Below are 113,987 nucleotides of genomic sequence, written 5' to 3'. Positions count from 1 at the left end.
GCGGTGAACGCCTGGTTCTCCGCCTTGTGCCCGGCGATGGTGGCGTCGCGCTCGGCGATCCGGGCCTCGCTGTCATTCGGCGCGAAGATGGTCCGCCCGACCCGGTAGCCGAGGGCCTTGAGGCCGTCGACCTCGTTCGGGGTGACCACGGCGTGGACCACGATGCCGGCTTCGGTGTGGGAGACGTGGTGATCGAGGTCGACGCCGGTCGCGACGAGCCTGTCGAGCTCAGCCCGGTCGGCGACCGTCACCTCCACGACGCTGGCCTCCTCGTAGGAGATCCGTTCGAGGGTGGCGGGAGCCTGGTCGGGGGCGGCGGTCACGGTGGTGGGCGGAGCGGCAAGGAGCAGAAAGGCGGCGGTCGCGGCGGTGGCCACGACGAGACCTCTCCGCCGTCCCGGTAGGGAGGAGGAAGACATCCCGGTTCCTTTCGTCTGCGGCACACGGCAGCCGAGTTCGACCATCGTGGATGCCACCGCCGCGACTGTCAATCAGTGAGGTCCGCAGATCACGTGGCCCTGGACGGACCAGTTCGCGCTGGTGCTGTCGTTCTCCCTGGCCCGCAGTTCGACAGTGGCGAGAGCGGCGGTCAGCTTCATCTTCTCGATGACGATGTCGCTGCTCTGGTTGACCGGTTGGGCCGGTAGCTGCACGCCGGTGCCGTGTATGTCGTTCAGGTTGTCGTTTCCGCAGGTGGCGGTCTCGTCCTTCGGGCTGTTCGAGTCGGACACCGGGTTCTGGGTGAAGTTGCGGAACAGGCCGGCCGAGTTCTGACCGCAGATGGCGTACGTGGTGACGCTCCAGCTCCGGCTGAGGTCGTCGTCGACGTTCGCCCGCAACGACACGCTGCCGCTGAACCCGAGCGTGATGAACATCCGGGTGAGCAGCACCTCGCCGAGCCCGCCGTTGAACTCGAACCCGCCGCCGTACACCTGCCCGTTGTTCCCGCAGTCGGTCTCGCCGGTCTTCTCCGCGCCCGGACCCGACGGCTCGGTCTCGACCTCGGGACGCATGTTGGCGACCGGAGGTCCGCAGATCGCGTGGGCGGCCAGGCGCCACGACGTGGTGATGCCCGCGTCGGTCTCGGAAGCCACCACGGTCAGCGACTTGAGATCGGCGCTCGGCCGGACGGCGTTCACGGCGACCTTGCCGAGGCCGTTGATCACGTCGAAGCCCGTACCGAACAGCTTGTCGTTTCCGGTACAGGTGGCGACGGCGGTCTTGGTGTTCTGGGACCCGGTCTGCGGGCTCTCGGTGTTCACGAGGTTCAGGCCGGAGACCGCGTGCGCGGCCGGCGTTACGACGGCTACGAGCGTGGCCCCGAGCAGCGCGGCGGCCAGGGCCGCTACCCAGGTGCGACGCCGCCGGGTGGACGTGCGTTGGTCGGTCATGACTCACTCCCATCGGGCGTGGACGGACGCCCCGATCGAGTCTGTGATCCGGCCTTCATCGAACCTGCATCGTTAGCGCATCACTCGGATCGCCTGCCGGAAGGGCTGGCGCCGAAAGGCAGAATGGTGGCCGCGGAGCGACGCCGGAGGGAATCGGGGTGACCGTTAGCGAAACCCTGGCCGCGCGACGAGCAGCGCCGCACCTGGTGCGGCGAGTGCCAACAGGTGAGTTACCACCAACCGGTCTTCACCGAGAGCGAATCCCGCCTCGACGACCGCTTCGTCGTCCACGTCCGCGACCGTGACAAGCCGGTCAAGCTGTGGATGTGGACCCTGTACGGCTCGCCCCACGGCCGGCGCGAACACCGGGCCTGGAAGATGGTGGACATCCTGCGCCAGGCCATCTGGGGTCGCGCGCGGTTGATCATCCAGGACGCCGTCGGCCTGGGGCCGTGGACCGACGCCGAATGGGCGCGGATCAAGCAGGCTGTCCCCGAGGTGTTCGCGCCGCACCCCGACTCCACAGGGCCACACTCGATCATGGGCGGTGGACCCTACGAGTCCGCGACACTGTTCTGGGCCAGGCCCGACCCGGAGCAGCGGCGCGAGGACCGCGCCTGGCTGGCGCTTCTCGACCGGCTCCGCGGCCAGACCGAGGTGATCGACCGGCCGGAATGGCAGCGGCGAATCGACGGCCTGCTCACCACCACCGCCGCAGACGGAAGCTACGCGGCCGGACGCCAAGACTGACCGGTCCGGACAGCGGTCAGGCCCCAGGTGGCGTACCGCAGCGTGACGGCGCCGCCAAGCTGGTCGACCGCCGTGCTCACGGCCGCCAACACCTCCGCTACCTGGTCCGGTGGCAGGCTGGTGAGGCCACCCGAGGTCGGCACCAGCTCCAGGAGCTCCTCGCGGGTGTACGAGCGGTCCCAGTCGTACCGCCACAGCTCGGGCTCGCCGAACCCGCCCGCCTCGCGGATCCCGTCGGCGGCCCTGGCGTACAGCGCCTGATACCCGTCCAGGATCGAGCCCGCCGATCGGCCGGCGAAGCTGATCGGCGAGTCAGGGGCCACGCGCCGGTACGCCGCGGCGAGGGCCTCGGCAACGGTGGATGGCAGCTCGTACACGTGCCCGAAGGGCGCCAGCACGCCACCGGGCCGCAGGATCCGCGCCGCCTTCGCCGCGCCGGCGACCGGGTCGACCCAGTGCCAGGCCGTACCGGAGACGACCGCGTCGAAGGTGCGCCCGGCCGGGTCCCACGCCTCGAAGGTCGCGATCTCGACCTCGATGCCGGTCCCCCGCGCGAAGCCGGCCATCCGCGGGTCGGCCTCGACGCCAAGGACCGTGCGGCCGGCGGCTACGAACTGGCGGGCTTCGATGCCGGTGCCGCAGCCCACGTCGAGGAACTCCGCACCAGGACTGGCGGCCACGATCCGCTCGATCATGGCCCGCGGGTAGGGCGCCCGGTTCCGGTCGTACCGTTCGGGGTCGATCCCGAACGACTCCGCGATGCGACGGTGCAGGTGCGGTTCCGGCGGGGGTGTCGACGGTATAGTGACCATGCGCCCACTCTAGTGGGCATGTGCCCACTCCTGCAATCGCGCTTGCTCTCCACGGAAGGGATTCCCCCGTTGCCGACCGGCGTAGCGCTGCGAGACCCGCGCCAACAACTCTTCGACGCCGCCGTTCGCGTGCTGGTCCGGGACGGTGTCACCGGCCTGACCAGCCGGGCGGTCACCACGGAAGCAGGCGTCGCCAAGGGGGTCCTGCATCGCCATTTCGCCGACTTCGACGCGTTTCTCGCCGCGCTGGTGCTGGACCGCATCGCACTGGTCGAGGCCCAGGCCACCGCCCTGCGAGACACGGCCGGCACCGGGACCGTCGCCGACAACCTGACCCGCGTCCTGATGACCCTCTTCGACCCGGTCATGGTGGCGATCGTGGTCCTGGTCATCGCCCGCGACGAGCTCCGCACGCGGTTGCGCGCGGCCGGCACCGCCCGGTTCCCGCTCGTCGGCGAGGGCACGGCCATGATCGCCGGCTACCTGACGGCCGAACGCGACCACGGCCGCATCGCCCCCGACGCCGACGTCGACGTGCTCGCACCCACCCTGATCGGCGCCGCGCAACTGCTGTTCACCGAGCGGAACGGCGACCCACCAGAGCCCGCGACCATCCACAATGTCGTGACCACGGTCCTGGCCAGCGCCCTGCGATAACCAGGATTTGAGCTGCCGCGACGGCCGTCGTGCTCAAGACCGTAGCTCCCGCGGCCTCACCCTCCGCGTGTCTTCCAGCGCCTCACGGGTGGGTGGCGTGGCGGCGAGGGCGGCGCAGGAAGACCTCCTCGTTGCCGAGCGTGTCGCCCGGTACCAGGTTGCTGGCTATCGAGACGAAGGCGATGACGAGACCGTCCGCGCTGATGGTCGGTTGGCCGCTGTGGCCGTTGGCCGCGGCGCCATTCGTGGCGAGGCTGATGATGATCGTCGCGCCGGTCCGGCGGTCGAGGCGCAGAACGTGGTTCTCCCCGCCGGTAAACGCGGAGAAGGCGACGTACCGGCCGTTCCCGCTGATCACCGCCTGGGCGATCTCGGGGAGTTGACCGCCGCCGGCGGCGATCCTGACCAGCTCCGCCGTCCCGGTGACGCGGTCGCGCACGAACGTGTCACCGCGACCGTTGGTGTCGCCGTCGACGAGATTCGAGGCGGCGGAATGGAAGACCACGTACCGCCCGTCGCCGCTGATCCGCGCGCCAGAGCTCCCGCCGTTTCCCGGCGTACCGTCCCCGGACACGCTGACCCGGGTGGTGGTGCCGGCGCGGCGATCGCGGACGAACACGTCCCACCCGTCGTCGTCCCCGGCTACGAGGTTGGTCGCGTTGGAACTGAACGTCACGTACCGGCCATCGTCGCTGATGTCGGCGCCGTAGCTTTCACCGTCGGAGTCTCCGCCGGCCATCGAGACGGACACCCGCTCCACCGCTCCGGTGTCGCGCGTCCACGTGTAGACGTCGGGTGTCCCGTTCGTATCGGTGGGTATCAGCGCCGAGTAGGTCATGTAGGCGACGTACCGCCCGTCCGCGCTGATGCTTGGTTCGGCCGCGTTGTTGTCGAACTGGCCGCTCGAGGGCAGCGGACTGGCCCGCATCGTGGTGCCCGCCAACCGATCCCGGACGTACACGTTGCCGAGGGCGTTGGGATCGCCCGGCAGGATGTTCGTCCCGTACGACAGGAAGGCGACGTACCGCCCGTCCGCGCTGATGTCCGGGTCCTTGCTGTGCCGGTTCACCTGACCGCCGGTCCCGGTGAGGCTCACCCGGCTCGTGACTCCGGTCCGGGTGTCCCGGACGAACACGTCGGTCGTGCCGTTGGTGTCACGGGGTACCAGGTTCGACGCCGCCGAGGAGAACGCGACGTACCGGCCATCAGCGCTGATGGCCGGCCGTTCGCTGGTGTTGTTCGGGGCACCGCCCGATAGGGCGACGGCGACGCGCGACGTCCATCCGGACGTTGGTGACGCGTGGGCCTCCGCGCCGAGGGTCACGACCATCGTCACCGTGGCGACAAGGACGGTTACACAAGGTGTTCTCATGTACTCCACACGCCGGCAGACAACGCGAGGTTGCACCCCGTCACGCCATGGCGGTAGCTCCGATGCGCTCGGAGAACTCGACGAGGCGGTTGGAGAACCCCCACTCGTTGTCGTACCAGCCGAGGACCTTGACCTGGTTGCCGACGGCCTCGGTCAGCGGCGCGTCGAAGATCGACGAGTACGGGTTGCCGACGATGTCCGCCGAGACCAGCGGTGCCTCGGAGTACTGCAAATAGTTCCGCAGCCGCGGGGAGGCGGCCGCCTCGCGGAACGCCGCGTTGACGTCCTCGACGCTGGCACGCTGCCGCAAAACCACGGTGAGATCGGTGATCGAGCCCACCGGCACGGGCACGCGCAGCGCGGCTCCGGTGAGGCGCCCGTCGAGCTCCGGGATGACCTTGCCGATCGCCTTCGCCGCGCCCGACGAGGTCGGGATGATCGAGACGGCTGCCGCGCGGGCCCGGCGCAGGTCGGAGTGCGGCGCGTCGTGGAGCCGCTGGTCCCCCGTGTACGCGTGGATCGTCGTCATCAGTCCCGACTCGACACCGAACGAGTCGTTGAGCACCTTGGCCAGCGGCGCCAGCGAGTTCGTGGTGCAGGAGCCGTTGGAGAACACGTCGTGGCTGTCCGGGTCGAGGCTGTCGTCGTTGACCCCGAGAACGAACGTGGGGACGTCTCCCTTGGCCGGTGCCGAGATGACGACCTTCCGCGCGCCGCCCTTGAGGTGGGCCGCCGCGGCGACGCCGTCCGCGAAGTGGCCGGTGGACTCGATGACGATGTCGGCACCGGCGTCGCCCCACGGGATGCTGGCGGGGTCGGACTGCGCAAAGACCTTGATGCGCTTGCCCTGTACGGCGATCGCGTCACCGTCGAAGGCGACCCCGTCGAGGTGGCCGGAGATGGAGTCCCACTCGAGCAGGGTGGCCAGCGTGCGGGCGTCGGTGAGGTCGTTGACCGCGACCACCTCGACGTCGGCGTTGTTCGCCAGGGCGGCGCGCAGGTAGCTGCGCCCGATCCGTCCGAACCCGTTGATGCCGATGCGTACCGTCATGGCGTTCAGTTCCTCCCGTTGTTCTCGTTGCCGGGGACGGATGGTGCCGCCGCCCGGAGCAGCGCCAGCGCGCCCGCGCGGGCGTCGTCGAACAGACCCGGGTCCTGCTGCGCGATCGCGAGCACGTAGCCGCCCTGCAGGACCGCCATCAGGGTGTGTGCGAGCTGCCGTGCGTCGAGGCCCTCGCGCAGTTCGCCGGCGGCGATGGCCTCGCGCAGCACCGCGACCCACCGGTCGTGCACCTGGGCGAACGCGCGCGCCACCGGGGCGAGCAGAACCGGGTCCTCCCGGACCTGAGGGTCCTGGGTCATCCGGCCGACCTTGCAGCCCTTGAGGGCGTCGCGCGGACGCATCAGGTACGCCTCGATCCGGGCCATCGGACCGCCCGGACCGTCGAGCTCGGACGAGGCCGGCAGCAGGTCGGCGACGTTGCGCTCGAGGGCGGCAAGCGCCAGGTCGCGCTTGGTCGGGAAGTGGTGGTACATGCTGCCCTGCCCCACGCCGGACCGTTTGCGCACCTCACGCGGGCTGGTGTCGGCGTAGCCGCGCTCCCACATGAGCTCGCTCATCGTGTCGACCAGGAGCTGTCGCGAGTCCATGCGGCCAGTGTACATACCTGTAGGTACAGTCCGCGGCCGCCCTCACGCGCTTCGCGGCGCCGCCCCGTGGAGCGCGTGGTCGACCAGCCGCGCCACGATCGACTCGTCGAACGGCACCCTGAGCACGAGCAGCCGGTGATAGCAGGCGCCCCACAGCTGATCGACGATGATGTCGAGATCCGCGTCAGCGCGCAGTTGCCCCCGCACCTGCGCGCCCCTCAGGCGCACGCGGGCGAGTTCGCGGCGGGGCAACGCGTAGCTCTCGGACCACGCCCGGGCAAGGTCGGGGTCCATCTGGGCCGCGCCGATGAGCTCGGAGACCGGCTTCTCGGCGCCTTCCTCCTTGAGCAGGCGCACGAACGCGCTGAGCTGCGCGATCAGGTCGGCGCGAAGATCGCCGGTGTCGGGGAAGTCGAGCGCGTCGCGGCTCCGGGCGAAGTACGCCTCGGCGGCCAGCGCACCCGGCGACGGCCACCACTTGTAGAGGGTCATCTTGCTCGCGCCCGCGTCGGCCGCCACGCGGTCGAACGTCACCGCGCGCATGCCGTCTCGCAGCAGGATGCGCCCCGCCGCGGCGAGCACGGCGGCGCGCACCTCGGCGGCCGGCCGGCGACCGCGTCCCCGTCGAGCGGCAGGGGTCTCGGACATCACACGGTCCCTTCTTATGGACTCCTTGTACATTTCTGTCGGTCGCAGTAGTGTACAGGTTGTCCATATACTAGCGGAGGTTGGATCATGTCGAACAACGCGGGTCGGGTCGCGATCGTCAGCGGTGGGTCCGGCGGCATCGGCAGGGCCAGTGCCGAACGCCTGGGCGCCGACGGCTTCTCCGTCGTCGTGCACTACGCCGGCGGCAAGGACCGCGCCGAGGAGACGGCGACCGCGGTGGCACGCGCCGGAGGCCGAGCGACCGTGGCGGGCGCGGACGTGGCCGACGAGGCGGCGATGGCCGCGGTGTTCGACGCCGCCGACCGCGAGTTCGGAGGCGTCGACGTCGTGGTGCACACGGCGGGCATCATGCCGCTCGCACCCGTCGCGCAGCTGGATCTGGAAACCCTCGACCGCATCCTGCGTACCAACGTTCGCGGCACCTTCGTCGTCGACCAGCTCGCCGCCCAGCGCGTACGCGATGGTGGCGCGATCATCAACTTCTCCACATCGGTCACCCGACTGCAGATCCCCGGCTACGGCGCCTACGCCGCGTCCAAAGGAGCCGTCGAGGCGTTGACGCTGATCCTCGCGCGCGAACTGCGCGGCCGGGACATCACCGTCAACGCGATCGCGCCCGGCCCCACCGCCACGCCGCTGTTCTTCGAAGGCAAGAGCCAGCAGGCGATCGACCAGATCGCCGCTTTGAACCCGATGGGGCGGCTGGGCACCCCCGAAGACATCACCGAAGCCGTCGCGTTCCTCGCCGGCCCCGCTCGCTGGGTGAACGGCCAGGTCCTGTACGTCAACGGCGGCGCCGCCTAGCCGGTCAGACCTTCCTGGCGCAGGCCGTCTCGCCATTGATCGAGCCCAGTGGCGTGATCACGAACGTCAGCGCGGTGCCGGCCGGACAACGGATGCTTTTGCCGATCGCGGTGACCCTGTAGGCCGGCGGGAACACGTCGGCCTGAGCACAGCGGATCTCGCTGATGTACTGGGTCTCCATGATGCCGTTCTTGACCGGCTGGCTCGGGTGGACGCAGTCGCCGACCACGATGGGTGTCCTGCCACCGCCGGGCTCGTCCGCGTGCGGACCCTTCGTGGTCTGCATGCAGGCGAACTGTTTGCCTTTCCCGGTGAAGGCCGCCTCGACCGGCGGGTCAGCGTCCAGGTCGAGGAAGAAGTCGATCTCGTCGATGGTGCAGTCGTATCGGTACTCGCCGCCGGAGACAACCTCCTCGGCGAAATTGATCTGCGCGACCTTCGCCTCCGCGGCTGGATCGGTGCACTCCACCTTCCGGTACGTGCCCGCGGGTTTGGGGTTGCGGGCGTAGCACCAGCCGGCCTGCGACTTGAGCGGCACCGTGGACGTGGAGACCGAGGGCGACGGCGACGGTGTGCTTGGCGAGGAAGAATCCGACGAACAGCCGGTGATGGACGCGCCCAGCGCCGCTATTACCGCGATCGATACCCGATGCACGCTCCGAAGATAGCGCGGCAGCCCAAAATCCTCTCGATCTGGGGGTGATGGATGATCGACCGGTGGATATGGCTTGGAGTCCGATCGCCATGGACGCCGACGACGAGTACTGGACGCCGTTCTACGAGCGGTTCGATTTCCGGCCCAGCGTCCAGCACTGGCCCGCGATCAGCGAGCCGGTCCCATCGGTCACTGTGGACCTCGGCCCGATCTTCGCCGCGCGCAGCCAGTCGGAGTTCGACGCCGGGGCGGCCGCCGTCAACCGTCTCGCCCTGCTCGCGTGGGTCCGCGTGCTCGAACCGGACAGCAGCCTTGTCGTGCTCGACTGGCAGCATCAGACGTACCGGTTCTGGCCGCATCGGTTCGCCTGCCAACGAGACGCGCGCTGGCAGACCGACGTCTTTCCCGACGGTGACTACTACATTTTCCTCACCGACGACATGAGCACCGGCACGTTCGGGCATCCGTGGGAGCAGACACTCTGCGTCTTTGGCGAGCCGCTGCTGTCCACCCTCGTCCCGATGCTCACCGGCTGGCTCCCCGTCCGTCGCTCCAACCTGCCGTAGATCGTTACCCCGGCAAAACCCTTTTGGGCTACCGCGACATCCGTCGTGGGCGAGACCGCTGCTCCCGCGGCCTCACCCTCCGCGGCACACGACCGGATCGCGGGTCATCGGAGCGGGCGGAAGAAGGCGCGCAGGTCGCGTACGAGCAGGTCGGGCACTTCGAGGGCCGGGAAGTGGCCGCCGCGGTCGTGCTCCATCCAGTACCGGATGTCCGGGTAGCGGCGGGCGGCCCAGCGACGGGAGGTCCGCGGCACTTCGGCGGGGAAGACGGACGCGCCGACGGGTACGTGGACCGGGTCGGCGGACGCGCCGGTGATCCAGCGCGAGACCGTGTCGATGCTCTCGGCGTAGAGCCTCGCCGAAGACGCGGCGGTGCCGGTCAGCCAGTACAGCGTGACCTGGTCGAGGATCTGGTCCCGCGTCAGGGCGCCGGGCAGGTCGTCGGCCGGTCCGAGACGGTGATCGCTCCAGGCGATCAGCTTCTCCCCCATCCAGGCGCACAACCCGGCCGGCGAGTCCAGCAGGGCGTATCCGACGGTCTGCGGGGCGGTGCGGTGCATCTCGGAGTACGCCGACGCGGTCCGTCCGCGGTGCCGCATCCGGGCCAGCGCTTCCCGTTCGGCGGCGGTGAGGTCGTCGCTCGGGTCCGGGCCGGCGAGGGGCGGCACGAGATGGATGCCGGCCACGTGCTCGGCGTCCAGCACACCGAGCATGCTGGAGATGCTGGTGCCCCAGTCGCTGGTCGCCGGCTTGGCGCTGAAGCCGTACGCGGGTATCGAGGGGATCACGACGTCGAAGGCGTCCGCTGCGGCACCGCGTTGAGCCGCGCCTCGGCGGCCCGCCACTGGTAGTCCTGCGCCCAGTACCGGCACAGGTCTCGCAGCACGTCCAGCGGCACCCCCTGCGCCCAGCCGGGCACCGGCGCGGGCTCGGGCCATCTGGTGCGGGCCAACCGGGTGCGCAGCTCGTCGAGGTCGGACTCCGGCACCTGTACCTGGAAGGGCTGGACGTGAAAGGACATCGAATCTTGAGGGTACGCGTTGACAGGTCGCGGCGCCATCTGCATCATTCCACTATCTGATTAGTGGAAGGGTGGTGTGGTGATCGACTTTCATCTCGATCGCCGGTCGGGCGTGTCGACGTATGTGCAGCTCGTGCAGCAGGTCAAGCACGCACTCCGGCTCGGGCTCCTGAAGCCGGGTGATCGGCTGCCGACCGCCACGGAGGTGGTCGCCGCGCTCGCGATCAACCCGAACACGGTGCTCAAGGCGTACCGGGAGTTGGAGCGGGAAGGGCTGGTCAGCGCGCGACCCGGCCTCGGCACGTTCGTCGAGCGGACCCTCGGCCAGGCCTCGCCGGTCGACCGTGCCCGGCTGCGCCGGCAGCTGACCGGATGGGTGCGCTCGGCGTACGCGGCCGGCATGGTCCGCGAGGACGTCGAGGCCCTGTTCACCGCGGCCATCCGGGACGCGGCACAGGAGGGGGTGGCATGAGCTCCGCTGTGGAAGCCATTGACCTGGGCCGGCGGTACCGCCGCACCTGGGCGCTGCGGGGCTGCTCGCTGGCGCTGCCGAAGGGGCGGGTGATCGCGCTGGTCGGCCCCAACGGCGCCGGCAAGAGCACCCTGCTCAACCTGACCGCCGGACTGCTGCGGCCCTCCGAGGGCGGGCTGCGACTGTTCGGAGAGCCGCTGAGCGCCCGGCCGGACACGCTCGCCCAGGTCGCCTACATGGCGCAGGACACCGCGCTGTACCCGACGTTCACCGTGACCGACCTGCTCACCTTCGGCCGCCGGCTCAACCCCGGCTGGGACGACCCGTGGGCCCGCGACCGGCTGGCCAGGCTCCGGCTGCCCACCGACGTACCGGCCGGGCGCCTGTCGGGCGGCCAGCGGGCCCAGGTCGCGCTGGTCCTCGCCCTCGCCAAGCGACCCCGGCTGCTCCTGCTCGACGAGCCGCTGGCCAGCCTCGACCCGGTGGCCCGGCACGACGTGATGGCGCTGCTGATGGAGACCGTCGCCCAGTCGGGCATGACGGTGCTGCTGTCGTCACACATCATCTCGGACCTGGCGGAGACCTGCGACTGGCTGGTGGCCATCAACCAGGGACGGGTACAGGTCAGCGGCGACATCGACGAGCTCCTCGAAACGCACAAGCTGATCGTCGGCCCGCGCGAGGCCCTCGACACCCTGCCGGAGCGGCTGCCGGTGGTGGCACAGACCGTCAATGGGCGGCAGGCGTCCGTACTGGCCCGCGTCTCCGGGCACACCGTCGGTCCAGCGTGGACGGTGCGCGATGCCAGCCTCGACGAGCTGGTCCTGAACTACCTGCGACGACCGGAGTCGAGCGCCCTGCCCGGCCCGACGAGGCAGCGCGAGAGGAGTGCGTCATGATCTGGTTGACCTGGCGCCAGCATCGTTGGCAGCTGATCGGCATCGGCGCGCTGCTGGCGGTCTACTGGGGCTACCTGCTGTCGGCGGGCGTGCGGGCACGCGACGCGCTCAGCGGCTGTGCCTCGCTCGGCGGCGACGCGCACGTGCCACCGTCGTGCTTCGAGGCGTCCAACACCGTCGACGCCACGTTCAACACGATGGGCGAGGTGGTGATGTTCGGCAACCTGCTGCCCCTGGCCATGGGCATGTTCGTGGGCGCACCACTGATCTCCAGGGAGCTGGAGCTCGGCACGTACCGGCTGGCGTTCACCCAGTCGGTGAGCCGCGCACGCTGGCTCGCGGTCAAACTCGGCGCGCTGGCCGCCGCGGCGGCGCTCCTCGGCGCGGTCACCGGCGCCGTGGTGTCCTGGTCGCGGGCGGGTTTCGGGTCGATGTTCGCCGCCGCGCCGTTCGGCGATGACGTGGTGTTCAGCCAGTCCGGCGCCGTCCCGGCGGCCACCTGGGTGTTCGTCCTGCTCGTCGGCGCGGCCATCGGGGTACTGGTGCGCCGTACCACCATGGCCATGGCGGTCACGCTGGTCGTCCTGCCGCTGGCCTTCGCCGGGCTGATCCTGCTCCGCCCGCACTACATGCCGCCCGCGGAGCGCCTCGTCGACGGCGGCGACATGATCCAGGACGGCGTGTCCCGCAACGATTCGCGCGGCTGGATATTCTCGACGTCCTACGTGGACAGTTCGGGGCGGAAGCTGACCGCCGACGCCGCCGGCGCGCTGTGCCAGGACCCGGCGAACACGTGGCCGACGGCGGAGTGCATGGACCGGCTCGGCCTGCGCCAGCGGATCGTCTACCAGCCCGCCGACCGGTACCCGTGGTTCCAGCTCATCGAAATCGGCCTGCTCCTGGCCGCGTCCGGCGCTCTCACCGTGACCATCCGCCGCCAACTCACCCGCTACCCGTGATCGGCGATCAACCCGCCGTCTCCGCGTACGGGCTGGGACGCAGCCACGTCATGAGCCCTCGGATGAGGGACCGCGATCCCTCCAAGGTCAGCCGTCCGGCACGCAGTGCCTCACCATAGGTGGTGCGCCGCAGGTGGATGTCGACCAGGCAGGCCGCGTCCGTGCGTGCCACGATGTCCTCGACATACCCGGTGCCTCGGGTGCACAGCTCCGGTCGCGGCCTGCGCAGTATCAGCCAGTACGGCTCACCGGGGCGATCCCGCAACTCGACACGCACGACGACAGCACGTTCGGGAAGCGACTCGACGTCGACGAGCTTCAGCGTGGCCCACAGCACGTACGCCGGATCGAGGTGGTGTGGCTCGATCTCCAGCCACCGCGCACCCCACTGCCCCATCGCGTCACAGACCGCCTTCAGCTCCTGCCCTTTGTCGGTGAGCTCGTAGATCCAGCCCCTCCCTGACGTGGCCCGGCGGCGGGTCAGGATGCCGTGCCGCTCGAGCGTGTCCAGCCGCTGCGTGAGGAGCGCGGGCGGTATCCCCGGGGCGCCTTGACGGATCTCGGTGAAGGTCCGGCACCCGGTGAGCAGGTTCCGGATGATTATCGGCGTCCATCGCTCCGCGATCAGCTCCGACGTCCGGGCCACCGGGCAGTACTGGCCGTACGTCCGCATGACAGAAGCGTCCCACGCGCAGCCGACCAGGCAACTTCACTTTCTGATATTGCCGCTTGGCGGCGGCCGCCGGAGGGTGTGCTGGAGGGGGTGAGCACAATGATTGTCTCTGGACAAGCACACACGGTACTGCCCGACGATGGACGCGTCGTCACGATGGGCGTAATCCAGATGCGCGTACTGGCCGCCGGCGAACCCACCACCGGTGGCGCCTTCAGCCTCGTCGAGTTCACCGGCCAGCAGGGTCCGTGGACGGTTCCGCACCTGCACCGGCGGATGGAGGAGTCCTTCTTCGTCCTCGACGGCGATTTCACGTTCGAGGTCGGAGACGAGAAGCTCGACACCGGCCCGGGATCGTACGTGCTGATACCCCGAGGCGTCCGCCACATGATCCGCGCTCGCGGCAGCGGCACCCTGCTCGGCCTCATGGTGCCCGGCGGGCTGGAGGAGATGTTCTTCGAGCTTGGCCGGCTACCCGCGGACAGCATCACCGACCCAGCCGTACGGGCGGCCATCTCCGCCAGGTACGACTCCGTTCCGGTGTAGCCATGACACACCGGCAAGGTCGGCACCTCCGTCTCCGTCCACGAAGGACAGCAGGCGGCCGAGGCGGTGATGCTGAACCTCCTCGGCACCTTGAAGACGGAGTTGAAGGACCTCTCGCGCGTGGCTCGTTTCCTCAAACTCGTCGTCTTCGTCAAGGCCGCTTCCGACTTCACCGAGCATCACCTGGTCGCGAATGGCGCCACCGACCTACTCGTCAAGGTGTTCGGCGAGGCGGGCGCGCCCACCCGCTCCGCCGTGGGCGTCGCCTCACTACCGTTCGACTTCTCCGTCGAGATCGAGGCCATCGTCGAAGTCCGCGACTAGGGTAGGGCGTGTGTCGCGGAGGGTGAGGCCGCGGGAGCAACGGTCTCGCGCACGACGGGCATCGCGGTAGCTCAATGGCCGATTCTGAACTTGACCTTGAGCGGTCTCTAGCTGATCGCTTCCGTGGTGAGCTGGCCGTCTCGCATGTGGACGGCGCGGTCGCAGCGGGCGGCGATGGTGGCGTCGTGGGTGGCCATGATGAGGGTGGTGCCGTGCTCGTCTCGCAGGTTCAGCAGTAGGTCGACGATGGCGCCGCCGGTGTGGCTGTCGAGGTTGCCGGTGGGTTCGTCGGCCAGCAGCAGCACGGGCTGGTTGACGAGCGCGCGGGCGATGGCCACCCGCTGCTGCTGCCCGCCGGACATCCGCGACGGCAGGGCGGCGGCGCGGTCGGCGAGCCCGACCATTGCCAGCAGTTCGCGCGCGCGGGCCGCCTTGTCGAAGTCGGTCCGAAACGGGATCAGCGGCGCCATCACGTTGTCCAGGGCGGTGAGCGTGGGCAGCAGGTGGAACCGTTGGAAGACGAACCCGATCCTTCGCCGGTACGCCGCCAGCGCGCGGCCGGAGAGGCCGGTCACCCGCTGGCCGGCGACGTCGATGTCGCCTTCGTCGCTCTTCTCGATGGCGCCGATCAGGTGCAGGAGCGTCGACTTGCCGGAGCCGCTCGGCCCGGTCAACGCGACCGCGGTGCCGGCGTCGACCGTCAGGCTGACGTCGTCGACGGCCACCAGCGGCGAGCCGCCGGGCAGCGGGAAGGTCTTGCGCACACCCTTCAGGCACACCAACGTCTCGGGTGACTTCAGGTCCATTGTGGTCACCCCTCGGCGAGCAGTTGGGCGGTGGGCAGTCGGCGGAGCATGGCGATCGGCACCACCACCGACACGGCGGAGACGGCGACGCCGAACGCCATGGCGGCCACCGCGCACCAGACGACCGCGGGGGTGACGCCGCCCGCGAAGGCCGCCGCCGCGCCGAGGCCGGCGGCGGCACCGAGCGTGCCGCCGATGACGCCCATGCCGATGGCCTCGATGACGACCAGGCGGTTCAGGACGGCATCGGTCCAGCCGACGGCGCCGAACAGCGCGAACTCGGCGGCGCGTTCGGAGATGTTGAGGTAGAGCACGTCGGCGACCGACACGATGCCCAGCACGATGGTGACCGCTACGGCGATGTAGTCGACGGTGCGGGCCTGGAGCGTGATGGCGTCACCGAGCAGGGTGCCGGTGACCGCGCCGCGGAAGGCGAACGTGATCGCCAGCAGTATGGTCAGCGCGGCCACGCCGATCATCAGGCTCATCGCGCCGAGCAGGGTGCGGCCGGGTGTGCGGGTGAGATTGGCCAGGGCGAGGGTGGCGACCCGGCGCGGTGCCCGCCGCCGGACGGCGATGCCCAGTACGGCGGGCCGGACCGTTTCGCCCGGGTCGGGGCGAGCGGCCCGCCAGGCCGGCCAGCCACCGGCGAGCAGGGCGAGGCCCACCGCGGCGGGGATGGCGAGCAGTGCGTGGGTCCACGTGGTGTCCAGCCCGAAGAGCAGCGCGAACACGAACGCGAGGACGGTGCCCACGACGCCGGCGGCGAGACCGATGCCGGCGATCTCGGTGAACAGCAACTGCGCCAGTTGTCTTCGGTTCCAGCCGAGGCAGGCGAGGATGCCGAGTTCGGTGCGCCTGGCGCGGATGGCGGCGGTGTTGGCGTTGAGCACGGCCAGCGCGCACACCGCGAGTACCAGGATGGACAGCAGCACGCTCTTGCGGTCGGCCGCGTTGACCAGTACCGCCGCGACGCCCTTCTGCACCCACGGCTCCGCCACGGCGAGGTCGGGCCGGCCGTAGTTGCCCGCGGGATACCCCACCGTCACGGCGGTGGGCGAGGATCCCAGGGTGATGTCGACCTGCAGTCCGGTGCGGCGGGCGATGTCTTCCGCGATCACCCGCACCCGTTCCCGGGAGATCGCATCGATGCCCACGTCGCCGGCCAGCCGGACCCGCACCACGCTGATCGGCGCGCCGGTGTTGAGCTGGTACTCGGGGTAGTCCGGCTCGGTGCTGTATGCACCGGGATCGAAGATGGCCGGCATGGCCTCCATCGTGGTCAGCAGCAGCGGGGGTTGGCTCAGCAGCCCGGTCACGTTCGCGTTCGGCGCCAGGCGCTTGCCGCCCAACGCCCGCCGGGACGCCTCGTCGGCCCCGTCGGCGCCCGGGTTGAAGTAGGTGTCCATCGGCACCGCCGACAGCGCCCCGCCCAGCGAGACCTTGGCCGGGTCGAAGGTGCCCACCGCACCCAACGCGGCATCCGGCATGCTGACGTCGCCGGGCTTGAGCTCGTACCCGTGTGCCATGTTTCGATGGACGGCGACGCCGTCGCGGACGCTGGTGTCGGCGAACTCCATCGGGACGTGCCGGGACGACCCGCCGTCGTCGGCACCCTGACCCCAGATCTTCAGATCGTACGGAGCGGCCTGTGCCCGCATGCCGTTGCCGGCCTGCTCGACGTTTGCCGGCCCGACGGTCCAGAACGAGTGCAGCCACATCGTGTTCGCCGTCGCCAGGTCGTATTCGACGCCGAGCTCGCCGGGGTGCAGCATCCGGTCGACCATGTTCCGGTAGGGCTCGTCGATCGGCATCGACGCCTTCTTGACCGGTGTGCCGGACTCGCTTGCCAGCGCGGCGCGCAGGCGCTGGTCGTCGGTGCCGGTGCGCACCAGGTCCGTCGCGCCCGGGTTCAGCCGCCGCACGTCGATATCGAGCGCACCGTCGACCTGCGGCCGGTCGGCGATCAGGATCGGCAGCCGCGAGTACGGATACGGCATCCCCGGCAGGCGATGCGATGTCGGTTTCTCGGCGGAGGTGAAGTATCGGCCCGAGGTGACGGACTTGTCCAGCCCCGCCAGTGCCGCCTCGGAGTCGGGATCGACCGCGGCCATCAGGAAAGGCACCGTCCACACCAGAGTGACGACCGGGCGCATCGCCTTGCCCTCGCGATCCGTCGAGCCCATGCCGCCGATACACGTCAGCGACGACCGGGCTCGCAGATCCGTCGGCGAAAGCCAGTCGTCCTGGCCGATCGCCGCCGTCACCGGGCAGATCTTCACGCGCTGGCCGTCAGCGTCGACCTCCTCGGGAGGCGGCAGTCCTCCGCCGCTCGTCAGTTCGCTGTTGGGCACCACGTCGAGCCGGTTACGCGTCACGTAGAGATAGGCGGGTCCGTCGGGGATCCGGCTCAGCCCGGCGTCGGTCACCCACGTCGGCTGTACCCGCAGCACCTGGCGCTCGGCGGTCGGGTCGATCGCGTCGGACAGGTCGATCGTCACGGGTACGGTGCGCATCACGTACCCGACCACCGATACCGGCGCCGCGACGGATACGCCACGCATCGCCTGGATCTCCCGCCACTGGTCGACGGTGATCCCGCCGCGCATCCCCGCCAACTGGCCCGACTGGACGAGGTTGCGCTGACGCTCCAACGGCAGGACGGCGTCTTTGGGGCGCACCAGCAGGTCGTACACGGGGCGGTAGTTGGCCGCGACGGTGCCCACAGTGTCCAGACGCGAGGTCACCGCGGCACCGGTGAGCAGCGTGAACCCGGCCACCGCGACGGCGATCATCGACAACAACGCCAACGACCGACGCAGCCGAACCCGCCACTGCGAAAGCGCCATGCCCAGCATCACGTCACCACCCGTCCACGCCCCGGCATCCTAATGCCCTCCAACATGCTGCCGCCGGCCAGACAGTGTCCGGCCGGCGGCAGCGGATCGACGATCAGCAGCAGCCCACGGTGTAGCTCACCGATGGCGCGTCGCAGGAACGCGCGGTGTTGGCGTAGCAGCGCACCTGGCCCGCGACCACCTTGTTGTAGTAGTAGTAACAGAAGGGACCACCGCACCCGACGTAGGCGAGACTGCAGACGTTGCACGCGGATGCCTTGGCCCTCGGCAGCAGCCTGGCCAGCAGCCGGTCGCCCAGCCTATCGATGATCTTCATCCTCGTTCCCCTTCCCCGTCGGCCGGCGGTTTGCCGGTACGGCCACGGTGTCATCAGCCGCTACCGGTCCACTAACGGTGCGCTAACGCCGGCGCCGGCGCGGATCGTGCTGACCAGCCGGCCGATCCGCTGACCAGGGCCGACGCCGAGGTCAGCGGCCAGGATGCGGCACAACTGGTCGTGGACGGCCAGGGCGGACGCGACGTCGCCGCGCCTCACATGCGCCTCGATGAGGTGCTCCCACGCGCGCTCCCGGTAGGGCCACTGGCGCACGAGAGGCTCCATCGCGTCGATGACGGCGTTGTGGTCCCCGAGTACCAGCTGCGCCTCGGCGAGGTCTTCCATCGCCCGCCACCTGCGCTCGTCGAGCGATGCCGCGATGACCGCCACGCCGGCGGACCTGACGTCGACGCAGGCGCTGCCACGCCACAGCCCCAGCGCCGCGGACAGGGACGCGACGCGCTGCTCGGCACCTTCGGGAAGCCGCGCACCGGCCCCGCGACGGGTGAGCTCGTCGAAGCACGCGAGGTCGGTCGACGTGCGGTGGCCACACAGCACGTACCCCGGTGGCCGGGTCTGCAGCGCGTTCGCCGCTTCCGGCCCACCGAGCCGCACGAGGCTCTGCCGCAGCGCGGAGATGTGGCCCTGGAGCTTCGTCGTCGCCGTCATCGGCGGGTGGTCGTCCCAGATGACCTGGACGAGACGGCTGACACCGACCACCGTGCCCAGGTTGAGGGCGAGCGTCGCCAGCAGCGCGCGCTTTCCCAACCCGCCGAGGGTCATCGGCTCTCCCCCGACGGTCACTTCGAGCGGCCCCAGCAACGACACCCGCAGCGTGGTATCAACGTTCACGTTCACATCGCCGCCCGAGTGGTGAGAGCGTCGTCGTAACCGGACGCTTGAAGACGGAACAACTCGGCATAGCGTCCTCCCGACGCCATCAGCTCGTCGTGACTGCCCTGTTCGAGGATGCGGCCGCCGGACAGTACGGCGATGCTGGTGGCCTCCCGGACGGTGTTGAGACGGTGCGAGATCAACAGGCTGGTGTGCGTGCGGCGCAACGACATCAGCCGCCGGTTGATCTCGTGCTCGGTGGCCACGTCGAGTCCTGACGACGGCTCGTCGAGGATCAGCAGGTCAGCGCCTTCCCGCAGCGCGGCTCGGGCGAGCGCCAGGCGCTGCCACTGCCCACCCGAGAGGACCACGCCGACTCCGGGCACGTCTCCATCGCTGAAGGCTCTGGTCAGCATCGTGTCGTATCCGTTGGGGAGGTTGCCGAGTACGGAGTCCATGTCGGCGGTGACGGCCGCGGCACGTACCCGCGCACGGTCGTCGATCGCGCTGATGTCGCCGACGGCGATGTTGTCGTGTGCGGAGAAGTCGTATGTCATGAAGTCCTGGAACGTGGCACCGACTCGCGCCCGCAGCGACGCGGGGTCGATGGTGGCGATATCGACTCCGTCCCACCGGATGGCGCCTTTGGTAGGAGCGTGGAATCCGCAGAGCAGCTTGACCATTGTGGACTTGCCGGCGCCGTTGTCGCCCACGACCGCGAGCGATGTGCCACGGGGAATCCGCAACGTGACGCCGCGCAGGACCCAGTCATGGTCGGGGGCGTACCGAAACCACACGTCGTCGAACTCCACGCCGCGCTCCAGCGGCGGCGCCGCCGGCAGCGGGGACCGCGGCGCCTCGCGAATCACCGCCGTGATGTCGACGTAGTGGGCGAACATGACGAACGTCTCGCCGAGCATCGCTATCTGGCGGACCAGACCCGACACGGACATCTGCAACGCGGCGAGTGCGGCTATCACCACCATGAGGTCGCCAACGGTGCCTTTGCCGTCTGCTATCCGCGCGACGAAGAACGCCAGCGCGGCCAGCGATACGAGGCCGGTCAGCGTCGCCAGGGCGCTGTCGACCCACAGTGCCAGGCGGTCCTGGTGACGCTCCTGCGACTGGGCCGCTCGCAGCTCGCGCAGGAGTCGCCCCTGGAAGAACGAGCCGAGCCCGAACAGCCGGATCTCCTTCGCGGCGCGCATGTCGAGCAGGAGAGCGGAGTAGAAGTTCTGCCTTCGAAACATCGGCACGGTGCGCTCCAGCATCGCTCCCCGCATGCGTGCCAGGCGGATCTGGGCGATCAGCGTGGGCGCGGCGGCGAGCAGCACCAGCACACCCGCCATGGGTGACCAGCGCACCAGCGTGACGCCGAAAGCCACCACGGTTATCGCTTCCTGCCCGATAGCCAGAACCATGCTGTTGAGCTGGGTCGGCGCGAAGCGGCTCGCCTCGTGGGCCAGTCGAAGCCGGTTGTGGAATGTGCTGTCTTCCAGTTCCGTCAGACCGGGATGCGCCGACACCGCGGCGAACAGCTCCTGCTGCGTGCGTATCGTCACGCGGCGTTCCGCGTCCCGCAGCGCGTACTGGGAGACGTGCATGATGACCGGCGACACGACGGCCAGCGCGCCGAACCCGGCGACACCGGCCCAGATCCGCGATCCGTCGTTGGCGGCGAGACCGTCGACGAGCGCTCGCGTGAACCAGGCGGTGGCCACCGCGGCCAGGCCACCGACCACCATGACCACGACGCTCACCGACGCGGCCCAGGGCGCGGCGCCGAAGTAGATCCCGAACGCGCGACGCATTAACGATGCCGACCGCCTCATTTGCTGTTGAATACCTCGCTCAGCTCATGGCCGCGCCCCAGCAGCCGGCCGTCGCCACCGAACATCAGGAACGCCGGCGTCCCCTGTACCTGGAAGGTCGTCATCGCCGCGCTCGGGTCGCCCTCGGTGACCAGCAGGCCGGCCTTGCGCAACGCCGGGGCGAGTTCGTCGGTCGCCCCCTCGCCTACCGCAAGGAAGCTGACCACCCGCACACCCGCCCGGCTGATCTCCTCCGCGCGGTCAGCAAGCGCCTCGGCCTGGGCGGGACAGTGCCGGCAGCCAGCGGAGAAGAACCCGATCATGACCGGGCCGCCGGCGAGCTCGGCGCTGGAGACCTGGCCGTCCGACGACACGAACTCCGGCATCGCGGCGCCGAGCGAGAGCTCAGACGCGGGCGGCGTCGTCATCTCGACGAGCTTCGTCTCGGTCTCGCGCAGCCGCCTGATGATCGCGGCACTCAACAGGAGGTCGACGAGGACCAGTGCCGCCAGGATGGCGACGGCGATGGACAGGAACAGCACGGTGTCTCCTCGGCTCAAGGGTCTCTTGGATCGATGCGCTGTCTCTTGGATCGATGCGCCGACACGCGGCGCGCCGGTGGCGCGCAAGCGGTCGTGCGGGACTCAGCGCGCGGGGGTCGCGCCGCGCAGGAGCCAGGTCAGATCGTCGAGCCAGACCAGCACCACGACGGCGACGCCGGCCGCGGAGGCAGCCGCCAGGATGAGCGGTGGGTCGAGGCTGCCCAGTGACACCGACGGCAGGGCGATCATGCCCAAGAGGCCGGCCAACGAGGCGGTGGCGAGGAAACCGCTGCGCATCACGTGCCGCCAGGCGACGGGCGCGCTCGTCGGTCCGAAGCAGTGGCATCCGCTCGTGGACCCGAGTCGAACGGCGCGCGCGAGCACAACGGTGAACGTGCCGAAGAGCAACACCGCCGCCGCCAAGCCAACGGGCGCGCCGGCTGGCCAGACCACGAGGGCCAGCACGACCGTCTCGGCGGCGATCGCCGCGACCGCCATCGGGCGCGACCAACGCGCGGAGCTCACCCGTAGGCCCGTAATCGCATCGGCGAACGCCTCGAAACCCGCGCGCGTGCGCACCTTGCTGATGATAGAAATCGCAAGAACGCCAGATACCGTCAATATTGCTGCCACAACAGCAACGTCCATGACTATTCCCCCATGTGTCCTGCGTGTCGCGAGCCATATATTGCGCAAGCAACTAGCCAGGTCTCTGGAACGTACCCCGGCCCATCAAGCAATGTCAACTCATTGATTTATGGGCACATCGGCGCGAACCTCATGATGGAGGGGGTGCATGATCGACAAATCACCGATCCTGGTCGCCGCCATGATCACGGTGGCGGCCGCCGTCGCGGGCACCGTGACGATGCGCCACCGATTCTTGATCATCGACGTACTGGGCGACAGCATGCATCCCCACCTCGCTGATGGGGATCGCCTTCTGGTACGCCGCACACGTCGACTTCGGGTGGGCGATATCGTGGTCGCGCACCACCGAGAGGGCCGGCGCCAGACCGCGACGAAAGGGTCTTCGGCGTCCACCTGGCTCGTCAAACGACTGGCGGCCCTGCCGGGCGACCCCGTCCCGGAATCGGTGATCCCAGCGGTCGGCGGTCACCCGAACCCCGTGCCCGCCGGCATGACCGTGCTACTCGGCGACCATCCACATAGCATCGATTCGCGCCTATGGGGATTCGTACCACTAAGCGATATCGAAGGCGTAATGGTCACGCGACTAACCTCAAACGCGAGCTAATGGAAAAAGAGGGCTACCGCGATGCCCGTCGCGGTCCATGCCCGCTGCTCCCGCGGCCTCACCCTCCGCGACTACACAACCAGCTCGCCGGCCCGGCACCGCCGACCTCGCTCCACCAGCGCCCGCACCGCGAAAGCTTTCTGGACGCGGAGGGTGAGGCCGCGGGAGCAACGGTATCGAGCCCGGCGGACGTCGCGGCAGCTCAAATCGGTTGGATCGCTTGGCGGATGGCTGGCGCGATTTCGTTGGCCCAGCGGCCGAGGGAGACGATGTCGGTCGTGCCGCCGCTGGGCGAGAACAGCGTGAAGCCCGATGCGTCGTGCTCCAACACGGCCCCGGTCAGTTCCTCGATCCACTGATCGGCGGAGCCGCCGATCCAGCGGCCGTCGCGGTCGCGCGTGGCGGCCAGCGGGCGGTCGGTGATGCGTCCGGGGAGGTTGAAGACCGTGCGGACCTCGCGCGGATCCCGGCCCGCGGCCGCCGCCGCGGCGTCGATGATCGGCCGTGAGGTTCGGTACCGCTCGCTGAGCCAGTCCGCGGCGTGGCCCGGAATCCAGCCGTCGGCGACGCGGCCGGTGGCGGCGAGGGATTTCGGGCCGACCGATCCGGTCCACACGGCGGGCGCTGGCACCGGGGCCGGCTCGATCTGGTCCACCTGGTAGTAGTGGCCCTTGTGGGTGACCGGCGGGCCGCCGCCCGACAGCGATTTGACCAGGGTGATCGCCTCCTCGAAGGCGTCTACGGCGTCGGCCGGTGACAGTCTCGGCACCCCCATGGCGGCGATCCGATCCCACAGGCCGCCCGCGCCCATGCCGAGCACGATGCGGCCGCCGGAGAGCGCCGACAGCGATGTCACCGTTCGCGCCAGCATGGTCGGGGGTCGGGTCGGCAGGTTGGTGACGTTGGCCAGGCCCGCGATCCGCTGGGTGCGGCCGAGGATGAACCCGATGGTGGCGTACGCGTCCAGCCGCTCGCCGAGGTACGGATGGTCCGACAGTGAGAATATGTTCAGCCCATCACGGTCGGCTTGTTGTGCCATGCGCAGCAGCTCTGGCCCGTCGTCGATGCCGCTGTGCGCGCCGAAGCCGAAGACGACTTCACGTGTAGACACGGTTCTGCCCTTCGTCGAGGGGACGGATTCAGGCGGCGGAGGGGCCGAACTGCTCGGTGAAGCGGCCGGTGAACAGGTCCGCGCCCTTGTACTGGGACACCGTCGCGGCGTCGACAACCGCCGGCCCGTCGGGTGTGGGCAGCTGGCCGGTGCCGCCCCGCGATCCGAGCGGAAGCAGGATCATGGGGTGGGGCAAGGGCTGGTAGGTGGCCGTGGGCGGCTCGTCGCGCAGTTGGGCGATGATGTTCTGCGCCACGACCTCGGCGTGCCGCATCGCGTACCCGGCCATTTTGGCCTCCGCGACATCGGTGATGTCACCGATCGCGTAGACGTGGTCGTACCCGTGGACGTTGAGGCTCTCGGTCACCGAGACCTGCCCTTGCGCGGTGGGGGTCGTGAGCCTGCCGTCACCGAGATAGCCGCTGTTGACCCGCACGCCGTGCGCCCGAAACCAGATGTCCGCGGTGATCTCGTCCCCTTCCGTGGTGGTGACGGTGAAGGTCCCGGCCCGGCCGGCCTCGGTCTCCGGCGACGCTGTCAGGCCGGCGCCCAGCCGCAGTTGAACGTCCAGTTCCCAGAGTTGGCCGTGCAGGTCGTCGCGCATCTCCGGCCGGAAGCCGGGCAGCACCGCTTCGGCCGGGTCGACGATCGTCACCCGCTTGTGCGGCCAGGCCTCCTTGATCTCACCGGCCAGTTCCAAGCCGACCGGCCCGGCGCCGAGGATCAGCACCCGCTCGGCACCGGCCAGCTCTTTGTGGCTTTGGCGCAGGTCGTCCAGCGCCTCCGCGATGGAGTCGGCCTTGGGGTTGGCCGGGTACGCGTAGGTGGAGCCGGTGGCCAGTACCAGATAGTCCGCCTCGACGCGCCGACCCGAGCCCAGGGTGACGCCGCCGGGGTCCACCGAGACCGCCCGGTCGCGAATCACCGTGCCGTTCGCGAGCAGCGTGTCGAAGGGAAAGAACATGTTGCCGGCCCAGTCGGGCTGGACCAGCGCCCGCAACGACCCCGCGGCGTTGACGAACGCGTCCCGGGGATCGATGAGCACGACATCGGCTGCGGACTCCAGCGCCTTGGCAACCGCCGCGCCCCCATAACCTCCGCCGACGACCACGACCGTACGCCTCATGATTCAGCTCCTCGCACACAAGAGTTCGATTGCCTTCCGCAACTCTCGTCAGCCGGCAGGCGCCCAGGAAGGCCGGGCTGAGGCTGGTAGTGGTAGGGCCACCATCCCGATCATCGACGCTGCTACGTTCGGATGGTGAGCGACAACGAACTCGGGCTGTTCCTGCGCGTACGCCGTGAGGCGGTCACGCCCGCCGAGGTGGGACTGCCAGCCGGGCCGCGCCGGCGCGCCACCGGGCTGCGCCGCTCTGAGGTGGCAGCCCTCGCCGGGGTCAGCGTGGAGTATGTGACAAGGCTCGAACAGGGTCGCGACCGCCGGCCGTCCCCGCAGGTGCTTTCCGCCCTCGCCGACGCGCTGCGGCTGACCGTGGGTGAGCGCGCTCACCTGTACGACCTCACCAAGGCGGCCGACCCCAGTTTCAACTGCCGGGGTGACGCCTCCCCGGCGCGCACGGTCCGGCCGACCGTACGAGCCATGCTCGACCGCCTGGAGCCGACGCCGGCCGTGCTCCTCAACCGGCTCAACGACATCCTCGCCTACACCGCCGGCTACGAACGGCTGCTCGGACCGGTCGGCCTGCTCGACGCGGCAACGCCCAACCACGCCCGGTTCATCTTCACCGACGAGCGGGCGCGCACCGCCTATCCCGACTGGGACCAGGTCGCCAACGAAGAGGTCGCGGCGCTCAAGCAGGGCCCGTTCCGGGCGGATCCGCACATGGCCAACCTGGCAGACGAACTGACCGTCGCCGCCGGCGAAGCCTTCACGCGCAGGGTGGACGCCGTTCCCGCGCTGGCGAGGTCCAGCGGCGTCTTCCGGCTGGCCCACCCTGAGGTCGGCACGCTCCGGCTCGCGTACGAGACGCTCGACCTCCCCGCTGACGACGCTCAGCGTCTGATCGTCCACCTGCCCGCCGACGCGGCGACCTCCGCCGCGCTCGACCGCCTCAACACCCACCCACCGCAGCCGCTACGGCTCGTCGTGGGGTGAGGCTCGGGGTGGGCCTCCCACGTCTCGGCACGCCGACAGGTCCGATGACCCGTGTCCACGGCGGGTTCGCCAACCGGCTGTACCGGCTCGACACCGATCAGGGATCCTTCGCGGTGAAGGAGTTGAACCTCCTCGATCGCCGCTGGACGTACCGCGTCGAAGACGTGTTCAGGTTCGAGCGGGCGGCCTTCGCGGCCGGCATCCCCATGCCGGAGCCGATCTCGGCCAGCCACCACACGCTCGTTCATCGATGGGTCGAGGGCGAGAAGATGCCCGAGGCACCGGTGCCGGAGGCGTACGCGTTCGAGATCGGTGAGATCCTCGCACGCATTCACGCGCTCGACGTCGCGTGGACCGACGTCTCGATCGACGACCCGCCATCACGGGACTGGCCCGAACTCGCCGAGCGGGCGACGGCGACCGGACAGCCGTGGGCCGGCGAACTCACCTCCGAGGTCGAGACGTTCCTCGCGATCGCCGACTTCGTCGACATCTGCGAGCGACCAGGCCCCGTCGTGTCGACCCACAAGGACATCCAACCGTGGAACCTGCTCTCTCGCGAGGGTCGGCCGGTGCTGCTCGACTGGGAGCTGTCGGGAATGCTCGACCTGTCCAGCGAGCTCGGCTCGACAGCGCTCAGCCTCGCGAAGGGGCCCGGCTTCGACGACATCCGGCCCGCCATCTTCCGCGCGGTCCTCGACGGCTACGCCGCGGGAGGCGGGGCGCTGCCGCCGTGGGGTCCGAGCTGGTTCGCGTTCATGATCGGCGGCTGGCTGGGGCACACGAGGTGGAACATCCTCCGCTGCCTCGCCGGCGTCGAGCCGAGCACCGGCCCCGACCTCGCACTGTCACACGAGTCGGCGCGCGACGGCGTGCGCGGCCTCCCCGTCCTGTTCGCCCGCCTTCCGGAACTTCAGCAACTGCTCGGATAGAGCTACCGCGACGTCCGCCGCGCGCAGGACCGCTGCTCCCGCGGCCTCACCCTCCGCGGCCACACGACCCGCCCGGACGGAGGCAGCAAAATCCCTGATGCTGCTGCCTCCCAGCACGTCTGAGGCAACAAAAACAGGGATTTTGTTGGGATCTTGGGCGCGGTCAGAGCGCGCGGACGGCGATTCCGGGGTAGTCGAGAGCGAGACCAGCGACGTCGTAGACAAGGCGACAACTGAACTCGAACACGGGCGCCGAGTAGTCGTACCGCTGAGTGACTCCGTCGTCGGCCACCCGGACGTACTCCTGCTCGAGCCGTTCGACCGACAGATCGAGCGCGCGCACGTACGCGGCCGGCGCGGACGCCTTGTCACCGACACCCAACGCCATCCGGCGCACCGGAAAAGCGTTGGTCATCGAGGACGATTCCAGGTCGAGGTCCAGGCAACCGTCGAGATGCGGGGCGGGTACGCCGTCGACCCGCCAGCCGCCTCGGCCGTCCGCTTCCACCTCGATCCGGCGCGTGCCAGCCGGCCAACGCGCGATCACCCGCGCGCCTCGGGTGGTCCACGTGGCATCCACATGGATGGCGTATTCCACCACCCACGGCTCGCCATCCTCGACCGCGGTGGTGCATCCGTCGATGCGATAACCGTCGTCAGCGGTACGGAAGTAGACGACCTCGAAGCCCTGTCGTGCGTCACGGTGTTGCCAGGCGGCAGCGACCGGCAGCGGTACAGCAGGCATGACCGCTACAGCCTGCGGCGACCCCGCGCTATTCCCGCGCCGACACCACGGCCTGGCTATCGTCTTTTGACATGATGACCGAACCGTCCAATGCCATCGCCGCCGCCTTCCTCGCGGACGGACCCGCGGACGGCGTGGACCTGAGCCTGTTCGGGCAGTTCGCCGGAGCATGGGCGCTGGACTGCACCGAGTACGACCTCGACGGCTCCTCGACTGTCCGCCGCGGCGAATGGCACTTCGGCTACGCCTTGGGCGGGCGGGCCACCACCGACGTCTGGATCCTGCCCGGCGTCGAACACGGCGTCAGCGTACGGTTTCCCGATCCCGCGGCCGGTACGGGCGTATGGCGCTCCACGTGGGTCGGACCGGTCCGGCGGCGCACGCACACGTTCCTGGCCTCGCGAGTGGGAGAGCAGATCGTGCTCGACGGCGGCGACCTGCGCTGGACCTTCTTCGACATCGAGGCCGACGCGTTCCGCTGGCGCAACCAGGCGCGGCAGTCCGACGGCACGTGGCGACTGCAGCAGAAGTTTCAGGTCTGGCGGCAAACCTGACGGACGCCCACGGCGTCTGTGGCGGCCTCGATCAGCGGAATCATCCAGAACGCCTGATCGGTGCTGGGCTGCCGCGACGTGCTCCGCTTGTCTGTCCACATCGGCCCATTGCGGCGGTGCACGTCCATGCCGGCCTCCTGAGGGTGACGCTGCTGGCAAGGACGCGGCCGCGCAGGCCGCTCGCGTGCCGCCAGGCGCGTGCTGACGCATCCGCGCCCCGCCGATCAAGGGCGTTTGCATGGATCAAGGGCGAACGCACGCGGAAAAGAGATCCAACCACGTGCATTCGCCCTTGATCGACGGGACGAAGCGGGCGCGGCGCGCGCACGGGGGCGCGGACGAGGGGGCGGGCCGGGTGCGGGCCGGGTGCGGGTTACGGGCGGGCGCTCAGAGGGCGCATGTCGAGCCATACCGTGTCGATGTGGTCGAGGCATGACTGCTCGTCGCCGGTGAACCCGGCGTCCTGCCAGCCCGCCGGCGTCTCCTGGTCCGCGGGCCAGATCGAGTACTGCTCTTCGTGGTTGACCACAACGACGTAGCGCTCACTGCTCATGTGGTTCCTCCGGTGCGGGCGGCTGTGCGGGCGGTCAGGGTCTGCAGGCCCACGAGATCGTCCGGGAGCGCGTCGGGCACGTCGTCGTCGAAGCGCGCGAGTGTGCGCACCCGCAGCGACACCGCGACGACGGCGGCGATGCAGAGGGCGAAGACGGCGTACAGCAGCGCCGTGCCCCGGCCCGGACCCACGCCGATGAGCTGGCCGACGGTCGTGGCGAGCTGGCCGTCCCGGCGCAGCAGTGGCTCGGCGACGGGTACCAGGAGTGGCGCGAGCAACGCCTGCCCGATCGGCATGGTCGACAGCGCGATCACCATGTTCAGCGCGATGACCCGCGCGTGCAGGCGCTGCGGCACCTTCGTGTGGATGATGCTGAGCCAGATGCCGTTGATGACCGACAGCGACAGCGACATGCCGAGGGCGCCGGCGGCGACGACCGCCACGCTGGGGCGCAGCCCCGCCAGCAGGCCGGCCGCCGCGAACGCGAACGTCATCAGCAGCATGCCGCGCATCCGGCGGTGGCGGGGTCCACCCCATACGGTCATGATCAGGCCGCCGAGGACCGCACCGGCGCCGCTGGCGAGGGACACCTGCGCGACCGACGCGAGCGGCGCGAACGCCAGCACGAGCGGGGACAGCAGCAGGTACAGCGGGGCCAGGAAGAGGTTGAACGCGGCGAAGAACAGCACCATCGCCCGGATGCCGCGGTGCTGCACGGTGTAGCGCAGCCCACCGGCGATCTCGGCGGCCATCGTTTCGCGGCGCCGGCGCGCCATCGTGGCGGGGAACCTGACCAGGATCAGCACCACGATGACGAACAGGTAGCTAACCAGGTCGACGAGGAGGATGCCGCCGAGGCCGATCGTGGCGACCAGACCGACCGCGACCAGCGGCACCACGAACTGCGCGACGCCGCCGCCGAGTTGCACCATGCCGTTGGCGTGGCCGAGGTAGCGCTTGGGCACGAGCTGCGGTACGGCGGACAGGTACGCCAGCCGTTGGCAGGTCAGCGCGACCGACAGCCACGCGACGAACGCGTAGACGTGCCAGGATTGCAGGCCGTCGGTCCAGTACAGCGTGGCGAACATGGCGATCGCGGCGAGTGCCGCGAGGTCGCCGGCGAGCATGGCGCGGCGGCGGTCGACGCGGTCGATCAGCGCCCCGGCGATCGGTGCCACCAGGATGCCCGGCACCTGGCCGAGCACGCTGAACAGCGCGAAGCGGAGCAGCGATCCGGTGTCCAAATAGGTCCACAGTGGAACGGCGTACGCGGTCAGGGCGGAGCCGGTGGTCGAGACGAGCTGGCCGGCGGCGACGGCGAGGAAGCGCCGCATCCCCGGCTGCGGGCCGCCGCTCGTGGCGCCGCCCGCGGCGTGCGACACGGCGGCCAGCTCCCAGGAGGCGCCGGGATCGGGTTCCGGTGCCGGCCGGTCGAGGCGGCGGTCGACCGTGGTGACGATGCTGGCGAGTTCTCCGGCGCGGAACTTCGCGAAGTAGTGGCCGGCTTCGGCCAGTACCACCAGGGCGGTGGTGCCGGCGAGGAAGTGCCACTCCCGGTAGCGCTCCTGGTAGTAGTCGGTGCCGGGATCCTGCTCGCCGACCACGCAGACGACCGGCGCGCGCAGCGGCTCGACGCGGCGGTGCAGGAGGTCGGTGAAGTAGTCTTCGGCGGCCTCCGCGTCGTGGCGCATCGCCCGGACCAGGAAACGCCGTTGCTGTTCGTCGAGGGCACCGAGGTCGGCGCCCATGCCCTGCAACCAGTTCGCGTACACGCGGTCGGCGCGCAGCCGCTCGCGCAGGCGCAACCGAGACAGGCGCCCGAGTACCCCGCCGACGGGTCGGGCGAAGGGGAAGATGCCGCCGAGGTAGACCGCGTCCAGGTCCCGGCCGGCCTCTTCGAGCAGCCGGGCGATCTCCACCGCCAGTGCCCCGCCCGGCCCGCAGTGCCCGTAGATCACCAGAGGGCCGTCGATGGTGTCGAGGATCTCCTGGACGCAGCGCCGCGCGGTCTCCGCGACGGGCTCGGTCTGCTCGGCGAGCCCGATGTCGTGGCCGGGCACGGCGACCGCGTAGAGGCGGTGCCCGTCCGGCAGCGCGTCCGCGAGCGGCTGGTACACGACCGCGCTGGCGCCGCCGTACGGCACGCACACGTACGAGCGCCGGGTGGGCGTCGCTGACTGTGCGCTCAGTTCGTGCAGCAGCCGGCCGGCTGGCGCGGACGACTCGCCGGTGGCCAGTTCGGCGAGTGCGCGTACGGTGCGGCACCGGAACACGTCCATCACGCTGATCGGCCGCTCGGTGGGGAGCGTGCGGCGCAGCCGCGCGACCACCTGGGTGGCGAGCAGGGAGTGGCCGCCGAGGTCGAAGAAGTCGTCGAGTACGCCGATCCGTTCGACGTCGAGCAGCGCCGACCACACCTCGGCGATGGCGTGCTCGATCGGCCCGTCCGGCGCGACGTGCTCCACTGTGGACGCCACGGCCACGGGCTCGGGCAGGGACCGCCGGTCGACCTTTCCGTGCTCCTGCAACGGCAGCCGGTCCAGCCACATGAACTGGTTCGGGATCATGTAGTCGGGCAGGACGTCGGCCAGCAGGCGGCGCAGCCGGGCGGCGTCCGGCTCCGGCACGCCCGGCTCGCGCTGGAGGTAGCCGACCAGCCGGTCGCCGCGCAGGTCGGCCACGGCGGCGGCCACGCCCGGGCAGCCGGTCAGGGCCGCCGCCACCTCGTCGAGCTCGACCCGGTAGCCGCGCACCTTGACCTGGCCGTCGCGGCGGCCGAGGAACTCCAGGCTCCCGTCGGGGCGCCACCTGCCGAGGTCTCCGGTCGCGTACATCCGCGCGCCTGGTTCGTCGGCGTACGGGTCGGGCAGGAACCGTTGCGCGGTCAGGCCGGGCCGGTTGAGGTAGCCCCGGGCCAGCCGGTCGCCGCCGAGGTGGATCTGCCCCGGTACGCCCACCGGAACCGGCCGCAGGCGCTCGTCGAGCACGTAGACGCGGGCGTGCGGCAGCGGTACGCCGATCGGTGTCGAGCCGGGTCCACGCTCGGCGGCCACGATCCGATGGGTGGTCACGCCGACGGTGGCCTCGGTCGGCCCGTAGTGGTTGAAGACGGCAGCCGGTCCGGCGGCCAGATCGGCTGCCCAGTCTTGGCGTGACGCCTCGCCGCCCAGGATGAGCGCCCTGGCCGGCAGCAGGCTGCCCGGGGGCACCTCGCTGGCCAGCGCCGCCAGGTGCGACGGGGTCATCTTCAGGTAGTCGACGCGGTGCTCGCGCAGGTAGCCGGCCAGCTCCTCGCCGGTGCAGCGACGCGGTACCAGGTGGACGCTGCCACCGGTGGCCAGGCCCAGGTAGAACATGGTGACCGCGAAGTCGAACGACAGCGACTGCGGCAACGCCCACCGGGCGCCCGGCACCGCCTCGAACCGGTCGGCGACGCCCCGCAGGTAGTTCAGGACCTGCCGGTGCGCGACGGCGACGCCTTTCGGGCGGCCGGTGGAGCCGGAGGTGTAGATGACGTAGGCGAGGTCGTCGGGGCCGGCGACGGGCGGGGCCGGCGCTGGGCTGGCCGCCGCGATCTGATGCCGCACCTCGTCCAGCGGTACGACCGGTGCGGCCGCCCCGAACGCGCCGGCGAGGTCGCCGGTGGTCAGTACCAGTTGTGGCCGGGCGTCGTCGACCATGGCGGCCAGGCGCACCGGCGGCTGCTCGGCGTCGAGCGGCACGTAGGCGCCGCCGGCGCGCAGCACGCCCAGCAGCACGACGGCCAGCTCCGGTGACTGCGGCAGGCAGACCCCGACCAGCGCGCCCCGGCCGGCGCCGCGACCTCGCAGCCAGGCCGCCATCCGGTTGGCGCCCGCGTCGAGGTCGCGGTAGGTGAGGGTGGTGCCGTCCGATACCACGGCCGGGGCGGTGGGCGTCGCGGCCACGTGCGGCGCGATGATCGCGTCGAGCGTCCCGCCGGCGGTGCCGGGTCGCGGGGCGCGGGTCCCGAGGGCGAGCACGCCGGCCCGTTCGGCCGCGTCCATGAGCGCCAGGTCGGCCAGGGCCGTCTCGGGCCGCGCCACGGCCGCTTCGAGGAGCCGCAGGTACTGCCGGCCGAGCCGGGCGATCGTGGCGGAGTCGAACAGGTCGGTCCGGTACCCGAACACGCCCCACATGCCGTCGGCGCGGTCGTCGACGTACAGCGAAAGGTCGTGCTTGGTGGTCGTGATCTGCAGCCCGTACCGCATGGCCCGCAGGCCGTCGGGCCAGGCGCTGCCCGGGCCCTCGGAGTTGTGCATGCCGAAAAGCACCTGGAACAGCGGCGGCCGGCTGGTGTCCCGGTCGAGGTTGAGCTCCTGCACGAGCCGTTCGAAGGGCACCTCCTGGTGGCTCAGCGCCGCCAGGACGCGGTCTCGGGTCTGCGCGAGCAGCTCGGTGAACGTCATCCGCTCGTGGATGCCGGCGCGCAGCGCGAGCATGTTGACGAACAGGCCGACCAGGCGTTCCAGCTCGGGCCGCACGCGGCCGGCGACGGGCGAGCCGACGGCGAAGTCGCGCTGGCCGGTGATCCGGTGGAACAGGGTGTGCAGGCCGGCCAGCAGCGTCATGTAGAGCGTGGCGCCGTGCTCGCGGCCGAGCCGCCGCAGCTCCTCGACGAGCTGCTCCGGGAAACGGATCTTGTAGCCGGCGCCGTCGGTGGCCTGCTCCGCGGGGCGTGGCCGGTCCGTCGGCAGCTCCAGCGCCGGTACGCCGTCGAGCGCCCCGCGCCAGTAGGCCAGATCCGTTTCGGCGGCCGGGCCGTCGAGCCGCTGCCGCTGCCAGGCCGCGTAGTCGCCGTACTGGATCGGCGGCGGCTCCGGCACCGGACCGTGGCCGAGCCGGGCCCCGTAGAGCGCCGCCCAGTCGCCGAACAGCACCGGCCGCGACCAGCCGTCGCTGATGATGTGGTGCATCGCCACGTGCACGATGTGGTCGTCGGGGCCGACCTCGACCACCAGCGTCCGCAGCAGCGGCGCCTCGGTCAGGTCGAACGGTCCGGAGTCCGCCGTGGTCAGCGCGCGGGCCCAGCCCAGCACGTCCGGGCCGGCGGCCGGATCCAGCGGCACCACCCGCAGCGGTATCTCGACCTGGTCCGCGACGCGCACCCGCGGCCGGCCGTCGGCCGTGGCCGGGAAGCACAGCCGCAGGCTGTCGTGGCGGGCGGCCAGATCACCCAGGGCGTCGCGCAGCACATCCAGGTGCAGCCGTCCCCGCAGCCGGACCGCCGCCCGCAACACGTAGGCCGCCGTACCCGGTGCGAGCTGCTCCATGAACCACAGCCGCTCCTGCGCGAACGAGATCGGCGGCGGGGCACCGGCCGGCATCCGCGGGATCGCGGGTTGCCCGTGCGGTGTCGCGGCGACCCGGCGCAGGCGCTGCGCGATGAGTGCCTGCCGCTGCGCCGAGAGCTGGTCGGTGCGGGAGCCGGCCGCCGGTGTCGCCGTCATCCGGCGGCTCCGCCGTCGAGAAGGCCGGCCACCTCGTCGTCGGACAGTTGCTCGATGTCGGCCACGAGAAGCTCTTCGACGGCGGCCGCGAAATCCTCCACTGTGGAGCGCAGGAACAGGGTGCGGATCGGCACGTCCAGGCCGAGCGCGGCGCCGAGCCGGGCGACGACCTTGGTGGCCAGCAGCGAATGGCCGCCGATGTCGAAGAAGTCGTCCAGGACGCCGACGCGGTCGCGGCCGAGCACCTGGGCCCAGGTGGCGGCGACCGCCTGTTCCAGCTCGGTACGCGGCGCCACGTACTCGCGTACCTCCAGGTCGTCGGCTCCCGCCGCGGGCAGGCGGCGGCGGTCGACCTTGCCGGCCGGGTTGAGCGGCAGGCTGTCCAGTACCGCGATCTGTCCGGGAACCATGTGTGCCGGCAGGAGTTCGGCCAGGTACGCGCGCAGCTGCCGGGCTTGCGGCGTGCGGTCCGGCGCGGCGGCCACGTACCCGACCAGCCTGGTGTCGTGCTCCTGCCCCGCCGTGACGACGGCGGCCTGGCCGACGTCGGGATGCTCGGCGAGCCGCGCCTCGATCTCGCCCAGCTCGATCCGGTGTCCCCTGATCTTCACCTGGGCGTCGGTGCGGCCGAGGAACTCAAGTCCGCCGTCGGGGCGCCAGCGGACCCGGTCTCCGGTCCGGTAGAGCCGGGCGCCGGGTGAGCCGTACGGGTCCGGGACGAACCGTCGCGCGGTCAGCGAGGGGCGGCCGAGGTAGCCCCACGCCACACCGGCGCCGCCGATGGCCAGCTCGCCGGGGACGCCGGCCGGTACCGGACGCAGCCGCGCGTCGACGACGTACAGCTGGGTGTTGCCGACCGGCGCGCCGAGCGTCACATCGCTCACCCGCTCGGGCAGTTCGGCGATGCTCGACCAGATCGTGGTCTCGGTGGGGCCGTAGACGTTGAACAGGCGGCGTACCCGCGGCCGCAGCTCCCGCGCCAGGCGTGGCGGGAGCGCCTCGCCGCCGGTCAGCGCCGTCACCGCCGGTGCGTTGAAGCCGGCGTCGACGAGCATGCGCCACCCGGACGGGGTGGCCTGGACGTGCGTGACGCCCGCCTCGTCGATCAGCCGCACGATGGCCACGCCGTCCTTCGCGCTCTCCTCCGGTACCGGGATCAGCCGGCCGCCGGTGACCAGCGGCAGGAACAGTTCCAGCGCGCTGATGTCGAACGACAGCGAGGTGAGCCCGAGCCAGACGTCGCGCGCCGTGCCGCCCAGGTTGTCCCGCATCGACAGCAGCAGGTTCGTCAGGGCTCGATGCGGCACCGCCACGCCCTTGGGCTGGCCGGTCGAGCCGGAGGTGTAGAGCACGTACGCGAGCGACCGCGCGTCGACGGCGGTGCGGAGTGGTCCCCCCGGCTCGGCGGAGATCGCCGCGGCGTCCCGGTCGAGCCAGATGACCGGCTCGCCGTCGTCTACCGGCGGCGCGGTGCCGGTGGCCGTCACCAGGTATCTGGCGCCGGCGTCCGCCCGCAGCCACGCGAGGCGGGCGGCCGGCAGGGTGTGGTCGAGCGGAAGGTAGGCGGCGCCGCACCGCCACACGGCCAGCAGCGCCGCGACGAGGTCCTCGCCGCGGCCCAGGCAGACTCCGACCACGGCGCCCGGCTCGACGCCGGAGCGGCGCAGGAAGCGGGCGATCTGGTTCGCGCGGGTGTCGAGCTGGCCGTACGTGTACGCGCCCACCGCCGGGGCCTGCGCCGCGGCGGCCGCCCGGGCGGCGAACAGGGCGGGCACGGTACCGGAGTAGGAGCGGTTCGGGCCCTGCCCGCGGGCGAGGATCCGGCGCTGGCCGGCGGCGTCGTCCATCGGCAGCTCGCCGATGCGGCGGTCCGGGTCGCTGGCGGCCGCGCGCAGCAGGGTCTCGTAGCGGCGCATCAACACCTCGACCGTGCCGGCGGTGTAGAGCGCCGAGTCGTAGCGGGCCCGCAGCACCATGCCGTCCGGCGTGAGCGAGGCGTCGACGACCAGGTCGAACAGGGACTGCGGGATGCCCATCTCGAAGCGCTCACCGGTGATGCCGGGCAGGACGTCGAGCTCGGCGCGGTCCTGGGTGTGCAGGATGAGCATGGTGTCGAACAGCGGTGTGCGGCTCACGTCGCGCGCCACGTCCAGCTCGCTCACCAGCCGTTCGAACGGGATCTCCTGGTGGGCGTACGCCTCCAGCGCGGTCGTGCGGGTGCGCCGCAGCAGCGTGCTGAACGTGGGGTCGCCGGAGAGGTCGCCGCGCAGCACCAGGGTGTTGACGAAGTTCCCGATCAGCGGCTCCAGCTCCGGCTGGGTCCGCCCGGCGCTGGCGGAGCCGACGCAGACGCTGTCCTGGTCCGCGTGCCGGCCCAGCAGCACCTGGTATCCGGCCAGCAGCACCATGAACAGGGTGCACCGCTGGGCGCGGGCGAGCCGTTCCAGTTGGCCGGTCAGCTCGCGGTCCAGCTGGTGCCGCACCCGCGCCGTGCGGGGCGTCTTGAACAGCGGCCGGGGAAGGTCGGTGGGCAGGTTCAGCTGCTGCGCGCCCGCGAGTCGCTCCCGCCAGTACGCCAGCGCCTGTTCGGCCTTCTCCGCGGGCTGCTCGGCCTGGGCGAGCACGTAGTCGCGCCAACCGATCGGGGACGGCGCGGAGGCTGGCTCCCGACCGGCCAGCTGTGCGCCGTACGCCACGCCGAGGTCCCGCACCAGGATCGACTGGGAGCTGCCGTCGAAGACGATGTGGTGGGCGGCGACCACCAGCAGGTGGTCGTCGTCGCCCAGGTACAGCAGGGCGGCCCGCAGCAGCGGCCCGCGCGACAGGTCGAACCGGGTATCGAAGACCTGCAGGCCGATCTCGCGGGCGCGTCCCTCCCGCAGCGGCTCCGGTTCGCCGGTCAGGTCGATCCGCTCCAGCGGGAAGGCGCCCGGCTCGCCGATCACCTGTACCGGTGCCCCGTCGCGCTCCGCGAACGTCGCGCGCAGCGCCTCGTGCCGGGCGACGACGGCGCCGAACGCCCGCGCCAGCGCGTCGCCGTCGAGCCGGCCGCGCAGCCGCCGCGACAGCACGACGTTGTTCGGCTGGCCGGGGTCGAACCGGTCCAGGAACCACATCCGTTCCTGCGCGGGTGAGAGCGGCAGCTCAGTCATGGGTCTCCACCCTTCGGTCGGACGCGTGCGGCGGCCACGGCCACGGCACGTCGCCGAAGGCCGCCTCGACCAGCAGCCGTTCGATGTCGCGCAGGAAACGCTCGGCGGCCTGCGGTGCCAGGTACGCGGTGTCGGCGGTGACCGCGAGGGCGAGGCCGGGCGGGGCGTCGAGGATCTGGACGCGCAGCCGCCATTGGAAATGCTCGAACCCCTCGGCGACCGTGTACGTCGAGCGGGCCATGGCCGCCCGCACCTCGGCCTCGCCGGTGGCCCGCCCGAACAGGTCGAGCTCGGTGGACAGGCGCAGGTCGTTGAGGAAGCAGTGCGGGCTTACGCCGGTCTCGTACGGGTAGCCGGCCGCCTCGAACTCCTGCCGCAACCGCGCCGGGTCGTAGTGCGCGTGCCGGTACCCCTCGACGGCGGCCTGCCAGACCCGGGGCAGCAGGTCGGCGAGGCTGGGCCGGTCGGTGGTGTCGACGACGATCAGGCCGACCTGGTTCAGCTTGGCTATCGCGTCGGCGTACCCGGGCAGCGCCCGGTTGTTGGCCATCGAGTGGATCCCGCACACGCCGGTGCCGGACCAGGCGCAGATCACCGCGGCGGCCGCCGCGACCAGTACCGTCGACCCGGTGACCCGGTGGCGGACGCCGGCCAGCCGGACCGCGGTGCCGGCCGCCTCGGAGACCAGTACCGACCGGCGGAATCGTGGCGTCGACGGCGGTCCCGACCAGGGCAGCGTCTGCGTGGGCAGCCGGCCGAAGCCGCGCAGCCAGTAGGCCACGGCCCGGTCCGACTTGCGCCGATCGACGCCCTGCTCCAGCCGCGCGATGTCGACCGACTGCGCGCCGGGAGGGGTCGGGATCGCACCGCGCAGCAGCAGTACCCGCAGGTCGCGCAGGAGGATCTCGACCGCCTGAAAGTCCACGGTGGTATGGCTGAAGACGAGCACGATCCGCCGCACCCGCCCGGCTTCCAGCACCAGCGCGATCCGTTGTGGCCACTCCACGGCGTGCTCGAACGGCGTGGCCGCGAGGTCCGCGGCGACGTCATCGGCGATGTCGGTGTCGGGTGCGCCGGCGTGGACGAGAATCACGGGCTGTTCGCCCCGTTCGGCCACGATCTGCCGCGGTTCGCCGTCGATGACCTGGATCCGGGTCCGCAGGGAGCTGTGCCGGCTGACCAGCGCGCCGATCGCGCGGACGGCGCTGTCGACGTCGTCCGGGGCGCGGCGTGGCAGCGGCAGGCCGCGCCGCATGCTCATCGACGCCTGCTCGGGGCCGCGCCGCCGCATCGCTGTCCACAGTGCCCGCTGCCCCCAGGTGAGCGGCGCGGGCGGCGCGGCCGCGCCGGCAAAGGGGGCGCGCACCACCGCGGGCTGGAGCAGAGCGACGTCCGGAATGTCCATTCGCGACCCTCCACTGTCGACGGTGGTTGGTGCGACATCGATACTTCGGCGCACGTCGACAAGTATTGGCGCATCGACACCGGTTTCTGACATCCCCGGGAAAGCGCGTTCCGCTGAGCCGTTCGGCTGATGCCGCAGAGCGACCGCCAGGTAACGCTAGGGAGCGGCGTGGCGCTGACCCGGTGCCGGCCGCGGATTGCGCCCGAGGAGGCACGATATGACCCAGGTCGATCCGCTGGCTCCGCGGCGGACCGCGACCCGTCTCCCGCCGGCCGCCCGGCCGCCCCGGACCGTGCCCGGTTTTCTCGCCTGGCGCGCCGCCCTGCAGCCGGACCACGTGGCGTTCGAGGTGTCCGGTGGGCCCACCCTGACGCTCGCCGAGTGGGACGCCGGCGCGAGCCGGGTCGCCGCCGCGCTGCGCGCGCGGGGCGTACGGGCCGGCGACCGGGTCGCGCTCGTGTTCGCCGCCGCCGACTGGCCGTGGTTCGCGATCGCGTACTGCGGAGTGCAGCGCGCCGGCGGTGTCGCCGTACCGCTGTCCGACCGGCTGCCGGCCGTCCAGATCGGATACGCGCTGGAGCAGTGCGCCGCCGTGGCCGTGCTGCACGGCGGCGATACCGCACCGGCCGGCGTCCCCGCGACCGCCTGGACCGCGCCGGTCCCCTCCCTCACCGCGCCGTCGACGGATCTGGAGGGCGCCGCCGAGATACGCCCCGGTGACCTGGCCCAGATCCTCTACACGTCCGGCACCACCGGGCGGCCGAAAGGCGTGACCGCCACCCACGCGAACCTCAGCATGCCGGCGCCGGTCCACCCGCGCCGGCTCCGGTTGGCGCACTCCGCACGCTTCGCCCATGCCTTTCCGATCGGCACCAACGCCGCGCAGACCATGCTTTTCCACGCCCTGTACGCCCGGCCCGGCGCGGTGTCGCTCGCGCGGGTCACGCCGGCCCGGTTCGCGCGCCTCATCGAGACGCCCGGCGTGGGCACCGTGTTCCTGGTGCCGTCGGTGGCGATCGAGTTACTCGACAGCGGCGCGCTGGACGGGCGCGACACGTCGGGAATCCACCTGGTCGGTTCGACGGCGGCGCCACTGGCACCCGCGATCGCGATGCGGCTCAGCCGCGCCTTTCCGCACGCCGCGATCGTCAACTACTACACCTCCACGGAGGCAGCGCCGAGCGAGGTCAGCATGGTCTTCGACCCGGCGCGGCCCGACGCCATCGGCCGCCCCGCCGACGGCACGCTCATGATCGCTGACGGCGACGGGAACCCGCTGCCGGCCGGTACGACCGGGGAGGTGTGGTTGCGCTCGCCGCACCCGCGGGCGTACTACGCGGACCCCGACGCGAGCGCGGCGGCGTTCCGCGGCGAGTGGGTGCGCATGGGAGACCTGGGTCGCCTCGACGCCGGCGGCTACCTGCACCTGGCCGGCCGCGGCGAAGACGTCGTCAAGACCGGAGCGTTCAAGGTGTCCACAGTGGAGGTCGAGGCCGCACTGCACGAGCACCCGCACGTCGCCGAGGTCGCGGTACTGGGCGTGCCGCACAACGTGCTCGGCTGCGTGCTCGGCGCCGTCGTCGTACCGAGCCCCGCCGCACCGGCCGGCGAGCCGACGCTGCCAGCGGTCCGCCGCTTCCTGGCCACCCGGCTGGCCGACTACCAGATACCCGCGCATCTGGCGGTACGCGACAGCCTGCCCCGCAACGCGGGCGGCAAGGTGCTCAAGCGCCAGCTCGCCGGGGTGTTCCCGGGCGTGACGGCAAGCGGCGGGCAGGGCTCGGAGGGGGCGCCATGAACACGATCGAGACCAGCCTCGGGCAGCACGCCATCTGGTTCACCGAACGGGCCGGCGTCGCGGCCGGGGCGTACACCATCGCGTTCGCGATCCGGTTCGGCGCGGGACTCGACGAGCGGGCCCTGGCCGAGGCGTGCGCGGCCGTCGTCGAGCGGCATCCGCTGCTCAGCACCGCCGTCGCCAGCGACGCGGGCGATCCGGTCCTGATCCCCGCCGCCGACAAGATCGCGCTGGACGTCGACGAGCACGCGGGCGACCGGCTGCGCGCCCACCTGGCCCGGCCCTTCGACCTCGACGCCGGCCCGCTGGCGCGGTTCACCCTGCTGCGGGCGCGCCCGGACGGCGGCAGCCTCCTGCTGTTCACCGCTCATCACCTGGTCTGCGACGGAGTCTCCAAAGACGTCATCGCCCACGACCTCGCGGCCGCGTACGGGGCGGCGCTGGCCGGCGAACCGGTCGACCTGGGCACGCCCGACCCGATCGCCCAGACATACGCGCGGGATGAGCGCATCGCGGCCGAGCTTCCACGGGCCCGCGAGTTCTGGCGGTCCCACTGGACGGCGGCGGGTCAGCTCGTGCTGCCGGACCTGCGGCGGGCGCCGGTGACCGCCGGGCCGGGCGCGACGGTTCCAGTGCCGATCCCCGCCGAGGTGGCCGACCGGATCGGTACGGCCGCACGGGAGCTCGGCGTCACCCGCTTCGAGCTGCTCCTCACGGCCGTTCAGGCGCTCCTTTCCCGGTACGGCAACGCCGGGCTCCCGGTGTCGGTCGCGCTGTCGACCCGCACCGCGCGGGCCGCCCGCGAGGTCGGACTCCACGTCAACGAACTGCCGGTGACCGTCGCACCGCCGGAGGGCACCGTCCGCGAGTACGCCCACTCGGTGCGGGCTCGGCTGCGCAAGCTGTACCGCGTCCGCACCGTCCCGCTGGCGTACGCGGTCGGCGGACTACGACCGGCGACGGCGCTGACCCCGGTATCGGTCAGCTACCGGCGCCAGGACACAGATCCGGTGTTCCCCGGCGTACCCACCACCACCGAGTGGACGATGCCCGCCGTGGCCGTGCGCAACGCGCTCACCGTGCTGATCGTCGACGGACCCGACCGGCTACGGATCGACCTGCACCATCACCTCGAAGCCGTACCCGGCGACGCCGCGGCCCGGATCGCGGGACACCTGGCAGTCCTCTTGAAGGCCGCCGTCACCGGCCCCCGGGACCGGCCGGTCGCAGCGCTGCCGGTGCTGCCCGCGTCGGAGCACGAGCAGGTCCTGCGCCGGTTCAACGCCACCAGCCGTCCGCTCCCGCCCGACGCCACCGTGCCGGCGATGTTCGCCGCCGCCGTGGCGGCACGGCCGGACGCCGTAGCGGTGACGGACGCCGGGCGTAACCTGACCTACGCCGAGCTCGACGCCGCCGCCGAACACACGGCCACGGCCCTGCGCCAGCGAGGGGTCGGCGCCGGATCCCTTGTCGCGGTCGGCCTCACCCGCGGCTGGCAGACCATCGCCACGCTACTGGCGATCATGCGGTGCGGCGCCGCGTACGTACCCGTCGATCCGGCCTACCCGGCCGCCCGGCGCGCGCTGATCCTCGACGACGCCGCCCCGGCCCTGGTAATCGACTCGCTCGATCCCCCGACTGGCTCCGCCACCGCCTCACCGCAGCACCCACCCCACCCCCGCGAGCTCGCCTACGTGATCTACACGTCCGGCTCCACCGGCCGCCCGAAGGGCGTTGCGGTCCCGCACGCCGCCCTGGCGAACCTGCTGCTCGCCATGCGCGACCTGCTCGGCAGCCGGCCGACCGACCGCTGGCTCTGGCTGACCTCGCTGTCGTTCGACATCTCCGGACTGGAGGTGTTCCTGCCGCTGGTCACCGGTGGGCGCGTGGTCGTCGCACCGGACGGCGCCACCACGGACGGCGCCACCGTCGACCGGATCGTCCGCGACCACCGGGTCACCCACGTCCAGGCCACCCCGTCCGGCTGGCGAATCCTGCTGGACGCCGGCTTCGAGCAGCCCGACACGGTAACCGCCCTGACCGGCGGCGAGGCACTGCCCGCATCGCTCGCCCAGGAGCTGCGCCCCCGGGTCACACGACTGTTCAATGTGTACGGTCCAACAGAGACGACGATCTGGTCCACGGCGGCGGAAATGCCCATCGACACGGGCGAGGTGACGATCGGCCACCCGATCGCGAACACCCGCGCGTACGTGCTGGACGGCGCCGGCTCACCGGTACCGATCGGAATCACCGGCGAACTGCACCTGGCCGGAGACGGCGTCGCCGACGGCTACCTGCGCAATCCCGCACTGACCGAGCAACGGTTCCGCGCCGACCCATTCGGCCCGGGACGGATGTACGCCACCGGCGACCTGTGCCAGTGGCGCCCCGACGGACACCTTGTCTACATCGGACGGCGCGACGACCAGGTCAAGATCCGTGGCCATCGGGTCGAGCTGGGCGAGATCGAGGCGCGACTGCACGAGCATCCCCGGGTGGCCGAGGCCGCCGTCGTGCTGCACTACCCCGACGACACCGACTCCGGGCGGCTCGTCGGATACATCGTCCCCCGCGGCCCGGCACCCGATCCGGCCGACCTGCGCCACCATCTTGCACAGACACTGCCCGCGGTCATGGTGCCCACAGTATGGTCCACAATGGAGCGCCTGCCGCGCACCCCGAACGGCAAGCTGGACCGGGCGGCGCTGCCCGAGCCGCCCCGCAAAGCACCGGCCGCCCCGGTGACCGCCGCCCCGGGCCCACCCGGCGGCGACACCCTGCTGGCGGAGTTGACGACCATCTGGGAGCAGGTGCTGCGAATCGACGACATCGGCCCCGACGAAGACCTGTTCGATCTCGGCGGGCACTCGCTGTCGATCACCAGGATCAGCAGCCGCATCCAGCAACGCTACGGTGTCCACGTCCCCCTCGACGCCTTCTTCGACACGCCAACGGTCGCGGAGATCGCCACCATCGTCCGCCGCTCCCTCGACACCCAGGCAGGCACGCGATGACCGACCGATCCGAGCTCCGCCAGTCGGTGGCCACCCTGATCAGCGAGGCGACCGCCGGCGCCGTGCCCGCCACCGAGGCGCTCGCCGGTGGCGTGGCGCTCTACGACCTCGGCCTGGACTCGCTGGGCTGGCTACGCCTGATCGACGCCGTCGAGTCCGCGTACGGCGTCGAACTCGACCTGGGCACCACCGACCTCCGCTCCCTCACGATCGACCAAATCATCGCCCACCTCCCCCCGACCGCCAGCTAGACCCCGTCAACACGCGCCACGCCACACCCCGCCGCGCCGGCCATCTCCCCCGACGCCGCCGCCCGCCCGTGACGGCGTCTCGCCACGCCGTACACGCCGATCAAGGGCGAACGCACGTGGTTGGATCTCTTCTCCGCGCCGCGTCCGCCCCCAGGCCAGCCCAACACGGCGTGTCGCCGCGCCGATTCCGCCGATCAAGGACGAATGCACGTGGTTGGATCGCTAAACCGCGTGCATACGCCCTTGATCCATGCGAAGGCCCTTGATCGGCGAGGCTTGGGGCACGTTCAGATCCAGGACCGAGGTCTGAGCTACCGCGACGTCCGCCGTGCTCAATGCGCGCTGCTCCCGCGGCCTCACCCGCCGCGATTCACAATCATCCCCGTGGGTCGTGATGACGCGGAGGGCGAGGCCGCGGGAGCAACGGCATCGCCCGCGACGGCCGTCGCGGTAGCCCAAGGTCCCGGTCTTGGGCTGTCCATCCACATCGGCCTTTCGCGGGAGGCGACTGTGGCGATCTGCCTGCGCGCGACCGCGCCCATGCGCCTGCCGGCCGACGTGTCCGCGCCCGTCGATCAAGGGCATGTGCATCGATCAAGGGCAAACGCACGCGGAAAAGAGATCCAACCACGTGCATTCGCCCTTGATCGGCGGCAGGAGGCCGCCGCGCGAGGGCGCGGCAGCGGGGTGGTGGGGCGTTAGGCCAGGGCGAAGTAGCGGAGCCACAGGTACGGCACTGTGACTGCGACGGTGACTACCGTGACGACCAGGCCGTACTTGGTGAACTGCCAGAAGGTGATGGGCTTGCCGGCGCGTTCGGCGATGCCGAGCACGACCACGTTCGCGGACGCGCCGACCGCCGTGGCGTTGCCGCCGAGGTCCGCGCCGAGCGCCAGAGCCCACCACAGCACCCGCGACTGGCTGGTGTCGCCGTTGCTGTTGACCATTTCGGCGACCACCGGCGTCATTGTCGCGACGTAGGGGATGTTGTCGACGACGGCCGACAGTGCCGCCGATCCCCACAGCAGCATCATGGAGGCGAAGAACAGCCGGCCTTCGGTGGCGTCCGCGGCGGCGTGCGAGATCTCGTCGATGACGCCGGTGTTGACCAGGGCGCCGACCATGACGAACAGGCCCGCGAAGAACGCGAGCGTCTCCCACTCTACGTCCTGGGCCACCTCGGCCGCGTCGAGGCGAGACAGGGCGAGCAGCACCAGCCCGCCGGCGATCGCGACCACCGAGGGCTCCAGGTGCAGCGCGGTGTGCAGGACGAACGCGGCCGTCACGACGACGAGCACGGCCATGCTGACGATCAGGAGGCGCCGGTCGCGGATCGCGTCGCGCTCGCGCAGGGCGGCGATCGCCGCGGCTCGCTCCGGGTCGTACCGGAACGCCGAGCGAAACAGGATCCGGCACAGCCCGACGAACACGGCCAGCAGTACCGCGACGATCGGGGTCAGGTGTACGAGAAAGTCGTTGTAGGACAAGCCTGCGCGGCTGGCGATGATGATGTTCGGCGGGTCACCGATCAACGTGGCCGTGCCGCCGATGTTCGAGGCCAGCACCTCGGCGATCAGAAAGGGCGCCACCGGCGCGCCGAGGCGTTCGCAGACGAGGAACGTGACCGGGGCGATCAGCAGCACGGTGGTCACGTTGTCCAGGAACGCGGACACGAACGCGGTGACCAGTACCAGCAGGACCATCGCGCGGAAGGGGCGGCCCTTGGCGCGTTTGGTGGCCCACAGGGCCAGGTACTCGAACACGCCGGTGCGTTTGAGGACGGCGACGATGAGCATCATCCCGACGAGCAGGAAGATGACGTTCCAGTCGATGCCGGCGTCTCCGGAGAAGAACGCGTTGTCGGCGTCGGTGGCTCCGATGAGCAGCATGATCGCGCCGCCGCCGAGGGCGGCGGCGACGCGATGGATCTTCTCGGTGGCGATCAGTAGATAGGCGACCGCGAAGACCGCGACGGCGGCCCAGGCGGTACCGGTCACCGGCAGAACGGCTTGCGGCCCATGGCGGATTCTATGCCGCCGAGCACGTGGCGCAGGAAGTACTCGTCTCCGGTGGTCGGCGTGTCGGTCCACGCCTCCACGGCGTGTCCGAGGGTGGTGAGCCAGGAGCGGCCGCCGTCGTAGTACTGGCACCACGAGACCGGGTGGTCGCGGCCGTGACCGGGGTGACCCATGCCGCCGGCCGGTCCCTCGGGCAGGGTGGACTCGTCGACGCTGGCGAGGATCCGGACCCGGCTGGGGAAGGGCACCAGGTTGTACCACTCGTCCGTGAACTGCCAGCGGGCCGGCAGACCGGCGGTCGAGGCGTCCCGCCGGCTCGTCGTCACCACGGTGCCGGGCTGGTTGCGCCCGTGGTCGTAGTAGTTGGCGCCGCCGAGCAGGCCCTCATACCACTCCCAGTTGTACTCGGTGCCGAACGCGTTGTGGATGCCGACGAATCCCCCGCCGCCCCGGATGTACTGGCGCAGCGCCGTCTGTGCCGGGTCGTCGAGGGTGTCGCGGGTGGTGCTCATGAAGATGACCGCGTTGTAGCGGAACAGCCGCGACGGTGAGGAGAGTTGGGTGACGTCCTCGGTCCAGTCGACGGCGAAGTTGTTGGCGGCGCCCAGCTTGACGAGCGCGTTCTGCGCGGCGTGGGCGGGTGTCAGCGGCGGGTTGAGCCCGGCGGGAAGGGCCGGACCGAGGTGGGCGTGGCGCGGGCCGGCGGTGCGGCTGTAGACCAGCACGCGGTATCCGTCGGTGGCTGGGTCGAAGTTGCCCCAGTCGTGGTAGCAGTCGGGATCGACGCCGCGACAGACGCCGTAGTCGGGGTTTCCGAGGTTCCGCGCGGAGCCCACATCAGCCGGCTTCTCGGCCGCGCTGGGGATCGACGTGGTCAGCAGCATGGCGGCCGCCGCAATCGCGGCGCCGAACGCGGTGTTGAGGATCGTGCTACGTCTCAAGGGCATGCCCGCTCCCTGGTAGGTAGGTCGGCGTGATGGATGGTGGGATCGGGCCCTTGTTGCGGCGCCCTTGGCCGGTCTCCTCCCAGGCGTGCGCGAGGATCCCGACGCTGCGGCTCAGTACGAACAGGCCGCGGGCGAGCGGCGGGGCGAATCCGAGTTCCCCGTAGATGACGGCGGTGCAACCGTCCACATTGATGGGTACGGGTCGGGCCCGTCCGGTCGCGAGGATCTGCTCGACGGCGACCGCGGCGCGCAGGTAGCCGCCGGCCACGGTGCCGTCCGCGACCGCCTCTTCGACGTGACGCAACAGCGGGTCCCTGCGCGGGTCGACGGTGTGGAACCGGTGCCCGTACCCCGGCAGGTACCGCGAGCGGGCACGCCACTTCGCGACGACCGACGACGCGGCGCGCTCGACCGGTTCGCCGGTCTCGGCGCGGGCGGCGACCTCGGCGAGCATCCGCATGCACTGCTCGCCCGCGCCGCCGTGCACGTCGCCCAACGTGTTCACCGCGCTGGCGACGGCGTTGTTCAAGCCGATGCCGCAGGTCGCGGCGATGCGAGCGACCGCGATCGAAGGCGCGTGCGGGCCGTGGTCCACACTGGACACGAGCGCGACCTCGAGGAGCTTTTCCTGTGCGGGTGTCGGCGGTTCGCCGCGCAGCAGCAGCCAGATGACCGCGACGAAGCTCATGCCTCCGATGATTTCCTGGACCGGGCGGCCACGCAGCTCGATCACGTCGGGTTCGACGCGCGAGACCGCCGTGGCCCACCAGTCGGCCACGTCCTGGACGGTGGGCGGCATTGGGCTGTCGCTCATGGCGTGGTCACCTCGGCGGTCTCGAACTCGGCGTTGTGTTCGCCCAACAGCGGTGGCGGTGAGACCGGCCGCAGCGGGGCGCCGTTCAGGTGTACGCCGTTGCCACTGGCCCGCAACGTGCGATCCGGGTGGCCGGGAAACGGCAGGTCGGTGAAGTAGCCGCGGGCTCGCAACTGCTCCAGCTCGACGGCCTGGGGAACGGTGAGGATCCGTGCCGCCGGAACGCCCGCCGTGGACAGCAGCCGCTCCCATTCCAGCGCGGGACGGCTTCCCAGCGCCACGTTGATCTCGCGGTTCAGAGCGGAACGGTTCGCCTTGCGCGCCTCGCGGTCGGCGAAGCGTTCGTCGGTGACGAGGTCGGGCCGGTCGATGAGACGGCACAGGGTCTCGAACTGTTCCTGCCGGTTCGCGGCGATGTTGAGCGGTCCGTCGGCCGCGTCGAAGGTGCCCGACGGCGCGGCGGTGGCGTTCTGGTCCCCCATCGGCTCCGGCCGCACATCGCTGACGACGTAGTTCGAGGCGGCCCAGCCCATGGCCGACAGGGATGACTCCAACATGGACACGTCGAGGAAGACGCCTTCGCCGGTGCGTGCCCGGCCGGCGAGGGCGGCGCAGATCGCCATCGCGGCGACCAGGCCGCCCACCGAGTCGCAGACCGGGAACCCGACCCGCAGCGGCGCCGTCTCGGGGGTACCGGTGATGCTCATCATCCCTGACAGCCCCTGGATGATCTGGTCATACGCCGGCGCCCCGCTCATCGGGCCGGCCTGCCCGAAGCCGGAGATGGCGCAGTAGACCAGCCGGGGATTGGTGCGGTGCAGCGCCTCCCAGCCGTAGCCCATGCGTTCCAGCACGCCCGCGCGGAAGTTCTCCAGCAGGACGTCCGCGCCGGCCAGGAGCCGGTCGAAGGCGGCCCGGTCCGCTGGCTCCTTGAGGTCGAGCTCGACCGACTTCTTGCCGGCGTTCTGCGCCAGGAAGGACGCGCCGATGCCGGCGTCGTTGAGCGCGGGCTCGGGCCCGAGCCGGCGGGCGAGATCGCCGTGGCGCGGCTTCTCGATCTTGACTACTTCGGCTCCGAGGAGCATCAGTTGGTAGCTGCAGTACGGACCCGCCAGCACGTTGGTCAGGTCGAGGACCCGTACGCCGTGCAACGGTCGGTCTTCCATGCGTGCCCCTCGCCTCGCGGTGACTGTTTCGGAACCACCTATTGCCAGGGTGACCTCGCCGCCGTACGTTACACCCAGTCCGCACAACGGTCCAGATGGGCCACTTAGTGGTTCAGCAGTCAGGGGAGCGGTCGATGCTTGACGACCTCATCGAAGTCGGTTGCCTCGTCGCCGGCGACTGGCGCGGCGGCGGCACGCGGCTTGCCCGGCACGGTCCCTGGGTCCGTCGGGACGTCAGCACCGCACGGCAGGCCGACGGGACCGACGTGCGAGCCGCGCTGGCGTACGCGCGGCACGGTGCCAAGGCGGTGGCCCGGCTGTCACCGGCCGCGCGCGCCGCAGTGCTGGAGCGGGCGGCGGCCACCGCCACCGAACGGCGGGACGCTCTGGCCCGCTTGCTGGCGCTGGAGCTCGGCAAGCCGGTCAAGGACGGTCGGGGCGAGATCGACCGGGTGGCCGACACGTTCGCCGTCTGCGCCGCCGAGGCCCGGCGGATCGGCGGCGAGGTGCTGCCGGTCGCCGGCTGGGCGCGGGGTGTGGGTACCACCGCGTTCACGCACCGCGCACCGGTGGGCGTAACCCTGGCGATCACACCGTTCAACGCCCCGGCGAACCTGCTCGCCCACAAGCTGGGTGCCGCGTTCGCGGCCGGCAACACGACCATCGTCAAGCCGCCGCCGCAGGCTCCCGCCGCCTCGACCGCGATCGTCGCGTTGCTCCTCGACGCGGGGATGCCACCGGAGGCGGTCCAGGTCCTGCACGGCGACGGGCGGCTCGGCGGCGAGCTGTGCGCGGCGCCGGAGGTCGGCGTGATCAGTTTTACCGGCAGCGTGTCCACCGGAGCGGCGGTGGCCCGCGCGGCGGGCGCCAAGCGGCTGGTCATGGAGCTGGGCGGCAACGCCGCCACGATCGTGTGCGAAGACGCCGACATCGGCCTCGCGGCGCGCACCTGCGCCGCCACCGGCTACAGCAACTCGGGCCAGAGCTGCATCTCGGTGCAGCGGGTCTACGTGCACCGCGACCGGTACGAGGAGTTCGTGGAGGTCTTCACCGGTGAGGTGAAGAAGCTGACGGTCGGCGACCCGCTGGATCCCGCCACCGACGTCGGGTCGATGGTCGACGACGGCGCGGCCGAACGGGTCGTCGGGTGGGTGGCGGAGGCCGCCGCCAGCGGCGCGACGGTGACGACCGGCGGTCACCGGGACGGCGCGACGGTCGCCCCCACGGTGGTCGCGTCCCCGCCACCGGACGCCCGCCTGATCCGCGACGAGGTGTTCGGCGCGGCGGTCAGCGTCCTGCCCTACGACGACTTCGACGCCGTGGTGGCCACCTGCAACGACAGCCGGTACGGCCTGCAGGCGGGGCTGTTCACCAACGACGTCCGCCGGATCGTGACGGCCTGGCGCGAGCTGGAGGTGGGCGGGCTGGTGGTCAACGGCTCGTCGAACTTCCGGCTCGACCACGTCCCGTTCGGCGGCGTCAAGGATTCGGGCTTCGGCCGCGAGTCGCCCCGCTGGATGATCGACGACTACACCGTGGTCAAGACGCTCATGCTGCGCGGCATGTCCCTGTTCGGCGATCAGGAAGGCACCCGATGAGCGACACGGTCACGGCGGCTGAGGCAATGGTCGCGCAGCTCGAGTCGTACGGCGTCGAGTACGTCTTCGGCACCTGCGGGCACACCAACATCGCCCTGCTGGACGCGATGGGGCACAGCGACATCCGGTTCGTGATCGCCCGGCACGAGCAGGCCGCCGCGCACGCGGCCGACGGGTACGCCCGCGCCACCGGCAAGCCGGGTGTCGTGCTGCTGCACGTCGGGCCCGGCATGACCAACGCGGTCACCGGCGTGATGACCGCCGCCCTGGACTCGGTGCCGCTGGTGGCGATCACCGGCGATGTCCCGTCCTACTACCGGGGCCGGCACCCGCACCAGGAGGTGAACCTGCACGCCGACGGCGACCAGGCTGCCATCTACCGGCCGTTCGTGAAGCGGGCCTGGCAGGTGCACCGGGCCGCCGACCTGGCGCGGTTCACCGAGCGGGCGTTCTGGACCGCGACCTCGGGACGCCCCTGCGCGGTACTGCTCAGCGTGCCGATGGACCACTTCTCGCGCCCGGTGCCGCGCGGCACGCACACCGGCTACCCGCTCGCGACCCCGGAGCGGCCCGCCCTGCCTCACGAGGTCGCCGGCCGGATCGCCGACCTGCTCGTGGCGGCCCAGCGCCCACTCGTGTACCTGGGCGGCGGCCTGCGGCGCGGCCCCGGCCTCGACGCCCTGCGCTCCCTGGTCGAGCACGTCGACATCCCGGTCGCCCACTCGCTGATGGCCAAGGGAACCCTGCCGGACAGCCATCCGCTGCTGCTCGGCATGCCGGGCTTCTGGGGGCTGGAGCTGACCAACCGGTACACCCGCGAGGCGGACGTCGTGCTGGCGCTGGCCACCCGGTTCGCCGAGACCGACGCCAGCTCGTGGGACCGCCGGTACACCTGGCAGTTCCCGCCCGGCCAGCTCATCCAGATCGACATCGACCCGGCGGAGATCGGCCGCAACTACCCGGTCACCATCGGCGCCGTCGCCGACGTGGCCGATGCCGTACGGGCGATCGACGCCGCCGTCCGCGACCGGCAGGCCACGCCCCGGACGCGGCCCGGGCTGCGCGAGACCATCACCGCGACCCGCCGCACCCTGTTCACCGAGAGCCGGGAACGCGGCACCAGCACGCGGTTTCCGCTGCGGCCCGAACGGATCCTGACCGACCTGCGCGCCATCCTCCCGCCCGACGCCATCCTCGTCACCGACGTGGGGTGGAACAAGAACGGCGTGGCCCAGTGCTACGAACTGCCCGAGGACGGCCGCTTCATCACCCCGGGCGGCGCCTCGACGATGGGCTTCGGCCCGGCGGCGGCGGTCGGCGTCCAGATCGCCGAACCCGACCGCACGGTGGTCGCCCTGATCGGCGACGGCGGCCTCGGCGCCCAGCTTCCAGCTGTACCGATGGCGGTCGAGCAGGGCGCGCCGGTGATCTTCGTGGTCATGAACAACCGGTCACACGGCACCATCTCCGATCTCCAGTCGGCGAACTTCGGGCGCAGCTACGGCTGCGACTTCCTCGGGCCGGACGGCACGCCGTACAGCCCGGATTTCGCCGCCTTCGGCCGTGCCTGCGGCGCGGACGGATACACAGTGGACAGCGCTGCCGCCCTTGGTGAGGCGCTCCGCGCCGCCATCGCGGCCCGCCGCCCGGCGGTGCTCGACGTGCCCATGGTCAACGAGCCCGTCCCCACTCCCGGCCACTGGAACATCAAGGACATCTACCAGGGCGTCTTCGACTGAACGAAGAGGTGAGCTCATGGCACAGATCGACCGTAGGAACGTGCTCAAAGGCGCCGCGGCGGCGGCCGTCGCCGCGGCGGCTGGCCCCGGCGTCACCGCCACCGGCGCCACCGCCGGCGGACGTGCTCCCCAGGCCGCGGACCTGCGCCGCTTCGACACCCCCGGTGACCACGACTTCCCCAAGGTCGGCGGCAACCTGGGCAACCAGAACTACACCGCGCTGCGGCGCGTCCATCCCGGCAACGTGCGGCGCCTGCGCGGCGCGTGGGTCAACCGCATCGAGGGCGGCATCACCACCGGCAACAACGAGAGCACCGCGGTCGCGGTCGACGGGACGATCTACATCGAGTCCGCACCCGGCAACGTCGTGGCCGTCGACGGCGTCACCGGCGAGACGATATGGCGCTACGAGCAGACCCGCGGCACGCTGGTCCGCCGGGGTGTGGCGGTCGGCGACGGCAAGGTGTTCACCAAGTCGAACGAGAACTACGTCATCGCGCTGGACCAGGCGACCGGCCAGGTCGTGTGGGAACGCCAGGTCGACGGGTTCGGCAACATCGAGAAGGTGGCCGTCGTGTACTGCGACGGCATGCTGTTCTGCGGCACCAACGACGGTCCGCGCGGTGCCGCCGTGGCGCTCGACGCCCGCAACGGCGACCTGCTGTGGCACTTCTGGGGCACGCCCGGACCGGGCGAGTTCGGAAACGACACGTGGGAGGGCGACTCGTGGATGGACGGCGGCGCCACGCCGTGGATCCACCCGGCCGTCGACCCGGAGCTGGGGTTGACGTACTGGACGTTCGGCAACGCCCGCGGCAACAACTCCTCCCAGGACGGCTCGGCCCGCGGCGGGCAGAACCTGTTCGCCAACTCGCTCGTCGCGCTCGACATGCGCACCGGCGCGTACCGGTGGCACTTCCAGTCGGTACACCACGACATCTGGGACATGGACAACGTCATGGCGCCGGTACTGGCCGACGTCCGCATCCGGGGCCGCAAGCGCAAGGTGGTCGTCTACGGCAGCAAGTCCGGCATGTTCTTCATCCTCGACCGGATCGACGGCACCGCTCCCCTGGGCGTCGTGGAGCGGCCGGTGCCGCAGGAGCCGCGCCAGAAGACCTGGCCGACCCAGCCCTTCCCGCTGCAGGGCGGCTGGACCGAGCAGCGCGTGGTCGACCAGCCGCTGGGCACCGCCGTACCGGGCGATCCCAACCGGGCCGTGCCCAACTACGTCAAGGGCGCGCTGTACGACCCGCACTGGGACGTGCCGATCCTGTCCATCCCCGGCCACGGCGGCGGCGCGGACTGGTCGCACCTGTCCTTCAGCCACCGGACCGGGCTTGTCTACACCGGCTTCGGGTACGTCGCCGCCGCCCACTCGCTCACCGAGAGCAGCAACGGCCTGCGGCCGCCCGGCGAGTACCAGACCGGGGGCATCGTCGCCGTCGACGTGAGCACCAACCGGGTGAAGTGGAAGCGGCGGATGCCGTACTCGCTGGCCCACGGCAACGGCATCCTCACCACCGGGACCGACCTGATGTTCATCGGCCAGCCGGACGGCAACCTGCTCGCCATGGACGCCCGTACCGGCCGGGAGCTGTGGCGCTTCCAGACCGGGGCCGCCATCAGCTCCAGCCCGATCATGTACCGCGCCGGCGGCAAGGAGTACCTCGCCGTGTACGCCGGCGGGACCAGCATCCCGTACGGCAACTCCGCACCGCGCGGCGATTTCCTGTGGGCCTTCGAGGTCGACGGGGACCTCGGACCGGCCCCGACCCCGCCGCCACCGGTGATCCGCCGTCCGGTCTCCGGCGGCCCGGTCGAGGGCGCCGCGGTGGCCGGCACGGTCGTCATCGGCCGTACCTACAACGCCGCGACCGGGCAGATCGGGGCGACCGAGTCGTTCGCGGTCAATGGCATGGCCCCCACCCACCTGCGGGTACCGGCCGGCACCACCGTGACGTTCACCAACCATCCCGGCAACGCCGGCGAGCGCGGCGTGACCCAGTTCTTCGAAGGGCTCTTCGACGTCCGCCTCGCACCGGGCGAGTCCTTCCAGTACACGTTCACCGAGGCCGGCGAGTACTTCTTCAACGACCCGGCGAGCCCCCGGTCGACCGGCAAGATCGAGGTCTACCAGTGACACGCCGCCTGCACATCCTCAACGGCCCCAACCTCGACATGCTCGGCCGCCGCGAGGCTGCGGTGTACGGGTCGGTCACGCTGGCCGAGATCGAGAAACGGTGCCGCGCGCTGGCCGCCGAGCTCGACTTCGACCTGTTCTTCGGGCAGTCGAACGCCGAGGGCCAGATCATCGACTGGCTGCACCAGGCGTACGACGAGGACGCGTCGGTCATCATCAACCCGGCCGGGCTGTCGACCCGGTCGGTGGCCGTGCACGACGCGCTCCGGATGCTCGCGCGGCCGGTCATCGAGGTACACCTCACCAACGTCTTCAGCCGGGAGTCGACCTATCACGACGGCCTGCTGACCGCCCGCGCGGCCGGCGCTTTCCTGGCCGGGTCCGGCGCGGACGTGTACGAGCTGGCCATGCGCGGCGTCCAGGGCCAGTTGGGTGGCGAGCCGCCATGAGGGTCGGCGTCATCGGGTGCGGCAAGATCGCCAGGAGCCACGTGACCGCCCTGCGCGGTATCGCGGGCGTCGAGGTGGTCGCGGCCGTCGACGTCGACATCGGGCGCGCACGCGCCTTCGCCGCCACCCACGGCATCCCGCACGCGTACCAGGACGCGGACCGGATGCTCGCCACCGGGCTGGACGCCGTCACCGTCTGCACGCCGCACGCCGCGCACGAGGAGGGCGTCCTCGCGGCGGCCCGGCACCGCACGCACGTGCTGTGCGAGAAGCCGGTGGCCCTCACCGTCGCACAGGCACGCCGGATGATCGTCGCGACCGGCGAGGCCGGTGTCCGGTTCGGTGTGCTGTTTCAGCGCCGCTTCTGGCCCGCCGCGGCGCGGATCCGCCACGCGATCGACGACGGCCGGCTGGGCACGCCGATCAGCGGCGGGGTGCTGGTGCGGTTCAACCGCGACGCCGGGTACTACGCCGAACCGTGGCGCGGGCGCCTGGCCACCGAGGGCGGCGGCGTCCTCATGACGCAGGCCATCCACCACATCGACCTCCTGCGGTGGTTCATGGGTCCGGTGCGGCGGGTCACGGGGCGCTGCGCCACGCTCGTGCACCGCGGCCTCATCGAGGTGGAGGACACCGCGGCGGCGGTCGTCGAGTTCGCGTCCGGCGCGCTGGCCACCATCCAGGCGGGCACGACCTTCCAGCCCGGACTCGGCGGGCAGGTCTGGGTCAGTGACGCGCGCGGGCGTACCGCCAGCGTGCTGGAGTTTCCGGAGGGCGTCGGCTGCACCGACCTGTCCACCGTCCCCGGCGAGGAGGTGTCACAGACCGGGCGGCTGGAGGCCGGCGCGCCGGACCTGCCGCTGGCCGAGATCCACGATCATCTGGCGCCCTACCACGCCACGCAGATCGAGGACTTCCTCGACGCCGTCGCCCACGACCGGGAACCGGCGGTGACCGGGCTCGACGCGGTGCGTTCTCTTCAGATCATCGAGGCGATCTACGCGTCGTCGCGCACCGGCACACCGGTGGAGCTGACCGACGATGTCGAGGATTGACTTTCGCGCACCCGGGTGGCTAACTAACGTACCAGTTCGTATAACAACTCGCCGTCACCGATCCCCGGGCCGGAGGTGACAGAACCCGTGTTCTCGCAAGCGTGCGACGCGCTAGCCGGCGGCGTCGAAGGGGTGGGTGAATCCCCGCTCGGACATCTGGCGAGCCATGCGCATCAGGTCGGCGGCGAACTCGGCGACCCGGGTCTCGGTGAACCGGATCGTCGGACCGCTGAGCCCCAGCGCCGCGATGACCCGGCCGGAGCCGCCGACGATCGGGGCGGCGACGGCGGACAGGCCCTCTTCCCGCTCGCCGTGGCTCTGGGCGTACCCCTTCACCGCAGCTTCGTCGATCCACTCCCGCAGCCGTTTGACATGCTTCGGGCCGTAGGGCGAGCTTCGCGCGATCCGGTCCAGCACGGCGGGGCTGGCATCGCGCAGCAGTATCTTCGCCGAGGCGCCCGCCCACATCGGCAGCTCGTCGCCGACGTGCACCACGTGCCGAAGCGGCTGCGGGCCCTCCTGCTGGGCGATGCACACCCGGTACACGTCGCGGACGACGTAGACGTTGACGGTCTCGCGCTGGCGCACGGCGAGCTCGCGCATGCTGCGCTGGGTGTCCGGCGGCAGCTCCCACGAGCGCTGGACCAGGTGCGCCCAGCGCCAGAGCCCGGGCCCGGCCATGTATCCGTTGGTGGTCGCCCAGAGCAGACCGCTCTGCTCCAATGTCGACAGCATCCGCAGCACGGTCGTCTTGGCCAGGCCGGTCGCGTCGACGATCTCCCGTACCGAGATGGTCGGGCGGTCCTCGGTGAGCAGTCCGAGGATGTCCAACGCGCGCTGCACGCTCCGCACGCCCTGGGCATCCGAACCCTGGGCGTCAGAACCCTGGGCGTCAGCCTCCACGCTCTCCCACTCTCCTCGCGAACCGGTGGCTGGTGCCGAGCGAACCATCGAACCACGCGTCACCGCGATTCTCCTACGCTGCCTCGCGTTTCACACATCCGTAACGGTCCGGACTCGGGGTCTTGTCAGGAACGGCAGGCGCCCCTACCGTAACACCAGGTCCGCTTGATGGACCAGAAGGTCCGACTAGCGGTTTCGTCCTCCGCAAGGGTCGACCCGTCCGCCGTGGAGAGCGAGGCACACCCGTGACGACATCAGGCACGAGCGATCCGCGTGTGCTGCGGATCTGGGCCTCGGCGGAGTTGGCGATCGCCTGTGCCGCGGTCGTGGCCATCTTCCTCAGCGTCCTGTGGCAGGTGATCAGCAGGTACGTGCCGGCACTCAACTGGCCGGAGGTCGGAGAGATAGCCAACTACTCGCTGATCGTCCTGACGTTCATCATGGTCGGCTACCTGATCGGCAACAACGGCCACATCGTCATCCAGGTCATCGACTACGTCGCCAAGGGCCGCGCCGCCCGGATGGCCGTCAAGGCCGTGTCGTCGGCCTGCACCGCGGTGATCTGCGCGCTGCTCGCGTGGGAGGCTTTCGAGCTGATCCAGGCATACCCCAACCGGCGCACGGCCGCCCTCGAAATCCCGATCTGGATCCTGTACGCGGTGCCGCTGCTCGGCTTCCTCTCCGGCACGGTGCGGGCGATCGTGCGCATCTTCCAAGCCGGCCACCCGGATCCCCTGTTCGACTCGGCGGAGGCCCGATGATCCTCGAACTGTGGATGGTCGGTCTCGTCATCACCCTCCTGCTGCTGATCCGGGTGCCCGTCGGGCTCGCCTTCATCGGCCCCAGCCTGTGGTGGGCGCTCGCCGACGGAAACTCCGGCGGGTTCGCGCTGAAGACCGCGTTCGACGGCCTCAACAGCTTCCCGCTGCTCGCCGTCCCGCTGTTCATCCTCGTCGGCGTCATGGCCAACCGGCTCGGCGTCGCCGATCGGCTCTACGAGTTCTGCCTGGCGGCACTGGCCCGGGTCCGGGGCAACCTCGCGTACGTCAACATCGGCACCGCGGTCGGCTTCTCGTGGATGAGCGGATCGGCCCTCGCCGACGTGGCGGGACTCGGCAAGATCGAGGTCCCGCACATGGTGAAGGCCGGCTATCCGTACCGCTTCGCCGCCGGCCTGTCGGCCTCGTCGGCGCTGATCAGCCCTGTCATGCCACCGAGCATTCCCGCCGTGATCTACGCCGCGACGGCGACGGTCTCCACCGGTGCCCTCTTCGCCGCGTCGGTCGTGCCCGCGCTGCTCATGGCGGTCGGCCTGTGCGTGTACGTCTTCGTCTGGACCGCCCGCCGCCCGGACATGGTCTCCGTGCCGTTCGACCGCCAGCGGCTGCGCACCGCGGCGATCGGCACCATCGGACCGGCCTTCGTCCCCGTCATCCTGCTCGGCGGCATCCTGTCGGGGACCTTCACCCCCACCGAGGCCGCGTCGGTGGCCGTGCTCCTGATGATCGTGCTCGGCCTGATCTACCGCACGCTGACGCCCCGCGTGCTGCTGCAGTCGTTGCGCGAGACGGCCGTCATCACCGGCGGCATCGGGCTGATCCTGGCCTCGGCCGCGCTGCTCGGACTCATCCTGACCCGCGCCCACGTCTCGCGCGACGTGGCGGAACTGGTGACGTCGGTGTCGACTGAGCCCTGGGCCTTCATCCTGATGGTCAACATCGTCATGCTCATCCTCGGCACGGTGGTCGACGCGGTGGCCGCCATCCTCGTGACCGTGCCGGTGTTGCTGCCGATCGCCACGAGCCTCGGCGTCGACCCCGTCTACTTCGGAGTCGTCCTGATCCTCAACCTGATGATCGGACTGTTGACGCCACCGGTCGGGAGCGTCCTGTTCGTCACCGCCTCGGTGACCGGGCGGCCGGTCGAAGAGGTGTTCCGCGGGGTCGTCCCCTTCCTGATCCCCCTGGTCGCCGTGCTGGCACTGATCTCCGCCTTTCCGGCGATCTCCCTGTGGCTGCCCCACCTTCTCGGATTCTGACCCCTCCAGCCTCACCCCCACGACAGAGGGAGCCCCCATGTATCCACGGTTCGTCGCCGCTCTCGCCCTTACCATGCCGCTGGTTCTCGCCGCCGGCTGCTCCACGCAGGACAACGCGCCCACCGCCGAAGGGGAGAACCCCCGCATCACCTTGAAGATCGGCAGCTCCCAGCCCGAGACCCAGCCGAACTTCTACTGTGGAATGAAGCTGCTCAAGGAGCGGATCGAAGGACAGAATCTCAACCTCACCCTCGACCTGTTCCCCAACAGCCAGCTCGGTCCCGACGCCGAGCGGTTCTCCAGCGTGCAGGCCGGCGACATCGATATCGACCTGCAGGGCGGTTCCGCGATGTCGACGGCCTTCCCGAAGATCGGCGTACTCGACGCGGCCTACGTCTTCAACGACGTCGACCACTTCTTCAAGTGGGCCGACCAGAATGGACAGGACTTCTTCAAGGAGTTCAATGCCGCCACCGACACCACCATTGTGGACGCCTGGTACTTCGGGATGCGCACCTTCACCGCCACCAAGCCGATCCGCAAGCCCGAAGACCTCGCCGGGCTGAAGATCCGTTTCCCGAACACGCCCCAGTTCCTGGCCAACGCCAAGGCGCTCGGCGCGAACGCGGTCGCCATCGCCGTCGAGGAGCTCTACCTGGCGCTGCAACAGGGCGTCGCACAGGGGCAGGAGAACCCGGTCGTCGCCACCCACGCGCAGAAGTTCGACGAGGTCCTCAAGGTCGCCAGCCTGACCAACCACCAGGTCGGTACCCACTATGTCGTCGTGTCCGACAAGACGCTGGACAAGATGAACCAGGCCCAGAAGGACGGGCTGTTCAAGGCGATCCGCGACATCCGCGCGGAGAACCGCAAGTGCGTCGACGACGAGACCAAGAAGGTGCTCGACGGGTGGCGCGCCGACTCGGGCCGGACCGTGGTGGAGATCGACCAGGTCGACCGCCAGGCGTTCATCAGCAAGGCCGAGACGTACTTCAACACCTACTTCAAGGGTGCGGACCTGGAGCTGTACAAGAGCGTCCGCGCCGCCGCCTGACCGGGAGGTGTCCGTGGTCCTGATTGGACTCGTCGGTGCCGGCATCGAACGATCACACGCGCCCTTGCTGCACCAGGCGGAGGCCGATCGACAAGGGATCCGGCTCCACTACACGACCATCGACTCGGCCGAACACGGGCTGTCCGCGGCCGACCTGCCCGACCTGCTCCGCTGGGCACGCACGCTTGGCTACCGGGGGCTGAACGTCACGCACCCGTTCAAGCAGGCGGTCCTGCCACACCTCGACGTGCTCTCGGATGACGCCCGGGTGCTCGGCGCGGTCAACACCGTCGTCTTCGACGACGATGCCAGCCGCGGCTACAACACCGACGCACCCGGGTTCGCCCGCAGCTTCGCCCGGGACTTCGCCACGGTGCCGCGCGAACGCGTCGTCCAGCTCGGCGCCGGCGGGGCCGGGTGCGCGGTCGCGCACGCCCTGCTGTCGCTCGGGGTGGGCACCCTCACCCTCGTCGACCTCGACCGCGCCAGGTCGACACGGCTGGCCAAGGCCCTCACCGCCGAGTTCGGTGAGGGCCGGGTCGTCGCGGGGCAGCCGGGCGAGCTGAGCGCCACGCTGGCGGCGGCCGACGGCGTCGTCAACACCACACCGGTCGGGATGGCGCATCATCCCGGATCACCGGTCCCGGACGCGGACCTGCGCGAGGACATGTGGGTCGCCGACATCGTCTACCGGCCGTTCGACACCGCCCTGCTGCGCGCCGCCCGCGCCGCCGGCGCACCGACACTGCACGGCGGCGGCATGAACGCGTACCAGGCCGTCGTGGCGTTCGAGCTGTTCACCGGGCGGCCCGCGGACGCGGCGGCGATGCGCGCCCACTCGGCGGAGCTGCTCGACTCAGGGCTCTGATCCGGCCGATCCCGCGGCGCGGTCGAGATGCTCCCGCGAGGCCGAGATGGCCATGCGGGCGTGCTCCTTCCCGCCCACCTGCGCCACCTGCGTCGCTTTGGGGATCTCCAACGCGTACGGCAGCCCGCGCGGCAGGGCGTCCAGGATGCCGTGCACGTCGATGCCGCCCTCGCCGGGGAAGAGCCGCTCGAACCGCGCGGTGTGGATGAGACCCTCGTTCGTGGCCGGAACCCTGGGCGGTGCGTCGCAGACGTGTATGAAGTGGAACCATTGAGCCGGCAGCTGGCGGAGGTCCGCGATGCTCGACCCGGACCGTGCGAAGTGCAGCAGGTCGATGAGGATGCCCGCGTTGGGCTGGTCGGCGCCGCGCAGCACGCGTGTCGCCTCGCGCAGGTCCGGTGTCTCCGTCCACGATGGAAACTCCAGGTCGACCGTGAGGCCGAGCGGTCGCGCCATCTCGCACAGCTGCGCGAACCGGTCGACCTTGCGCACCCGGTCGGGATCGGGCAGCTGCGTGATGACATGCCGCGCACCGAGCTCCGCACCCGCCTCCAGGAAGCGCAGGAAGTCCTTCGGGTCCTCGTCCGGGCTGATCCGGGCGAGCTCGACGTCGAGCACTTCGACGCCGGTCGCGGCGAGGCGGACCTTGGTGGTGCGCATCAGCGCCGGATCGGTGGCCAACGGGTAGTGCGGCTCCTGGGGCGTCACCCGCGTCATGCGCAGCCCGACGTACCGGTAGCCGGCGGCCGCGGCGGCGTCGACGAGTTCCGGCGGCGACAGGCTCAACGCCGTCAGATGCGCCAGCGAGTACTCGTGCCGCTCGTCCCGCCGGGACACGGGCGCGTCCCGCAGCGTGATCAGCCGGCGCTCCCGGTGGGCCGCCATCCGCACCGGCGCGCTCGCGTCGCCGTAGCCGGCGTACGCGTCGACGCGTTGCGCCACGGCGAAGAACACGCGCGAGCCGAGCATCTCGGTGTAGAAGTGCAGGTACGCGCCGTGCTCGTCGCGGTCATACATGATCGAGTACTCGCGCAGCGCCGCCAGCAGCTCGGCCGGCAGGTCGAGACGGGCGTCGAGGTCGGCGTAGTAGTTGTCCGGGATCTTCAGGATCGGTGCGCCGAGCGCGCGCATGGCCTTGGCGCTGGCGATCGCGTCGCCGGTGCGGAACGCGACGTGCTGCGGGTTCGGGATGGCCGGCGCCCAGTCGCCGCGACGCAGCGGCGCGGTGTGGAGCGTGATCCTGACCCGCCCGTCAGGATCGGTGGCGGCCCGGCCGCGGATCAGGCCGAAGGGCGCGGCGATCTCGGTGGTCTGGCCCGCGCGCAGCCCGAGCACCGCGCGGTAGAACAGGGTGGACTCGTCGAAGTCGTCGACGGCGTCGGTCAGCGAGACGTGGTCGGTGTCGGTGATGCCGCCCCTGGCGGTAGCCGTCGCGCCGGTCGGCAGGAAGTCCTGCAGCCAGCTCTCGCCGTCGGCACCGGTGCGTACCAGGAAGACCGCCGTACCGTCCGGCGCGGCCACCGACGCCAGCTCCGCCTCCTCCGGCTGGCGCAGCCGCGGCAGTACCGGAGCGAGCAGCCGCTCCGCCCGCCGCGTCGACCCGACCGGATCCTCGCTCTCCACCGCCAGCGCGCAGACCGACGCGGTACCCGGCACTACCGTCCTCTGTGGTGCGAAGTTCAGCAGGATCCGGGCCCTGCCCTGCTCCCACAGCTGCACCGGCTTGGAACGGTGCTGGCCGGTGTGGGTGAAGCCGAGCGCGGTCAGGGCGCGTGCCGTGACCGGACCGGAGACGGCGTCGACGGCGAGCTCGGTGAACACGTGGCCGGCGAGGGCGGGCGCCGGCGGCAGGCCGCTCGGTCGAAGCCGCTCCCGGACCGCACTCCCGGCGGCGGCGCCCGCCGTGCTCCTGGCCGTGGCGCTCGCCTCCTCTTGCAGTGCCAGCAGCGAGCGCATGCCGTCGATCGCCGCGTACCGGGGGTCCGCCTGCCGGTAGACGTCGTTGAACACCTCCAGCGACAGCGGCCCGTCATAACCGGTGGCGAGCACGTGGCCGACGAAGGCGGGCAGGTCGAAGGAGCCAAGGCCGGGAAACAGGCGGTGGTGCCGGCTCCACTCGACCACGTCCATGCTCAGCCGTGGTGCGTCCGCCAGCTGCACGTGGAACACCTTCGCCCCGGGTACGACCCGGATGCCGGCCGGGTCGTCGCCGCGCGAGAGCACGTGGAAGCTGTCCAGGCACAGGCCCAGCGCCGGATGGCCGGCGCGCCGCACGATGCGCCAGGCGTGCGCGTACGTGTTGACGAAACGGCCCCAGGCGAGGGCCTCGTACGCGATTCGCAGGCCCCGCTCCCCCGCCCGGCTGGCCAGGACGTGCAACTGTTCGGCGGCGAGGTCGTCGTCGTCCACCGCGTCGGCCGATACCGTCGAGCAGACCAGCAGGGTGCTGGCGCCGAGCTCTTCCAGGATGTCGAACGCGCGCTCCGCGCGCCGGAGGTTGGCGGCGAAGACGTCGGGCGCGACCGCCTCGAAGTCACGAAACGGCTGGTACAGGTCGATCGCCAGCCCGCGCCGCGCACACTCCTGGCGCACCCGGCGCGGCGACCACGACGACCCGATGAGGTCGCTGTCGAACAGTTCGATGCTCTGGAAACGCGCCGCCGCGGCGGCCGAGAGCTTGTCTTCGAGGGTCCCCGACAGACACACGGTCGCGATGGCCAGGCTGGACGACATCGGCACCTCCGACCCTCTGAACGTACTAGATAGTTACTTATACGCCTGATGCACCGACGTGGAAAGGGGTGAGGGTCAGGACCACCCCTGCCACCCCGACCGTGTGGCCGCGAAGGGCGAGGCCGCGGGAGCGACGGTCTTGCGCGCGACGCACGTCGCGGCAGCCCAGCCATCGGTCCTGGTGTTGCTCTTGCCCCTTCGCGCCTCCCGCCGATCAAGGGCGAATGCACGTGGTTGGATCGCTAAACCGCGTGCATTCGCCCTTGATCCATGCGAATGGCCTTGATCGGCGCGCAGGGCGCGCCGCCGCGCCGCCACGACGGCGCGCAGCCTCACACCCGGGGACCTCTTTCGTCTCAGGCCATGTGCACGGAAGGCGGGCGGGCTCTGGGTGCTGTTACGCCGCTACGACGGTGAACGGGGCTAGGTGGACGGTGCCCGCTGCTTTGAACTGGAGGAACAGGCGGTAGCGGCCGCGCTGCGGAAACTGGGTGTGAAACGTCAGCACGCCGTCGCCCGGCGCCGCCCGCTCGCTGGCCGGCATCGTGGGATGCAGGTGCGCGAGGCTCTGCGTGGTGGATTCGAACACCGAGGCGTGGGCGTAGGCGCCGAGGTACGGCTCGAGCGCGGTGACCGGGGCGCCGCCGGCGTCGAGAACCCGGAAACGCACGACCCTCGGCCGGCCCGCGACACCGTCCGCCGCGCCTTCCTCGCGCTCGACCGTGTATCCGGCGACCTTCACCCTCGGCGCGGGCGGCGGGATCGGCGCGTAGCTGGTGTCGCCGGCGACGACGAACGGCGCACCGAGCACAGTGGAGTGACCGCTGCCGGCGCGCGCCCGCGGCACGAACTCGGCGTAGAGCCGGTAGACGCCGCCGTCCGGTACGTCGACCGCCGCCGTCCAGGTGTCACCCGCGAGCGCCGGATGCAGGTGCTGGTAGAAGCTGAGGTCCTCGCGCACCACGTACAGGTGCAGCGGCTCGCTCAGCACCGGCTCGTATTCGGTGGTGGCCAGGCCGTCGGGGCCGAGGACGCGAAACGCCACCGGCAGCGCCTTGCCGCGCCGGTCGGGGAGCGTGACGGGCAACAGGGCGTACCCGTCGTGCTTGTCGGTCAAGCCGTCGCCGCCGTGGCCGCCCGGACTGTGCGTGGCCGGGGCCGCGGCCCGCTGGCCCGGAGCGGTCGGCTCCGGAGCCAGCGGGTTGATGTAGACCACCGCCGCGGCGAACAGCCCCACCATGCCCAGCGCGAGCCAGCGAACGGTCCGCCGGCCGTACTGAGCGTCGATCGCTGTCACGCCGCCGGCAGGTTCGGCCGCACCACGAACAGTCCACGTTGGATGCTGAAGATCGCCACGTTTCCGCTGGGGAAGAACGGGTACACGTGCCAGGCCCCCGCGAAGCCGGCTGCGTTGCTGGTCGGGTCGACGTCGAAGTACCCGGCCTCGGTCAGCGTCGACGGGTTGGCGATGTTGGTCAGTCGCACGATCCGCAACCCGGCCCGGTAGTTCGCCTGGTAGCTGTAGTTGCCCTTGACGAACTGGTTGTGGTCGGTGGCCGCCGTCGGACCCAGGTACGTGCCGGCGAGCACGGGAGCGGTCAGGCTCGCCATGTCGAACACGTACGTCTTGCCGCGGTGCCCGAACCGGGTCTCGTCGAGTTCGTCGTCGAGCACGAAGTACCGGTGGTTCTCGGTGAACCAGCCCTGATGGGTGTAGCCCCGCCCGGCGTACGCCTGCCGCGCCAGCCGCACCGGGGCGGCCTTGTTGGTCACGTCCCAGACCGTCAGCGTGTCCTCGTTGCTGGCCATCAGGATCTCGCGACCCTGGTACGCCGTGTGCGGGCCCCGGTACACGACCGCCTGCGCGTCATGGGTGTAGCCGTCGCCGCTCACGCAGCCCACGAAGCTGGGACTGGTCGGGTTGGCCAGGTTGAACATGCGCGAGCCGCCGCTGCACGTGTTGGAGCCGTTGACGTACGCGATGCCGGTCGCGTTGTTGATGTGGATGGTGTGCCCGTTGTTGAACGACGTGTTGCGGGCGTCGGCGGTGAACGTCTGCGGAGTCGTGACGGTGCGCAGCCGGGCCAGGTTGAAGATCTGCATCCCGTGCGCGCCGTTGTTGTCCGACACGATGTAGGCGTGATTATTGTGGACACTCAGTTCACGCCAGCTCGACGTGCCGGTGGCGCTCGGCAGGTTCCCCAGATACCGGGGATTGACGGGGTCGCTGATGTCGACGAACGCCGTGCCCGTGGTGCGGCCGACGATCGCGTACTCCTTGCCGGTGGTCGTGTCGGTCCAGCCCCAGCCCGCGGAGCCACTCCCCCCGCCCATGCTCGACAGCGGCAGGTTGCCCAGCAGATCCACGTTCTGGCACGGGTATCCGCCCGCCGTTCCGCCGCTGCACGTCGCCGCGGCGGCCGCCGCCAGCGGGATGGACAGCGGGTCGACCTGTGCCGGCAGGTCGTGGTTGTGGTCATGGCTGCCGTCCGCGGCCAGCCACGGCATCGTCTTGAGGTCTCGCGGGCCTACGCGGTCAGGATCGCGGGCCGAGGCGCTGCCCGTCAGCGTCAAGCTCAACGCCGACGCCACGCACAGCGGTAGGAGGAAATACAAGGGCCGACGCCGCATGGCGCACCTCCCGCGGCGGCCCGAGGATCGCCCGCGCCGCCAATCGAAGGTAGTCACTGTGTAAGCGACGGTACGCGGTCAGTAGCGTCACGCTCAAGAGCCAGCGCTTTGATCCTGTCGACGTTCCGGCCGGGTAGGCGCGCCGTCGCCGGTTCGGCGGGCGAATATCGGTGGTGTGGTGGGTCGCCGGACTGCTATCACATCCCGGTGAATGCCGTTGAGCCGTAGCCTGCACACTGATCCGTATCCGATACGCGCCGCCCGCCGGGCCGGCGTGCCCGTGCGCGTGCGGCGCTGCCCGCCACGTCCCGGGTTCACCCATCCCGCCGGCCCCGCCGATGTCGTTCGGGTCCTGAGCTTCTTCGGGGCGGCGGTCACCTACGGCCTGCGCGCCATCGAGCTACGGCAGCGGCCGGCCGCTGACACCGGACTGGCGGTCGCGGCCCTGCGGGTGCCCGGGATCGTGCTGCTGTTCGAGCAGCCCGTGTCTCCGTGGGTGCTGCCCGGCCGCCTCACGGACGGGACGGCGGCGCGTTTGGAGCGCGCGGGTGCCCGGGTCACGGGTGGCCAAGCCGGCACCCGGGTCGACTGGCCCGGCGACACGCTGCGCGACTTCATGCTCTTCGACGGCCTGATGCACGAAATCGGCCACCACATGATCCAGCACGCCGCGCGCAAGTACCGCGCACCCGCGATGCGCACCGCCGATCATGAGCGCCGCGCGGACGCGTACGCGATGCGGGCCCGGCACGCCTGGGCGGCACGGTGATGAGCCCGCGTGCCCGGCTGATCGGCGATGGTGTCGAGAACCCCGCCAACGCGGAGGCGCTTGCCGAGGCGGCACGGATGTTCGCGATACCGTGCGGTTTCCGCGACAGCCGCGGCCTCGCCGCACACCTTCCAGGTCTGTCCACCGTGGACAACGCCGCGCTGTTCGGCGGAGCGGGTCCACTCATCGCCGTCGACAACACGCCTGGGGCCGAGTCGGTGTACCGCTCCGGTCGACTCCACAGTGGAGCGTCCATCGTGGTGGGCAACGAACGTCGCGGCATCCGTCCAGACGTCCTGCGCGCCGCCGCGAAGACGGTGCACATCCCGATGCCGGGGCGCGGGGTCAACACGCTCAACGTAGCGACAGCCGCTGCCGTGGCCATGTACTACCTGCTGGACGCGCACGGCCGTCGCCAGGCACGCGCCCCTCGCCCCGAGTCGCACCGTCCGGCCCTGTTGTTCGGGGCGCCGCGGGACCACGTCGAGGCCGGCAGTTCGCTGCGTTCGGCGGCGGCGTTCGGCTGGCAGAGCGTCGCCGTCGACGACCGCGAGAAGGTGTGGTTCGGCACCCCGCGCCCGGTACGCAACGAGGCCCGAGCCGCCGCGCGCAGCCACCGCAACCCGCTGCGCGTGCTACCGGCCGGCGACGCCTGGGTATCCCCGGCCGCCGGCCGGGTCGTGGTCTGTGGACCGCACGTCAACGGTCCGCCCCTGCACCGCACGGACCTGACCGGCCCCAACACGCTGCTCGTCATCCCGGACGGCGATGGCTGGAATCCTCCGCCCGGTGCCGAGTTCGCCCGCGTCACCGCGCCCGGAACCCCTGGCCGGTACCGCCTCCTCACGGGCATCGTGCTCGCCGAGGCGGCCCGCCAGCTCGGCGCCCGCGGCGGCCAAGCCCCCCGTCCACCTCGGCGCGGCCTGTCGTACGGCAGCGCGGCCTGGACCTGGCCACCCCGGACGCCGAGCTCGTCCAACCGTGGGAACTCGTCCACTACTGAGCTGGCACGGTGAGGTCAGCTCTGCTGGGCGGCCCACTCAGCGACGCGCCGGGCGCTCTCTTCCTCGGAGAGGTCTTCGACCCGGGTCATGAGCGACCAGCGCACCCCGAACGGGTCGCGGATGCTGGCGAACCGATCGCCGGAGACGAACGTCGTGGCCGGCTCCCGCACGCTCGCGCCCGCCTTCTCGGCCCGCGCGAGCAGGTCGTCGACGTCCGGGGTGTAGAGGCCCATCGAGTAGCAGTCCTTGTCACCCTCGGGCGCCGGGACCAGGCCGTAGGCGTCCGTCGGCTCGCCGAGCTGGAGGTGCCCGTTGCCGAAGTCGAGAACCGCGTGCGCCACCACACCCCCGAACTCGGTCACGTCCACCACCCGAGCGCCGAACACGTCCCGGTAGAAGGCGATCGCGCCGCGAGCGTCCGGGATCGCCAGGAACGGGGTCAGGCTCGTGACGCCGTGCGGGGTGCCGTTGGTGGTGTGCTCGCCGTTGGCGGCCTGGTATGTATCGGTCATGATCATGACACTAGGCGCGCGCCGTGGGGGCTGGCTTGGAGATTCGCGACAGCCCGTACCGTGGCTCGGGTGAGCCAGGACCATCGCGGCATCCTGTACCCGGCGCAGCTGCCGACCTTCGCCCGGCTGGACCCGCCGGAGGAGGTGGCCGCGCTCGTGCGGTGGTTCTGGATCCCGGAGTGGCGGATCGCCCCGGGTCGCACCTCGCGCCAGCACGTCATCCCCTTCCCCGCCTGCAACCTCGTCGTCGAGCACGACGGGGTGGGGCTGGCCGGCCCCGCGACGCGCCGTTCGCACCGGGATCTCACCGGCACGGGCTGGGCCGTCGGTGCCCTGCTGCGCCCCGCCGCGGTGCCGTCGTTCACGCCCGAGCCGGCGGAGCTCCGCGACACGTACCTCGCGATGGACCTGCCCGACCTGCGGGCCCGCGTGACCGACGCCATGAACCAACCCGCGGACGGGCCGCTGCGGCACCGCCGAGCGGTCGACGCCTTCGCCGGCTGGCTCGCCGGGGCGGTGCCGCCGCCAGACCCGGAAGCGCTGCTGGCCAACGCGCTCGCCGAACTCGTCGACAGCGACCCGACCGTGCTGCGGGTCGAGGATGTCGCCAGCCGCCTGCACGTGTCCACGCGCACGGTGCAGCGCATCGCCCGCCGGTACGTGGGGCTGCCGCCGCTGACGATGATCCGCCGGCGCCGGCTCCAAGAGGCCGCGCAGCGGCTACGCACCGACCCGGGCACCAGCCTGGCGGCGCTGGCGTCGGAGCTCGGCTACGTCGACCAGGCCCACCTGGCCACCGAGTTCCGCACCGTCCTCGACTTCACCCCCAGCTCCTACCGCGCCTCGACAACACACCCACCCAACGACCATTCCGACTAGAGATATGAGCTACCGCGACGTCCGTCGCGCGCAAGACCGCCGCTCGACGAACGTGTCGCCGCGCGGCGCGCGGTGCGCGGTGCGCGGTGCGCGGTGCGCGGTGCGCGGTGCGCGGTGCGCGGTGCGCGGCGCGCGGTGCGCGGTGCGCGGCGCGCGGCGCGCGCCGATCAAGGGCATTCGCATGGATCAAGGGCAAATGCACGCGGAAAGAGATCCAAGCGCGTGCGTTCGCCCTTGATCGGCGTAAGCGGCGTGGCGACACGCCGTGCCGGGCTGGCCTCGGGGCGGACGCGCATAGAGAAGAGATCGAACCACGTGCGTTTGCCCTTGATCGGCGGCACTGGCCGGCGCGGCGCGGACCGGCGCGGGCCGGCGCGGCGCGGGGTGGCGCGGCGCGGGGTGGCGCGGGCCGGCGCGGCGCGGGGTGGCGCGGCGCGGGGTGGCGCGGCGCGGGGTGGCGCGGGTCGGCGTGGGGTGGGGTGACGCGCGGTCAGGGGGTGCCGGTGGTTGTTAGGGTGCGGGTCGCTGTCAGGCCGGCGGCGGTGGTTTTGGTCAGGAAGTCGGCGATCAGCTCTAGCTGCTGCTGGTCGTAGTCGGCGCAGATGGTGTCCATCGCCGAGTTCATGCCGGCGAAGAGCCGGAAGACCTCCCCGCCGCGCTCGGGCAGCGCCCTGACGGTGACGGCGCGCCGGTCGGCGGGGTCGCGTTCGCGCGCGATCCAGCCGGCGCGTTCCAAGCGGTCGAGGATGCCGGTCATGGTGGCCGGGTGCAGGCCGGCCTGGCGGGCCAGGGCCGTTGGGCTCACCGGACCGTGGCGCTGGATGAGGTCGAGGCAGTCCATGTCGGCGTCCTTTATGGCCAGTTGGCCACCGACCTGGCGGTTGAGCGCGGACAGCTGGTTGTGCAGCTCGCGCAGGCCGTTCTTGATCTGACTCGTGAGCTGCCTCCGGCCGCGCTGACCTCCCGATGTTACGTGACTCATATTGTTTGGGTCTCCAATCAACGATAGTTTGGTTCTCGTAGGATACGACATCGAAAGGATCCAGACCATGATCCTCATTACCGGCGCTACCGGCGTCGTCGGCCGGGAAACCGTCAGGCTCCTGGTGGAGCAGGGCGCGAAGGTCGCCGCCGTCACCCGCGACCCACACGCCGGCCTTCCCGCGGCTGCCCAACTGGTCCACCCCGACGAGGTCGCCACCCTCGACGGTGTGGAGGCGATCCTGCTCAGCCCGCGCGCGGTCGGTGCCACCGCCGCCGCTCTGCTTGATCGCGCCCGCGAGACAGGTACCGGCAGGGTTGTCGTGCTGTCCGCCGTGACCGTGCAGTACCCGGCGGGACTCCCCCGCTTCCGGCAGCAGTTCGAGGCGGTCGAGGACCTCGCCAAGCGCTCGGGCCTCGACTGGACGATCCTGCGCTGCACCGACTTCGCCGCCAACACTCTCGCCTGGGCCCGACAGATCGGGGCCACCGGGACCGTGCGGGGCGCGTACGCGGAGGCGCGCACCTCGACGATCGACGAGCGCGACATCGCCGCGGTGGCCGCCCTGGCCCTTGCCCAGCCGCACCACGCCGGCCAGATCTACCCGCTCACCGGCGAGCAGTCGCTGACCCAGGCGGACAAGGTCGCCGCGCTCAGCGAGGCGCTCGGCCGCCCGATCTCGTTCACCGAAGCCACGCCGGAGGAGATCCGCCGCGGCATGCTCGCCGCCGGCCTGCCCGACGAGGTACCCGATCGGCTGCTCGGTTCGCTGGCCGATTACGCCCGCGAACCCGGCCCCACCACCGACGCCGTGCGGCGGTTGCTGGGCCGCCCGGCCCGCACCTACGCCACCTGGGCGACCGACCACCGCGCCGCTTTCGCCGCCGCCTTCACCACCGGAGGACCCCGATGAAGCTCACCGTCGTCGCCGCCACCGGCGGCATCGGGCGCCACCTGGTCGGGCAGGCGGTCGCCGCCGGACACCACGTCACCGCCGTGGCCCGCGGCCCCCGTGACATGCCGGCCGGCGTCCGCGTGGTCGCCGTCGACCTCACCCGGCCCGACATGCGGGCGCTCGCCTCGGCCGTACGCGGAGCCGACGCCGTCCTGTCCGCCCTCGGCCCGCGTAACCCGCGCGCCGACGCGGGCATCACCTCGCAGGGCACCCGCGCGATCGTCACCGCGATGCACGCCGAAAACGTCCGGCGGCTCGTCATCGTCAGCGCCGCACCCGTCGGACCGGTGCCCGTGCCCGGCCAGCCGACAGCACCCCGGCACGACCCCGGCGACGGCTTCTTCATGCGCTACCTGGGCACCCCGCTGACCCACGCCATGTTCGGCCGGCACTACGCCGACCTCGCCGCCGCCGAGCAGATACTGCGCGACAGCGGCCTGGAATGGACCGTGTCGCGCCCGCCCAAGCTCACCGACAAACCCCTGACCGGCCGCTACCGCACCGCGCTGAACCGCAACATCCGCGGCGGGTTCTCCGTGCCTCGCGCCGACGTCGCGCACCACATGCTCGCCGTGATCGACCAACCCGAGACCATCAAGCAGGTCATCGGCATCGCGAGCTGACGGGACCAGCGCCGCTCCGCGCAGGGCGCGAGTTGCCGCAACGGCCGCCGCTACTCGGCGAGGGCCATGGGGCGGCGCAGCCGGCGCCACACCGGTAGCACGGTGGCGAGTACCGCCAGGGCCGCGGCCGCGATCGTCACCGCGCCCAGGGCGGGCCAGGGCATGACGATCGCGGTCGGTCCGACCAGCCGCAGCAGCGCCAGCCATAGCCCGAGCAGGCCGACGGTGGTGGCGGCGGCCGCCAGGACCACGCCGGCGACAACCGCGAGGAGCGCCTCCCCGACCAGGGCTCGCAGTACCTGCCCATTGGTGGCGCCGGTCAGCCGCAGGGTGTCGATGTCGGTGCCGCGCTCCGAAGAGGCCATCAGCAGCGTGTTGACGATGGCGATACCGGTGTAGCTGAGCACGATACCGAGCACGATGAACAGGCCGATGCGGCTGGCGTCGGCCGAGCGGTCGGCCGCCGTCGCCGCCCACGCGCGCTTGGTGAGCACCTGCGCGTCCTCCCCCGCGACGGCCGCGCGCAGAGCCCGCTCGACACCGGCCGGATCGGCGCCGGCGCGCAGCTTCACGTACACCAGCGGCGCCAGCGCGGTGGCGTAGCGGGCGGGCAGGTAGGCGTCGGGGTACTGGCCCTCGGCCACGACCCCGGTCACCCGCAGCCTCGCCGGTGTGCCGTCGGCGAGCCAGACGTCCACGTACTCACCGACGCCGGCGCCCCAGTTGTCCGGTACGACGATGGACGCGCTGTCGGGGGTGGACATGGCCCCGGCCTGGAGCCGCACGTCGAGAACGTTCGGCACGGCGGCCGCCGTCACCGCCTTCGCCGGCCAGGCCACCAGTACCGCACCGGCGTGCACCCGGTAGACGGTCGTGGGTACCGGCGCGACGGCATCGACGCCGTCGACCGCGGTGAGCCGGTCGACCAACGCGCGGCTCACTCCGGGCGCGCCCACCGGCCGTACGAGATAGTCGGCGAACATGGACCGTTCGCTCTGCTCGGCCTCGGCCACGTCGATGGTGCCGGCGGCACCGCCGAGCAGTCCGGTCAGCGCCACGGTGACCAGTACCGGCGAGGCCGTCACGGCGGTCCGCCGCACCGCCGTGAGGGCGTTCTCGCGGACCAGCATGGCCGTCGCGCCACGCAGCCGCCGCAGCGGCGCGGTCAGCCGGAGCGCGAGGGGGCGCACCACGGCGGGCGCGAGCAGGCCGCACGCCACGACCAGCACCATCACCGTCGGCATGTAGGTCTTGTCGGACGTCGCGGAGTCCGGATCGACCACCGCGGCGCCGATCATGACGATGGCGGCGGCGAGGGTACCGAGGCCGGCGAACCAGCGGACGAGCGTCATGGCGCGGGTGTCGAGGGCCGCCTCGCGCAGCGCCTCGACCGGGCGGACCCGGCCGGCCCGCCAGGACGCCACGGCGACCCCGGACAGCGCGACCGTCACGCCGCTGGCGAGCGCCACCGCGAGGGGGATCCAGGAGCCGCTGTCCGGCAGCCACGCCGGCGCCATGTCCAGGCGGATCAGCCAGTCCAGCACGGCCGGAGCGCCGGCGGCGCCGAGCGCGCAGCCCAGCGCCGACGCCACGACGCTGACCAGCGCCGCTTCCCCGTACAGCATGCGGCGCACCTGCCCCGGGGTGGCTCCGGTGACGCGGAGAAGGGCGAACTCCCGCCGCCGCTGCACCACCGAGTAGCCGAACGTCGAGGCCACCACGAAGATCGCCACGAACGCCGCGAAGCCGCCCGCGATGCCGACCAGCGCGTTGGTGTCGTTGAGGACGTCGGCGTCGCGGTCCCGGTCGGGATCGAGCTCGCCCAGCTCGACCCCGGTCAGCACGCGCGCCCGGTCGCCGACGCTCGCCCGTACCGTGTCCGGCGGATCGGTCATGACCAGCGCGTCGATCCTCGGGGACAACCGTGCCGCCTCCGAGTCGGCGAAGAACACCGGCGTCTCGAAGCCGCGCGACGCCACGAGGCCGGAGACGGTGTACGGGCGGGTGGCGGTGAGGGTACGCACCTCGACGCGGTCGCCGGGCCGGGCGCCACCGGTGACCACCACCTCCGCCTCGTTCGCCGGTGCCGAACCGGCCGTGAGGGCGTAGCCGGTGTACCGGGCCGAGGACCAGCCGTGCCCGGCCGGCTCCCGCGCGGGTACGCCGGCCAGCTGGGCGTAGAACGTGCGGTCGGGCACCCCGGCGCCGAGCCGGGCCACGAGGTCCGCCGGCAGCCCGGGCGGGTCGACGAGTCGCTCGGTCTTCGTGTCGTACGCCGTCGAGACCGTCAACGTGCCGTGCGGCGCGACGACCGTCACGTCGCCTGTGTACCGCACGGGCGGACGGGGCGGCGCGGCGACGCTGGCCGCGAGGACCAGGCCCATCGCGGCGATCAGTCCGGCGCCGCCGGTGAGCGCGACGAACGTGCCGGCGAAAGACACCCAGCGGGTACGCAGCGTGGCAAGGGCGATGGTCAGCACGGCGCCGCCGCCAGCCGGGTCATCCGGGTCGCCACCGTCGCGGCGGTCGGCTCGACGAGCTCGTCGACGATCCGCCCGTCGGCCAGGAACAGCACCCGGTCGGCGAACGAGGCGGCGACCGGGTCGTGCGTGACCATGACGATCGTCTGCCCGTACCGGTCGACCAGGTCGCGCAGCAACCGCAGCACGCCGTGACCGGTCGCGGTGTCCAGCGCACCGGTCGGCTCGTCGGCGAAGAGGACCCTGGGGTGTACCGCCAGCGCGCGGGCGATCGCGACCCGTTGCTGCTGACCGCCCGAGAGCTCGGCGGGGCGATGCCCGGCCCGGTCGGCCAGTCCGACGGCGGCGAGCGCGGTGCGCACCGCCTCTGGGTCCGGCCGGCGGCCGGCGAGCCGGATCGGCAGCTCCACGTTCTGGGTGGCGGTCAGCGACGGCATCAGGTTGAACGACTGGAACACGAAGCCGACCAGGTCGCGGCGCAGCAGGGTGCGCCGGTTCTCGCTCAACCCGGTCAGGTCGGTGCCGGCGATGAACACCCGGCCGGCGGTCGGCCGGTCCAGGCCGGCGGCGCACTGCAGCAGCGTCGACTTGCCGGAGCCGGACGGCCCCATCACCGCGGTGAACGTGCCCGCCGCCAGTTCCAGGCTCACGTCGTCGAGCGCGGTCACCGCACGCTCGCCGCGCCCGTACGTGCGGCTGACCGACCAGAGTTGCACAGCATTCATGCGTTGATCTTCTGGCGGTTCCGCGGATCTGACATCGCCGGTGCGACGGGGCTCGCGCCTCCCTCGCTCGGGTGAGACGGCTATTGTCGATCATCGTGTGGCGGCGACGGCGGGGCGACCTGGCACTGGCGGCGGCGGTGCTGTTCGCCCAGTCGGTGCCCTTCCTGTTCGACCCGGAGCCGTGGCAACTCGCCGGCTACCTGCCGGTGGTCGGCTCGGCCCTTCCGCTGGTGTTCCGGCGTAAAGCGCCGCTGCTGTGCCTGCTGCTCACCGAGCTGTGCGTCGGCGCGTACGACCTGATCGGCACCGGACCCGCCCAGCCGGTCTGGTACGGCGCGCTCGTCGGCCTGTACACCGTCGCCGACCTGGCACCGAAGTGGCACCGGGTGGCCGCGCTGGCGATCACCGCGATCGGGCTGACCGCCACCGTCGGCGCGCCCGCCACCGCCGCCCGCGAGCTGCTGACCTGGTCCGCCGCGTACGCGCTCGGCGCGCTCACCCGCGGCCGCCGCGAACTGGCCCGCGCCAACGCACGCCAGGCCGCCGAGCTCGCCGCCGCCCGTGAGCGCGCCCGGATCGCCGCCGACCTGCACGACATCCTCGGCCACGCGTTCAGCATGATGGTCGTACAGGCCGAAGCCGGCGCCGCCGTCGCGCAGCGCGACCCGGAGCGGGCGGGTACCGCGTTCGACGCGATCGCCACCGCCGGCCGCGACGCGATGCGCCAGCTCCGGCAGGCCGTCGGCACCCTGAAAGACAGGCCGCCACCCGGCCTGGCCAACCTGGGCGACCTCGTCGGGCAGGCCGAACTGGCCGGCCTGCACGTGCGCGTCCGCAGCTCCGGCACACCGCGCGAACTGCCCACCGACGTGCAGCTCGCCGCGTACCGGATGGTCCAGGAGGCGCTGACCAACGTGGTCAAGCACGCCCAGGCGGGCACGGTCGAGCTACGCACCGGGTGGACTGGCGGCGGGTTCCGGCTCAGCGTCGCCGACGACGGCGTCGGCTCCGCCCGGCCAGCCGCCGGCGGGCACGGGCTGTCCGGTATGCGGGAGCGGATCGCCGCCGCCGGCGGGGAGGTCACCGTGGGCACCGGGCTGCACGGAAAAGGGTTCAAGGTGGAGGCGGTGTTCCCGTGATCCGGGTGGTGGTGGCCGACGACCAGGAGCTCGTCCGCGCCGGCTTCGCGCTGATCCTCGGCGTCCAGGACGACATCGAGGTGGTCGCCGAGGCCGGCGACGGCGCGGAGGCGGTACGGGCGGTCCGGGCGCACAAGCCCGACGTGGCGCTGCTCGACATCGAGATGCCGATCCTGAACGGCATCGGCGCGGCCCGGCAGATCTGCGCCGAGACCGACACCCGCGTCATCATGCTGACCACGTTCGACTCCGACGCGTACGTCTTCGACGCGCTCCGCGCGGGTGCCAGCGGGTTCCTGCTCAAGGACGTCCGTCGCGACGACCTGGTGCACGCGGTCCGGGTCGTCGTCGACGGCCAGGCGCTGCTCGCCCCGGCGGTGACCCGCCGCCTCGTCGACGACGCGGTCCGGCGCCAGCCCCGACCGGGCCCGGTGATCGGGCTGGACCGGCTCACCGACCGCGAGCGGGAGACGCTCGAACTGCTCGGGCAGGGCCGGTCCAACGCCGAGATCGCCGCCGCGTTCACCGTCAGCGAGCACACCGTGAAAACCCATGTCAGCAACGTGCTGAGCAAACTGGGGCTGCGCGATCGGGTACAGGCCGTGATCTGTGCGTACGAGTCCGGCCTGATCACGCCCGGCGAACGGTGAGGTGCTGGAGTCGTGCGGCGGTGCCGGTCAGTCGGCGATGTGGGCGGTGTTGTCGAGCCAGTGCCGCACGATGCCGGCGTCGCCTTCGATCGTGATCTTGGTGGTTTCGCGGTCGGTGAGCGGAAGTCGCCGGGTCAGGACCAGCAACAGCGACTGTGCCGAGCCGGTGACCGTCACGTCGGCCGGTTTGGTTCCGGGCTGCCACGCCGCTCCGTCCGGCCGCCGTTCGACGAACCAGGCGCCCGTGCCGTCCGCGGTGTCGGTAGCCAGCAACTGCAGCGTCTGCCCGGTGCCCCGGATCGCGTGGGCGGACTCGGAGCGCTGCAGCTCCCAGGTGGGAGAGGTGAGCATCGCCAGGTGGTTGCTGATGAGCGCGGCCGCGATGTCGGGGGCGATGTCGGCCGGCCGGCCCGCCGCGTTGTCCCCGTCGAAGCCGTGGACGACCGTCTCGTTGAGGACGCTGGACATCCAGAAACGCGTCCCGGTCCGCCCGTCCGCCGCGGCGTTGAACACCGGCGCGTCCATCGCGTCGTCGGAGAGCGCGTCCGCGACCCGCTGCGCCGACTGCGACAGCCACGCCTCCCACTGGCGGGGATCGGCGGGCAGGGCGGCCGCCCCCGTGGGCAGCTGGGTGGGGTCGGTGATGCGCCGCTCGATGATCTCCGCGACCCAGTTCTGGGTCTGGCCGACGTGCTCTACCAGGTTGGTTATCGTCCACTCCGGGGTGGTCGGCACGGCGGCGTCAGGTCCGGCAGCGGCGGCCGATTCGGCCAGGCGCCGGGTGTGTTCGATGATCGCTCGCCGGGCACGTTCGGGATTCAGCTCGGTCATTGGAGGACCGTAGCAACAGTCCCCTTCATAAAAGCTTCGTCGCCCGAGGGTGAACGGGCGATGCCGAGGACGGTACCAACGCTGCCTTTCAGATCGGCTTCATCGGATCATGGACCCTGTGCATCCGATATCTTTGGGCGGGCCTTGAGCAGGTACGACGTGGGAGGAGCGGTCTGGTGAGTCGCATCATGTCCGGCGACCCGCTGACGCTCTGGTACGACGAGCCGGCCACCGACTGGGAGACCCAGGCGCTGCCGATTGGAAACGGAGCGCTGGGCGGCATGGTCTTCGGCGGCGTGGCCGTCGAGACGGTCCAGTTCAACGAGAAGACGCTGTGGACCGGCGGGCCGGGCTCGACGCAGGGGTACGACTTCGGCAACTGGAGCTCGCCCCGGCCCGGCGCGATCCAGCAGGTACAGCGGGATCTCGACCAGCGGCTGCGGATCAGCCCGGACGAGGTCGCCAGCCGGCTCGGGCAGCCGAGGAACGGCTTCGGCGCGTACCAGACCTTCGGCGACCTCACGCTGCGCCTGCCCGCCGGCCCCGGCGCGCTGCGGGAGTACCGGCGCGAGCTGGACATCGCCAACGCCGTGGCCCGCGTGTCCTATGTGGATGACGGTGTCCGATACACCCGCGAGTACTTCGCCAGCCATCCGGACGGGGTGCTCGTGATACGCGTGAGCGCCGACCAGCCGGGCAAGGTGGCGTTCAGCGCCGGCGTCTCCGCGCCCGCCAACCGGTCGAAGACGGTTACCGCCGCAGGCGGGCGGATCACGTTCGCCGGCAAGCTCGACGACAACAAGCTCACCTTCGAGAGCCAGATCCAGGTACGCAACGAGGGCGGCTCGCGTACCGACAACCCGGACGGCACCGTGACCGTCAGCGGCGCCGACGCGGCCGTCCTCGTGCTCGGCGCGGGCACCGACTATGCCGCCAGCTATCCGGCCTACCGCGGGCCCGACCCGCACGCCGCGGTCACCGCCGCCGTCGACAACGCGGCGGCCCAGTCCTGGGACGCCCTGCTGGCCCGGCACGTGGCCGACCACAGGCGGCTCTTCGACCGCGTGTCGCTCGACATCGGACAGTCGATGCCGGCGACGCCCACCGACGAACTGCTGAGCGCCTACCGGGGCGGCACCAGCCCGGCGGAGCGCGCGCTGGACGCGCTCTACTTCCAGTACGGACGCTACCTGCTGATCGCCTCGTCGCGAGACGGCTCGCTGCCGGCCAACCTGCAAGGTGTGTGGAACAACTCCGTCAGTCCACCGTGGAGCGGCGACTACCACGTCAACATCAACCTGCAGATGAACTACTGGCCGGCCGAGACCACGAACCTGTCGGAGACCACCGGGCCGCTGTTCGACTACGTGGACTCGCTCGCGCCACCGGGCCGGCACACCGCTCGGTACATGTACGGCAACCGCGGCTGGGTCGTCAACAACGAGACCAACCCGTTCGGCTTCACCGGAGTACATGACTACCCGCAGTCGTTCTGGTTCCCTGAGGCGGGCGCCTGGCTCGCGCTGCACTACTGGGAGCACTACCTGTTCACGAAAGACACCGCGTTCCTGCGGCGGCGCGCGTACCCGCTGATGAGGGAACTGGCCGAGTTCTGGCTCGACGAGCTGGTGACCGACCCGCGCGACGGCAAGCTGGTGGTGTCGCCGAGCTTCTCCCCCGAGAACGGAGACTTCACCGCGGGCGCCTCGATGTCGCAGCAGATCGTGTGGAGCCTGTTCACCAACGTGCTGGAGGCGGGCAAGGTACTCGGCGGCGACGCCGCATTCCAGTCCACCGTACAGTCCACACTGGAGCGTCTCGACCCGGGCCTACGGATCGGCTCCTGGGGCCAGCTTCAGGAGTGGAAAGGCGACTGGGACAGCCCCACCGACCAGCACCGGCACGTCTCCCACCTGTTCGCCCTGCACCCCAGCGACCAGATCGCCCCGCTGACCGACCCCGAACACGCGGCCGCGGCCAGGGTGTCGCTCACCGCCCGCGGCGACGGCGGCACCGGCTGGAGCAAAGCCTGGAAGATCAATTTCTTTTCGCGCCTGCTGGACGGCGACCACGCGCACAAGATGCTGAGCGAGCAGTTGCGCTACAGCACGCTCAGCAACCTGTGGGACACCCATCCGCCATTCCAGATCGACGGCAACTTCGGTGCCACCGCGGGCGTCGCGGAGATGCTGCTGCAGAGCCACACCGGTGACGTGCACGTGCTTCCCGCACTGCCCGGCGCGTGGCCGGACGGCGCGGTCACCGGCCTGCGGGCCCGCGGCGACTTCACCGTCGACGTGCGGTGGGCCAGCGGCGCGGCCAGCGAGATCGCGGTCACCGCCGGCTCCACCGGCGAGGTGGCGCTGCGCAGCCCGCTCTTCGCCGGCCCGTACCGGCTCGTGGACGCGACCACCGGCCGCGAGGTGCGCCCGGACGGAAACGGCGAGCGGATCACGTTCACGGCACGCGAGGGACACCGGTACGTCGCCACCGCCGTGGGCCCGGGACACCACCGTCCCGGGCCGCACCGCCAGGGGCTAGTTTGACCAGGTGTAGCCCGCCAGGGCGGCCCCGGCCTGGGCCAGACCGAGCACGACGGCCGCCCCGGTGGCGGTCAAGAGGGCAGCGACAGTCACGACACGCACCCGCACGATGGTCTCCTCACGCGATCCTGAATGGACACCCAACGCTATCCGGTCCCAGCACGCTAGGACACCCCGTCGCCGCCCAGGCACGTCATCGATCCGTAGCTCACACCTTCTCAGACTGTCGATAACCCGTCGCCTGCAGTGTGAACATGCGCGCATAGGCACCGCCGACGCTCATCAGCTCGGCGTGATCGCCCTGCTCGACGATGCGGCCGCCGGCCAGTACGACGATGAGGTCGGCGTCGCGGACGGCGCCGAGCCGATGGGAGATGAGCAGGCTCGTGCGGCCGTGCCGATGCTCGCGCAGCCGTTGGTGGATCTGGTGCTCGGCCTCCGCGTCCAGCCCGGAGCTCGGCTCGTCGAGGATGAGGAGGTCGCGGCCTTCACGCATGAGGGTCCGGGCGAGGGCCAGCCGCTGCCACTGCCCGCCGGAGAGCATCACGCCCGTTTCCGGGTTGTCCTTGTCGCTCTCCTTGAAGAAGAGTCGGCTCAACAGGGTGTCGTATCCGCGCAGCATCGCCGCGATCGCGTCGTGCACGTCCGCGGCGCGCGCGGCTCGCTCGATCCGGGACCGATCGGAGATGCCGTCGAGGTCACCGAGGCCGATGTTCTCCGCCCCCGTGAGGTCGTAGGCCATGAAGTCCTGGAACAGGACGCCGATCCGGCTACGCAGCTCTGCTGGCGCGACGTCTCGGATGTCGACCCCGTCCCAGTAGATGACGCCGCGATCCGGGTCGTAGAAGCGGCACAGCAGCTTCACCAGCGTGCTCTTGCCGGCGCCGTTGAGACCGACGAGCGCCACCGACTGTCCATAGGGGATGGTCAGGTCGACGCCCTGGAGGACCCACGAGTGCGCGGCGTCGTACCGGAACCAGACATCGCGAAGCTCGATGCCGCGCCGGAGCGCCACCACCGCGCCGCTGCCGTCGCGGGCCGGAGCCTGGGGAAGGTCGGGCGGCTGGCTGGTCGCCTCCGCGTAATAGTCGAACATCAGCAGCGCCTGGTATCCGCTGGCGATGCCGGCGACCAGACCACCCAGCGAGGTCTGGACGCCGGCGACCGCCGCGACGAAGGCGGTCACGTCGCCGGGGCTCAGCCCGCCGTGCGCCGCGGTCCGCACCGCCCAGATCAGCCCGCCTCCGGTCACCGCTGCGCTCAGCGCCGCCAGCAGGAACTGCACGCGCAGTACCCGGCGATCGATGCGCCGTTCGCCGTCCTGGACGTCGCGCAGCTCAGCGAGCATCCGGGTCTTGAAGAAGTCGCCCAGGCCGAACAGCCGTATCTCCTTGACGGCCTGCAAATCCGTGATCAGCCGGCCGTAGAAGATCTGCCGCCGGACGGCCGGCGACATGGAGACCATCATGTTGACGCGCCGCTTCGACAGCAGCATCTGGGCGACCAGCGCCGGCACCGCGGCGGCCAGCACGATGCCGGTCATCGCCGGGCTGAGCACGTACAGCGTGGCCATCAGCGACAGGGCGGTGATGACGGCCCGGCCGATGTCGAGCAGGCCGGTGGTGACCGGGACGAGCGCGCCGCCGCTGGCCTGCGATGCCATCCGCAGCGTGTCGAGGAAGCGCGGATCCTCGAACCGCGACAGTCCCTGGAACGAGTTGACCGCGGTGTAGAGCCGGTCCTGCATGAGACGGTCCAGCCGGCGGCGTTGTTCGCCGCCGAGGTACGCGGTCACCTGCGGCGCCCCGGCGGTGGCCAGCCCGGCCGCGGCCAGGCCGACCGACCACCCGAGCAGCGCTGGTGCGGCTTCCCCGGCCGCGAGCCCATCGATGATGAACTTCGTCTGCCAGGCCACCGCCGCCGGTAGGAGCCCCAGGATCACGGCGATGGCCAGCTGCCCGACGGCGAGCCACGGACCGGCTTTGAAGCCCAGTACCCAGACACTGGCGAGCCGCCGCGGCAGATGCCGGGACCGCCGGGGCGGCGCGGTGGATCCGGCTGTCGTCATGACCGGCTGAGCGCGGCCAGACCCTCTACCGAGACTGCCGCGTCCACAATGGAGCCACCGGCGTCCAGGCGCAGGAAGGTGGGGAAGACGCCGATGTTCAGCCCGTTGACCACCGTCATGCTCTCCGGCGCGAGCACCACGTCGGTCGCGCCCTTGACGATCTGGACCAGGTCGTCCGCGTCGGAGCCGGACCCGGCGACCAGCGCCAGCGCCTTCCCGGCCGGCATACGGGCGGCTTCCGCGGCGAACAGCGGCGCCTGCGCGTGGCACGGGTTGCAGCCGGGCGAGAAGATTCCCACCAGCTCCACCGCGCCGGTCACGCTCTCCCGCGATACGGCCGCGCCGTCGACGGTGACCGCCGAGAACTCGGGCAGCTCCCGGCCCATCAGACTGTCCCGGTCGACGCCCATCGAGCCGTGACCGGCCCCGGAGAGCCGCCCGAGCTCCTCCGTGTGCTCGCGCAACCGCCGCAGGACGGCGAAGGTCAGCAAGAGGTCGACGGCGCAGAGCAGGCCCACGAGTACGACTGCGGTGACGAGAAACGGCATCGGATGTCAGCTCCTTCTGGCGGTGTGGTGTCGGTCGCTCGCCGAGGGCTTGAGCAGCGCCGCCACGTCGTCGAAACGGACGACGAACAGCGCGGCGACCCCGGCGACCGCGAGCGAGAGGGTCAGCCCGGCAGGGTCGCGGGCCGGATCGGTCCGGATGGCCCCGGCGGCCAGGCCGGTCAGCGACACGGTGAGCAGTGACAGGTTGCGGATCAGGTGAGTGCGGCTCAGGGGCGCGGCCGAGGTGCCGAAACACCGGCACGGAGCGGTTTTTCCGCCACGCAGGGCAAGGGCGATCGCGACCGTGAACGCGCAGAGAAGAGCCGCGGCCAGCGCGAATCCAATAGGCGCGGTCGACGGCAGCACGAGGAGGAGCACGACACCGGCCTCGCCGGTCACCGTCGCGCGAGCCGCCATCCTCGACCAGGATGGCGACAGTACTCCGAACGCCTCGACCGACCGGCGGAAGTCCGCGTACGCGCGCTTGCCGCGCACTTTGGTGACTGTCGAGGCGGCGAAGACACCGATCAGCATCGCCTGGCAGGCGATCACGAGATACGCCATCACGCTCCCCCTCGGCGACGTCGACTCGCGGCGCCGGAGCGCGGACCGGGTGAGGGCCCGCACCTCCGACGCTTACCACCGGTCGGAATCACGTACAGCAGTTCCCGCCGACGGCCTCGCCGCACTTCCCGCAGTAGCTGGTGCCACCGCACGTGCCACAGATCTTGCCGATCCAGCGGCAGGGGAACGAGCTTCCGGGCGGAGGCGACCCAGCGTCACCGCAGTAGCAGGCCACGAACCATTCCGCCTGCACACTCGCGTCCCCGCAGGCCGATGCCGTCGTCTTCGGCACCAGCCTTTGCAGCAGGCGGTCACCCAGCCTGCTCACAACACCCAACATGGGAACCCCTCTCTGAGGCGCCAGCCTCAATCGGTTCCCGGCATCGTCGCGTGTTGGGCTTTCAGATCTCTTTCATATCGGCTTCACCGGGTGCGTGACACTCGGCGCACAACCACGCCCAGCAGGTCGTTCGCGGAGAAAAATCCACGTTGACGCGAGTCGATGCTTGTCGCGTGATCGCCGAAAACCACAAGTGCGCCCGGCGGGACACGGTCGACGCCGGCCGCGTCGTGCGCGGCGGGCGGGACAGGGTCACCGGGCAGCGCCGCCGCTCGCTTGATGTTCCACCGGCGGCTGTCGAGCGCTCGCGGAGCGACCGCGACCCGCGTGACGCCGGGCGGCACCGGTGGTTCGAGCACGACGATATCGCCTCGGCGCACCCGTGCGAGTCCGCGCCGGCGGACCAGCACGCGATCGCCTGGATACAACGCTGGCTCCATGCTCGAACCGTCCACTGTCACCAGTACCAGCCGGCGACGGGCCCACCGTGCCGCGCTGGCTACGGAGACGACGATGACGAGTGCGGCGCCCACCACCCAGCTCATCGTCCGAAGCCTAGCGAGAACGCCGCCAGGGTGATGCGCTTCGTTCGCCTGTTGGTCATAATGTAGAAACTTTTCACTGCTCGGATGATCAACTGGCAGATAACTGCGCACACTGGAGGTTGGCGTGTCGGAGATATCCCGGCCGGCGGCGGCCGTGGCTCGACGGCGGTTCCTCACCGTCGCCGGCGCCGCCACCGCACTGGCGTTCACCGTCGACTTCCGGGGGCGGGACGAGGCACGGGCGGGCGGTGCGGCACCGCGCGAGGACCCGTACACGCTGGGCATCGCGTCGGGCGACCCGCTACCGGACTCGGTCGTCATCTGGACCCGGCTGGCACCGAAGCCCTTCGAACCACTGTCCGGAATGGATCGTCGGGACGTGCGGGTGGAGTGGCAGGTGGCCACCGACGAACGGTTCCGCAACGTGGTGCGGCGCGGCGTGGCGACCGCGCGGTACGAGTACGGCCACAGTGTGCACGTCGACGTGCGCGGGCTGCGCCCCGGACGCCACTACTACTACCGGTTCAAGACCGGCCGGTGGGTCAGCGAGGTCGGCCGGACCCGGACCGCGCCCGCCGGCCGGGCATCGGCGCTGACGTTCGCGTTCGCATCGTGCCAGTACTGGGCGGACGGCTACTACACGGCGCACCGGCACCTGGCCGCCGAGGACCCCGACGTGGTCCTGTTCCTGGGTGACTACATCTACGAGTACGGGGTGGCCGCGGCGGGCGGGCTGCGCAACGTGAGCATGCCGGTGCCGAGCCAGTTCCGCACCGAGACGGACACGCTGGACCGCTACCGCCTGCAGTACGCGCTCTACAAGAGCGATCCCGACCTGCGCGAGGCGCACCGGGTGGCACCCTGGATCGTCACCTGGGACGACCACGAGGTGCAGGACAACTACGCCGGCCTGGTGTCCAAAAGCAACGCGCCGGTCGAGGACTTCCTGGTACGCCGCGCGAACGCCTATCGCGCGTACTGGGAGAACCTGCCGCTGCGCACGCCGCAACCGCAGGGACCGGACATGCGCCTGTACCGCAGGTTCGGATACGGCGACCTGGCCGACTTCACCGTCCTGGACACCCGGCAGTTCCGCTCGGACCAGGCGGCGGGCGACGGCTGGGATCCCGACTCGGCCGCGCGCCGCGACCCGACCCGTACCCTGATCGGCGACGCGCAGGAACGGTGGCTGACCGAGGGCGTGCGCGGCTCCCGGGCCACCTGGAACGTGGTGGCCAGCCAGGTCATCATGAGCCAGATGGACCTCGACCCGACCGACGGCCAACTGTTCAACATGGACGGCTGGGATGGTTACCAGGCGCAGCAGCAGCGGGTGCTGGCGGCGCTGGCCGGGGCATCCAACCCCGTCGTGGTCACCGGTGACGTGCACTCCAGCTACGCGTTCGACCTGAAGCAGGACGTCGCCGGGCCCACCATCGGTACGGAACTGGTCGGCACGTCGATCAGCAGCGCCGGGAACGGCATGGAGATCTCGCCGAACGGGGAGAAGTTTCTCGCCGCCAACCCGCACCTCAAGCTGGTCAACGAGCGGCGCGGCTATGTCGTGTGCCGGTTGACCCCCGAAGAGCTGCGCGCCGACTACCGCGTCCTGCCGTATGTCGACCGGCCCGGCGCACCCGTCAGCACACTGCGTTCGTTCGTCGTCGAGGCCGGCAACCCCGGCTTGAACCTGGCCTGAGAGGAGCCTCCATGTCGTACCGTCTACTGGGGACAATCGCGGCGTGCGGCCTCGTGCTGCTGGCCGGCGGAGCGCCCGCGGGCGCCGATCGGACCCGGCCCGAGCTGGCGCTGTCGACCGACGTGAGCGCGGTCGAGGTGCTGCCGCAGCCGTGCCCGCGCAGCGGCTTCGAGCTGCGCTTCAAGAACGCCGGCGCGCGCGACGTATACGCGGACGCGTTCGTCACCGCCCCACCTGAGCTCAGCGTCTCCCGCCAGGTCGTCACCAGCTACCTCCCGGCCGGCTACGAGCTGAAGGTCCGGGTACAGGTCACCGCCGTGGTCGGCACGCCGCCGGGCGGGTACGCGCTGGAACTGCGCGCCGGCGACACCCGGCTGTCGCTGCCGGTGACGGTGCTGCCGCCACCGGAGAACCCGACCGGCAACCTGGCCAGGTTCGCCACGGTCATGGCGTCCTCGGAGCACCTGCCGCTCTATCCCGCCTGCGGTGCCACCGACGGCGACCGCGACTCGGCACACTGGGCGACCACGACCGGCTGGAACGACGGCACGCGCGGGCTGTTCCCGGACTGGTTGCGGGTCACGCTCGCCCAGCCGCAGACCGTCAGCCGGGTCGACCTGTACACACTGGACTCGGCGCGCTATCCGGCGGCCCGGTACGGCCTGCGGGACTGGGACGTCCAGGTCGACAGCGGTGGCCAGTGGACGACCGTGGCGCAGGTGCGGGGCAACACCGCCGGCCTGGTCAGCAGCACGTTCGTGCCGGTACTGACCAGCGGAGTGCGGATCGTGGCGCTGGCCAGCAACGAGGGCCTGACCTACTCCCGCGTGGTCGAGCTGGAGGTGTACTAGTCGCGCCGGCTTCGTTTCAGCTTCGTTTCAGCACCGGCCGCGACAGTGAGGCGATGAATCGCATAAGCATCCCGCGCCGGGTGATGGCCGTCGTGGCGGCGGTCTTTCTCGCGGTCGCCGGCGTCGCGGTGTGGGCCACTCCGGCGACGGCGGGCGACCCGTCCCCCGACCTACCGGACACACTCAGTCGCTACTGCGCCGTGTTCAACGGCGAATACACGGAAACGCGCGGCTCGTACAGCTGCGACCTCGACGAAGACGCGATCATATGCTCCACCGACGACCGGCGCTGCCTCTTCTTCGCCACGGAGATGAAGCCGGGACAGCTGCAAAGAGTGTGCGAGAAAGCCGGCGGCCGCTTTTTCGACGACATAGTAATCTTCACGTGCGATGGGCTGAAGGCCCTTCCCGACTACGTTCTCACGGTCGAGTGCTCACCGGAAGCGCTGGAGAACTCCAAGCTGCCGTGCTCGATCTACTCGGAACCACCAATGTGACCGGTGGCCGGGTGCCGAGTTTGCCGCGGATCGTGGCGGCGTCCTGGTGCCCGAGCTCGTCGAAGATGGCCAGCGCGTGTCGCCACGCGGCGCGGGCGGCGTCCACATCGCCGGCCGCGCGGTGGCTGTCGCCCAGATGGTTGAGGGCGTCAGCCTCGTAGTAGCGATCACCGACATCGCGAAACAGCTCGACCGCGTGCCGGTAGTGCTCGACGGCGCGACCGTAGTTTCCCAGATGGTGGTAGATGTAGCCGAGGCTGTCGGACGCACCCGCCTCGAAGTGGCGGTCACCGAGCAGTCGCAGCGCGGCCAGCGCCTGTTCGCAGCGTGGTCGGGCGCGCTCGTAGTCACCGCACAGCGCGTGGTCCCAGCCCAGGGAGTTCAGCGTCCGCGCCACTCCGACCGGGTGGCCGGCCAGCCGGTACAGGCGCAGGGCCCGCCGGGCGTGGCCCAGCGCCCGGTCGTGCCTGCCCTGCAGGTTCGACACCCAGCCCATCTGGTAGTAGGCGAACGCCTGACCGGCGTGGTTGCCGAGCGCCTCGTACAGGTCGAGCGCGTGCCGAAGGTGGCTGTGTGCCTCGTCGTAGCGGTGCAGCTTGGCACAGGCGGTGGAGTATCCACAGTGGGAGCGAGCCTGCGCGACCAGGTCTCCCTGGCGTTGGGCGGCGTCGATGGCGGCGCGCTGGCTGGCGACGTGGTCTTCCCGGTGGCCCCACCGGGTGAGGAAGTCCTGAGCGGCCCAGGCGAGCTGCCAGATGTGCGAGTCGAACCCGCTGGCCGGGGCCTGCCTGATCACGGCGAGCAGCACGGCCCGCTCGGCGGTGAACCAGGCGACGGCCTCATCCCGGCCGGCGGGCTGCCCCAACACCGCGCCCGGCGCGGGTGGTGAGACAGCGATCGGCTCCCGTTTCGGGTTGATCAGCTGACCGGCCGACAACGCGGTGTGCAGGTGATGGTCGAGCAGGCGCCGCGCCGCGGTGGCCCGTCGCGGCTCGCTCTCCTCGCCGCGGGCCAGGCTCGCGGCATATGTCCATAGTAGATCGTGAAGCGTGTGACGGTCGCGCGCCGGCTGCATGAGCAGGTGTGCGCGCACCAGTTCGGCCAGCAACGGGCGGGTCGCGGCGGCCGCGAGCCCGGCGAGGCTGGCGGCACTGGCCGCGGTGACCTCGGGACCGGGGTGCAGGCCCAGCAACCGGAACAGCCGGGCGGCACCGGGGGTGAGCGCCTGATACGACCAGGAGAACACCGCCGCGATGTCGGTGCCCACGTCCGCGTCGTTGAGGGCGTCCAGGGTGCTGGTGGAGTCGCGCAGTTGGGCGGCGATCGAGGCGACCGGGAGTTCCGGGTGGGTGAAGCAGTTGGCGGCCGCGATGGCCAGGGCCAGCGGCAACCGGGCGCATCGCTCGATGACCTCCCGGGTGGCGGCCGGATCGGCCGCCACCCGGTCCGTGCCCAGTCGGTGGGCGAGCAGGTCGCGCGACTCGTCGCCGGTGAGGAGGTCCAGCATCACCGGGTACGCGCACTCGGCCGTCACCAGGGCGGTGAGCTGATTCCGGCTTGTCACCACCACGACGCACCCCGGCGACCCGGGCAGCAGGGGTCGGACCTGCTCCGCGTCACGGGCGTTGTCGAGCACGACGAGAACCCGCTTTCCGGCCAGCACGCTCCGGTAGAGGGCGGCCTGCGCGTCCACGCCGGCCGGGATCCGGTCCATCTCGATGCCGAAGGCGCTGAGGAAGCCGCGCAGCGCCACGGCCGGGTCGACCACCAGCCCACCGGGGTCGAAGCCGCGAAGGTTGACGTAGAGCTGCCCGTCGGGGAACTGGTCGCGCACGCGGTGCGCCCAGTGCACGGCCAGCGCGGTCTTGCCGACCCCGGCGGTGCCGGACACCGCGGCGATGACCACCGCCGAGGTCGAGCCCGATCGGGCGAGCAGCGTGTCGAGGCGGGCGATCTCCCGGGTACGGGCGGTGAACGCGGGCACGGCGAGCGGCAGCTGCGCCGGCACCACCCGCACGTCCGGCGCGGGCAGCACCGTGATCGCGGGCGCCGGTGGGGCCAGCGACGCGTCCTGGCGCAGGATGGCCGACTCCAGCTCGCGCAGGGGCTGGCCGGGATCGATGCCCAGCTCCTCGCCGAGGCTGCGCCTGAGCCGCTGGTACGTCGCGAGCGCGTCGACCTGCCGGCCGGACCGGTACAGCGCGACCATCAGCTGGCGATGGACGTCCTCATCGAACGGCCGGGCCGAGGCCAGCCGTTCGAGCTCCGGTACCAGGTCCGCGTGCTCGCCCAGCATGAGGCGGGCTTCGATGAGGGCGCTCGCGGCCTCGTGTCCGATCTGGACCAGGCGCTCGGCCTGCTCGTCGAGCCAGCCCAGCCCGACCACGTCCAGCAACGGGCGGCCACGCCACAGCGCGAGCGCGCCGCGAAGGTGCCTGACCTTCAGGGCCGGATCCGATGACTGCCGGGCCAGCCGGATCAGTCGCTCCGCGGTCTCGACGTCGGTTGCCTCGGCGCCGATGTTGAGCACATAGCCCGGCGGCCGGGCCACGATCGCGTCCTTGGCACCGAGCACATTGCGCAGATAGGACATGTGTCGCTGCAGCGTGTTCTGTGCCGTACTGGGCCCGTTGCCGCCCCAGACGAGGTCGATCAGCCGGTCGCTGCTCACGATGTGGCCCGGGTGCAGGCCGAGCACCGCGAGGACAGCCTTGCGCCGCAGACCAGGCACCGGGCGGCACACCCCGCCTACGGTCAACTCGACCGGACCCAGAAGCCTCACCTGCATGCGACCGTCTCCCCGGGCTAGATCAGCTACAGGCTAGCGGTGCGACACAGTCCGTACGGGCCCACGGTCGCGCACCGGACAGGAGCCCCGAGCTCCACGGTTTCAGCCTCGCGTCAGGTCCGCGCCAGCCACCGGCGCCACCGTGTCTTCGTGCCCGCCGATCGAGCGGGCCACCGATGGCAAAGGGGACACGGAAATGTCGAAACGCAGACTCAACTGGACAGCCACCGCGGTGGCGGGTGCCCTGCTCGCATCGCTCATCCCGCTGGCGGCGGGGTCGGCGGCCGCGGCGCCGGCGGCCGACGAGACGGAGGTGGGGCCGGTCGAGCAGACGAAGATCGACCTCGCCCGGCAGCTGCGGCTGGCCGCTACCGATCGGGTCGCCGGTCAGGAGCTGTTCAGCGCGCTGAGCACCGATGGGGTCGTGGATCCCGTCACCGTCTTCACGAAGTCGGATTCGAAGGCTGGCGCGGAGTTCACCCGGCTGGCCGCGGCGGCCGACGCCGGGTTGAAGGAGTTCCTAGGGCTGCCGAAGATGACCGGCTCCACGCTGGCGGTGTACCTGGCCGACCAGGACGGTCAGCTCGCCAGGGGCGTCCCGCCCCTCTTCGCCGCCGCGCCGGACGAGGACTCGGAGGCGTCCACGCTCACCGCTGAGAACCTGGATGGCAAGCCGGTGATCGTCGACCTGGCCGGCGAGCCACCGGCACCCATGATCATGGTCAGCCTCGACATGGAGAACATCACGCCCGAGGCGATGTACGCCGTCTCCGCCGCGTTGAACGCCGCCGGCGTGCTGAGCGACGTCTTCGTCCCGGCCAATCCGCCCAAGACGACCCGGCTGGACCGCATCAAAATCAAGAACGTGCAGGAACCCGGGGCGGGCAAGTGGTGGTGCCCCGGAAGCCTGTGCGACGCGGAGGTCTTCGTGATCGCGATGGGTGGCAGCAACGGCCAGCCGCGGGCGGACGTCGTGCCCCTGTACGAGGTGAACGTCCCCAACAAGAACTACTATCCATTCAAGACGATCGTGAACTGGCAAGGCTTCAGCTGGAGCAAGATCGACCTTCTGATCATGGAGAAGGACGCCACGGGTTGCCAGGCGCCGTACTCGAAGTACGGCACCGCCGTCGCCGGAGCGATCACCAGCCTCGCCAGCGGGTCCACGTACGTGCCGCTGAACGCGGCCGCCCGCGGCGCGCTCCAGGACAAGAAGAAGATCTGCTCGTGGCCGCTCTCCTTCACCGTCAACCTGCCCGACTACGTCGACCGCTTCGACGGCGTGACCCAGGGGTTCGTCAACGACCATGTCGGCGCCTCGGGCAACGCCGACGTCTTCACGACGCTCATCACGCCCTGACACGCTGACCGATCGTCGCCGCGTCCCGGCCTGAACCGGCCCGGGGCGCGGCGCCGTCATGCGCGGGTCCCACCCCCGCGCCTTCTCCCCCCGATCAAGGACGAATACACGCGGTTGGATCTCAAAACCGCGTGTATTCGCCCTTGATCCATGCGATTACCCTTGATCGACGAACGCGGATACACCCGCCGCCGGCTCGGACCCAGATGCGGGCTACCGCGACGTTCGTCGTGCGCGAGACCGCTGCTCCCGCGGCCTCACCCTCCACGTGTGGTCACTCTCCCCGCGCGTCGCCGCCTTGCCCTAACCCGGAAGCCGCAGTGTCACGGATGTTGTCGCCACGTCCACGCGGGTCGTGGGGACGCGGACGGTGAGGCCGCGGGAGCAACGGGCCTCGACCGCGGCGGGCATCGCGGTAGCTCAGACCTCGGTCCTGGCTCTGGGCTTGTCCCGCGAGGGGCCGTCGATCAAGGCCATGTGCATGGATCAAGGGCAACCGCACGCGGAAAAGAGATCCAACCACGTGCATTCGCCCTTGATCGGCGCGCGACGGGACGGCACGGGGCGGCGCGGGACGGGACGGCGTGGGGCGGGCGGAGCAGGGCGGGCGACACCTTAGGAAACCGCTTTCCCATCCATCGGGACGCCGAGATCGACTGCTTGATTAGTGGTATCGCCAGCCGGTCTGATGTATTCACGCCTTCCTATGGGCCGTTGGCGACGAGGGGAGAGCTCTGTGAGACGCATGCTCGTACGCGGTGCCGTTGCGGCGTTGGCGGCGACGGTGGTCACGGTGCCCGGCGGTGCGCGACCGGCGCAGGCGGACACCGGTTCGCTGCTCGGCCCGATCACCCAGATCTACAGCACCCTGGCCGCCGGTGGCCCGCCGCAACAGGTGGTCCACCAGGTCGTGACCGCGGTGGCCGGCATCCGCGCCGACGCACTGGCCGAGCTGGAGCGAGTGCCCATCGCGGGCGTACGCGCCTGCGCGACACGGCATGTGGTCGAGCTCGCCGATCTCGAGCGGCTCGCGCCGTCCGCGGCGCAGGCGTGGGCGCGCGACGCCACGGCGTGTGCGGCGCTGACCGACGGCCATCTGCAGGCGGCTCAGGTCGGGCCGCCACAGTCCACTTCGGCCGGACCGGGCGATGCCAAGCACACCGTCGACCCGCTCGGGCTGGCGGTGAACCTGGTCGGGCCGATCGCGATGGCGGCGCGGTTGCACGCCGGGCTCGGCGACGGTGGTCTGCGGCAGCTGCTGGTCGGCGCCAACACCGCGGTGATCACCAAGATCCAGCCGTACTGCACCGAGTGGCGGCAGTACGAGGACGACTCGAACCTGTTCGAGCTGTGGTTCATGTGCCTTGCCTACAACCACAACTGGGTCACGCAGTTCGGCGTGGCGCGGGATTACCAGGGCATCACCGTGCCGCCCGGGTGCGAACCCTGGCATTCGTGTGAGGAGACGCCCGCGAGCCCGCCCGTCGACAAGGAACGGATCAGGTTCGAGGCGACCAGGCACACGAGTTGGGTCGTGGCACGGGCCGTACTCCCCCTACTCTGAGCCTGCTGTGGGCCGCCCGAGGTTGGGGCTCGGTCTCACCGCACACCGCGCAGCTGGGTGAACGCCTCCTCCAGGTATGCGCCAAACGAGCGCTGGCTGTCCTGCTCGGTCCAGCGAAGGAACGCCACCCGCAGGGTGGTGATGGAGACGGCGGCCAGCAGCCGGGGACCGATCTCCGACTGGGCGTCCACGCCGGCGCGCCGCGCCAACGCGCCGGTCAGCTCATCCTCCAGGCTCGCGAAGCGACCGAGCAGGCGCGCCATCAGGGCGGGATACCGCTCCTGCAGCTGGCGCCGCTGGCGCATCTCCTCCCAGCGGCCGTCGGCCTCCGCCACGCTGGCGGACAGCAGCGCGTGCACCTGCGGAAGCGGGTCGAGGGCGGCGGCCCCGGTGGCGATGTCCGCCAGCATCGCGGGATCGAACACGCACGGTCCGTCGCCGGTCAGCGCCTCGTCCTTGGAGGTGAAGTAGTTGGCGAACGTTCGCGGCGACACGCCAGCGGCGCTGCTGATCTCGTCGACGGTGACGCCGTCCAGCCCGCGCTCGAGCACGAGCTGGAGCGAGACCCGCTGCAGGGTCTGGCGGGTCTCCTGCTTCTTGCGGGCCCACATGCCGCTGGGCGCATGGTCCGCCTGCCTCCGGCTGCGGGCCTGAGCACTGGGAGTCTGTCGGGCCGCCACCCACAGAGTGTGGTCGGCCGCGACGACCTCACGCAACCGGCGCTCGGACGGCTCAGGATGCCGGGCGGATGTTCTGGTTCAGGTGGAACACGTTGGCCGGGTCGTACGCGGTCTTCACCGCGGTCAGCCGGGCCAGCTTCGCGGGCGAGTACGCCCGCCGCACGCCGCGCTGCCCGTCGGCCAGCTCGTCGGCGGTCAACGAGTTGACGTACACCCCGCTCGCGTACGGCTCCAGCGCCGCGCCCGCGGCACGGGCGGCAGCCATCCTCGCGTCGTCTTCGGCCGGGTCGGTCCAGCGGCAGCCGGCCCCGTACTCGAACATCGTGCCGCGGTGGCTGAACGCGGCGTCTGCCTCCGGCACATCGGCGATCGCGCCGCCGTACGCCTGCAGGCCCACGCCGGGAAGGTACCGGTCGCCGCTCAGGTCGGTGCCGCCGCGCAGCAGAAACGCCTCGATCGCCGCGGTGGAGAACCGCCGCAGGTAGTGCGCCTTGGAGTAGCGGCGGTAGGCGTGGCCGCCGCTGGAGTCGTCGCGTCGCTGAAGTTCGAGGTACGACGGCGTGCTGACCCGGGACGCGACCGGGCGTCCGAGCGCCCGCATCGCGGGCAGCAGCCGGCGGCCCTCGGTCGGGTCGCCGACCCACACGAATCCCACCGTGGCGATGGGGCCGGCGGGCCCGCTGGCGACCTCGGCGGTGAACGTCGCCCGCCGGGGCGCGACCGCGCTCAGGTCGCGCCAGCCCTCGATGACCGGTACGGCGTCCTCGGCGCGGAAGTCGAACTCGGCGACCAGCGTCCGCGTACCGGTGTGGTGCAGCTGGAACTCGAACTCGGTGACGATGCCGAAGTTGCCGCCACCGCCGCGCAGGCCCCAGAACAGGTCGGGGTTCTCGGTGCGGCTCGCGGTGACGACCTCGCCCTCGGCGGTGACCATCGTGTAGGAGACCACGTTGTCGCAGGCCAGGCCGTGCTGGCGGGCCAGCCAGCCCATGCCGCCGCCGAGCGTGAGCCCGCCGACGCCGGTGTGCGAGACGTTGCCGGCGGTGGTGGCCAGGCCGTACGCCTGCGATGCCCGGTCCAGCGCGCCGAGCAGCGCGCCGCCCTGCACCCGGGCCCGGCGACGGACCGGGTCGATCCGCACGCCACCCATGGGCGTCAGGTCGATCATGAGGCCGCCGTCCGGCACGGCGAAGCCGGCGACGTTGTGGCCGCCGCAGCGCACGCCGATCTCCAGGCCCTGTTCGCGGGCCAGCCGCACGGCGGCGACCACGTCGGCGACGGTCGCCGCGCGGATGATCATGCGGGGACGCCGGTCGACCATGGCGTTCCAGACGGTACGGGCGGTGTCGTAGCCGGCGTCGCCAGGGGTGAGGACCTGGCCGTCGAAGCGGGTCGTCGTCGTTGTCATGCCACTGAGCCTCGCAGGAATCGGTACACACGATAAGGTCCGATACTGTGGGCCAATTGAGGACCAATTCTGGACCGGCCGAGGATCTGCTGATCGAGCTTGACCGCGACGCCGGGGTGCCGCTGCACCGGCAGATCGAGGCGTCGATCCGCGCGAGCATCCGGACCGGCCGGCTGCGCACCGGTACGTCACTGCCACCCACCCGCGCCCTCGCCGCCGGCCTCGGGGTCTCCCGCGGGGTGGTCGTGGAGGCATACCAGCAGCTCGTCGCCGAGGGCTACCTCGTCAGCCGGTCGGGCGGCTACACCCAGGTCGCCGCGTCGATGGCGCCGGGCTCCGCCGGTGGCACGGCTTCGCGGGCGCGGCCGGCCACGCGCAGGGTCGATTTCGGGTACGGGCGCACCGACGTGTCACAGTTCCCGCGGGCCGCCTGGCTGCGCTCGGTGCGCACCGTGCTCACCACCACGCCCAACGACCGGTTCGCGTACCTCGACGGGCGCGGCGTGCCGGAGCTGCACCGGGCCCTCTGCGACTACCTCAACCGGGTGCGCGGCACCTCGGCGGTCCCCGACAACGTGGTGATCTGCAGCGGGTACGGGCAGGGCATCTCGCTGCTGATCCAGGTACTCCTGCGGCGCGGCGCCCGGCGGATCGCCCTGGAGGACCCGTCGTCCAACGACGACGCCCGCGTACTGGCCAGCGCCGCCGGCCTCGACGTGGTCGGCGTACCCGTGGGGCCGAACGGCATCCACGTCGACGCCCTCGACCGGGCCGGCGCCGACGCCGTCGTGCTCACACCCTCGCACCAGTGGCCCACCGGCGCCGTCATGTCGGCCGCGGTGCGGGCCGACGTGATCCGCTGGGCCCAGCGCCGCGGCGCGCTCGTGGTCGAGGACGACTACGACGCGGAGTACCGCTACGACCGGTCGCCGGTGGGCGCCATGCAGGGCCTGGCGCCCGACCACGTCGTCTACTGTGGAACGGCCAGCAAGACGCTCGCACCGGGGCTGCGGCTCGGCTGGCTGGTCGCGCCCGCCCACCTGGTCGCCGACCTCGCCGCGGCGAAGGTACTCGCCGACCGCGGCTCGCCGGTCATCGACCAGTTGACGTTCGCCGACTTCCTCGCCCGCGGCGAGTTCGACCGCCACCTGCGCCGGATGCGTCCGGTGTACCGCCGCCGCCGCGACGCGCTGCTGGACGCCTTGCGCACCCACCTGCCCGACCTGGAACCGGCCGGGATCGCCGCCGGGCAGCACGTGGTCGCCTGGCTCCCGCCCGACCTCGACGAGGCGGCGGTGGTAGCGGCCGCCGACCGGCACGGGCTCGGCATCCACGGCGTCGGCCCGTACCGGATCGCCAGCACCGGACCGGGCGGCCTGATCTTCGGCTACGCCATCCTCGGCGAGGCCGCCATCGCCGAGGGCGTCACCCTGCTGGCCACGGCGATCCGCGAAGTCCGGACGGCGCCGCCGCTACCGTGATGCGGCGCTGATGGAGTGAGGTCGGTGGCGTCTGTGGCGATCTGGTTGTGTAGCCGCGTTGGGTGAGGCCGCGGGAGCGACGGTCTCGCCCGCGACGAACGTCGCGGCAGCTCACATCTCTGTATGATCACGCGTCGAACGATCTTGGTGAGCGGCACTCTGAGAGGAACGCGCGTGGTCGATCCGAAGGTCCCGGGTGTCGCCCGCGGGCGCAGTCTGAGGCGCCGGGTGTTGTTCACGGGCGCCGTGACAGGCGTGGCCGGCGCGGCGATCGCCGCGGAGGCCGCACCCGCTTCGGCGGCCGCGGGTCCGCTGGACTGGTTCGATGTGAAGGACTTCGGCGCGGTCGGCGACGATTCCCACGACGACACCGCGGCCATCCAGGCCGCGCTCGACGCGGCGACGGCGGCCGGAGGCGGCACGGTCTACTTCCCTACCGGAAAATACAAGGTTGTCCCGACGGCCAGTAGTCCGGCCCTGTCCGTGGGAGGCAACGGGATCCGGCTGGTCGGCGCGAGCAGCAAGGCGTCGACGCTCCGCAAGGCGGCGAACGGGATCCTGTTGCGCATGTCCGGTACACCGTCTTCCGGCACGAGTGGCTCCACGCACCGGCGGTACTGCTCGATCGAGAACCTCGGGTTCAACGGCAACGGCAGGACCGGGCTGTTGCTCGAGCTGTACTACAACGACAACTCCTACTTCCGCGATGTGTTCATGTCGAGCAACAACGACCTGTGCATCGACGCTGTCGAGTTCTGGGACTCCCGGTTCTACAACCTGGTGATCGAGTCCAGCGGCGGCACGGCCGACAGCAAGACCCAACCCAACGTGTGGCTGCGAAACTCGTCGGCCACGAGCGGCTGGGGCTACAGCGCCGACAACGTGAACCAGATCCATTTCGTCGGCTGCCGCTTCGAGGCGTTCGGCACCGGAGCACTGTGGATCACACGCGGCACCGCGGCCACGAACAACCCGAACGGGATCTACCTGACGGACTGCAAGTTCGAAACCTCAGCCATGCGCGGCGGCCCTCATCTGAAGGTCGACGCCTCCTGCAGGCACGTCTACGCGAGCAACATCTACTGCTACGCGGGCGGGTTCGCCGACGGCTATTCCACCGCGCAGAACATCATCGCCTGGGCGGGCAATTCCAGCGCCCTGGAAAACGTGCTGATCGCCAACGGTGCCCCGGCGACGGTGAACTCCGGGGTCGATCTGTACTCAGGCCCCGGTTCGACCGCCGTTCTTCGCAACGTCGTTGGCGCCTACGCCACAAAGCCGACCGGCAACCACATCTATTACGAGTCCTCGAGTACCGGCGACTTTCGGGTGGAGAACTGCTACGGAAACATCGGCGGGCAGGCCGGCGGCACCATCCCCACAAGGCATCAGCCGAACCCGCCGCTGCGCCTGGTCGCGGGCCCGGTCAGCGACGCCTCCTTCACCCACACCCCGGTAGACGGCACGCTCGCCGTCGACTCCACCAACAAACGACTCTACGTTCGGGTTGGCGGCGTGTGGCGGTCGACGGCGCTGAGCTGACGTTCGGATGGGCCATGATTCGTGGGTGGAGACTTCCGACGTCACGCGCGCGATCACGGCTGCGACTTCGGTCGCCACATCGCTGGACCTGCCGGTCGACGAGGCCATCGTGCTGCACAGTTCGAACAGGCTGGCGCTGCGGCTGAAGCCATGCGGCGTCCTTGCCCGGGTCGCCCCTGTGGAGCACGGGGCGGCGCGGCTCGAAGTCGAGCTCGCTCAACGGCTCACCGCGGTCGGGTGCCCGGTGGGCCGGTTGGAGCCGCGGGTGGACCCGCTTGTGCACACGTGTGATGGCTTCGACGTGACGCTCTGGATCTACTACGAGCCCGTGACACCTCACGTCTCGCCGGTCGACTACGCCAAGGCGCTGGAGCGCCTACACGCTGGCATACGCAAAATCGATGTGCCGATCCCACGGTTCACGGATCGCGTCGCGGAGGCGGCAGAGGTCTTTGCCAACCCGAGTCTGTCGCCGGAGCTCGCCGACGCCGACCGTCGGTACCTCAGCGCCAGACTGGAAAGTCTGCGCCGGGCGATCGACGACCGCGGCGCCGTGGAACAGCTGCTGCACGGCGAGCCGCATCAAGGCAACGTGCTCAGCACGAACGACGGACCGTTGTTCATCGACCTCGAGACATGCTGCCGTGGACCCGTCGAGTTCGATCTCGCACACGTTCCCGAGGCGGTCTGCGAGCGCTACCCGAGCATTGACCAGGCGCTGCTGGACGAGTGCCGCCAGCTCGTTCTCGCAATGGTCGCGGCGTGGCGTTGGGCCCGGGGCGACCAGTTCCCAAACGGGAAGTGGTTCGGGGAGGAACTCGTGCGTGCGCTGCGCGATGGCCCTCCGTGGCCGACGCTCGACACGTTGAACAGGCGATTCAACGGTCGGAGGCGGTGACCTCGGCCAGGCGGGCGGCGGCCGCGGCGAGCAGGTCGCGGTGGCGGTCGCCGTACGCGAGCGCGGCCCAGTAGACCGTGTCGACCGCGGCGGCCAGCGGATCGTCGTGGTACGCGGCGTGGATGGCCGGGAACGCGAGGGCTTGCACAGACCAGTTGGGCGTACCCGTTGCGATGGTTACCGTGGTGGCCGGCACCCGCGGGTCCGCCCAGAGCCGGTCCCAGGGTGGCTGGTCGGTGTCGAACGGCGGTGGGAGAGACTCGCCCCGATCCACCGCCGCCAGAGCCGATGCGATCCAGTCGACGGTGTCCAGCCTGGCCAGCTCGTACACCTTCCGGGTAGCCCAGCGCGCAACCGCGCGTTGCGCCTCGGGCGGCGCGTCGGCCAGGCTGTCCAGCAGGCCACGGTCGAGATTGGACAGGCCGATCGTGTTGGCCGGCACACCGCGGAGCCGATCGGACGGCGGCCTGCCGCCCCAGCGGCGCGCCTCCATCGCCTCCCTGCCGCGCCGGTCGGCCTGCTCTCGGGCGGCCGCCCGCGCCTCCGACTCCGCGAGCACAGGAACCCACGGGTGCACGTCGACCCCGGCACCGCTCGCCTTGGCCTCGGCGTGAGCCAGCAGGTACTCCCAGACCAGTCCAAGCAGGACAGCGTCACGGGCACGGACGCCGGTGTGCGTCAGGCTCAGCCCGCCGCTGGCCTCGATCCGAAGGTGGACTGTGGACTCCACCTCATCCGGTACGGCCGCGCGCAGAGACTGCCACCGCCACCCCAGCCGCGCACCGTCCAGCGTGGACACCGGTCGCAGCCGGATCTCCACGGGCCCGGCTGGCAGTACCCACTCCTCGCCCTGGAAGACGGCGCCGAGGTGATCGGCCGGCGCGCCCAGTACGGCCTGCGTCAGGTCGGACGGCAGCGCATGATCGCGCCGCACGTCGACGCGCGCGTCGGGTGGCTCCGCGACGCCATGCCCGGCGCGCGCCGCGGCCCGCCGCAGATTCTCCTCCCGGGGATCGGGGTTCGCCCGCGAGATCAGGCGAACCATCGCCCAGCCGGCGGCACGCGCCGGGTCAGGGGACTTCGATCCCGCCGAGTATCCGTCGTCGCGCAGGCCGCGGAAGCCGGTGTCCACATTGACCGGCCAGAAGCTGACCTGGTACTCCTCCTGCGGACCGGGCGTACCCTCCGGCCGGCGATGCCGGGCGGCGACACGCACCCGCACGAGGCCGGCCTCGACCTCCGCGCCCAACTCTTCCGGGCAGTCGCCCATCAGCCCGCAGACCCATAGCCGCCCCTGCGGGCACCACACGGTCGCCTCTGACGCCGCCTCCCACTCACCGATGTGGTCGTCCGGCGCCGCTTTCCGCGACACCAGTTCCACCCGGACCCGACCAGTGTGCGGGCCGGTGAAAGCCGTCAACTGCGAGCCCCCGGTGACCTGCAGAAGGCTGTCCCCCACGACGTAGAGGCCGAGGTCGTCACCCCGCTCCCAACCGCCCAACACCTGAAGCTGGTGATGCGACACGAAAACCTGGGCGGACGCCTGCATCCGCCCAATCTCTCACGCTTCGATCGAACGATCGATGGCTACCCCTCATAGGCTGGGGGCGTGAGGGCTATCGCCGACCGGCGTATGGGAAGCGTTCTTCTGAGGGGCGATGCCGCCATGCGGGCGCCCGCCGACGTCGTGCGATGGTTCGGGGCGGTGCAGGCGCAGGATTTCGGGCCGGCGAAGTGGTCGCTGGGCGAGCGGCTGCCCGGCATCACCGACGCCGAGGTGCAGCGTTCCTTCGACGCGGGCGAGTTTCTGCGTACCCACGTGTTGAGGCCGACGTGGCACTTCGTGACGCCCGACGACATCCGGTGGCTGCTGCGCCTTACCGGCCCGCGGGTGCACGCCATGAATGGGTACGCGTACCGTCGGGCCGGTCTCGACGAGCGCGCTTTCACCAAGGCGCACGACCTGCTCGCCGAGGCGCTCGAAGGCACCTGCCGCACCCGCGGGGAACTGGCCGAAATACTCCGTGGCGCGGGCCTGCCGAGCACCGGTTTCGGCCTGGGTTACCTGCTGATGCACGCCGAGCTCGACGGTCTCATCTGCAGCGGGCCGGTGCGCGGAAAGCACCACACGTACGCGTTGCTGGAAGCGCGGGTGCCGCCCGCGCCCGAACGCGATCCGGACGAGGCGCTCGCCGAGCTCGTCACCCGCTACTTCAGCAGCCACGGGCCGGCCACCGCCAAGGATCTCAGGTGGTGGTGCAGCCTCCCCCGTGCCGACATCGCGCGGGGCGTGGCGCTGGCCGGCGACCGCCTGCGCCACGACGTCGTCGACGGCGTGTCGTACTGGTCAGGGTGGCAGGAGAGGCCCACGCCCGCCTCGCCCACCGTCCATCTTGTACAGGGGTACGACGAGTACGTGGTGGCGTTCACGGAGAGCAAGTACGCGCTCGACGCCTCCGGCGCGGCCCGCGCGCTCCCGCCCGGCACGGTGGTGCCCAACGGGATGCTGTTGGTGGACGGGCAGGTGGCGGGGCGCTGGCGGCGTACCTCCACAAGAGACACTGTGCTGGTCGAAGCGGTGCTCTACCGCGCGCTCACACCGGCCGAATCGCGGGCGCTGGACGCGGCGGCGGCACGGCAGGCCGCCTTTCTTGGCCTGCGCCCACGGGTCGCCACCCGCCCGGTGGACCGCCGCGGGTGAGACGGCTCGGGAGCGTCAAAGAACCGATGGCGGTGGGTGTGGCAGCGGGTGGGCGCTTTGCGGGCGCAGGCCGTCGAAGATGATGGCCAGGTACCGCCGCCACAGGTCGGGTGGGGCGTCCGGAACGTAGCTGGCGACATAGTTCGGCGCGCACATCAGCAGGATGACGTCGGCTCCGGTGACGTCGGCTCGCACCACACCGTAGTCGCGGGCCCGATCGACAAGCCGGTGCACGATGTCGAACATGTGGGCGCGCACCCGCACCACCTCCGGGGACAGGTCGCCGGCCTCCTGCAGGAACGACAGGTCGCGTTGTTGCCGCTGGTGCGCGGCGACGGTGAGGAACTCCAGCAGCGCGGCGCCCGGATCCGCCGCGCCGAGCAGCTTCTCGCCGACCGTGTTGAGCGTGTCGATCCGGTCGATGACGATGGCCGCGAGCAGGTCGTCCTTGGTGGCGAAGTGGCGAAAGACGGTGCCCTTGCCGACACCGGCGCGGCGGGCGATGTCGGCGACGGACGCGTCCAGGCCCCGCTCCGCGAACTCGTCGGCCGCCGCCGCCAGCAGCGACTGCCGGTTGCGGGCGGCGTCGGCGCGCAGGGGACGGGGCGAGCTCACCGCGCCACCCTAGCAACTTGACCGCCCGGTCCGCTTATTGCTAGCTTGCCTTCGATAACATGACCGCTCGGTCCGCTTATGGAGGACGTACATGAAGGCAGTTGTGGTGACCGGATACGGACCACCCGAGACGTACACGGTGGCCGACGTGCCGGTGCCCCGCCCCGGTCCGGGGCAGCTCCTGGTCCGCATCGCCGCCGCCTCGATCAACCCGGCGGACGTCCGCCTGCCCAGCGGCGCTTTCCACGACGTCGCGCCGCTGGAGTTTCCGCACGTACCCGGCAACGACTTCGCCGGTACGGTCACCGAGGTCGGCGCCGGTGTCACCGGGTACCAGGTGGGCGACGAGATCTTCGGCCAGGCCGTGCCGCGGGCCCTGCGCGCGATGGCGGGTGTGAACCGGCCGTCACTGAGCACCGGCTCGCTGGCCGAGTACGCGGTCTTCGAGGCCGACACCCCATTCCTGGCTCACCGCCCGCCCGGCCTCGGCATCGAACAGGCGGCCGCCCTGCCCACCGTCGGCCTGACCGCACGGGCGCTGATGGCGACCGCCAACGTCCGCCCCGGCGAAACCGTCCTGGTCATCGGTGCCACCGGCGGTGTCGGCACCGCGGTCGTACCGCTGCTGGCCGAAGCGAAGGCACGAGTGATCGCCACCGCCACCGCCGCCGACGCGGACCTGCTGCGGGCGCTCGGCGCCGACCAGACCATCGGGTACGCAGAAGCCGAGTACCCCTCCGGCGTCGACGTCGCCTTCAACCTGACCCTGCCCAGCGATCAGCTCACCGGCGTCGCCCGCGCCGTCCGGTCAGGCGGGCGCCTCCTGACCATCACCTACCCGGTGCCCCAACAGGAATGGATCGGCCGCGACGACGTCGCGCTGCACTTCGTACTGGACATGGACGGCACCCTCGGCGGCATGCGAGAAGTCGGCGAACTGGCGGCCGCCGGCCGGCTACCGGCCACGATCGGTCGCCGCTACACCCTCGACGAGGGCGGCCAAGCCTGCGTCGACTTCGCCCGCGAGCACACCACCGGCAAACTCGTCGTCGCGATGTGAACGCGGGTCAGGCGCTCGCGCCGGCATAGGAGCGGAGGGATCGTCGCCAGGCGAGGGTTGCCAGGACGCCGGCGCAGGCTGCCACCGCGGGTGCGAGCAGCAGCATGTAGGGGTCGAGACGGCCGAGCAACGCGGCGGCGGGATACGTGGTCAGGAACGCGATGGGCACGATGGTGAGGATGGTCTGCACGGGATTGCGGTACAGGTCCACCGGGAAGCGCGACAGCTCGACGAAAGCGTAGGAGACCTGGCCGAGTTCCTCGGCGGCCACCAGCTTCACGGCGAGGGCCATCATCGCGACGGTGAGGGCGTACATCAGCAGCACGGCGCACGCCAGCATCCAGGCGAACGAGGCGAGCGCGGCCACGGACGTGCCGCGGCCGGTGAGGACGATGCCGGTGGTGGTGAGCGCCAGGCCGAGCACCGGATCGAGCAGGGTGTTGACGTTCAGGTGGCGCAGGCTGACCAACAGTTGCGCGTCGAACGGCTTGATGAGGAGGAAGTCGAGCGTGCCGAGGCGTACGTAGTCGGTCATCCGCTCCAGGTTGGGCTGAAGCACCATCTGCCGTATGCCGTTGAGGGCGAAGAAGAGGCCGATGACGACGAGGACCTCGGCGTTGGTCCAGCCGGCCACCGCGCCGGTGTACCGGAAGTAGACCGACGCGCCGGCCGCCGCCCACAGCATCCAGAACATGCTGAGCGCAACGTTGGAGATGAAGTTGAACCGGTACTCCACCTCGCTGGCCACGGCCGCTCGCCAGCAGATGCCCAGGATGCGGGCGTGGCGGGTCCATCCGCTCATCCGGCCACCGCCTGGTAGCGGCGGATGCCGCGCCGCCACGTGATCCGGTACAGCAGGGCGAACACCGCGAGCCAGCCGAGTCCGACGGCGAAGCCGTACACGGTCTGGCGCGGGTCGAGGCGGCCCATCAGCAACTCGACGGGGAAGCCCATCGCGGTGCGAAACGGCAACAGGGCGGCCGCCGTGCGTAGCCAGTCCGGCATCAGTGCCAGCGGGGCGACCCAGCCGGAGGCGAACGAGCCGAGGCCCCACCACAGCAGCCACGCGTTGGTCGTCTGCGTGCTCCAGAACCCGACCAGGGCGAACGTCGAGGCCATGAGCAGGCTGAGCGCGTACGCGAGGGCCAGCGCGACGGCGACGGCGGCGAGCAGGACCGGATCGGCCGGGTAGTCCAGGCCCGGCACGAGCAGCGCGGCGATCGTCAGGGTCGGCACCAGCATCGCCAGGAAGACCAGCCGGTGACCGAGGTCGCTGGTGGCGTACTGGTGGAACGGGTGCACTGGCCGGAGCAGGCGGATGGACAGGTCGCCGCTGCGCATGTCCGCGTCCCACCGCCACACCACGTGGTTGCCGGAGAGGTTCCACAGCAGCGTCGCCGCCGCGTAGTAGGACAGGAAGTCGCCGGTGGTCCAGCCCGCCGGTGGTCCGCCCTCGGCGACCACGGTGAGCCACACCGCCATCGTCAGCAGCGGGAAGAAGCCGGTGATCACGCCAAGGATCATCCGGCCCCGGTAGGTGACGGCGACCAGGGCGGCGCTGCGCACCAGCGGCGGGTACGCGGTGAGCAGGTCACGCATCGGCGAAGACCGCCCGGATGATGTCCTCCACCGGCGGGTCCTCGATCGCGACGTCCTCGACCGGCAGGGTGGTCAACAGCCGAGCCGCGATCGCGGCCGTTTCTGCCCGCGGGACCACGAGCGTGACCACCGCACCGTCCATGGTGGATACCTCGCCGAGACCCGCCCACGCGTGCGCAGGCGCGGCCTCGCGCAGGGTGACCCGGACCAGCCGGTGGGGCGAGTGCGCCTCGACCAGTGCGGCGAGGTCGCCGTCGAAGCGAAGGGTGCCGCGGTCGATGACCAGCACCCGGCGGGCCAGCGCGGTCACGTCGCCCATGTAGTGGCTGGTCAACAATATGGTCGCGCCGTGCTGGGCGTTGTAGTCACGCAGGAAGGCGCGTACCGCCGCCTGACCGTTGACGTCCAGGCCGAGTGTCGGCTCGTCGAGGAAGAGCACGTCAGGCCGGTGCAGCAACGCGCCGGCCAGCTCGCAGCGCATCCGCTCGCCGAGGCTGAGGACCCGCACCTGTTTACCGAGCAGCGGTTCGAGGTCCAGCAGGGCGACCAACTCGTCGAGCGCCGAGCGGTAGGGCGCCTCGGCGACGCCGTAGATCGCCCGGTTGACCTCGAAGGCGTCGGCGGCCGGCAGGTCCCAGAACAAGGCGTTGCGCTGACCCATGACCAGGGAGACGCGGCGCAGGAAGGCGGGTTCTCGATGGTGCGGGGTGTGCCCGAGCACTCGGACGGTGCCGGTGGTGGGATGGAGCAGGCCGGTCAGGCACTTCAGCGTGGTCGTCTTGCCGGCGCCGTTGGGGCCGAGGAAGCCGACGACCTCCCCCTCCGGAATCGTGAAGCTGACCTGGTCGACCGCGCGGGCGGTGTGGTGGTCGCGCCGGACGAGGGAGCGCAACGCGGCACGCAGCCCCGGTTCGCGTCGATGCACCCGGAAATGCTTGGCCAGGTCGCGTACCTCGATCAATTGACTCTCCGCACCTAGCCTTTTTCGGCGCCCTCGTTGGCGTCGCGGACGAAGTAGCGCTGGAATATGACGAAGATGATCGCTACGGGGATGGTGGCCAGAAGCGCGGCGCCGAGCTTGAGCGGGTACTGGCTGCCGGAGCCGAGGGATCCGCTGACCAGGTCGGCCAGCCCGCGTGGCAGGGTGAACAGGGATGGGTCCTGTACGGCGACCACCGTGTGGGGGAATTCGTTCCACGAGCCCTGAAACGCCAGGATCGTTACGGTGATCAGCGCGGGCCGGGCGGTGGGCAGCACCACGGACCAGAAGGTCCGGAAGATGCCCGCGCCGTCGATGCGGGCGGCCTCCTCGACGCTGACCGGCACCGAGTCGAAGAACTGTTTCATGATGAAGACGGTGGCGGCGTCCGCGATCATGGGCACGATCAGCGCGGCGTACGTGTTGTAGATGCCGAGTTGGTTGAGGACCAGGAACTTCGGGATGAGCAGGACCACGCCCGGTACCGCCATGAGCCCGATCAGGGTGGCGAAGAGCGGGCGCCGGCCCGGGAAGCGCAGCCGGGACAGGGCGTAGCCGGCCATCGAGCCGAACAGCACCCGGCAGATCGTGACGATGACGGTGACCAGGACGGAGTTGCCGATCCAGGTCGGGAAGCCGGTGCCGTCGAAGATCCGGGCCATCGAGTCGGTGGTGAACGGGTGTGCGATCGGCGACAGCGGGTTCGCCGACGCGTCCGGTTCCGTCTTGAACGAGTTCGCGATCTGGATGACGAACGGGTAGAGGAAGACCAGCGAGAAGAAGACCAGGATGGCGTAGCCGGCGAACCGGGTGGCGAGCGTACGCATGTCAGGGCCTTTCCCGCAGCGCTCGCCGCTGCAGCAGGGTGAGCACGATGATGATCAGGAAGAGGACGAACGAGATCGCCGCGCCGGAGCCGTAGTCGAAGTCGCGGAAGGCGGTGCGGTAGGACAGGTACGCGGGCGTCAGGGTGGTCTTGGCCGGGTTGCCCTGGCTCATCACGTAGATCTGGTCGAAGACCTGCCAGCTGCCGATCAGGCCGAGAGTGAGCACCAAAAACATGGTGGGCCGCAGCTGCGGCAGGGTGATGAAGCGCAGCCGCTGCCAGCGGGTCGCGCCGTCGACGAGGCCCGCCTCGTCGAGCTGTCCCGGGATGTTCTGCAGCGCGGCCAGGAACATCAGCATGAACGTGCCGGAGGTGGTCCAGACGACGAGCGCGATGATGGCGCACATCGCGACGCTGGGCCCGGAGCTCCAGTCCCACCAGGTCAGGCCGAGCACGCCGTGATCGGTCAGCGCGGCGGGCGGCGCGCTGACGTCGACGAGTCCGACCGCGCCCAACGCCAGGTGCAGCACGCCGCGCGGGTCGGCGAACCACTGCGGCCCGTTGACGCCGACGAAGCCGAGGATCTCGTTGATCGCGCCGCTGTTGGAGAACATGAACAGGAAGACCACGCTGATCGCGACGGAGCTGGTCACCGACGGGAAGTAGAACGCGGTCCGGAAGAAGCCCTTGCCCTTGAGCAGGCGGTTGTTGACCACGAGCGCGAGGCCGAGAGCCAGCAGTGTCTGCAGTGGAACGACAGCGGCCACGTAATAGGCGTTGTTGCGGATGCTGGTCATGAAGTTCTGGCGGGCCAGCCCGTCGTCGGTGAACAGGCCGGTGTAGTTGTCCAGCCCGGCGAACGGGACACCCGACCGGAACGGGCTGCCCTGCCCGTTCCAGTCGGTGAGGCTGACCCAGAGCGCCATGAGGATCGGCACCACGAGAAAGAGCCCGAGGACAGCCACCACGGGTGTGACGAAGAGCCAGCCGGCCACCCGCTCGTTGCCGCGGATGCCGCCACGCTTCGAGTCGGCCATGGGGACGTCAGCCGCCGAGCGCCGTCTTGGCGTTCTTGTCGAAGCGTTGCAGGACGGCCTTCGGGCTGCCGGTGGCCAGGCCCTGCAGGCCGGTGTCCAGGTCGGCCAGGACGCTGTCCATCTTGGGAGCGTTCACCGGGCCGTGCCCGTACGCGACGCCGGCGATGAACGGCGCGTCCTCGGGGAACTTGGCCGTGTACTGGGCCTGGGCGGACTGCCGGGACGGCATGACACCGAACGCGGTCGCGAACGCCAGCTGCTGGTCGGCGGCCGTCATCGCCTCGACGAACTTGATCGCCTGGTCCTTGTACCTGCTCTTGGCCGCGATCCCCCAGCACTGGGTGAACGACAGCGTCCCCTTAGTGCCGGTGGGACCGGCCGGCAGCTCGTGCACCGTGTACTTGACCGTCGGGAAGTCCGCCTTCATCGCGCCCTTGATCCAGTTGCCCTCGATGGTCATGGCGGCCTTGCCCTTGCCGAACGCCTCGCCGCCCCAGCCGGTGTCGAGCTGCTTCGGGTACTGCGCCAGCCCGCCCTTGAGCAGCCCCTGCACGTACGTCAGGGCGGCCTCGTTGGCCGGGGTGTCGGCCGTGGCCTGCTTGCCGTCGGCGCTGGTCCACCAGCCGCCGTTCTGCACGAGGAAGGCGCCGACCCGGTCCCGGGTGTCGCCGATCGCCAGCGGGACGACGCCCTTGGCCTTGATCTTCTGCGCCACCGCGGTCAGCTGGTCCCAGGTCGTCGGCACGTCCGCGTCGGTGAGCCCGGCCTTCTGCCACAGGTCGGTGTTGATCTCCAGGGCCAGCGTCGAGGTGTCCTTCGGCACGCAGTAGACCGTGCCGTCGTAGGTGAACGCCTGCCGCAGGTTCGGGTAGAAGTCGTCGAGGTTCGAGACCTTGTCGGCGTACGGTTCGAGCGCCCCGACGCTCGCGTAGTCGGCGAAGCGGGCCGCGTCGACGTAGAAAACGTCCGGCGGTGTACTGCCCGCGAACGCCTGCCCGAGCTGCTGCACGATGTCCTGCGCCGGGGTGACGGTGGCCTTGTTGCCGGAGGCGCTCGCCCACGCGGCGGCGGCGTCGGTGACGGCCTTGGTCTCGGCGTCGCCGGACGACGCGATCAGGACCTTCAGGTCGGCGGGCCCGCTGCTCTGCTGTGCGGCGCCGCCCTCGTCGTCGAAGCCGCCGCCGCAGGCCGTGGTTGTCAGGAGAAGCGCGGCGACGACCGCGACGGTTCTGCCGTATCTCATATGGGGCTCCTAGATTGCTGCGCTCTGGCGGAGGACAAGGGAGGGTTCGAGCAGGAGTTGACGCGGCGCCGCGGAGCGGTCGAGGACGCCGGCGAGCAGGTCGATGCAGCGGGCCGCCGCCTGGGTGAGGGGTTGGCTGACGCTGCTGAGGCCGACCGCCTGGGCGACGGCGGTGTCGTCGAAGCCGATCACCGTGCAGGGGCGGCCGGACTCGCGGGCGGCCCGCAGCGCGCCGAGCGCGAGTGAGTCGGACGCGCAGACCAGGGCATCCACCGACGCAAGCAGGTCGGTGACGGCGGCGGCTCCGGACTCGATGCCGTCTTCGGTGGCGGCGTCGAGGCCGGTACCCGGTACGCCGGCGGCGGCGAGTGTGGAGGCCCAGCCGTCGCGGCGGGCGTCGCCGACGCCGGAGCCGGGTGGCCAGCCGAGGAAGCCGATCCGGCGGTGGCCGGTGTCCAGCAGGTGCCGGGTCGCCATCGCGGTGCCGGCGGCGTTGTCGACGTCGACCCAGGAGTGGGTGTCCGGGGCGCCCCAGGGCCGGCCGAACGTCACGAACGGCACCCCGCGCTCGGCGAGCCAGGATGTGCGCGCGTCGCCGTGGTGGGTGCTGGTCAGGACGAAGGCGTCCAGGTCGTAGGAGGTCAGCAGGTTCTCGTAGGTGGCGATCTCGTCGGTGTCGTCGGTGGCGGTGTAGAGCATCACCCGGTACCCCGCTGGCGCGGCGGCGTCGGTGAGCCCGTGCAGGAAGCGGTCCAGTACCGAGCCGTTGATCCCGTCGCGGGCCGGCTCGATGCGTACCGCGATGAGCCGCGACCGCCCGGTACGCATCTGCCGGGCCGCCTGGCTGGCGCGGTAGCCGAGAGCCGCGATCGCCTCGAGGACCCGCTCTCGGGTCTCCTCACGCACCACCTGGGGGGTGTTGAGCACGTTGGAGACCGTCTGCCGGGAGACCCCGGCCCGCTCGGCAACGGTGGCGATCGTGACTTTCGACAACTTATGATCTCCTAAATCCTCTTGAACGATCTAATTTCGGTAAGGCATCATTCGATCGTTCAAGTTGCTGGAATGTTTCGAACAATGCGCCACCGCACCGCTCGCTGTCAAGACCCGCCGAGGGGAACCCCATGAACCGGCTTCAGCCGCTGCTGCACGACCTCGTCGCCACGTTCGCCGCGCCCACCACGGCGCTGGCCGGCCCCGACGGGCAGATCCGCGCGGCCGGGGTGCAGGGCGCCTACCACGCGGACACGCGGGTGCTCTCCGAGGCGCTGCTACGCCTCGACGGCCGGGAGACCGAGCCGATCGGCCACGCGAACGACGGCGCCGGCACCACCCGCTTCGTCTCGCTGGCCCGCTGGCTCGGCAACCCGGGCCCCGACCCCACCCTGCGCGTCGAGCGGACCCGCACGGTCACCCCGGGCCGGATCGACGAGCGCATCACCCTCACCTCGACCGCCTCGGCGCCGGTCGGCACCACCGTCACCGTCGACCTGGCCGTCGACCTCGCCCCGATCGAGGTCGTCAAGACCGGCGGCCAGGCGACGCCGGTGGCGGCCCACCGCACCGCGGACGCCACCCTGACCTGGGAGCGCGACGGCATCACCGTGGCTGTCACGGCCGAGCATGCCGACGTCGCCGAGAACGGCCGGCTGAGCTGGGCGGTCACGCTCGAACCGGGCACCGCCACCAGCCTGAGCTTCACCGTACGGGCACACGACCCCGCCGCCGTGGTGCACGCACCCGTCCGAGCCCGCGACTGGAGCGCCGCCCAGGTCACCTCCGGCGACCAGCGCCTGGGCCGGCTGGTCACACGCTCCCTCGACGACCTGCACGCCCTGCGGCTGACCGACGGCCAGGACGCCTACCTGGGCGCCGGCCTGCCCTGGTTTCTCACCCTGTTCGGCCGCGACAGCATCTGGGCGGCCCGCATGCTGCTGCCGACGGGCACCGACCTGGCCGCCGGCACCCTGCGGGTCCTCGCCCGCCATCAGGGCACCAAGGCGGATCCGGCCTCCGGCGAGGCACCCGGCAAGATCCTGCACGAGCTGCGCCGGCAGGAGTTCGTCCTCGCCGACGACCAGCACCTGCCAGCGGCGTACTACGGAACCGTCGACGCCACCCCACTCTGGATCAGCCTGCTGCACGACGCCTGGCGCTGGGGCCTGGCGGAGACGCAGGTCGGCGACCTGCTCCCGCACCTGGAAGCCGCGCTCGGCTGGCTCGCAGACGGCGCCGACCCCGACGGCGACGGCTTCCTGGAGTACCTCGACACCACCGGACACGGCCTGGCCAACCAGGGCTGGAAAGACTCCGGCGACGCCGTCCGCTACCACGACGGGCGGCTCGCCGAACCACCCATCGCGTTGGCCGAGGTCCAGGGATACGCCTACCGCGCGGCCATGGACGGTGCCGCCCTTCTCGACGCGCTCGGCCGGCCCGGCGCCGAACGGTGGCGCGAACACGCCGCCGCTCTCGCCGACCGGTTCCGCGCCAGATTCTGGGTCGACGCCGGCTACCCGGCCCTGGCCCTCGACCGCGACAAACGCCCCGTCGACTCGCTCACCAGCAACATCGGCCACCTGCTCGGCACCGGCATGCTCGACCCGGCCGAGGAACGAGCCGTCGCCACCGCGCTCAGCGGCGACGCGATGTCCGGCGGCTACGGGCTGCGCACCATGTCCGCCAACGATGCCGGTTTCGCGCCGCTGTCCTATCACTGCGGCTCGGTATGGACCCACGACACCGCGATCGTCGCCGCCGCACTCGCCCGCGCCGGCTTTCCCGCCGAAGCCACCACTCTGATCGACGGGCTGCTGACCGCCGCCGAGACCTTCGACTACCGGATGCCCGAGCTGCACGCCGGGGATCCGCGTTCCGCGCTGAGCCGGCCGATGCCCTATCCCGCGGCATGCCGGCCACAGGCATGGTCCGCCGCCGCGGCCGTACTGATACTCCAAACCACGATCGGCCTGGAGCCGGACGTCCCCAATGGACGGATGCGGCTCGACCCGCTGCCCGGCTCGCCCTTCGGCCCGATCAGCGCACGTGGCCTACAGATCGCCGGCCACCCGATCGACATCACCCACGACGTCGACACCACTGTCACCGGCCTCCCCGAAGGGCTGCTCCACCGGATACCCGCGCACGCGCCTATCCGCGGTCTGGACGCGGTTCGGTAGCGCCGCCTGGGTCCGTTCTGGGCTTGGTGTAGAGGATTTCCCGGACCTGCTCCGCGGCGCGCAGGATGCTCTCGCTGATGAACTCGCTGAAGCGGGCGATGTTTTCCAGGCGAGCGGCGGCCGGGGTGTCGCGGCCCAGGACGCTGACGCCCTGCCGTGCGATCCCGGCGACCTGGGCGATGCCGTGGGCGCTGGCGATCGTCGACTGGTACCAGACGCCCTCGTCGACGAAGTAGCGGTCGCGGCGGCGTTCGTCGCGTTCCCGGCGGATGAGCCCCTGGACTTCCAGGAACGCGGTCGCCTTGGAGATGGACGCCGGGCTGACCTGCAGTCGCTGGATCAGCTCTGACGCGGTGAGGCTGCCCGCGTCGGCGATGAAGAGGCAGGTCAGCACCCGGGCCGTCATCTTGGGCAGGCCCTGTCCCATCAGGAGGGTCGTGAACGCCTCCTCGTACTCGCGCACGGCCTCGTCGTCGCGCCCGTAAGCCTGCGCCGGCGCCCCCGGCCCCCGTGGCGGGGTGTGCTTGCGCCGGTGGGCGCGGCGCTCGGTGGCGCGGTGGGCCAGGTCGGCGCGGTAGCCGGTGGGACCGCCGTTGCGCATCACCTCACGCGTGATCGTCGAGGTGGGGCGGTCCAGACGCCGGGCGATCTCGGCGTAGGCGAGGCTGTCGGCCAGCCCGAGCGCGATCTGCTGGCGTTCCTGCTGGGTGAGTCTGCCTCCCGGCACCGCGATCTCCCTCCACGCTTCCCGCTGTCGCTGGACAGCGTAGCGTTCGCCCACTGATCAACGCAACGCATTCGATGCTTTTATTGCGTTCGCCTTACGCTCGTTGCAACGAAATCTCGCCGTTTACCTGGGGAAATGTCGAAAGGACGCAACAGAGCAGTTGGCAGAATCTCGAACGCAACGTAGCGTTTCCGCAGTCAGAAACGAGCGATTGAGGAGAGCACGATGCAGAAGTTCGACACCCCGGCCGCGATCGCCGCCGTACTGGACATCGCCGCCGGGCGCGTCCAGGTCATCGCCGCCGACCGGGCCGACACCACCGTCGAGGTCGCTCCCGCCGACGCCTCCAAGGGGCGCGACGTGAAGGCCGCCGAGCAGACCACGGTCGACTACAGCGACGGCGTCCTGCGGATCAAGACCTCGGCGGGGAAGAACCAGCTCGTCGGACCCTCCGGATCCGTCGACCTGACGATCCAGCTGCCCGCCGGTTCCCGCGTCGAGGCGAAGGCGGCCGCCGCCGAGTTCCGGGGCGTCGGACAGTTGGGCGACATCGCCTTCGACGGCGCGCACGGCGCGGTCAAGATCGACGAGGCCGCGAGCGTGCGCCTGACGGCCCTGGCCGGTGACGTCACGGTCGGCCGCCTCACCGGCCCCGCGGAGATCAGCACCCAGAAGGGCGACATCCACATCACCGAGGCCACCTCCGGCACGGTCGTGCTGCGCACCGAGATGGGCAACGTGACGGTCATCGCCGCCCAGGGCGTCTCCGCCACGCTGGACGCCGGCACCGGCTACGGCCGGATCGACAACGCGCTGAAGAACACCGAGGGCGCGGCCGCCGGCCTGAACATCCAGGCGACCACCGGCCACGGCGACATCACCGCCCGCAGCCTGTAAAGCAACCACCCTTCAAGTCCTAAAAGGACGATACTGTACACAAAGGAGCTCATCGTGGGACACGGCAACAGCGGCTTCTCCGAGGCGGGGCTGCGCAGACTGCATGACGTGCTGGCTGGGCACGTCGACTCCGGCACGATCCCCGGCCTGGTCGCTTTGGTCAGCCGAAACGGCCAGACACATGTGGAAACGCTCGGCACCATGCACCGTGACGGTGGCCCGCCGATGCGCCGCGACACCATCTTCCGGATGGCCTCCACCTCCAAACCCGTCTCGGTCTCGGCCACGATGGTCCT

The 113,987-nt window shown here is 71.0% G+C and carries 101 protein-coding genes and 1 pseudogene (1 of these 102 running past the window's edge); 46 read left to right on the top strand and 56 right to left on the bottom strand.

Translation table 11 applies throughout. The features are described 5' to 3' along the window. Together QMG73_RS17475 and QMG73_RS17470 are read right to left on the bottom strand one after the other, a co-directional pair. On the bottom strand, window positions 1-419 hold the start of the coding sequence (locus tag QMG73_RS17475) for a M14 family metallopeptidase (RefSeq protein WP_281896843.1). It extends 2,011 nt beyond the left edge of the window; the window shows 419 of its 2,430 coding nt (coding positions 1-419); its start codon is at window positions 417-419; its stop codon lies beyond the left edge, outside the window. A gap of 72 nt (window positions 420-491) precedes the next feature. Then, window positions 492-1,391: a hypothetical protein gene (locus tag QMG73_RS17470; RefSeq protein WP_281896841.1), complete on the bottom strand. Its 900-nt coding sequence runs from the start codon at window positions 1,389-1,391 to the stop codon at window positions 492-494. 225 nt (window positions 1,392-1,616) lie between these two features. Here QMG73_RS17470 and QMG73_RS17465 point away from each other — a divergent pair, with 225 nt between their 5' ends. Beyond that, window positions 1,617-2,141 (top strand): hypothetical protein, encoded by a 525-nt coding sequence (locus QMG73_RS17465; RefSeq protein ID WP_281896839.1) that lies wholly within the window; start codon window positions 1,617-1,619, stop codon window positions 2,139-2,141. Here QMG73_RS17465 and QMG73_RS17460 read toward each other — a convergent pair. After that, window positions 2,117-2,953, bottom strand: coding sequence for a class I SAM-dependent methyltransferase (locus tag QMG73_RS17460; protein WP_281896836.1), 837 nt, complete (start codon window positions 2,951-2,953; stop codon window positions 2,117-2,119). The genes QMG73_RS17465 and QMG73_RS17460 overlap by 25 nt on opposite strands. Window positions 2,954-3,022: 69 nt before the next feature. On the opposite strand from QMG73_RS17460, the gene QMG73_RS17455 reads away from it, so the two are divergent. Beyond that, a complete protein-coding gene (locus QMG73_RS17455; protein ID WP_281896833.1) occupies window positions 3,023-3,610 on the top strand; it encodes a TetR/AcrR family transcriptional regulator in 588 nt (195 codons plus the stop codon). Window positions 3,611-3,692: 82 nt separating this feature from the next. Here QMG73_RS17455 and QMG73_RS17450 read toward each other — a convergent pair whose 3' ends face one another. Genes QMG73_RS17450 through QMG73_RS17435 form a run of 4 tightly spaced genes read right to left on the bottom strand, consistent with a single transcriptional unit; the run spans window position 3,693 to window position 7,280 of the window. Further along, window positions 3,693-4,982 (bottom strand): TolB family protein, encoded by a 1,290-nt coding sequence (locus QMG73_RS17450; RefSeq protein ID WP_281896830.1) that lies wholly within the window; start codon window positions 4,980-4,982, stop codon window positions 3,693-3,695. Between the two features lie 40 nt (window positions 4,983-5,022). Beyond that, window positions 5,023-6,033, bottom strand: a complete 1,011-nt coding sequence (gene gap / locus QMG73_RS17445; protein WP_281896828.1) for a type I glyceraldehyde-3-phosphate dehydrogenase — start codon at window positions 6,031-6,033, stop codon at window positions 5,023-5,025. A 5-nt stretch (window positions 6,034-6,038) separates the two neighbouring features. After that, window positions 6,039-6,632 (bottom strand): TetR/AcrR family transcriptional regulator, encoded by a 594-nt coding sequence (locus QMG73_RS17440; protein ID WP_281896827.1) that lies wholly within the window; start codon window positions 6,630-6,632, stop codon window positions 6,039-6,041. Window positions 6,633-6,674: 42 nt separating this feature from the next. Further along, entirely contained in the window at window positions 6,675-7,280 is a 606-nt protein-coding gene (locus tag QMG73_RS17435) for a TetR/AcrR family transcriptional regulator (protein WP_281896825.1), read from the bottom strand. Between the two features lie 87 nt (window positions 7,281-7,367). Between QMG73_RS17435 and QMG73_RS17430 the strand changes: the two genes are divergently transcribed. Beyond that, window positions 7,368-8,105 (top strand): SDR family oxidoreductase, encoded by a 738-nt coding sequence (locus QMG73_RS17430; RefSeq protein ID WP_281896824.1) that lies wholly within the window; start codon window positions 7,368-7,370, stop codon window positions 8,103-8,105. Window positions 8,106-8,109: 4 nt separating this feature from the next. On the opposite strand, the gene QMG73_RS17425 is transcribed toward QMG73_RS17430, so the two are convergent. Further along, window positions 8,110-8,760 carry a hypothetical protein gene (locus QMG73_RS17425; protein WP_281896823.1) on the bottom strand — a complete coding sequence of 217 codons (651 nt, stop codon included), beginning with the start codon at window positions 8,758-8,760 and terminating at the stop codon, window positions 8,110-8,112. A 68-nt stretch (window positions 8,761-8,828) separates the two neighbouring features. Between QMG73_RS17425 and QMG73_RS17420 the strand changes: the two genes are divergently transcribed. After that, complete coding sequence (locus tag QMG73_RS17420; protein ID WP_281896887.1) at window positions 8,829-9,326, top strand: DUF2716 domain-containing protein; 498 nt, start codon at window positions 8,829-8,831, stop codon at window positions 9,324-9,326. A 104-nt stretch (window positions 9,327-9,430) separates the two neighbouring features. Here the strand turns inward: QMG73_RS17420 and QMG73_RS17415 are convergent, their stop codons facing one another. Continuing rightward, on the bottom strand, window positions 9,431-10,114 hold the full coding sequence (locus tag QMG73_RS17415; protein ID WP_281896821.1) for an alpha/beta fold hydrolase: 684 nt from the start codon (window positions 10,112-10,114) through the stop codon (window positions 9,431-9,433). Continuing rightward, the gene (locus tag QMG73_RS17410) at window positions 10,111-10,347 is read right to left on the bottom strand and encodes an epoxide hydrolase N-terminal domain-containing protein (protein ID WP_281896819.1); all 237 of its coding nucleotides are present in this window, start codon (window positions 10,345-10,347) and stop codon (window positions 10,111-10,113) included. The genes QMG73_RS17415 and QMG73_RS17410 overlap by 4 nt, the downstream gene beginning before the upstream one ends. A 79-nt stretch (window positions 10,348-10,426) precedes the next feature. Here QMG73_RS17410 and QMG73_RS17405 point away from each other — a divergent pair, with 79 nt between their 5' ends. From QMG73_RS17405 to QMG73_RS17395, 3 genes are read left to right on the top strand one after another with little or no spacing between them, the layout of a single operon-like run. After that, window positions 10,427-10,819 carry a GntR family transcriptional regulator gene (locus QMG73_RS17405; RefSeq protein ID WP_281896818.1) on the top strand — a complete coding sequence of 131 codons (393 nt, stop codon included), beginning with the start codon at window positions 10,427-10,429 and terminating at the stop codon, window positions 10,817-10,819. Further along, entirely contained in the window at window positions 10,816-11,718 is a 903-nt protein-coding gene (locus tag QMG73_RS17400) for an ABC transporter ATP-binding protein (protein ID WP_281896816.1), read from the top strand. The genes QMG73_RS17405 and QMG73_RS17400 overlap by 4 nt, the downstream gene beginning before the upstream one ends. Further along, the gene (locus tag QMG73_RS17395) at window positions 11,715-12,677 is read left to right on the top strand and encodes an ABC transporter permease subunit (protein WP_281896815.1); all 963 of its coding nucleotides are present in this window, start codon (window positions 11,715-11,717) and stop codon (window positions 12,675-12,677) included. Before QMG73_RS17400 ends, QMG73_RS17395 begins: the two co-directional genes overlap by 4 nt. Before the next feature lie 7 nt (window positions 12,678-12,684). On the opposite strand, the gene QMG73_RS17390 is transcribed toward QMG73_RS17395, so the two are convergent. After that, window positions 12,685-13,350 (bottom strand): winged helix-turn-helix transcriptional regulator, encoded by a 666-nt coding sequence (locus tag QMG73_RS17390; protein WP_281896812.1) that lies wholly within the window; start codon window positions 13,348-13,350, stop codon window positions 12,685-12,687. Window positions 13,351-13,449: 99 nt separating this feature from the next. Between QMG73_RS17390 and QMG73_RS17385 the strand changes: the two genes are divergently transcribed. Both QMG73_RS17385 and QMG73_RS17380 read left to right on the top strand, forming a co-directional pair. Then, window positions 13,450-13,896 carry a cupin domain-containing protein gene (locus QMG73_RS17385; RefSeq protein WP_281896885.1) on the top strand — a complete coding sequence of 149 codons (447 nt, stop codon included), beginning with the start codon at window positions 13,450-13,452 and terminating at the stop codon, window positions 13,894-13,896. Between the two features lie 21 nt (window positions 13,897-13,917). Continuing rightward, window positions 13,918-14,220, top strand: a pseudogene (locus QMG73_RS17380) (RidA family protein); the annotation flags it as partial. Between the two features lie 107 nt (window positions 14,221-14,327). On the opposite strand, the gene QMG73_RS17375 reads toward QMG73_RS17380, so the two are convergent. The 7 genes from QMG73_RS17375 to QMG73_RS17345 form a co-directional block, all read right to left on the bottom strand. Continuing rightward, a complete protein-coding gene (locus QMG73_RS17375; protein ID WP_281896810.1) occupies window positions 14,328-15,026 on the bottom strand; it encodes an ABC transporter ATP-binding protein in 699 nt (232 codons plus the stop codon). Between the two features lie 5 nt (window positions 15,027-15,031). Continuing rightward, complete coding sequence (locus tag QMG73_RS17370; protein ID WP_281896884.1) at window positions 15,032-17,884, bottom strand: ABC transporter permease; 2,853 nt, start codon at window positions 17,882-17,884, stop codon at window positions 15,032-15,034. 94 nt (window positions 17,885-17,978) lie between these two features. Beyond that, complete coding sequence (locus QMG73_RS17365) at window positions 17,979-18,200, bottom strand: hypothetical protein (RefSeq protein ID WP_281896808.1); 222 nt, start codon at window positions 18,198-18,200, stop codon at window positions 17,979-17,981. Between the two features lie 60 nt (window positions 18,201-18,260). Then, the gene (locus QMG73_RS17360) at window positions 18,261-19,052 is read right to left on the bottom strand and encodes an AfsR/SARP family transcriptional regulator (RefSeq protein WP_281896806.1); all 792 of its coding nucleotides are present in this window, start codon (window positions 19,050-19,052) and stop codon (window positions 18,261-18,263) included. Between the two features lie 2 nt (window positions 19,053-19,054). Continuing rightward, a complete protein-coding gene (locus QMG73_RS17355; protein WP_281896803.1) occupies window positions 19,055-20,845 on the bottom strand; it encodes an ABC transporter ATP-binding protein in 1,791 nt (596 codons plus the stop codon). Between the two features lie 17 nt (window positions 20,846-20,862). Continuing rightward, a complete protein-coding gene (locus QMG73_RS17350; protein WP_281896801.1) occupies window positions 20,863-21,387 on the bottom strand; it encodes a redoxin domain-containing protein in 525 nt (174 codons plus the stop codon). Window positions 21,388-21,489: 102 nt separating this feature from the next. Next, on the bottom strand, window positions 21,490-22,035 hold the full coding sequence (locus QMG73_RS17345) for a MauE/DoxX family redox-associated membrane protein (protein ID WP_281896799.1): 546 nt from the start codon (window positions 22,033-22,035) through the stop codon (window positions 21,490-21,492). Window positions 22,036-22,183: 148 nt separating this feature from the next. Between QMG73_RS17345 and QMG73_RS17340 the strand changes: the two genes are divergently transcribed. Next, entirely contained in the window at window positions 22,184-22,645 is a 462-nt protein-coding gene (locus QMG73_RS17340) for a S26 family signal peptidase (protein WP_281896796.1), read from the top strand. Window positions 22,646-22,847: 202 nt separating this feature from the next. On the opposite strand, the gene QMG73_RS17335 is transcribed toward QMG73_RS17340, so the two are convergent. Further along, window positions 22,848-23,756, bottom strand: a complete 909-nt coding sequence (locus tag QMG73_RS17335) for an LLM class flavin-dependent oxidoreductase (RefSeq protein ID WP_281896793.1) — start codon at window positions 23,754-23,756, stop codon at window positions 22,848-22,850. A gap of 28 nt (window positions 23,757-23,784) precedes the next feature. Further along, window positions 23,785-24,882: an NAD(P)/FAD-dependent oxidoreductase gene (locus QMG73_RS17330; RefSeq protein ID WP_281896790.1), complete on the bottom strand. Its 1,098-nt coding sequence runs from the start codon at window positions 24,880-24,882 to the stop codon at window positions 23,785-23,787. Between the two features lie 132 nt (window positions 24,883-25,014). Here QMG73_RS17330 and QMG73_RS17325 point away from each other — a divergent pair, with 132 nt between their 5' ends. After that, the gene (locus QMG73_RS17325; protein WP_281896787.1) at window positions 25,015-25,872 is read left to right on the top strand and encodes a helix-turn-helix transcriptional regulator; all 858 of its coding nucleotides are present in this window, start codon (window positions 25,015-25,017) and stop codon (window positions 25,870-25,872) included. A 44-nt stretch (window positions 25,873-25,916) separates the two neighbouring features. Next, complete coding sequence (locus QMG73_RS17320; protein WP_281896785.1) at window positions 25,917-26,804, top strand: phosphotransferase family protein; 888 nt, start codon at window positions 25,917-25,919, stop codon at window positions 26,802-26,804. Window positions 26,805-26,967: 163 nt separating this feature from the next. Here QMG73_RS17320 and QMG73_RS17315 read toward each other — a convergent pair whose 3' ends face one another. Continuing rightward, on the bottom strand, window positions 26,968-27,549 hold the full coding sequence (locus QMG73_RS17315) for a putative glycolipid-binding domain-containing protein (protein WP_281896782.1): 582 nt from the start codon (window positions 27,547-27,549) through the stop codon (window positions 26,968-26,970). Between the two features lie 71 nt (window positions 27,550-27,620). Here QMG73_RS17315 and QMG73_RS17310 point away from each other — a divergent pair, with 71 nt between their 5' ends. Beyond that, window positions 27,621-28,103, top strand: coding sequence for a hypothetical protein (locus QMG73_RS17310; RefSeq protein WP_281896779.1), 483 nt, complete (start codon window positions 27,621-27,623; stop codon window positions 28,101-28,103). On the opposite strand, the gene QMG73_RS17305 is transcribed toward QMG73_RS17310, so the two are convergent. The 5 genes from QMG73_RS17305 to QMG73_RS17285 all read right to left on the bottom strand — a co-directional run bounded on the left by QMG73_RS17305 (window position 28,082) and on the right by QMG73_RS17285 (window position 38,681). Continuing rightward, a complete protein-coding gene (locus QMG73_RS17305; protein ID WP_281896776.1) occupies window positions 28,082-28,231 on the bottom strand; it encodes a hypothetical protein in 150 nt (49 codons plus the stop codon). The genes QMG73_RS17310 and QMG73_RS17305 overlap by 22 nt on opposite strands. A gap of 245 nt (window positions 28,232-28,476) precedes the next feature. After that, on the bottom strand, window positions 28,477-28,656 hold the full coding sequence (locus QMG73_RS17300; RefSeq protein ID WP_281896774.1) for an MbtH family protein: 180 nt from the start codon (window positions 28,654-28,656) through the stop codon (window positions 28,477-28,479). Beyond that, window positions 28,653-34,124 carry a non-ribosomal peptide synthetase/MFS transporter gene (locus QMG73_RS17295; protein WP_281896771.1) on the bottom strand — a complete coding sequence of 1,824 codons (5,472 nt, stop codon included), beginning with the start codon at window positions 34,122-34,124 and terminating at the stop codon, window positions 28,653-28,655. The genes QMG73_RS17300 and QMG73_RS17295 overlap by 4 nt, the downstream gene beginning before the upstream one ends. Beyond that, a complete protein-coding gene (locus tag QMG73_RS17290) occupies window positions 34,121-37,276 on the bottom strand; it encodes an amino acid adenylation domain-containing protein (RefSeq protein WP_281896770.1) in 3,156 nt (1,051 codons plus the stop codon). Before QMG73_RS17290 ends, QMG73_RS17295 begins: the two co-directional genes overlap by 4 nt. After that, window positions 37,269-38,681: a condensation domain-containing protein gene (locus QMG73_RS17285; RefSeq protein ID WP_281896767.1), complete on the bottom strand. Its 1,413-nt coding sequence runs from the start codon at window positions 38,679-38,681 to the stop codon at window positions 37,269-37,271. The genes QMG73_RS17290 and QMG73_RS17285 overlap by 8 nt, the downstream gene beginning before the upstream one ends. A gap of 217 nt (window positions 38,682-38,898) precedes the next feature. Here QMG73_RS17285 and QMG73_RS17280 point away from each other — a divergent pair, with 217 nt between their 5' ends. The 3 genes from QMG73_RS17280 to QMG73_RS17270 are packed head-to-tail and all read left to right on the top strand — an operon-like array spanning window position 38,899 to window position 43,747. Beyond that, window positions 38,899-40,479 carry a class I adenylate-forming enzyme family protein gene (locus QMG73_RS17280; protein WP_281896765.1) on the top strand — a complete coding sequence of 527 codons (1,581 nt, stop codon included), beginning with the start codon at window positions 38,899-38,901 and terminating at the stop codon, window positions 40,477-40,479. Next, the gene (locus tag QMG73_RS17275; RefSeq protein ID WP_281896762.1) at window positions 40,476-43,496 is read left to right on the top strand and encodes a non-ribosomal peptide synthetase; all 3,021 of its coding nucleotides are present in this window, start codon (window positions 40,476-40,478) and stop codon (window positions 43,494-43,496) included. The genes QMG73_RS17280 and QMG73_RS17275 overlap by 4 nt, the downstream gene beginning before the upstream one ends. After that, window positions 43,493-43,747: an acyl carrier protein gene (locus QMG73_RS17270; protein WP_281896759.1), complete on the top strand. Its 255-nt coding sequence runs from the start codon at window positions 43,493-43,495 to the stop codon at window positions 43,745-43,747. Before QMG73_RS17275 ends, QMG73_RS17270 begins: the two co-directional genes overlap by 4 nt. Window positions 43,748-44,445: 698 nt before the next feature. Here QMG73_RS17270 and QMG73_RS17265 read toward each other — a convergent pair. From QMG73_RS17265 to QMG73_RS17250, 4 genes are read right to left on the bottom strand one after another with little or no spacing between them, the layout of a single operon-like run. Next, window positions 44,446-45,744, bottom strand: coding sequence for an ArsB/NhaD family transporter (locus QMG73_RS17265; protein WP_281896757.1), 1,299 nt, complete (start codon window positions 45,742-45,744; stop codon window positions 44,446-44,448). After that, entirely contained in the window at window positions 45,741-46,712 is a 972-nt protein-coding gene (locus QMG73_RS17260) for a ThuA domain-containing protein (RefSeq protein WP_281896755.1), read from the bottom strand. Before QMG73_RS17260 ends, QMG73_RS17265 begins: the two co-directional genes overlap by 4 nt. Further along, complete coding sequence (locus tag QMG73_RS17255; protein ID WP_281896753.1) at window positions 46,696-47,526, bottom strand: citryl-CoA lyase; 831 nt, start codon at window positions 47,524-47,526, stop codon at window positions 46,696-46,698. Before QMG73_RS17255 ends, QMG73_RS17260 begins: the two co-directional genes overlap by 17 nt. Then, window positions 47,523-48,692, bottom strand: a complete 1,170-nt coding sequence (locus QMG73_RS17250) for a CaiB/BaiF CoA transferase family protein (protein WP_281896751.1) — start codon at window positions 48,690-48,692, stop codon at window positions 47,523-47,525. Before QMG73_RS17250 ends, QMG73_RS17255 begins: the two co-directional genes overlap by 4 nt. Window positions 48,693-48,826: 134 nt before the next feature. Here QMG73_RS17250 and QMG73_RS17245 point away from each other — a divergent pair, with 134 nt between their 5' ends. The 5 genes from QMG73_RS17245 to QMG73_RS17225 are packed head-to-tail and all read left to right on the top strand — an operon-like array spanning window position 48,827 to window position 55,676. Further along, window positions 48,827-50,290, top strand: coding sequence for an aldehyde dehydrogenase family protein (locus QMG73_RS17245; protein WP_281896748.1), 1,464 nt, complete (start codon window positions 48,827-48,829; stop codon window positions 50,288-50,290). Beyond that, window positions 50,287-52,029 carry a thiamine pyrophosphate-binding protein gene (locus tag QMG73_RS17240; protein WP_281896747.1) on the top strand — a complete coding sequence of 581 codons (1,743 nt, stop codon included), beginning with the start codon at window positions 50,287-50,289 and terminating at the stop codon, window positions 52,027-52,029. Before QMG73_RS17245 ends, QMG73_RS17240 begins: the two co-directional genes overlap by 4 nt. Before the next feature lie 16 nt (window positions 52,030-52,045). Beyond that, on the top strand, window positions 52,046-54,172 hold the full coding sequence (locus tag QMG73_RS17235; RefSeq protein WP_281896745.1) for an outer membrane protein assembly factor BamB family protein: 2,127 nt from the start codon (window positions 52,046-52,048) through the stop codon (window positions 54,170-54,172). After that, window positions 54,169-54,621 (top strand): type II 3-dehydroquinate dehydratase, encoded by a 453-nt coding sequence (locus QMG73_RS17230; RefSeq protein WP_281896744.1) that lies wholly within the window; start codon window positions 54,169-54,171, stop codon window positions 54,619-54,621. Before QMG73_RS17235 ends, QMG73_RS17230 begins: the two co-directional genes overlap by 4 nt. Beyond that, window positions 54,618-55,676, top strand: a complete 1,059-nt coding sequence (locus QMG73_RS17225) for a Gfo/Idh/MocA family protein (RefSeq protein ID WP_281896742.1) — start codon at window positions 54,618-54,620, stop codon at window positions 55,674-55,676. The genes QMG73_RS17230 and QMG73_RS17225 overlap by 4 nt, the downstream gene beginning before the upstream one ends. A gap of 111 nt (window positions 55,677-55,787) precedes the next feature. On the opposite strand, the gene QMG73_RS17220 is transcribed toward QMG73_RS17225, so the two are convergent. Continuing rightward, window positions 55,788-56,579, bottom strand: a complete 792-nt coding sequence (locus QMG73_RS17220; protein WP_281896740.1) for an IclR family transcriptional regulator — start codon at window positions 56,577-56,579, stop codon at window positions 55,788-55,790. Window positions 56,580-56,824: 245 nt separating this feature from the next. Here QMG73_RS17220 and QMG73_RS17215 point away from each other — a divergent pair, with 245 nt between their 5' ends. From QMG73_RS17215 to QMG73_RS17200, 4 genes are read left to right on the top strand one after another with little or no spacing between them, the layout of a single operon-like run. Then, window positions 56,825-57,340, top strand: a complete 516-nt coding sequence (locus QMG73_RS17215) for a TRAP transporter small permease (protein ID WP_281896737.1) — start codon at window positions 56,825-56,827, stop codon at window positions 57,338-57,340. After that, a complete protein-coding gene (locus tag QMG73_RS17210) occupies window positions 57,337-58,617 on the top strand; it encodes a TRAP transporter large permease (RefSeq protein WP_281896735.1) in 1,281 nt (426 codons plus the stop codon). Before QMG73_RS17215 ends, QMG73_RS17210 begins: the two co-directional genes overlap by 4 nt. Window positions 58,618-58,654: 37 nt before the next feature. After that, complete coding sequence (dctP, locus tag QMG73_RS17205; protein WP_281896733.1) at window positions 58,655-59,671, top strand: TRAP transporter substrate-binding protein DctP; 1,017 nt, start codon at window positions 58,655-58,657, stop codon at window positions 59,669-59,671. A 13-nt stretch (window positions 59,672-59,684) separates the two neighbouring features. Next, entirely contained in the window at window positions 59,685-60,539 is an 855-nt protein-coding gene (locus QMG73_RS17200) for a shikimate dehydrogenase (RefSeq protein WP_281896731.1), read from the top strand. Here QMG73_RS17200 and QMG73_RS17195 read toward each other — a convergent pair. The 3 genes from QMG73_RS17195 to QMG73_RS17185 all read right to left on the bottom strand — a co-directional run bounded on the left by QMG73_RS17195 (window position 60,528) and on the right by QMG73_RS17185 (window position 65,903). After that, window positions 60,528-63,272, bottom strand: a complete 2,745-nt coding sequence (locus tag QMG73_RS17195; protein WP_281896729.1) for a TIM barrel protein — start codon at window positions 63,270-63,272, stop codon at window positions 60,528-60,530. The two genes, QMG73_RS17200 and QMG73_RS17195, sit on opposite strands and share 12 nt — an antisense overlap. Window positions 63,273-63,669: 397 nt before the next feature. Continuing rightward, a complete protein-coding gene (locus QMG73_RS17190) occupies window positions 63,670-64,569 on the bottom strand; it encodes a hypothetical protein (protein ID WP_281896727.1) in 900 nt (299 codons plus the stop codon). Further along, window positions 64,566-65,903, bottom strand: coding sequence for a choice-of-anchor B family protein (locus QMG73_RS17185; RefSeq protein WP_281896724.1), 1,338 nt, complete (start codon window positions 65,901-65,903; stop codon window positions 64,566-64,568). Before QMG73_RS17185 ends, QMG73_RS17190 begins: the two co-directional genes overlap by 4 nt. Before the next feature lie 211 nt (window positions 65,904-66,114). Between QMG73_RS17185 and QMG73_RS17180 the strand changes: the two genes are divergently transcribed. Both QMG73_RS17180 and QMG73_RS17175 read left to right on the top strand, forming a co-directional pair. After that, window positions 66,115-66,672, top strand: a complete 558-nt coding sequence (locus tag QMG73_RS17180) for a hypothetical protein (RefSeq protein WP_281896722.1) — start codon at window positions 66,115-66,117, stop codon at window positions 66,670-66,672. Further along, window positions 66,672-67,688, top strand: a complete 1,017-nt coding sequence (locus tag QMG73_RS17175) for a TrmH family RNA methyltransferase (protein ID WP_281896720.1) — start codon at window positions 66,672-66,674, stop codon at window positions 67,686-67,688. The genes QMG73_RS17180 and QMG73_RS17175 overlap by 1 nt, the downstream gene beginning before the upstream one ends. A 2-nt stretch (window positions 67,689-67,690) precedes the next feature. On the opposite strand, the gene QMG73_RS17170 is transcribed toward QMG73_RS17175, so the two are convergent. Further along, entirely contained in the window at window positions 67,691-68,188 is a 498-nt protein-coding gene (locus QMG73_RS17170) for a VOC family protein (protein WP_281896719.1), read from the bottom strand. A 126-nt stretch (window positions 68,189-68,314) separates the two neighbouring features. Between QMG73_RS17170 and QMG73_RS17165 the strand changes: the two genes are divergently transcribed. Next, on the top strand, window positions 68,315-69,067 hold the full coding sequence (locus QMG73_RS17165) for a helix-turn-helix transcriptional regulator (protein ID WP_309299487.1): 753 nt from the start codon (window positions 68,315-68,317) through the stop codon (window positions 69,065-69,067). A gap of 490 nt (window positions 69,068-69,557) precedes the next feature. Here the strand turns inward: QMG73_RS17165 and QMG73_RS17160 are convergent, their stop codons facing one another. Next, the gene (locus QMG73_RS17160; protein WP_281896716.1) at window positions 69,558-70,049 is read right to left on the bottom strand and encodes a MarR family winged helix-turn-helix transcriptional regulator; all 492 of its coding nucleotides are present in this window, start codon (window positions 70,047-70,049) and stop codon (window positions 69,558-69,560) included. A 67-nt stretch (window positions 70,050-70,116) separates the two neighbouring features. Here QMG73_RS17160 and QMG73_RS17155 point away from each other — a divergent pair, with 67 nt between their 5' ends. Both QMG73_RS17155 and QMG73_RS17150 read left to right on the top strand, forming a co-directional pair. Further along, window positions 70,117-70,962, top strand: a complete 846-nt coding sequence (locus tag QMG73_RS17155) for an NAD(P)H-binding protein (RefSeq protein WP_281896715.1) — start codon at window positions 70,117-70,119, stop codon at window positions 70,960-70,962. Beyond that, window positions 70,959-71,627: an NAD(P)-dependent oxidoreductase gene (locus QMG73_RS17150; RefSeq protein ID WP_281896712.1), complete on the top strand. Its 669-nt coding sequence runs from the start codon at window positions 70,959-70,961 to the stop codon at window positions 71,625-71,627. The genes QMG73_RS17155 and QMG73_RS17150 overlap by 4 nt, the downstream gene beginning before the upstream one ends. A 50-nt stretch (window positions 71,628-71,677) precedes the next feature. On the opposite strand, the gene QMG73_RS17145 is transcribed toward QMG73_RS17150, so the two are convergent. Further along, window positions 71,678-74,107: an FtsX-like permease family protein gene (locus QMG73_RS17145; RefSeq protein WP_281896710.1), complete on the bottom strand. Its 2,430-nt coding sequence runs from the start codon at window positions 74,105-74,107 to the stop codon at window positions 71,678-71,680. Beyond that, window positions 74,101-74,832 carry an ABC transporter ATP-binding protein gene (locus QMG73_RS17140; protein ID WP_281896708.1) on the bottom strand — a complete coding sequence of 244 codons (732 nt, stop codon included), beginning with the start codon at window positions 74,830-74,832 and terminating at the stop codon, window positions 74,101-74,103. The genes QMG73_RS17145 and QMG73_RS17140 overlap by 7 nt, the downstream gene beginning before the upstream one ends. A 71-nt stretch (window positions 74,833-74,903) precedes the next feature. Here QMG73_RS17140 and QMG73_RS17135 point away from each other — a divergent pair, with 71 nt between their 5' ends. Next, on the top strand, window positions 74,904-75,971 hold the full coding sequence (locus QMG73_RS17135) for a sensor histidine kinase (RefSeq protein WP_281896705.1): 1,068 nt from the start codon (window positions 74,904-74,906) through the stop codon (window positions 75,969-75,971). Next, window positions 75,968-76,621, top strand: coding sequence for a response regulator (locus QMG73_RS17130; RefSeq protein WP_281896702.1), 654 nt, complete (start codon window positions 75,968-75,970; stop codon window positions 76,619-76,621). Before QMG73_RS17135 ends, QMG73_RS17130 begins: the two co-directional genes overlap by 4 nt. A gap of 27 nt (window positions 76,622-76,648) precedes the next feature. Here QMG73_RS17130 and QMG73_RS17125 read toward each other — a convergent pair whose 3' ends face one another. Next, window positions 76,649-77,452 (bottom strand): maleylpyruvate isomerase family mycothiol-dependent enzyme, encoded by an 804-nt coding sequence (locus QMG73_RS17125; RefSeq protein ID WP_281896700.1) that lies wholly within the window; start codon window positions 77,450-77,452, stop codon window positions 76,649-76,651. Between the two features lie 176 nt (window positions 77,453-77,628). Here QMG73_RS17125 and QMG73_RS17120 point away from each other — a divergent pair, with 176 nt between their 5' ends. Next, window positions 77,629-79,998 (top strand): glycoside hydrolase family 95 protein, encoded by a 2,370-nt coding sequence (locus QMG73_RS17120; RefSeq protein WP_281896698.1) that lies wholly within the window; start codon window positions 77,629-77,631, stop codon window positions 79,996-79,998. A gap of 205 nt (window positions 79,999-80,203) precedes the next feature. Here the strand turns inward: QMG73_RS17120 and QMG73_RS17115 are convergent, their stop codons facing one another. The 4 genes from QMG73_RS17115 to QMG73_RS17100 all read right to left on the bottom strand — a co-directional run bounded on the left by QMG73_RS17115 (window position 80,204) and on the right by QMG73_RS17100 (window position 84,060). After that, window positions 80,204-82,063, bottom strand: a complete 1,860-nt coding sequence (locus tag QMG73_RS17115) for an ABC transporter ATP-binding protein (protein ID WP_281896696.1) — start codon at window positions 82,061-82,063, stop codon at window positions 80,204-80,206. Beyond that, entirely contained in the window at window positions 82,060-82,611 is a 552-nt protein-coding gene (locus tag QMG73_RS17110) for a TlpA family protein disulfide reductase (protein WP_281896694.1), read from the bottom strand. Before QMG73_RS17110 ends, QMG73_RS17115 begins: the two co-directional genes overlap by 4 nt. A gap of 6 nt (window positions 82,612-82,617) precedes the next feature. Then, window positions 82,618-83,175 carry a MauE/DoxX family redox-associated membrane protein gene (locus QMG73_RS17105; protein ID WP_281896691.1) on the bottom strand — a complete coding sequence of 186 codons (558 nt, stop codon included), beginning with the start codon at window positions 83,173-83,175 and terminating at the stop codon, window positions 82,618-82,620. A gap of 423 nt (window positions 83,176-83,598) precedes the next feature. Next, window positions 83,599-84,060: a S26 family signal peptidase gene (locus tag QMG73_RS17100; protein WP_281896689.1), complete on the bottom strand. Its 462-nt coding sequence runs from the start codon at window positions 84,058-84,060 to the stop codon at window positions 83,599-83,601. A gap of 124 nt (window positions 84,061-84,184) precedes the next feature. Between QMG73_RS17100 and QMG73_RS17095 the strand changes: the two genes are divergently transcribed. From QMG73_RS17095 to QMG73_RS17085, 3 genes are read left to right on the top strand one after another with little or no spacing between them, the layout of a single operon-like run. Next, entirely contained in the window at window positions 84,185-85,759 is a 1,575-nt protein-coding gene (locus QMG73_RS17095; protein WP_281896687.1) for an alkaline phosphatase D family protein, read from the top strand. A gap of 11 nt (window positions 85,760-85,770) precedes the next feature. Beyond that, complete coding sequence (locus QMG73_RS17090) at window positions 85,771-86,610, top strand: discoidin domain-containing protein (RefSeq protein ID WP_281896684.1); 840 nt, start codon at window positions 85,771-85,773, stop codon at window positions 86,608-86,610. 53 nt (window positions 86,611-86,663) lie between these two features. Next, a complete protein-coding gene (locus tag QMG73_RS17085) occupies window positions 86,664-87,107 on the top strand; it encodes a hypothetical protein (RefSeq protein WP_281896682.1) in 444 nt (147 codons plus the stop codon). Here the strand turns inward: QMG73_RS17085 and QMG73_RS17080 are convergent. Continuing rightward, entirely contained in the window at window positions 87,031-89,895 is a 2,865-nt protein-coding gene (locus QMG73_RS17080) for an AfsR/SARP family transcriptional regulator (RefSeq protein ID WP_281896680.1), read from the bottom strand. The genes QMG73_RS17085 and QMG73_RS17080 overlap by 77 nt on opposite strands. Before the next feature lie 196 nt (window positions 89,896-90,091). On the opposite strand from QMG73_RS17080, the gene QMG73_RS17075 reads away from it, so the two are divergent. Both QMG73_RS17075 and QMG73_RS17070 read left to right on the top strand, forming a co-directional pair. Beyond that, window positions 90,092-91,255: a DUF3103 family protein gene (locus tag QMG73_RS17075; RefSeq protein ID WP_281896678.1), complete on the top strand. Its 1,164-nt coding sequence runs from the start codon at window positions 90,092-90,094 to the stop codon at window positions 91,253-91,255. Window positions 91,256-91,991: 736 nt separating this feature from the next. Beyond that, entirely contained in the window at window positions 91,992-92,819 is an 828-nt protein-coding gene (locus QMG73_RS17070) for a hypothetical protein (protein WP_281896676.1), read from the top strand. Between the two features lie 35 nt (window positions 92,820-92,854). Here QMG73_RS17070 and QMG73_RS17065 read toward each other — a convergent pair whose 3' ends face one another. Together QMG73_RS17065 and QMG73_RS17060 are read right to left on the bottom strand one after the other, a co-directional pair. Then, entirely contained in the window at window positions 92,855-93,499 is a 645-nt protein-coding gene (locus tag QMG73_RS17065; protein WP_281896674.1) for a TetR/AcrR family transcriptional regulator, read from the bottom strand. Window positions 93,500-93,551: 52 nt separating this feature from the next. Continuing rightward, complete coding sequence (locus QMG73_RS17060; protein WP_281896672.1) at window positions 93,552-94,907, bottom strand: FAD-binding oxidoreductase; 1,356 nt, start codon at window positions 94,905-94,907, stop codon at window positions 93,552-93,554. A 47-nt stretch (window positions 94,908-94,954) separates the two neighbouring features. Here QMG73_RS17060 and pdxR point away from each other — a divergent pair, with 47 nt between their 5' ends. From pdxR to QMG73_RS17045, 3 genes are all read left to right on the top strand, one after another. Then, window positions 94,955-96,388, top strand: a complete 1,434-nt coding sequence (gene pdxR / locus QMG73_RS17055) for a MocR-like pyridoxine biosynthesis transcription factor PdxR (protein WP_281896668.1) — start codon at window positions 94,955-94,957, stop codon at window positions 96,386-96,388. A gap of 174 nt (window positions 96,389-96,562) precedes the next feature. After that, window positions 96,563-97,930, top strand: coding sequence for a glycosyl hydrolase family 28-related protein (locus QMG73_RS17050; RefSeq protein ID WP_281896667.1), 1,368 nt, complete (start codon window positions 96,563-96,565; stop codon window positions 97,928-97,930). A gap of 25 nt (window positions 97,931-97,955) precedes the next feature. After that, window positions 97,956-98,828 carry an aminoglycoside phosphotransferase family protein gene (locus QMG73_RS17045; protein WP_281896665.1) on the top strand — a complete coding sequence of 291 codons (873 nt, stop codon included), beginning with the start codon at window positions 97,956-97,958 and terminating at the stop codon, window positions 98,826-98,828. Here QMG73_RS17045 and QMG73_RS17040 read toward each other — a convergent pair. Continuing rightward, window positions 98,809-100,377, bottom strand: a complete 1,569-nt coding sequence (locus QMG73_RS17040; RefSeq protein ID WP_281896664.1) for a hypothetical protein — start codon at window positions 100,375-100,377, stop codon at window positions 98,809-98,811. The genes QMG73_RS17045 and QMG73_RS17040 overlap by 20 nt on opposite strands. Before the next feature lie 117 nt (window positions 100,378-100,494). Between QMG73_RS17040 and QMG73_RS17035 the strand changes: the two genes are divergently transcribed. After that, complete coding sequence (locus QMG73_RS17035) at window positions 100,495-101,529, top strand: winged helix DNA-binding domain-containing protein (RefSeq protein ID WP_281896663.1); 1,035 nt, start codon at window positions 100,495-100,497, stop codon at window positions 101,527-101,529. A gap of 15 nt (window positions 101,530-101,544) precedes the next feature. Here the strand turns inward: QMG73_RS17035 and QMG73_RS17030 are convergent, their stop codons facing one another. After that, complete coding sequence (locus QMG73_RS17030; RefSeq protein WP_281896662.1) at window positions 101,545-102,144, bottom strand: TetR/AcrR family transcriptional regulator; 600 nt, start codon at window positions 102,142-102,144, stop codon at window positions 101,545-101,547. Between the two features lie 91 nt (window positions 102,145-102,235). Between QMG73_RS17030 and QMG73_RS17025 the strand changes: the two genes are divergently transcribed. Further along, a complete protein-coding gene (locus QMG73_RS17025; protein ID WP_281896661.1) occupies window positions 102,236-103,204 on the top strand; it encodes an NADP-dependent oxidoreductase in 969 nt (322 codons plus the stop codon). A 7-nt stretch (window positions 103,205-103,211) separates the two neighbouring features. Here QMG73_RS17025 and QMG73_RS17020 read toward each other — a convergent pair whose 3' ends face one another. From QMG73_RS17020 to QMG73_RS16990, 7 genes are read right to left on the bottom strand one after another with little or no spacing between them, the layout of a single operon-like run. Beyond that, window positions 103,212-104,006, bottom strand: coding sequence for an ABC transporter permease (locus tag QMG73_RS17020; protein ID WP_281896660.1), 795 nt, complete (start codon window positions 104,004-104,006; stop codon window positions 103,212-103,214). Continuing rightward, window positions 104,003-104,803 carry an ABC transporter permease gene (locus QMG73_RS17015; RefSeq protein WP_281896658.1) on the bottom strand — a complete coding sequence of 267 codons (801 nt, stop codon included), beginning with the start codon at window positions 104,801-104,803 and terminating at the stop codon, window positions 104,003-104,005. Before QMG73_RS17015 ends, QMG73_RS17020 begins: the two co-directional genes overlap by 4 nt. Beyond that, window positions 104,796-105,764, bottom strand: a complete 969-nt coding sequence (locus QMG73_RS17010; protein WP_281896656.1) for an ABC transporter ATP-binding protein — start codon at window positions 105,762-105,764, stop codon at window positions 104,796-104,798. Before QMG73_RS17010 ends, QMG73_RS17015 begins: the two co-directional genes overlap by 8 nt. Before the next feature lie 14 nt (window positions 105,765-105,778). Further along, a complete protein-coding gene (locus QMG73_RS17005; RefSeq protein ID WP_281896654.1) occupies window positions 105,779-106,609 on the bottom strand; it encodes a carbohydrate ABC transporter permease in 831 nt (276 codons plus the stop codon). A gap of 1 nt (window position 106,610) precedes the next feature. Continuing rightward, window positions 106,611-107,645: a carbohydrate ABC transporter permease gene (locus QMG73_RS17000; RefSeq protein WP_281896652.1), complete on the bottom strand. Its 1,035-nt coding sequence runs from the start codon at window positions 107,643-107,645 to the stop codon at window positions 106,611-106,613. 7 nt (window positions 107,646-107,652) lie between these two features. After that, the gene (locus tag QMG73_RS16995) at window positions 107,653-108,888 is read right to left on the bottom strand and encodes a sugar ABC transporter substrate-binding protein (RefSeq protein ID WP_281896650.1); all 1,236 of its coding nucleotides are present in this window, start codon (window positions 108,886-108,888) and stop codon (window positions 107,653-107,655) included. 9 nt (window positions 108,889-108,897) lie between these two features. Then, window positions 108,898-109,881 (bottom strand): LacI family DNA-binding transcriptional regulator, encoded by a 984-nt coding sequence (locus QMG73_RS16990; protein WP_281896649.1) that lies wholly within the window; start codon window positions 109,879-109,881, stop codon window positions 108,898-108,900. A gap of 131 nt (window positions 109,882-110,012) precedes the next feature. Between QMG73_RS16990 and QMG73_RS16985 the strand changes: the two genes are divergently transcribed. Next, complete coding sequence (locus QMG73_RS16985; RefSeq protein WP_281896646.1) at window positions 110,013-112,067, top strand: amylo-alpha-1,6-glucosidase; 2,055 nt, start codon at window positions 110,013-110,015, stop codon at window positions 112,065-112,067. On the opposite strand, the gene QMG73_RS16980 is transcribed toward QMG73_RS16985, so the two are convergent. Next, complete coding sequence (locus QMG73_RS16980) at window positions 112,039-112,794, bottom strand: helix-turn-helix domain-containing protein (RefSeq protein ID WP_281896644.1); 756 nt, start codon at window positions 112,792-112,794, stop codon at window positions 112,039-112,041. The two genes, QMG73_RS16985 and QMG73_RS16980, sit on opposite strands and share 29 nt — an antisense overlap. A gap of 225 nt (window positions 112,795-113,019) precedes the next feature. On the opposite strand from QMG73_RS16980, the gene QMG73_RS16975 reads away from it, so the two are divergent. Next, window positions 113,020-113,691, top strand: coding sequence for a DUF4097 family beta strand repeat-containing protein (locus QMG73_RS16975; RefSeq protein ID WP_281896642.1), 672 nt, complete (start codon window positions 113,020-113,022; stop codon window positions 113,689-113,691). Window positions 113,692-113,745: 54 nt separating this feature from the next. Next, window positions 113,746-113,987, top strand: a 242-nt coding sequence (locus QMG73_RS16970) for a serine hydrolase (protein WP_281896639.1), incomplete at its 3' end; no start/stop codon positions are given.

It is taken from the genome of Phytohabitans aurantiacus (assembly GCF_027923225.1).
GTDB lineage: Bacteria > Actinomycetota > Actinomycetes > Mycobacteriales > Micromonosporaceae > Phytohabitans > Phytohabitans aurantiacus.
Note: the sequence above shows the minus strand (reverse complement) of the source record. Positions and strands in the feature narration are given on the sequence as shown.

What these genes read in the sequence shown, in the direction of transcription:
- QMG73_RS17315 (WP_281896782.1), bottom strand. Translation starts at nt 27,549, where the DNA reads ATGCCTGCTGTACCGCTGCCGGTCGCTGCCGCCTGGCAACACCGTGAC.
- QMG73_RS17115 (WP_281896696.1), bottom strand. Translation starts at nt 82,063, where the DNA reads ATGACGACAGCCGGATCCACCGCGCCGCCCCGGCGGTCCCGGCATCTG.
- QMG73_RS17330 (WP_281896790.1), bottom strand. Translation starts at nt 24,882, where the DNA reads ATGAGGCGTACGGTCGTGGTCGTCGGCGGAGGTTATGGGGGCGCGGCG.
- QMG73_RS17210 (WP_281896735.1), top strand. Translation starts at nt 57,337, where the DNA reads ATGATCCTCGAACTGTGGATGGTCGGTCTCGTCATCACCCTCCTGCTG.
- QMG73_RS17085 (WP_281896682.1), top strand. Translation starts at nt 86,664, where the DNA reads ATGAATCGCATAAGCATCCCGCGCCGGGTGATGGCCGTCGTGGCGGCG.
- QMG73_RS17390 (WP_281896812.1), bottom strand. Translation starts at nt 13,350, where the DNA reads ATGCGGACGTACGGCCAGTACTGCCCGGTGGCCCGGACGTCGGAGCTG.
- QMG73_RS17295 (WP_281896771.1), bottom strand. Translation starts at nt 34,124, where the DNA reads ATGACGGCGACACCGGCGGCCGGCTCCCGCACCGACCAGCTCTCGGCG.
- QMG73_RS17300 (WP_281896774.1), bottom strand. Translation starts at nt 28,656, where the DNA reads ATGAGCAGTGAGCGCTACGTCGTTGTGGTCAACCACGAAGAGCAGTAC.
- QMG73_RS17005 (WP_281896654.1), bottom strand. Translation starts at nt 106,609, where the DNA reads ATGCGTACGCTCGCCACCCGGTTCGCCGGCTACGCCATCCTGGTCTTC.
- QMG73_RS16985 (WP_281896646.1), top strand. Translation starts at nt 110,013, where the DNA reads ATGAACCGGCTTCAGCCGCTGCTGCACGACCTCGTCGCCACGTTCGCC.
- QMG73_RS17435 (WP_281896825.1), bottom strand. Translation starts at nt 7,280, where the DNA reads ATGTCCGAGACCCCTGCCGCTCGACGGGGACGCGGTCGCCGGCCGGCC.
- QMG73_RS17450 (WP_281896830.1), bottom strand. Translation starts at nt 4,982, where the DNA reads ATGAGAACACCTTGTGTAACCGTCCTTGTCGCCACGGTGACGATGGTC.
- QMG73_RS17345 (WP_281896799.1), bottom strand. Translation starts at nt 22,035, where the DNA reads ATGGACGTTGCTGTTGTGGCAGCAATATTGACGGTATCTGGCGTTCTT.
- QMG73_RS17340 (WP_281896796.1), top strand. Translation starts at nt 22,184, where the DNA reads ATGATCGACAAATCACCGATCCTGGTCGCCGCCATGATCACGGTGGCG.
- QMG73_RS17035 (WP_281896663.1), top strand. Translation starts at nt 100,495, where the DNA reads ATGCGGGCGCCCGCCGACGTCGTGCGATGGTTCGGGGCGGTGCAGGCG.
- dctP (WP_281896733.1), top strand. Translation starts at nt 58,655, where the DNA reads ATGTATCCACGGTTCGTCGCCGCTCTCGCCCTTACCATGCCGCTGGTT.
- QMG73_RS17320 (WP_281896785.1), top strand. Translation starts at nt 25,917, where the DNA reads ATGACCCGTGTCCACGGCGGGTTCGCCAACCGGCTGTACCGGCTCGAC.
- QMG73_RS17470 (WP_281896841.1), bottom strand. Translation starts at nt 1,391, where the DNA reads ATGACCGACCAACGCACGTCCACCCGGCGGCGTCGCACCTGGGTAGCG.
- QMG73_RS17125 (WP_281896700.1), bottom strand. Translation starts at nt 77,452, where the DNA reads ATGACCGAGCTGAATCCCGAACGTGCCCGGCGAGCGATCATCGAACAC.
- QMG73_RS17395 (WP_281896815.1), top strand. Translation starts at nt 11,715, where the DNA reads ATGATCTGGTTGACCTGGCGCCAGCATCGTTGGCAGCTGATCGGCATC.
- QMG73_RS17410 (WP_281896819.1), bottom strand. Translation starts at nt 10,347, where the DNA reads ATGTCCTTTCACGTCCAGCCCTTCCAGGTACAGGTGCCGGAGTCCGAC.
- QMG73_RS17375 (WP_281896810.1), bottom strand. Translation starts at nt 15,026, where the DNA reads ATGGACCTGAAGTCACCCGAGACGTTGGTGTGCCTGAAGGGTGTGCGC.
- QMG73_RS17270 (WP_281896759.1), top strand. Translation starts at nt 43,493, where the DNA reads ATGACCGACCGATCCGAGCTCCGCCAGTCGGTGGCCACCCTGATCAGC.
- QMG73_RS17020 (WP_281896660.1), bottom strand. Translation starts at nt 104,006, where the DNA reads ATGAGCGGATGGACCCGCCACGCCCGCATCCTGGGCATCTGCTGGCGA.
- QMG73_RS17420 (WP_281896887.1), top strand. Translation starts at nt 8,829, where the DNA reads ATGGCTTGGAGTCCGATCGCCATGGACGCCGACGACGAGTACTGGACG.
- QMG73_RS17170 (WP_281896719.1), bottom strand. Translation starts at nt 68,188, where the DNA reads ATGACCGATACATACCAGGCCGCCAACGGCGAGCACACCACCAACGGC.
- QMG73_RS17160 (WP_281896716.1), bottom strand. Translation starts at nt 70,049, where the DNA reads ATGAGTCACGTAACATCGGGAGGTCAGCGCGGCCGGAGGCAGCTCACG.
- QMG73_RS17325 (WP_281896787.1), top strand. Translation starts at nt 25,015, where the DNA reads ATGGTGAGCGACAACGAACTCGGGCTGTTCCTGCGCGTACGCCGTGAG.
- QMG73_RS17180 (WP_281896722.1), top strand. Translation starts at nt 66,115, where the DNA reads ATGCCGTTGAGCCGTAGCCTGCACACTGATCCGTATCCGATACGCGCC.
- QMG73_RS17275 (WP_281896762.1), top strand. Translation starts at nt 40,476, where the DNA reads ATGAACACGATCGAGACCAGCCTCGGGCAGCACGCCATCTGGTTCACC.
- QMG73_RS17100 (WP_281896689.1), bottom strand. Translation starts at nt 84,060, where the DNA reads ATGAGCTGGGTGGTGGGCGCCGCACTCGTCATCGTCGTCTCCGTAGCC.
- QMG73_RS16975 (WP_281896642.1), top strand. Translation starts at nt 113,020, where the DNA reads ATGCAGAAGTTCGACACCCCGGCCGCGATCGCCGCCGTACTGGACATC.
- QMG73_RS17110 (WP_281896694.1), bottom strand. Translation starts at nt 82,611, where the DNA reads ATGCCGTTTCTCGTCACCGCAGTCGTACTCGTGGGCCTGCTCTGCGCC.
- QMG73_RS17105 (WP_281896691.1), bottom strand. Translation starts at nt 83,175, where the DNA reads ATGGCGTATCTCGTGATCGCCTGCCAGGCGATGCTGATCGGTGTCTTC.
- QMG73_RS17015 (WP_281896658.1), bottom strand. Translation starts at nt 104,803, where the DNA reads ATGCGTGACCTGCTCACCGCGTACCCGCCGCTGGTGCGCAGCGCCGCC.
- QMG73_RS17140 (WP_281896708.1), bottom strand. Translation starts at nt 74,832, where the DNA reads ATGAATGCTGTGCAACTCTGGTCGGTCAGCCGCACGTACGGGCGCGGC.
- QMG73_RS17290 (WP_281896770.1), bottom strand. Translation starts at nt 37,276, where the DNA reads ATGACTGAGCTGCCGCTCTCACCCGCGCAGGAACGGATGTGGTTCCTG.
- QMG73_RS17310 (WP_281896779.1), top strand. Translation starts at nt 27,621, where the DNA reads ATGATGACCGAACCGTCCAATGCCATCGCCGCCGCCTTCCTCGCGGAC.
- QMG73_RS17185 (WP_281896724.1), bottom strand. Translation starts at nt 65,903, where the DNA reads ATGCGGCGTCGGCCCTTGTATTTCCTCCTACCGCTGTGCGTGGCGTCG.
- QMG73_RS17225 (WP_281896742.1), top strand. Translation starts at nt 54,618, where the DNA reads ATGAGGGTCGGCGTCATCGGGTGCGGCAAGATCGCCAGGAGCCACGTG.
- QMG73_RS17460 (WP_281896836.1), bottom strand. Translation starts at nt 2,953, where the DNA reads ATGGTCACTATACCGTCGACACCCCCGCCGGAACCGCACCTGCACCGT.
- QMG73_RS17150 (WP_281896712.1), top strand. Translation starts at nt 70,959, where the DNA reads ATGAAGCTCACCGTCGTCGCCGCCACCGGCGGCATCGGGCGCCACCTG.
- QMG73_RS17370 (WP_281896884.1), bottom strand. Translation starts at nt 17,884, where the DNA reads ATGCTGGGCATGGCGCTTTCGCAGTGGCGGGTTCGGCTGCGTCGGTCG.
- QMG73_RS17260 (WP_281896755.1), bottom strand. Translation starts at nt 46,712, where the DNA reads ATGCCCTTGAGACGTAGCACGATCCTCAACACCGCGTTCGGCGCCGCG.
- QMG73_RS17175 (WP_281896720.1), top strand. Translation starts at nt 66,672, where the DNA reads ATGAGCCCGCGTGCCCGGCTGATCGGCGATGGTGTCGAGAACCCCGCC.
- gap (WP_281896828.1), bottom strand. Translation starts at nt 6,033, where the DNA reads ATGACGGTACGCATCGGCATCAACGGGTTCGGACGGATCGGGCGCAGC.
- QMG73_RS17155 (WP_281896715.1), top strand. Translation starts at nt 70,117, where the DNA reads ATGATCCTCATTACCGGCGCTACCGGCGTCGTCGGCCGGGAAACCGTC.
- QMG73_RS17025 (WP_281896661.1), top strand. Translation starts at nt 102,236, where the DNA reads ATGAAGGCAGTTGTGGTGACCGGATACGGACCACCCGAGACGTACACG.
- QMG73_RS17080 (WP_281896680.1), bottom strand. Translation starts at nt 89,895, where the DNA reads ATGCAGGTGAGGCTTCTGGGTCCGGTCGAGTTGACCGTAGGCGGGGTG.
- QMG73_RS17060 (WP_281896672.1), bottom strand. Translation starts at nt 94,907, where the DNA reads ATGACAACGACGACGACCCGCTTCGACGGCCAGGTCCTCACCCCTGGC.
- QMG73_RS17280 (WP_281896765.1), top strand. Translation starts at nt 38,899, where the DNA reads ATGACCCAGGTCGATCCGCTGGCTCCGCGGCGGACCGCGACCCGTCTC.
- QMG73_RS16995 (WP_281896650.1), bottom strand. Translation starts at nt 108,888, where the DNA reads ATGAGATACGGCAGAACCGTCGCGGTCGTCGCCGCGCTTCTCCTGACA.
- QMG73_RS17440 (WP_281896827.1), bottom strand. Translation starts at nt 6,632, where the DNA reads ATGGACTCGCGACAGCTCCTGGTCGACACGATGAGCGAGCTCATGTGG.
- QMG73_RS17075 (WP_281896678.1), top strand. Translation starts at nt 90,092, where the DNA reads ATGTCGAAACGCAGACTCAACTGGACAGCCACCGCGGTGGCGGGTGCC.
- QMG73_RS17040 (WP_281896664.1), bottom strand. Translation starts at nt 100,377, where the DNA reads ATGCAGGCGTCCGCCCAGGTTTTCGTGTCGCATCACCAGCTTCAGGTG.
- QMG73_RS17430 (WP_281896824.1), top strand. Translation starts at nt 7,368, where the DNA reads ATGTCGAACAACGCGGGTCGGGTCGCGATCGTCAGCGGTGGGTCCGGC.
- QMG73_RS17245 (WP_281896748.1), top strand. Translation starts at nt 48,827, where the DNA reads ATGCTTGACGACCTCATCGAAGTCGGTTGCCTCGTCGCCGGCGACTGG.
- QMG73_RS17090 (WP_281896684.1), top strand. Translation starts at nt 85,771, where the DNA reads ATGTCGTACCGTCTACTGGGGACAATCGCGGCGTGCGGCCTCGTGCTG.
- QMG73_RS17240 (WP_281896747.1), top strand. Translation starts at nt 50,287, where the DNA reads ATGAGCGACACGGTCACGGCGGCTGAGGCAATGGTCGCGCAGCTCGAG.
- QMG73_RS17235 (WP_281896745.1), top strand. Translation starts at nt 52,046, where the DNA reads ATGGCACAGATCGACCGTAGGAACGTGCTCAAAGGCGCCGCGGCGGCG.
- QMG73_RS17285 (WP_281896767.1), bottom strand. Translation starts at nt 38,681, where the DNA reads ATGGACATTCCGGACGTCGCTCTGCTCCAGCCCGCGGTGGTGCGCGCC.
- QMG73_RS17400 (WP_281896816.1), top strand. Translation starts at nt 10,816, where the DNA reads ATGAGCTCCGCTGTGGAAGCCATTGACCTGGGCCGGCGGTACCGCCGC.
- QMG73_RS17385 (WP_281896885.1), top strand. Translation starts at nt 13,450, where the DNA reads ATGATTGTCTCTGGACAAGCACACACGGTACTGCCCGACGATGGACGC.
- QMG73_RS17365 (WP_281896808.1), bottom strand. Translation starts at nt 18,200, where the DNA reads ATGAAGATCATCGATAGGCTGGGCGACCGGCTGCTGGCCAGGCTGCTG.
- QMG73_RS17255 (WP_281896753.1), bottom strand. Translation starts at nt 47,526, where the DNA reads ATGAGCGACAGCCCAATGCCGCCCACCGTCCAGGACGTGGCCGACTGG.
- QMG73_RS17250 (WP_281896751.1), bottom strand. Translation starts at nt 48,692, where the DNA reads ATGGAAGACCGACCGTTGCACGGCGTACGGGTCCTCGACCTGACCAAC.
- QMG73_RS17355 (WP_281896803.1), bottom strand. Translation starts at nt 20,845, where the DNA reads ATGCGTCGCGCGTTCGGGATCTACTTCGGCGCCGCGCCCTGGGCCGCG.
- QMG73_RS17305 (WP_281896776.1), bottom strand. Translation starts at nt 28,231, where the DNA reads ATGGACGTGCACCGCCGCAATGGGCCGATGTGGACAGACAAGCGGAGC.
- QMG73_RS17195 (WP_281896729.1), bottom strand. Translation starts at nt 63,272, where the DNA reads ATGTCGTCCAGCCTGGCCATCGCGACCGTGTGTCTGTCGGGGACCCTC.
- QMG73_RS17000 (WP_281896652.1), bottom strand. Translation starts at nt 107,645, where the DNA reads ATGGCCGACTCGAAGCGTGGCGGCATCCGCGGCAACGAGCGGGTGGCC.